This is a genomic window from Peribacillus sp. Bi96 (assembly GCF_918698115.1).
GTDB lineage: Bacteria > Bacillota > Bacilli > Bacillales > DSM-1321 > Peribacillus.
In genome coordinates, this window is record NZ_CAKKLV010000019.1 from 1 (window position 1) to 111,161 (window position 111,161).

At 40.4% G+C, this 111,161-nt stretch carries 92 protein-coding genes and 4 pseudogenes; 20 read left to right on the top strand and 76 right to left on the bottom strand.

Features of this window, described 5'->3' with window-relative positions; all coding sequences use genetic code 11:
- The coding region (locus LQ203_RS19925) for an IS3 family transposase (RefSeq protein ID WP_230156708.1) at positions 1 to 92 on the top strand (92 nt) is incomplete at its 5' end.
- A 71-nt stretch (positions 93 to 163) separates the two neighbouring features.
- On the opposite strand, the gene LQ203_RS19930 is transcribed toward LQ203_RS19925, so the two are convergent.
- From LQ203_RS19930 to LQ203_RS20015, 18 genes are all read right to left on the bottom strand, one after another.
- Entirely contained in the window at positions 164 to 1,474 is a 1,311-nt protein-coding gene (locus LQ203_RS19930; protein ID WP_230160626.1) for an amidohydrolase family protein, read from the bottom strand.
- Positions 1,475 to 1,679: 205 nt separating this feature from the next.
- The gene (locus LQ203_RS19935; protein WP_230160628.1) at positions 1,680 to 2,669 is read right to left on the bottom strand and encodes a zinc-dependent alcohol dehydrogenase family protein; all 990 of its coding nucleotides are present in this window, start codon (positions 2,667 to 2,669) and stop codon (positions 1,680 to 1,682) included.
- 292 nt (positions 2,670 to 2,961) lie between these two features.
- The gene (locus LQ203_RS19940; protein WP_230160630.1) at positions 2,962 to 4,152 is read right to left on the bottom strand and encodes an oxalate decarboxylase family bicupin; all 1,191 of its coding nucleotides are present in this window, start codon (positions 4,150 to 4,152) and stop codon (positions 2,962 to 2,964) included.
- A 158-nt stretch (positions 4,153 to 4,310) separates the two neighbouring features.
- A complete protein-coding gene (locus LQ203_RS19945; RefSeq protein WP_230160632.1) occupies positions 4,311 to 5,102 on the bottom strand; it encodes an ABC transporter ATP-binding protein in 792 nt (263 codons plus the stop codon).
- A 15-nt stretch (positions 5,103 to 5,117) separates the two neighbouring features.
- Positions 5,118 to 6,131, bottom strand: a complete 1,014-nt coding sequence (locus LQ203_RS19950) for an iron ABC transporter permease (protein WP_230160634.1) — start codon at positions 6,129 to 6,131, stop codon at positions 5,118 to 5,120.
- Positions 6,128 to 7,132 carry an iron ABC transporter permease gene (locus LQ203_RS19955; protein WP_230160636.1) on the bottom strand — a complete coding sequence of 335 codons (1,005 nt, stop codon included), beginning with the start codon at positions 7,130 to 7,132 and terminating at the stop codon, positions 6,128 to 6,130. Before LQ203_RS19955 ends, LQ203_RS19950 begins: the two co-directional genes overlap by 4 nt.
- Positions 7,133 to 7,213: 81 nt before the next feature.
- Positions 7,214 to 8,116, bottom strand: coding sequence for a Fe(3+) dicitrate ABC transporter substrate-binding protein (locus LQ203_RS19960; RefSeq protein WP_230160785.1), 903 nt, complete (start codon positions 8,114 to 8,116; stop codon positions 7,214 to 7,216).
- A 449-nt stretch (positions 8,117 to 8,565) separates the two neighbouring features.
- Positions 8,566 to 10,089, bottom strand: a complete 1,524-nt coding sequence (locus LQ203_RS19965; RefSeq protein ID WP_230160638.1) for a sodium:solute symporter — start codon at positions 10,087 to 10,089, stop codon at positions 8,566 to 8,568.
- A complete protein-coding gene (locus LQ203_RS19970; RefSeq protein ID WP_230160640.1) occupies positions 10,086 to 10,286 on the bottom strand; it encodes a DUF3311 domain-containing protein in 201 nt (66 codons plus the stop codon). Before LQ203_RS19970 ends, LQ203_RS19965 begins: the two co-directional genes overlap by 4 nt.
- Before the next feature lie 12 nt (positions 10,287 to 10,298).
- Positions 10,299 to 11,471, bottom strand: a complete 1,173-nt coding sequence (locus tag LQ203_RS19975; RefSeq protein ID WP_230160787.1) for a M20 family metallopeptidase — start codon at positions 11,469 to 11,471, stop codon at positions 10,299 to 10,301.
- A gap of 231 nt (positions 11,472 to 11,702) precedes the next feature.
- Positions 11,703 to 13,001 carry a hypothetical protein gene (locus LQ203_RS19980; RefSeq protein WP_230160642.1) on the bottom strand — a complete coding sequence of 433 codons (1,299 nt, stop codon included), beginning with the start codon at positions 12,999 to 13,001 and terminating at the stop codon, positions 11,703 to 11,705.
- A 464-nt stretch (positions 13,002 to 13,465) separates the two neighbouring features.
- Entirely contained in the window at positions 13,466 to 14,311 is an 846-nt protein-coding gene (locus LQ203_RS19985) for an HAD family hydrolase (protein WP_230160644.1), read from the bottom strand.
- 117 nt (positions 14,312 to 14,428) lie between these two features.
- On the bottom strand, positions 14,429 to 15,697 hold the full coding sequence (locus LQ203_RS19990; RefSeq protein ID WP_230160646.1) for a PTS ascorbate transporter subunit IIC: 1,269 nt from the start codon (positions 15,695 to 15,697) through the stop codon (positions 14,429 to 14,431).
- Positions 15,698 to 15,731: 34 nt separating this feature from the next.
- The gene (locus LQ203_RS19995) at positions 15,732 to 15,998 is read right to left on the bottom strand and encodes a PTS sugar transporter subunit IIB (protein WP_230160648.1); all 267 of its coding nucleotides are present in this window, start codon (positions 15,996 to 15,998) and stop codon (positions 15,732 to 15,734) included.
- A gap of 17 nt (positions 15,999 to 16,015) precedes the next feature.
- A complete protein-coding gene (locus LQ203_RS20000; protein ID WP_230160650.1) occupies positions 16,016 to 16,282 on the bottom strand; it encodes a PTS sugar transporter subunit IIB in 267 nt (88 codons plus the stop codon).
- Entirely contained in the window at positions 16,279 to 18,345 is a 2,067-nt protein-coding gene (locus tag LQ203_RS20005; RefSeq protein WP_230160652.1) for a BglG family transcription antiterminator, read from the bottom strand. The genes LQ203_RS20000 and LQ203_RS20005 overlap by 4 nt, the downstream gene beginning before the upstream one ends.
- A 419-nt stretch (positions 18,346 to 18,764) precedes the next feature.
- Positions 18,765 to 19,406 carry an isochorismate family cysteine hydrolase YcaC gene (gene ycaC / locus LQ203_RS20010; protein ID WP_230160653.1) on the bottom strand — a complete coding sequence of 214 codons (642 nt, stop codon included), beginning with the start codon at positions 19,404 to 19,406 and terminating at the stop codon, positions 18,765 to 18,767.
- Positions 19,407 to 19,599: 193 nt separating this feature from the next.
- Positions 19,600 to 20,160, bottom strand: a complete 561-nt coding sequence (locus LQ203_RS20015; protein WP_230160655.1) for an NADPH-dependent FMN reductase — start codon at positions 20,158 to 20,160, stop codon at positions 19,600 to 19,602.
- A 249-nt stretch (positions 20,161 to 20,409) separates the two neighbouring features.
- On the opposite strand from LQ203_RS20015, the gene LQ203_RS20020 reads away from it, so the two are divergent.
- Both LQ203_RS20020 and LQ203_RS20025 read left to right on the top strand, forming a co-directional pair.
- On the top strand, positions 20,410 to 21,501 hold the full coding sequence (locus LQ203_RS20020; protein ID WP_230160656.1) for a low temperature requirement protein A: 1,092 nt from the start codon (positions 20,410 to 20,412) through the stop codon (positions 21,499 to 21,501).
- A 206-nt stretch (positions 21,502 to 21,707) separates the two neighbouring features.
- A pseudogene (locus LQ203_RS20025) lies at positions 21,708 to 22,088 on the top strand (MarR family transcriptional regulator).
- A 177-nt stretch (positions 22,089 to 22,265) separates the two neighbouring features.
- Here the strand turns inward: LQ203_RS20025 and LQ203_RS20030 are convergent.
- Genes LQ203_RS20030 through LQ203_RS20040 form a run of 3 tightly spaced genes read right to left on the bottom strand, consistent with a single transcriptional unit; the run spans position 22,266 to position 25,875 of the window.
- Positions 22,266 to 23,441: a M20 family metallopeptidase gene (locus tag LQ203_RS20030; RefSeq protein ID WP_230160658.1), complete on the bottom strand. Its 1,176-nt coding sequence runs from the start codon at positions 23,439 to 23,441 to the stop codon at positions 22,266 to 22,268.
- A gap of 2 nt (positions 23,442 to 23,443) precedes the next feature.
- Positions 23,444 to 24,670 (bottom strand): Zn-dependent hydrolase, encoded by a 1,227-nt coding sequence (locus LQ203_RS20035; protein ID WP_230160660.1) that lies wholly within the window; start codon positions 24,668 to 24,670, stop codon positions 23,444 to 23,446.
- 17 nt (positions 24,671 to 24,687) lie between these two features.
- On the bottom strand, positions 24,688 to 25,875 hold the full coding sequence (locus tag LQ203_RS20040) for a hypothetical protein (RefSeq protein WP_230160662.1): 1,188 nt from the start codon (positions 25,873 to 25,875) through the stop codon (positions 24,688 to 24,690).
- 458 nt (positions 25,876 to 26,333) lie between these two features.
- On the opposite strand from LQ203_RS20040, the gene LQ203_RS20045 reads away from it, so the two are divergent.
- Positions 26,334 to 26,585, top strand: coding sequence for a hypothetical protein (locus LQ203_RS20045; protein ID WP_230160789.1), 252 nt, complete (start codon positions 26,334 to 26,336; stop codon positions 26,583 to 26,585).
- Positions 26,572 to 27,210 (top strand): O-methyltransferase, encoded by a 639-nt coding sequence (locus LQ203_RS20050; RefSeq protein ID WP_230160664.1) that lies wholly within the window; start codon positions 26,572 to 26,574, stop codon positions 27,208 to 27,210. The genes LQ203_RS20045 and LQ203_RS20050 overlap by 14 nt, the downstream gene beginning before the upstream one ends.
- Before the next feature lie 299 nt (positions 27,211 to 27,509).
- Here the strand turns inward: LQ203_RS20050 and LQ203_RS20055 are convergent, their stop codons facing one another.
- The 10 genes from LQ203_RS20055 to LQ203_RS20100 form a co-directional block, all read right to left on the bottom strand.
- Complete coding sequence (locus tag LQ203_RS20055) at positions 27,510 to 27,665, bottom strand: DUF1540 domain-containing protein (RefSeq protein ID WP_065310844.1); 156 nt, start codon at positions 27,663 to 27,665, stop codon at positions 27,510 to 27,512.
- Positions 27,666 to 27,859: 194 nt separating this feature from the next.
- Positions 27,860 to 29,653 (bottom strand): carbon starvation protein A, encoded by a 1,794-nt coding sequence (gene cstA / locus LQ203_RS20060; RefSeq protein ID WP_230160666.1) that lies wholly within the window; start codon positions 29,651 to 29,653, stop codon positions 27,860 to 27,862.
- A 141-nt stretch (positions 29,654 to 29,794) separates the two neighbouring features.
- Complete coding sequence (locus LQ203_RS20065; protein WP_230160668.1) at positions 29,795 to 30,538, bottom strand: LytTR family transcriptional regulator DNA-binding domain-containing protein; 744 nt, start codon at positions 30,536 to 30,538, stop codon at positions 29,795 to 29,797.
- The gene (locus LQ203_RS20070) at positions 30,510 to 32,294 is read right to left on the bottom strand and encodes a sensor histidine kinase (RefSeq protein ID WP_230160670.1); all 1,785 of its coding nucleotides are present in this window, start codon (positions 32,292 to 32,294) and stop codon (positions 30,510 to 30,512) included. Before LQ203_RS20070 ends, LQ203_RS20065 begins: the two co-directional genes overlap by 29 nt.
- A gap of 435 nt (positions 32,295 to 32,729) precedes the next feature.
- The gene (locus LQ203_RS20075; protein ID WP_230160672.1) at positions 32,730 to 33,191 is read right to left on the bottom strand and encodes a carboxymuconolactone decarboxylase family protein; all 462 of its coding nucleotides are present in this window, start codon (positions 33,189 to 33,191) and stop codon (positions 32,730 to 32,732) included.
- 110 nt (positions 33,192 to 33,301) lie between these two features.
- Positions 33,302 to 34,168, bottom strand: a complete 867-nt coding sequence (locus LQ203_RS20080; RefSeq protein ID WP_230160674.1) for an RNA polymerase sigma-70 factor — start codon at positions 34,166 to 34,168, stop codon at positions 33,302 to 33,304.
- 360 nt (positions 34,169 to 34,528) lie between these two features.
- Positions 34,529 to 35,959 (bottom strand): C4-dicarboxylate ABC transporter permease, encoded by a 1,431-nt coding sequence (locus tag LQ203_RS20085; RefSeq protein WP_230160675.1) that lies wholly within the window; start codon positions 35,957 to 35,959, stop codon positions 34,529 to 34,531.
- A gap of 65 nt (positions 35,960 to 36,024) precedes the next feature.
- Positions 36,025 to 37,221: a M20 family metallopeptidase gene (locus LQ203_RS20090; RefSeq protein WP_230160677.1), complete on the bottom strand. Its 1,197-nt coding sequence runs from the start codon at positions 37,219 to 37,221 to the stop codon at positions 36,025 to 36,027.
- A gap of 215 nt (positions 37,222 to 37,436) precedes the next feature.
- Complete coding sequence (locus LQ203_RS20095) at positions 37,437 to 38,330, bottom strand: LysR family transcriptional regulator (protein WP_230160679.1); 894 nt, start codon at positions 38,328 to 38,330, stop codon at positions 37,437 to 37,439.
- A 96-nt stretch (positions 38,331 to 38,426) separates the two neighbouring features.
- On the bottom strand, positions 38,427 to 39,323 hold the full coding sequence (locus tag LQ203_RS20100; RefSeq protein WP_230160681.1) for a LysR family transcriptional regulator: 897 nt from the start codon (positions 39,321 to 39,323) through the stop codon (positions 38,427 to 38,429).
- 134 nt (positions 39,324 to 39,457) lie between these two features.
- Here LQ203_RS20100 and LQ203_RS20105 point away from each other — a divergent pair, with 134 nt between their 5' ends.
- Positions 39,458 to 40,441, top strand: a complete 984-nt coding sequence (locus LQ203_RS20105) for a DMT family transporter (protein WP_230160683.1) — start codon at positions 39,458 to 39,460, stop codon at positions 40,439 to 40,441.
- 10 nt (positions 40,442 to 40,451) lie between these two features.
- On the top strand, positions 40,452 to 40,595 hold the full coding sequence (locus LQ203_RS20110; protein WP_230160685.1) for a YrzO family protein: 144 nt from the start codon (positions 40,452 to 40,454) through the stop codon (positions 40,593 to 40,595).
- 111 nt (positions 40,596 to 40,706) lie between these two features.
- Here LQ203_RS20110 and LQ203_RS20115 read toward each other — a convergent pair whose 3' ends face one another.
- The 11 genes and pseudogenes from LQ203_RS20115 to LQ203_RS20165 all read right to left on the bottom strand — a co-directional run bounded on the left by LQ203_RS20115 (position 40,707) and on the right by LQ203_RS20165 (position 53,760).
- Positions 40,707 to 42,281, bottom strand: coding sequence for a BCCT family transporter (locus tag LQ203_RS20115; protein WP_230160687.1), 1,575 nt, complete (start codon positions 42,279 to 42,281; stop codon positions 40,707 to 40,709).
- Positions 42,282 to 42,403: 122 nt separating this feature from the next.
- The gene (locus LQ203_RS20120; protein WP_230160689.1) at positions 42,404 to 43,591 is read right to left on the bottom strand and encodes an iron-containing alcohol dehydrogenase; all 1,188 of its coding nucleotides are present in this window, start codon (positions 43,589 to 43,591) and stop codon (positions 42,404 to 42,406) included.
- Between the two features lie 164 nt (positions 43,592 to 43,755).
- Positions 43,756 to 45,189, bottom strand: coding sequence for an aldehyde dehydrogenase (gene aldA, locus LQ203_RS20125; protein WP_230160691.1), 1,434 nt, complete (start codon positions 45,187 to 45,189; stop codon positions 43,756 to 43,758).
- Between the two features lie 52 nt (positions 45,190 to 45,241).
- Positions 45,242 to 46,387 carry a mandelate racemase/muconate lactonizing enzyme family protein gene (locus LQ203_RS20130; protein WP_230160693.1) on the bottom strand — a complete coding sequence of 382 codons (1,146 nt, stop codon included), beginning with the start codon at positions 46,385 to 46,387 and terminating at the stop codon, positions 45,242 to 45,244.
- Positions 46,388 to 46,610: 223 nt separating this feature from the next.
- Positions 46,611 to 47,573, bottom strand: coding sequence for a glycine betaine ABC transporter substrate-binding protein (locus tag LQ203_RS20135; RefSeq protein ID WP_230160695.1), 963 nt, complete (start codon positions 47,571 to 47,573; stop codon positions 46,611 to 46,613).
- Positions 47,574 to 47,598: 25 nt separating this feature from the next.
- Positions 47,599 to 48,957 carry a sigma-54 dependent transcriptional regulator gene (locus tag LQ203_RS20140; RefSeq protein WP_230160696.1) on the bottom strand — a complete coding sequence of 453 codons (1,359 nt, stop codon included), beginning with the start codon at positions 48,955 to 48,957 and terminating at the stop codon, positions 47,599 to 47,601.
- Positions 48,958 to 48,984: 27 nt separating this feature from the next.
- Complete coding sequence (locus tag LQ203_RS20145; protein WP_230160698.1) at positions 48,985 to 51,144, bottom strand: PAS domain-containing sensor histidine kinase; 2,160 nt, start codon at positions 51,142 to 51,144, stop codon at positions 48,985 to 48,987.
- A gap of 290 nt (positions 51,145 to 51,434) precedes the next feature.
- Positions 51,435 to 52,064, bottom strand: a complete 630-nt coding sequence (locus LQ203_RS20150) for a class I SAM-dependent methyltransferase (RefSeq protein ID WP_230160700.1) — start codon at positions 52,062 to 52,064, stop codon at positions 51,435 to 51,437.
- Positions 52,061 to 52,294, bottom strand: a pseudogene (locus LQ203_RS20155) (IS1595 family transposase); the annotation flags it as partial. The gene LQ203_RS20150 and the pseudogene LQ203_RS20155, both read right to left, overlap by 4 nt.
- Before the next feature lie 74 nt (positions 52,295 to 52,368).
- Positions 52,369 to 53,265: an NAD(P)/FAD-dependent oxidoreductase gene (locus tag LQ203_RS20160; RefSeq protein WP_230160702.1), complete on the bottom strand. Its 897-nt coding sequence runs from the start codon at positions 53,263 to 53,265 to the stop codon at positions 52,369 to 52,371.
- A 66-nt stretch (positions 53,266 to 53,331) separates the two neighbouring features.
- Positions 53,332 to 53,760: an Rrf2 family transcriptional regulator gene (locus LQ203_RS20165; protein WP_230160704.1), complete on the bottom strand. Its 429-nt coding sequence runs from the start codon at positions 53,758 to 53,760 to the stop codon at positions 53,332 to 53,334.
- A gap of 267 nt (positions 53,761 to 54,027) precedes the next feature.
- Here LQ203_RS20165 and LQ203_RS20170 point away from each other — a divergent pair, with 267 nt between their 5' ends.
- On the top strand, positions 54,028 to 54,171 hold the full coding sequence (locus LQ203_RS20170; RefSeq protein WP_230160706.1) for a hypothetical protein: 144 nt from the start codon (positions 54,028 to 54,030) through the stop codon (positions 54,169 to 54,171).
- 732 nt (positions 54,172 to 54,903) lie between these two features.
- Here the strand turns inward: LQ203_RS20170 and LQ203_RS20175 are convergent.
- The 9 genes from LQ203_RS20175 to LQ203_RS20215 all read right to left on the bottom strand — a co-directional run bounded on the left by LQ203_RS20175 (position 54,904) and on the right by LQ203_RS20215 (position 65,289).
- A complete protein-coding gene (locus LQ203_RS20175) occupies positions 54,904 to 56,808 on the bottom strand; it encodes an endonuclease MutS2 (protein ID WP_230160708.1) in 1,905 nt (634 codons plus the stop codon).
- 726 nt (positions 56,809 to 57,534) lie between these two features.
- On the bottom strand, positions 57,535 to 57,687 hold the full coding sequence (locus LQ203_RS20180; RefSeq protein WP_155726505.1) for a hypothetical protein: 153 nt from the start codon (positions 57,685 to 57,687) through the stop codon (positions 57,535 to 57,537).
- A gap of 614 nt (positions 57,688 to 58,301) precedes the next feature.
- On the bottom strand, positions 58,302 to 60,020 hold the full coding sequence (locus tag LQ203_RS20185; protein ID WP_230160710.1) for an adenine deaminase C-terminal domain-containing protein: 1,719 nt from the start codon (positions 60,018 to 60,020) through the stop codon (positions 58,302 to 58,304).
- A gap of 16 nt (positions 60,021 to 60,036) precedes the next feature.
- Entirely contained in the window at positions 60,037 to 61,101 is a 1,065-nt protein-coding gene (locus LQ203_RS20190) for an ABC transporter ATP-binding protein (RefSeq protein ID WP_230160712.1), read from the bottom strand.
- Positions 61,102 to 61,116: 15 nt separating this feature from the next.
- Positions 61,117 to 61,905, bottom strand: coding sequence for an ABC transporter permease (locus LQ203_RS20195; RefSeq protein WP_230160713.1), 789 nt, complete (start codon positions 61,903 to 61,905; stop codon positions 61,117 to 61,119).
- 6 nt (positions 61,906 to 61,911) lie between these two features.
- On the bottom strand, positions 61,912 to 62,733 hold the full coding sequence (locus LQ203_RS20200) for an ABC transporter permease (protein WP_230160714.1): 822 nt from the start codon (positions 62,731 to 62,733) through the stop codon (positions 61,912 to 61,914).
- A 24-nt stretch (positions 62,734 to 62,757) separates the two neighbouring features.
- Positions 62,758 to 63,687 carry a nucleoside hydrolase gene (locus tag LQ203_RS20205; RefSeq protein ID WP_230160716.1) on the bottom strand — a complete coding sequence of 310 codons (930 nt, stop codon included), beginning with the start codon at positions 63,685 to 63,687 and terminating at the stop codon, positions 62,758 to 62,760.
- A gap of 21 nt (positions 63,688 to 63,708) precedes the next feature.
- Entirely contained in the window at positions 63,709 to 64,746 is a 1,038-nt protein-coding gene (locus LQ203_RS20210) for an ABC transporter substrate-binding protein (protein WP_230160718.1), read from the bottom strand.
- Between the two features lie 192 nt (positions 64,747 to 64,938).
- Positions 64,939 to 65,289, bottom strand: coding sequence for a DUF2294 domain-containing protein (locus LQ203_RS20215; RefSeq protein ID WP_094246708.1), 351 nt, complete (start codon positions 65,287 to 65,289; stop codon positions 64,939 to 64,941).
- A 435-nt stretch (positions 65,290 to 65,724) separates the two neighbouring features.
- Here LQ203_RS20215 and LQ203_RS20220 point away from each other — a divergent pair, with 435 nt between their 5' ends.
- Positions 65,725 to 67,260, top strand: a complete 1,536-nt coding sequence (locus LQ203_RS20220) for a maltose/glucose-specific PTS transporter subunit IIC (RefSeq protein ID WP_230160720.1) — start codon at positions 65,725 to 65,727, stop codon at positions 67,258 to 67,260.
- A gap of 31 nt (positions 67,261 to 67,291) precedes the next feature.
- Positions 67,292 to 67,984, top strand: coding sequence for an N-acetylmannosamine-6-phosphate 2-epimerase (locus tag LQ203_RS20225; RefSeq protein ID WP_230160722.1), 693 nt, complete (start codon positions 67,292 to 67,294; stop codon positions 67,982 to 67,984).
- 108 nt (positions 67,985 to 68,092) lie between these two features.
- On the opposite strand, the gene LQ203_RS20230 is transcribed toward LQ203_RS20225, so the two are convergent.
- The 4 genes and pseudogenes from LQ203_RS20230 to aspA all read right to left on the bottom strand — a co-directional run bounded on the left by LQ203_RS20230 (position 68,093) and on the right by aspA (position 71,538).
- Entirely contained in the window at positions 68,093 to 69,013 is a 921-nt protein-coding gene (locus tag LQ203_RS20230) for an aminopeptidase (RefSeq protein ID WP_230160724.1), read from the bottom strand.
- 2 nt (positions 69,014 to 69,015) lie between these two features.
- Positions 69,016 to 69,183, bottom strand: a pseudogene (locus LQ203_RS27715) (EamA family transporter); the annotation flags it as partial.
- Positions 69,184 to 69,649: 466 nt separating this feature from the next.
- Entirely contained in the window at positions 69,650 to 69,853 is a 204-nt protein-coding gene (locus tag LQ203_RS27720) for an EamA family transporter (RefSeq protein ID WP_356714906.1), read from the bottom strand.
- 254 nt (positions 69,854 to 70,107) lie between these two features.
- A complete protein-coding gene (aspA, locus tag LQ203_RS20235; protein WP_230160726.1) occupies positions 70,108 to 71,538 on the bottom strand; it encodes an aspartate ammonia-lyase in 1,431 nt (476 codons plus the stop codon).
- 766 nt (positions 71,539 to 72,304) lie between these two features.
- Between aspA and LQ203_RS20240 the strand changes: the two genes are divergently transcribed.
- Entirely contained in the window at positions 72,305 to 73,147 is an 843-nt protein-coding gene (locus LQ203_RS20240; protein WP_230160728.1) for a MurR/RpiR family transcriptional regulator, read from the top strand.
- A 386-nt stretch (positions 73,148 to 73,533) separates the two neighbouring features.
- Here LQ203_RS20240 and LQ203_RS20245 read toward each other — a convergent pair whose 3' ends face one another.
- From LQ203_RS20245 to LQ203_RS20315, 15 genes are all read right to left on the bottom strand, one after another.
- On the bottom strand, positions 73,534 to 73,983 hold the full coding sequence (locus LQ203_RS20245; protein ID WP_230160730.1) for a YfmQ family protein: 450 nt from the start codon (positions 73,981 to 73,983) through the stop codon (positions 73,534 to 73,536).
- 405 nt (positions 73,984 to 74,388) lie between these two features.
- Entirely contained in the window at positions 74,389 to 74,583 is a 195-nt protein-coding gene (locus LQ203_RS20250) for a hypothetical protein (RefSeq protein WP_061464872.1), read from the bottom strand.
- A gap of 714 nt (positions 74,584 to 75,297) precedes the next feature.
- Positions 75,298 to 76,728, bottom strand: coding sequence for a PLP-dependent aminotransferase family protein (locus LQ203_RS20255; RefSeq protein WP_230160732.1), 1,431 nt, complete (start codon positions 76,726 to 76,728; stop codon positions 75,298 to 75,300).
- A 205-nt stretch (positions 76,729 to 76,933) separates the two neighbouring features.
- Positions 76,934 to 78,502 carry a SagB family peptide dehydrogenase gene (locus LQ203_RS20260; protein WP_230160733.1) on the bottom strand — a complete coding sequence of 523 codons (1,569 nt, stop codon included), beginning with the start codon at positions 78,500 to 78,502 and terminating at the stop codon, positions 76,934 to 76,936.
- A 23-nt stretch (positions 78,503 to 78,525) separates the two neighbouring features.
- On the bottom strand, positions 78,526 to 80,469 hold the full coding sequence (locus LQ203_RS20265; RefSeq protein ID WP_230160735.1) for a TOMM precursor leader peptide-binding protein: 1,944 nt from the start codon (positions 80,467 to 80,469) through the stop codon (positions 78,526 to 78,528).
- Positions 80,466 to 82,403 (bottom strand): putative thiazole-containing bacteriocin maturation protein, encoded by a 1,938-nt coding sequence (locus tag LQ203_RS20270; protein WP_230160737.1) that lies wholly within the window; start codon positions 82,401 to 82,403, stop codon positions 80,466 to 80,468. Before LQ203_RS20270 ends, LQ203_RS20265 begins: the two co-directional genes overlap by 4 nt.
- A gap of 144 nt (positions 82,404 to 82,547) precedes the next feature.
- Entirely contained in the window at positions 82,548 to 82,799 is a 252-nt protein-coding gene (locus LQ203_RS20275) for a heterocycloanthracin/sonorensin family bacteriocin (RefSeq protein WP_230160739.1), read from the bottom strand.
- Between the two features lie 326 nt (positions 82,800 to 83,125).
- Positions 83,126 to 84,421: a uracil/xanthine transporter gene (locus tag LQ203_RS20280; RefSeq protein ID WP_230160741.1), complete on the bottom strand. Its 1,296-nt coding sequence runs from the start codon at positions 84,419 to 84,421 to the stop codon at positions 83,126 to 83,128.
- A gap of 449 nt (positions 84,422 to 84,870) precedes the next feature.
- Positions 84,871 to 86,118, bottom strand: a complete 1,248-nt coding sequence (locus tag LQ203_RS20285; protein ID WP_230160743.1) for an amidohydrolase — start codon at positions 86,116 to 86,118, stop codon at positions 84,871 to 84,873.
- A 35-nt stretch (positions 86,119 to 86,153) separates the two neighbouring features.
- Positions 86,154 to 87,395, bottom strand: coding sequence for an amidohydrolase (locus LQ203_RS20290; protein WP_230160745.1), 1,242 nt, complete (start codon positions 87,393 to 87,395; stop codon positions 86,154 to 86,156).
- 24 nt (positions 87,396 to 87,419) lie between these two features.
- Entirely contained in the window at positions 87,420 to 88,667 is a 1,248-nt protein-coding gene (locus LQ203_RS20295; RefSeq protein WP_230160747.1) for an amidohydrolase family protein, read from the bottom strand.
- Between the two features lie 164 nt (positions 88,668 to 88,831).
- Positions 88,832 to 90,397 carry a glutathione ABC transporter substrate-binding protein gene (locus LQ203_RS20300; RefSeq protein ID WP_230160749.1) on the bottom strand — a complete coding sequence of 522 codons (1,566 nt, stop codon included), beginning with the start codon at positions 90,395 to 90,397 and terminating at the stop codon, positions 88,832 to 88,834.
- A 123-nt stretch (positions 90,398 to 90,520) separates the two neighbouring features.
- Positions 90,521 to 92,005: an amidohydrolase family protein gene (locus tag LQ203_RS20305; RefSeq protein WP_230160751.1), complete on the bottom strand. Its 1,485-nt coding sequence runs from the start codon at positions 92,003 to 92,005 to the stop codon at positions 90,521 to 90,523.
- Position 92,006: 1 nt separating this feature from the next.
- On the bottom strand, positions 92,007 to 93,515 hold the full coding sequence (locus tag LQ203_RS20310; RefSeq protein WP_230160753.1) for an amidohydrolase family protein: 1,509 nt from the start codon (positions 93,513 to 93,515) through the stop codon (positions 92,007 to 92,009).
- Positions 93,516 to 93,582: 67 nt separating this feature from the next.
- A complete protein-coding gene (locus LQ203_RS20315; protein ID WP_230160755.1) occupies positions 93,583 to 95,139 on the bottom strand; it encodes a glutathione ABC transporter substrate-binding protein in 1,557 nt (518 codons plus the stop codon).
- Positions 95,140 to 95,347: 208 nt separating this feature from the next.
- On the opposite strand from LQ203_RS20315, the gene nikC reads away from it, so the two are divergent.
- From nikC to LQ203_RS20350, 7 genes are all read left to right on the top strand, one after another.
- A complete protein-coding gene (nikC, locus tag LQ203_RS20320; protein WP_230160757.1) occupies positions 95,348 to 96,250 on the top strand; it encodes a nickel transporter permease in 903 nt (300 codons plus the stop codon).
- A gap of 12 nt (positions 96,251 to 96,262) precedes the next feature.
- A complete protein-coding gene (nikB, locus tag LQ203_RS20325; RefSeq protein WP_230160759.1) occupies positions 96,263 to 97,183 on the top strand; it encodes a nickel ABC transporter permease in 921 nt (306 codons plus the stop codon).
- 12 nt (positions 97,184 to 97,195) lie between these two features.
- The gene (locus tag LQ203_RS20330) at positions 97,196 to 98,218 is read left to right on the top strand and encodes an ABC transporter ATP-binding protein (protein WP_230160760.1); all 1,023 of its coding nucleotides are present in this window, start codon (positions 97,196 to 97,198) and stop codon (positions 98,216 to 98,218) included.
- 2 nt (positions 98,219 to 98,220) lie between these two features.
- Complete coding sequence (locus LQ203_RS20335) at positions 98,221 to 99,207, top strand: dipeptide ABC transporter ATP-binding protein (protein ID WP_230160762.1); 987 nt, start codon at positions 98,221 to 98,223, stop codon at positions 99,205 to 99,207.
- An 88-nt stretch (positions 99,208 to 99,295) separates the two neighbouring features.
- Positions 99,296 to 100,063 (top strand): histidine kinase, encoded by a 768-nt coding sequence (locus LQ203_RS20340; RefSeq protein ID WP_230160764.1) that lies wholly within the window; start codon positions 99,296 to 99,298, stop codon positions 100,061 to 100,063.
- Positions 100,060 to 100,758 carry an AraC family transcriptional regulator gene (locus LQ203_RS20345; RefSeq protein WP_230160766.1) on the top strand — a complete coding sequence of 233 codons (699 nt, stop codon included), beginning with the start codon at positions 100,060 to 100,062 and terminating at the stop codon, positions 100,756 to 100,758. The genes LQ203_RS20340 and LQ203_RS20345 overlap by 4 nt, the downstream gene beginning before the upstream one ends.
- Positions 100,755 to 102,080, top strand: a complete 1,326-nt coding sequence (locus LQ203_RS20350) for a transporter (RefSeq protein ID WP_230160769.1) — start codon at positions 100,755 to 100,757, stop codon at positions 102,078 to 102,080. Before LQ203_RS20345 ends, LQ203_RS20350 begins: the two co-directional genes overlap by 4 nt.
- 133 nt (positions 102,081 to 102,213) lie before the next feature.
- Here LQ203_RS20350 and LQ203_RS20355 read toward each other — a convergent pair whose 3' ends face one another.
- A complete protein-coding gene (locus tag LQ203_RS20355; protein ID WP_230160771.1) occupies positions 102,214 to 104,304 on the bottom strand; it encodes an Ig-like domain-containing protein in 2,091 nt (696 codons plus the stop codon).
- Between the two features lie 554 nt (positions 104,305 to 104,858).
- Complete coding sequence (locus tag LQ203_RS20360) at positions 104,859 to 105,446, bottom strand: NAD(P)H-dependent oxidoreductase (protein WP_230160773.1); 588 nt, start codon at positions 105,444 to 105,446, stop codon at positions 104,859 to 104,861.
- Positions 105,447 to 105,567: 121 nt separating this feature from the next.
- On the opposite strand from LQ203_RS20360, the gene LQ203_RS20365 reads away from it, so the two are divergent.
- Positions 105,568 to 105,996: a MarR family winged helix-turn-helix transcriptional regulator gene (locus LQ203_RS20365; protein WP_230160775.1), complete on the top strand. Its 429-nt coding sequence runs from the start codon at positions 105,568 to 105,570 to the stop codon at positions 105,994 to 105,996.
- 205 nt (positions 105,997 to 106,201) lie between these two features.
- Here LQ203_RS20365 and LQ203_RS20370 read toward each other — a convergent pair whose 3' ends face one another.
- The 3 genes from LQ203_RS20370 to LQ203_RS20380 form a co-directional block, all read right to left on the bottom strand.
- Positions 106,202 to 107,665 carry a protein adenylyltransferase SelO gene (locus tag LQ203_RS20370; RefSeq protein ID WP_230160778.1) on the bottom strand — a complete coding sequence of 488 codons (1,464 nt, stop codon included), beginning with the start codon at positions 107,663 to 107,665 and terminating at the stop codon, positions 106,202 to 106,204.
- A gap of 583 nt (positions 107,666 to 108,248) precedes the next feature.
- The gene (locus LQ203_RS20375) at positions 108,249 to 108,467 is read right to left on the bottom strand and encodes a helix-turn-helix transcriptional regulator (protein WP_230160780.1); all 219 of its coding nucleotides are present in this window, start codon (positions 108,465 to 108,467) and stop codon (positions 108,249 to 108,251) included.
- Positions 108,468 to 108,477: 10 nt separating this feature from the next.
- Positions 108,478 to 108,963 (bottom strand): DUF2975 domain-containing protein, encoded by a 486-nt coding sequence (locus tag LQ203_RS20380; protein WP_230160781.1) that lies wholly within the window; start codon positions 108,961 to 108,963, stop codon positions 108,478 to 108,480.
- Positions 108,964 to 109,080: 117 nt separating this feature from the next.
- Here LQ203_RS20380 and LQ203_RS20385 point away from each other — a divergent pair.
- Positions 109,081 to 109,958: pseudogene (locus LQ203_RS20385) on the top strand (IS1595 family transposase); the annotation flags it as partial.
- Between the two features lie 207 nt (positions 109,959 to 110,165).
- Here LQ203_RS20385 and LQ203_RS20390 read toward each other — a convergent pair.
- Positions 110,166 to 110,549, bottom strand: a complete 384-nt coding sequence (locus tag LQ203_RS20390; RefSeq protein ID WP_230160783.1) for a VOC family protein — start codon at positions 110,547 to 110,549, stop codon at positions 110,166 to 110,168.
- Positions 110,550 to 111,161 lie beyond the last annotated feature (612 nt).

Genomic DNA, 111,161 nt, shown 5'->3' on the forward strand with positions numbered 1-111,161 from the left:
ATATCCATTACTACAATCATCAACGAATCAAGGTAAAATTAAAAGGCATGAGCCCGGTAGATTACCGGATTCATGCCCTCAAGGCTGCCTAATTAAATAAAGTGTCTAACTTTTTGGGTTCACTTCATTTGCAGCTCCTTCTTCTGTGCATCCGTTTGTTTTCCTATCGTGATAGGGTACCTTGCAGACGATTCGTTTCGGTGATTACTTTTTCTTCATCAATTGTTAAGCAGCCGCCATCTTTTACGACCATTTTGCCATCAATGTATACATCACATACATCATTTCCGCGTGCTGCATAAAGCAGGTGCGAATAGGCTTCACTCAATGGCTGCAGGTGTTCTTTGTTATATGGGTAAATGGTGATGAAATCTGCTTTTTTACCAGCTTCCAGTGATCCTGTATGACCCATGCCTATCGCTTCGGCACCCATTCTCGTGGCCATGGCGAGTGCTGTTTGGGCAGGGAATTTAGTGGCATCCTTATAGATTCCTTTTTGCAGTAATGCAGCTGTCCTCATTTCTTCGAACATATCGAAGTTGTTATTGGAGGCGACGCCATCCGTTGCAACTCCCACTTTAATGCCTGCATCAAGAAGGCTGACGACATCTGCTATTCCAGATCCCAGCTTCAGATTGCTGATTGGATTATGGGCCACGCGAACATCATGCTGTTTTAGTATCGCACGCTCTTCATCATTGAGAACCACTCCATGTGCCATCACGGTTGGCTGATCGAACAGCCCTAGACGGCGAAGGTGCTCGACAGGACGGGATCCGTAACGTTTTTCGATGTCGAGGATTTCAAAGTCAGTTTCCGATACGTGAATGTGAACCATCAAATCATTCTCTTTTGCAATCCGTGCACTTTCCAGAATCGCTTCAGGTGTGCAGGCATAAGGGCTGTGTGGTGCGACCATGGTAGTGAGGCGGCCATCGGCAAACGTTTTATAGTTTTTTGAAAACTGCTCAGCCCCCATGAGATTCGCTTTTTGATCTTTTTCCGTACCCAAGCTGAAGATCGTATAGGAAAAGGCTCCGCGCATTCCTGTTTCGCCTATCGTTTCCATGACAGCACCTGCATCTATTCCATTAGGGTTAAACATATCCGAAAATGTCGTGGTTCCAGATTTCATCATTTCCATGATGCCAAGCTGAGAGCTTACAGAGGCGATTTCCGTTGTAAACTGGCTTTCAATCGGCCATATTTTCGTTTCAAGCCATGGCTTCAGAAGCATATCGTCCCCGATACCGCGTAAAAGGGTCATAACAATATGCGAATGGGCATTCACAAGGCCTGGCATGATCCATTTCCCGCCAAGGTTGACCACTTGATCTGCATCTGCCAATTGTTGTTCATCATGCTGGCCCATGTAGGATATGGTTTGGTCTTTTACAATCATCATACCGTTTTCAAAGATTTGATTTTCCTTGTCCATCGTAAAAAAGGTAGCATTCACATATATTGTTTTCATTAGTATTTCCTCCAAAGTCGTCTCATTGATCAACATGTTCTATTCCGCATTCTAAACTAGCACCATATAGTTAATCAAGTAATTCCATATTATCAGGGGCCATTTCCATTTACCTTAGGAACCTATTGGAAGAGCTCCAAGATGATTGTTTCCTTCAATATATCCGTTCAATCAGCAAACCACCATTACATTTCAGGATGCAAAATCAGTTGTTTAAAAAAAGCTTCCCTCTATTGCTCTCAGGGGTTTCGGTGACAATAATGGCATCTTGCACATCTTGAAGGCTGTAGAAGGAATCCGGCATCATGAATTTCAACTTTTTATCATTAATGAACCCCATCAAAAGGTTAAACGTTTCATGCCAAGTTTGAACGGAAGCCTTCTGATTCCAATGCCGAAGATGAAACATTTCCACATTCACTTTTGTACTTTGGGAAATTTTCGCCCAATTTACAGACTGTCCTGATAAAAGGCCAATCGTTAATAAGATGCCATTAGGCCGAACGCAAAAAGCTAGGTCTGAACCATCGATGCCGCCCACTGAATCAATGGCCGCTTTCGCTCCGCGCCCATTCGTCCATTCCATCACTGTATCATGCAATGATGATTGGGACGTATCGATCACATGTGACGCACCAAGTTTAAGCAGTTCTTCCGTATACTTATTGTTTCTCGTTACAGCAATCAGCTTAAATCCAAGAATCTTGGATAACTGGGTAAAGATACGGCCAATGGAAGATCCGCAAGCATTTACGAGTAATACATCATCCGGTTTCAATGCTAATACTTCTGTACAGATTAACCATGCGGTAATCGGATTTATATATAATTGTGCTGCTATATAATCCTCGATCGAATCGGGAATGAAGATGGCCAGCTCCGCAGATGTTTTAACATAATCCTGCCAGGTCCCTTCACCTCGCAAAGGCAGAACGCGCTTGCCTATCAGCTGTTTCGAAACCGATGGACCCACATCTTCTACAATTCCGACCCCCTCATAACCAGGTATGGAAGGCAAGGGAATTCGGTGGGAATATACACCGCGAATGGGCAGTAAGTCAGACGGGTTAATGGGACGTGTGGTCATCCGAACGAGGACTTCCCCCTCGAAAGGTTTTTGAATAAATTTATTTTCAACTTTTAAAACCTTTTGCGGATTCCCAAACTCATAGAATTTAACACATTTGGCTTCCAAGATAATAAGTCTCCTTTAATGTATAAGTCTATCTATTTTATCATTTAAACTGAACCTGGCCAGTATTCTAAAAAACTTAAAGAGCTGTTAACTCTGGATTTAATGTATTGTTGTTTTCCACATTTTAATCACTTCTAAGTAAGCATTCCGTTTTATTATTATAATCCCTTTTCACCTTCAATTGACCTGCCCTAAAAAAAGGTTGCCGCAGCAACCCAGGTTTTGAAGTAAAACATTCTTTTGTTAAATAAGAACCTAATCATAACTTTCCTAATATAAAACCCCTATCAGTTTAATCCGGCATTTTAGTAGTAAACCCGGGATATTTCACAACAGGCCATTTCTCCTTGCGTAGTGAATCGAGCAATTCTGACCCAACATTCAAGTTGCTTTGAACTATCTCTTTAGGAGTCAGTGCCATCCACTGGTTTAGAGATACGTCTACAAAGCGATTGCTTTTGAACATTTCTAAAAACCATAACGTTTCGGTACCAGTGTTCTGAATATAGTGCCCAGTAGCAAAGGGTACATATCCGACATCACCTGCTCTATAATCAAATGTACGTGCTGTACCGTTTCCAGTAAATACTGTCATGCGCCCTTGTCCAGTAAGGTAATACTGCCATTCGTCGTTATTGGGATGCCAATGAAGTTCTCTCATTCCACCCGGCTCAATCTCAACGAGTGCTGCTGCGATTGTTTTTGAAATTGGGAAGTTAGAAGAGTCAACAATTCGCACGCTTCCACCAGGGGTTTTGATTGGTGTTTGTTTCAACAGCTCGTGCTTAAAGGTTAAAGGTACTTCTCCGTAAGGCGACTGGACTTCCTGACTTTCCAGTGAACCGGGTACCTTTCCCTGATAGATATAGACCTGATCTGAAGGAATGGAGTTAAAGGCACTCTCTGGAACGCCGAAATTGGCCGACAGAACATCTTTTGGAGTGTGTGCAAACCAATCTGAGATGGATAAGGTGTTAAGATCGGAAAAGTTTCCGTCATCAAAGACGAGCAAAAATTCGCAATGCTCCAACCCTTGAATCGAATGTGGGATTCCTGGGGGAAAGTACCAAAGATCGCCCGGGCCGACGTCGGCAATGAAATTTCGTCCTTCTTGGTCAACCGAGGTTATGCGTGCCCGCCCTAACAGCATATAAGACCACTCTGCTTCTTGATGCCAATGGAGTTCACGTACTCCTCCTGCCGTTAAGCTCATATTTACTCCCGCAAGTGTGGTCGCAATCGGAAGTTCCCTTGCGGTGATCTCCCGTGACCATCCCCCGTGATTTAATGTCATTGAAGTGTCTGAGAATGAGAATCTCAAATTAGGAAGCAAGCCTGCATCTGTGATAGGGGGGACGAGCAAATTTGGATTTTGAAGATCCCGCATAATATTCCGCGGGCCAGAGTCAATCGCTCCAGCTCCATCACTTCGAATAGGCTGTGGCACATTCCCGTCCATTTGATTAATCGTTCGTTTTTCCATCAAAAAGCACCTCTTTTTGGCATTATAAAGGGATAAGCCTTTATAGTAGTCTTATGATTTGGGCTTCGAATGTATGCCACTGTGCCTATTGTGAAAAAACAAAAGGCATCCTCTTTTGAAGGAATGCCCCCTTTAATGTTGGTTGGAAGAAACTACTTTTAATGATTTTGAGATAAACCAATTGGAATGCAAAGTGGCGTTTGATCAACAGGATTTTCAATAATACAGCATTCCAGTCTGAAAACGTCCTTGATCATATCTTTTGTAAAGACCGTTTCAGGCGGTCCTTCTTTATAGATTTTTCCCTTAACGATGCTAATCAGATGATCGGCATACTGTGCCGCTTGATTCAAATCATGTAGAACCATGACAATCGTGCGCCCATAAGTTACGTTTAAATCGCGCAGTAATTCCAATATTTCAATTTGGTGTGCTAAGTCTAGATAGGTTGTCGGTTCATCTAACAGTAAAAGGTCGGTTTCTTGTACTAAAGCCATCGAAATCCATGCTCTTTGTCTTTGTCCTCCAGATAATGCATCCAATGTCCGATCAGCGAATTCCGTCATTTTTGTCGCTGATAACGCACGTTCGACAATAGCATGATCTTCCGGGGTTTGTCTGGAAAATAAGCCTTTGTGCGGATGTCTGCCATAATAGCATAGCTCTTTTACGGTTATATCTTCAGGAGCTTCCGGAGCTTGGGGTAGGATAGCCAATTTCTTTGCCACTTCCTTGGAAGATTGCTGATGAATAGCTTTTCCATCTAAATAGATCGTGCCTTCTTGAGGTATTAATAATCTAGCTAAAGACCGTAGAATGGTAGATTTGCCACAACCATTGGAACCAATGATTATGCTGATCTTACCTTCAGGAATTTCTAAATCGATATTATCAATGATTTGAGTTGTTCCATAAGAGAGAGAAAGATGCTCTGCTGATAATGTTGTCATGATCCCCAGCCTTCCTTATGTTATTTTTCGTTCACGACGTAATAGATATAAAAAATATGGTACTCCAATCACCGCAGTGATAATTCCGGCGGGTATTTCTACTGGAGGGAATAATCCTCTACCAAGGCTATCGGCAACGAGTAGAAAGATAGAACCGAAGAGAGCTGAAGCAGGAAGTAAAACCTTAAATTTAGACCCTACCACTCTCCGGGCAATATGGGGGGCAATTAAACCAATAAACCCGATGGAACCAACTGCAGCTACACATACTCCGATTAAAATGACAGCAACACTTAACAATATATAACGCAGTAATTTTGATCTTTCACCGAGACCTGTAGCTATTTCATCTCCAAGACTCAGTACATCCATTTTAGACGTTAATGCAATTAATAGCGGGACAAGAACAAGACATGGAAGCAAAAAGAATACTTGGTCCCATCCTCTTCCCCATAGACTGCCTGTCAACCAAAGCAGTGTCGTATTTACATCATCCGGGAACTTGACCATGAAATACTCTATGCCCGCTTGACATATTGCCCCTAAAGCAATTCCCACCAAAGCTATTGTATTTGGTTGAGCTCCTTTTTTATAAACGAATATCATCAAAATTGCAGCCATGACCGCCGCTCCGATGAAAGCTGAAAGGGGCAGAATGATAATGGGCGATTGTGGAAACAAAACGATCACAATTACAGCTGCCAATCCCGCCCCTTTTGTTACCCCAATCACATCGGGAGAAGCCAATGGATTTCGAAGGACTCCTTGCAAAATAGCTCCAGCCGTTGCCAATCCGGCTCCCACTATCACAGCAATTACAATCCGTGGTATACGATAGTTGTGCAGAATAAATGTCTGACCTTGTATGCCATTACCAAGGAAATTTTCGATGATTTCTAAAGGTGAGATATAAATGGCGCCTAACCCCAGGCTCACCATTGATAAAATTAGCATAGTTATTGTCAGCATCAGGAGTATAGCATAAGGGTGTAAAGTTGATTTCGACCCAAATGTCCGTTTTAGTTTCATTGCTTAATATTCCTCCCTCTCTTCGCTAAATAAAGGAAGAATGGCGCACCGATAATAGCTGTTACGATTCCTACTGGCGACTCAAAAGGATAAGCGATAAACCGGGAGAGAATATCGGCGTAAACTAAGAGTAAAGCGCCGAATAATGCAGAAAAAGGGATGATTCTTCGATAATCCCCGCCCACCAGTCTCCTGACGATATGAGGAACGATCAATCCAACAAAGCCCACTGGGCCAGCGACGGCAACCGAAGATCCTGCCAAAATGATCACCAATATTCCTGCTAAAATACGGATTCGATACACCCGTTGCCCAAGTCCTTGCGCCATGTTTTCTCCTAATACAAGGATGGAAACAGATCGAGAGAACAAGGCAGCAACAATTAGCCCAAAAAGAGACCAGGGAAGAATCATGTTAACATGCGTCCAGGTTTTCCCATTAATAGACCCGACTAACCAATAGAGCACATCTTTCGCTTGTTCATTAAAGATGATCATGCCTTGCGTTAAAGAAGTTAAAAAAAAGTGAACAGCCATTCCAGCCAATGCCAGCTTTACTTGTGTCATTCCTCCGCCAGAAGCAAAAGAATAGACTGCCATCCCTCCGACTGCTGCACCAACAAATGCAAGGCAAACAAGAGAGACGGAAGATAGGTTAGGAAAGAAAACAAAAGCGGACACAATAAAAAATGAGGCACCGGCATTAACACCAAATACTTGTGGAGAAGCTAATGAATTCCGGGTAATAGCCTGCATGAGAGCGCCTGCCACCGCTAAATTAGCACCGACTAATGCTCCAACTAAAGCTCTAGGTAATCGAAGAGTCCTTATAATAGTTTGTTCTTTGGACGAGTCCACCTCAAAAAAGGACTTCATAACCATTGATGCATCTATATCGGCCGCTCCCACAGAAATACTTGTTATGACTCCTAAAATCAACAAAACCAACCCAGCTATAGCTGTACAATGCACTCTCATTTTACTTCTAACTACAGTTTCCATTGACTCTACAACACACTTCCTAACAAAATTTATAATGGAAAGAGAAGTAAGAATTAGATCTCTTACTTCTCTTTTGTTTCTTTATTCTTCACCAAGCATTTTTAACGTATCTTTAGCAATGGCCTCTGCGGATACAACACCACGGTATCTCGTCCATAAGTCACGATCAACACTATAAACTTGTCCGTTTTTTACAGCCTTTAGGTCTTTCCAAAGAGGATTGTCTTTCCACTCATCAGTAAGTAACTTACCCTCATTGTTCGCCAAAAGCAGCACATCTGGATCAATCTCGACAAGCTGCTCCAGATTCATTTCAGCATGTGGCTGTTCCTGCTGAATCGCATTTTTCAATCCCATACGTTCAAGCAATTCTCCATCATATGAAGAAGAAGTATGGGCTTGGAACGAAGTATCCCGTACGACTGCAGGCAAAACCGTCATATTTGAATCGACAGTAAGTTGTGCTTTAAGTTCCTTAATCGTTTTTTCATGCTCGCTTAATCTTTTTTCAGCAGCCTCTTCCTGATTGACTGCCTTTGCAATCGTTTTAAAAGAATCCAAATTTTCTTGATAGGTAGATTCACGACTTTTCAAGATAACGGTAGGAGCAATCTGCTGTAAATCCTTATAAATACCTTTATGACGCTCAGCATCTGCAATGATTAAATCAGGCTGTAAAGAACTGATGACCTCTAAATTAGGCTGTTCACGCGTCCCTACAGAAGTATAATCCATTTCGTGACCTACAAGTTTTGTAATCATCTCTTTTTTGTTGTCATCTGAAATTCCAATAGGTTTCATTCCTAGAGCATTTAAAGAATCAACGAAAGATAACTCAAGGGTAACTATTTTTTTTGGAGTATTTTTAATTTCCGTTTCTCCCATTTCATGCTTAATCGTTCTTATTTCTTGATTCTTTGTTTCGGCAGATGTCTTCTCTGCTTCTTTAGTTTGAGAGGTATTACATCCTGATAACACCATCATAATCGTGAATAACAGGATTAATATTCCTCCCCCAAATGTTCTTACTTTTTTAGATTTCTGCATTTTTTGCACCCTTTCTCATCTATACTTATGTAATATTTCTTATTCAACGAGTGAATCATAATTGAAAATGATTATCATTATCCTGCTGTTATGATAAAGTCATAGATTGATACCGTCAATATTAATAAGATTTTGTGAATAAAAATCATTATGTCCATTAAGACATCCTATATATTTTTAATTATTCACATCATCGGCTTTCTCGATTTGACATCTATCTGATCGATGTTAACTTTAAAACAGTAAAAAAAGAGATAGTCATTTATGACTATCTCTCAGACTATAGACTACTCGAAATTGAGTTTGCCCTCCAGTTTTTTGGATGTTTAAAATTTGAACGACCACTCCAGGCACTCGCTTTCGGAGTAGCTAATATTCAGGTTGTGTTAGCTATTTGATTCTTTTTGCAATAGAACCTTGTGCTCAACTGTTGTGGTGTCCAAAACATCATTATCTTTATGAGTATTAGTAATGTTTTTTGTCATCACACTGACAACCACTAAAACTACGATATTAACAAAGAGGGCGATAATTCCTTCATTCAAGTCTTTAATTGCTTGAGGAAGATAAGGAAACAGTTGACCAATTTTTATGTTCCCTAGTTCCATAAAAGAGACTAGCCCTCCCCCAGTTATTATCCCAGCAAATGCTCCATGTTTGGTTACAAAGTTTCTTCTCATCAAACTGGCGAAAAAGGCAGGTGCTAGTTGTGTGATAAAATTATAGGCGATTAGAGCAAGACCAAAGAGAGTATTTCCACCTTTAAAGGTCAAGTAAATCCCTACGAGAGAAATAAGGGGAACCAAGTATTTGACCAGTTTGGCAATCTGACTTTCCGTTGCCGATGGAGTGAATACGCTATATACATTTTTTGCAAGCAATGTTGATATGGACATCAGCAGCATGGAACTTGGTACTAAAGCGGCTAACACGCCAGTGCCACCAATTAAGCCTACAAACCATGGATCAAAATCCTGTTTAGAAAGCTGCAGCAAGATAAGATCGGCTTCGCTGCCTTTTAATCCAGGCGTCTGTAAGATAGCTGCAAATCCGACAAAAAAGGCAAACAACAAAATCAATTGGTACATCGGCATTAGGATCGCATTTTTTCTTAGAGCTTTTTCGCTAGAAGCAGCATAAATAGGAGAAAACCCATGCGGCCACATATAAAATCCAATAGAGCTTAATATAACGGTCGATATATACCATGAAACACTCATTCCTTGATTCGGAAGTATGGTATAGTTCGGCTTTGCATTTTCAATGGCCTCATACATAGGCTGAAGACCGCCATAATAATGAAGAGGGAAATAAACTCCTAAAAATACGACAATGCCGAGAATCAGAATATCCTTCAAAATAGCTGTCCTGGCAGAACCGTGAATACCGGAAACCATTACAAAAATGGTTACACCAATTGCTCCTACCCAAATGGCAGCTGTAGAAGAAATGGCCCCATAGGATGTTGCAGAAACGATATACCCTAGCCCCTTCAATTGCAGGACTAAGTAGCAAGTACAGGCTATAACACCTATTACAGCGACAAGCACACCAAGATAAGGACTTTGATATTTTTTTACAAAAAAATCTGATTGGGAAACTAATTGGTGTTTCTTTGCATACCTCCAGATAGCAGGAAATGTCCAGTAGGAGATGACTGTAGCCAGACAGCCGTATGATACGATACTAAAGATTGATCCTCCTTCCCCATAAGCCGATCCACTTGCACCTAAAAAGGTAAAGGTCGTATACATTTCACCTGCGGACAAGAGGAAAATCAAAAGGGCTCCCATTCCGCGTCCCCCAACTGACCATTGTTCTAAGGTCATTTCTTTCCCTTTTTTAGCCTGGATACCAATCAAAACAGAAATGATGAAAAAAAACAGGATGAATAACACGGCAATATTCATCTAGGATCTCCCTTCTGATTAGCAGGATCGAGTAGATAGATAGTCCCCATAATACCTGTTGTCAGTACAGACCAGAGTACAATCCAAAAGTGAAAAAATGGCATTCCTAGAACATAGGGAGTCACTTTATTTGTAAACAAAGCGCCTACAATAAAGCCAAGAAAAGGGATAATTCCGAGCCAATATATTTTTTTCATACTCATAACCCCCTAGTATGTTAGATTTAACATTTTAATAGTCCCGTGAACAAATAACTTTACCCCATATTGTAATGCCTGTTCATCAACAGTAAATTGGGGATGATGGTGAGGATATATAATCCCTTTTTCTTCATTACGAGCTCCGATTACAATATAAGATCCCGGAACTACTTTTTGAAAAGCAGAGAAATCTTCACTTCCCATAATCGGCTTTAAAATCTCCCGACTCTCTTCACCAAATACTTCACAGACGGTTTCGTCCATCAACCGGGTAACTTCTTCATCATTAATGGTCGGAGCATAACCGAACTGATAATCGAATTCATAAGTCGCTCCATGCGCTTCCGTAATTCCTTTTAATATGCGTTCGATAAAGGTTGGAATCTTTTCCCTCAGTTCCGGATTAAAGCTGCGAACGGAGCCACCAATGCTTACCTTACTCGGAATAACATTAATCGCACTTCCCGCATGGAACTGAGTCACTGAAATCACAAGTGCTTCTTGAGCATCTCGATACCTCGATACAATGTGTTGGAGATTTGATACAACCTGAGTTCCAATTGCAATGGGATCAACGGTAAGTTCAGGCTGTGAGGCGTGCCCCCCCTTACCCACCACGGTAATTGCAAAAGTATCAGCTCCTGCCATCGTTGGACCGTAACTCAAACCAATTTTCCCTAAAGGAAGTGTCGACAAGAGATGGGTGCCAATGATCCTATCCACTCCATCAAGCACACCGGCTTTCACCATCTCTTGGGCTCCACCAGGCGGCAGTTCCTCGGCATGTTGAAATAAAAAGCGCACCTCCCCTTTAATATGATCCTTTAACTGTGTTAGAATCTTTGCCGTACCAAGCAGCATCGCCGTATGCCCGTCATGTCCGCACGCATGCATCACGCCTGAATTCTTTGACACAAAGTCATAATCATTCTCTTCTTCAATTGGAAGCGCATCCATATCTGCCCGCAGTGCAATAATCTTCCCAGGATGCCGGCCAATCAAACGAGCCATAATACTTGTTTTTGTCGGACGTGAAATTTCCAAATCACCAAAAGTTTGTAGTGTTTCATAAACAAATTGCGCTGTTTTTACTTCTTCAAAAGAAAGCTCCGGATACATATGTAAATACCTTCGCCATCCAATCACTTCATCTTTCACAGCCTCGATTAAATCATCAATCATTATCGTTTGAGACACCCAATACATCCCCTTTTCATCCAATTTACATGGCAATTTTTATTTTCGGTTAGTTTAAGGAATAAATTCCTTAAATAGAGTATAATATCCCGCGATCTGTATTTCAATGTTTTTTGAAAATTCTAAACTATTTTATCTGATTACTAGATTTAATGGTGGAAGTTCTCCTTTTAACGCTTTAACATGCAAAATAAAAAAGCACCCAATTTTGGGTGCTTATAATAATCTATAAATTTTACTCGGCCTTCCACGTGTGGCTTGAGCCTCTTCACCAACGCATTGTGCCAAATCAACTTCGCACATATCCGCAACAATGCGCCGTACATTACGCTCTGTCATCTCAAGATGTATCGCTAAGTCCTTTGTTGTAAAATTACCCCAGCCCATTCTTTGTACAACGGCTGATATCTTCTTATACGTTTTTACACTGATATTCCCCTTTTTTAACTTTTCGATAAGGAGTTCATTGTGGGACCGGGTCGCATATTGTAATTCTATCTTTTTGCCTGGTGATTCAATAATTTTTCCATCATCTTGAATAATCACAATTTTACGCTTCTTCATCTCTTTTGAATGTTGAATAGCCCTAAAAGCATTGATTTCCGCCGAATAGGCAGTTTCGCCGAAGCCAATTCCAACGGCAACGGTTGTATCTGCTTCAAATGCCAATTTTTGAATGGTATCTTCGAGCGTAATAATTTCCCGTTCAATTGCGCCGCGAGAACTAAAAATCATGTATCTTCCATTCCCTTTCTCTGAAAAGGAACCATTTATTTTCTCACCAAGTTGAATTAGCATTTCTTTTAGCCGAAGCTCCAAGTACTGTAAATGATAAGGAGTTTTCATTTCCTCTGCCACTCTGTTAAAATATTCAACTTCAATGATTTCAACACCAATTTGTGTGTCTTTAAAGTAGGAAGTCTTTACTTTTTCAGAAAGAATCCGAAGCGTTTGCCGGATTTCCATCTTACTCATCGACATCCGGTAGGCTGGAATTCCACGCTCCCTTAAAGCTTCACACACGGACGGAAAACAAGATAAAGCCCCTTCTGTCCTTCCCTTATTCCATAAATCCAAGTGAAAATGAAACAATTCATCAGTATCGACATCTGACTCAAACACTGTCGTATAGATCTTTGGGATTTTTATATTCAACTGTGACAAAGCTTCTTCACTAATATTATTTGAGGACATGGTATCAATACTTAGCTGCTCAATAATTTTCCCTTGTTCGTAGACCATCTCTAAAAAAGATTTATAAAAACCTGATTCCGTAGCAGGAACATATACCATTATTTTTTCTGTACCTAGTGTTTTTTTTGCATTTTCATAGGGAAGTGGACCGGAAAAAAGCCATGCATGTACGTAAGATTTATGTTCTTTTACAATATTCTCTACCTCTTCGATCTTTTCGTAGGGCAAAGAGATGAATTCCAATTCATGTTTATATTCTTCTGCCAAGTCTAAAATCTGTTCTACAGAAGTTTTTAGACCGACTAGTCCGATTTTATACATCCTGTATTCGACTTCCTTTATCCTCAGTAATATAATCATTGTTCTAGTAAATATCCTGGTTTAATGTAAGTCATGTTATCGAAAACTCTAATTTTTTCTGCTGTTATTCAATAAGTACATCATTATATCTTTAGAATTAATGGGTTCTGTTTACCTTCTGTACTATTTTATCATGTGACATGAAGGAAAAATACGTTGTATACGTTATTCATGTTAGGTTTACATGCCAGCTTTGTTATACATCTTAGATAATCATCCTTTACTTTTGTGTTTTGACCTTAATACAAGCTCATAAACTAACCAGTAATTAAGTGGGATAATTACAATAGAAATAAATCCATACTTAATTGGAACAGATTTTTAAATTAAAAATAAAGCAATAAAAAACCACCTCTTTAGGTGGTTTTCATTAGATACCTTTCCAAACCTTTGTTTCTTGTTTCGTCTCTGATTTTTTTTATTGATCAATGAAACTTTTTCTTCAAAAAACGATACAGACCATCTTCTCTATAGGAATACTCCGTCACTTCATCGGCTTGTTCTTTAACCAGGTCTGTGGCGTTTTTCATGGCAATGCAGCGCCCAGCTAGTTTAAATAGCGGAAGGTCATTTTCCCCATCGCCTATAGCTAGAATATTTTCAGGTTCCAACTGGAAATGCTTCAGTAATATTTGAACGCCTGTTGCTTTTGAAACGCCCTCCACGGTTACCTCCACATTGTGATGGGTGGAGGATGCTGTAGTAAAGGCGATGGTCTGCTTGATTTCCTCCAGATCCTCTTTCCATTTCCCTATCGTGTTCATTTCATTGCTAAAGAAGTAAATTTTGGAGACGCTGTTGATATTCAATCGTTCAGCCCATTTTATTTTATCTTCCATGGCATCCTGTCTTGATAGCCATTCATTTTCTTCAACTGTCTCAGGCTTGGGCACCATGCCTTGTTTAACCATATAGTCTTTATCTTTAAGTAAGGCGATCCGTAAACCATCGTTCGGATGAACTTCGTAATACATCTCTTCCGCTTCTGCTTTGGCGACCAAGCGTTCCACAAGTTCAGGCGGCAGGGCGTGTTCGACAATCTGCTTCCTTCCGATGAATGCAGACATTCCATTCGCAGTCACCATTCCATCAACTTCCAAGCCAGATGGCAAAACGTCCCTCACTTCTTCTAACGTTCTCCCTGTTGCAATGAAAACCAGTTTTCCGCTTTCCCTAAGCTCGCCTATGTATTGTTCTAGCGTCTCATTCACCGTATTCATTTCGTTCAATGTCGTGCCATCCAGATCCAACACAATTGCCTTATTAGTCATGCAAGCCACCTCAAAGTTTCGAATGATGCAAATGCCAACAGCCCATTATCTAAAAAGATCTTAGGCTGCTGGTTTCATTCATTTATTTTCCTTCATGTATAATATCACTATAACAGTTTAGGATAATCCTAAAAGTTTCATTACACTTAAAATGAAGAGACCGACAACACCGAAGTCCGAATCACCAAACGTGGTGCCTTCAAATCCTACATCTCCCAGGAAAACGAGGAGTATCGCAGGCAGGAAACTAATGATGATTCCATTGGCAAATGACCCAAGCATCGCTCCTCGTCTGCCTCCTGTGGCATTTCCAAATACACCGGCTGCCGCTCCAGTGAAGAAATGCGGTACAAGCCCCGGAACGATGACTTTCAATCCAATTGCCGGTAGAAGGAACATGGATAATAGTCCAGCCAAGAAACTGAATAGGAACCCGATGATCACGGCGTTTGGAGCGAATGGAAAGATGGTCGGACAGTCCAATGCAGGTTTTGTATTCGGCGCCACTTTATCGGCAATTCCTTTGAATGCAGGGACGATTTCAGCAATTAACATCCGTACCCCCGCAAGGATGATGTAGACCCCTGCCGCAAATGTTATCGCCTGGATGAAAGAAAATACGATGAAGTTCGAGCCGCCGGATAATTCCGTTTCAATATAGTTCTGTCCGGCAAACAAGGCGACGATCACGAAGAACATGGTCATCGTAAGCGATACAGCGACAGATGTGTCCCTCAAGAATCCCAAGGATTTAGGAACTTTAATCTGCTCCGTTGTCTTTTCCTTATTTCCGAACCATTTTCCAACAGTCGCGGAAACAAAATATCCAATTGAACCGAAGTGGCCGATGGCAAAATCATCGCTTCCAGTAATCTTCCGTACGTATGGTTGAAGGAGGGCCGGGAACAACACCATGCATAACCCCAATAGTATGGAACCAACCAAGATAAGCGGAGCCCCGTTAAGCCCGCCGACCGATAGGGTGACTGCAAGTAGGCAAGCCATGAATAAGGTATGGTGCCCCGTTAGGAATATATATTTAAATGGCGTGAAACGAGCCAGCAAAACATTGACAACCATACCAAAAACCATAATAAGTGCAGTCGAAGTTCCAAAATCACTTTGTGCAGCCGCGACAATGGCTTCGTTATTCGGAATGACTCCTTGAACATTGAATGCATGATCGAACATTTGACTGAATATATCAAGGGCGCCAATAAGCACTGCCGCTCCCGCTCCAATGATAATGAAGCCCATAACGGTTTTTAGCGTTCCAGATACAACATCGGCTGCTGTTTTCCGCTGTAACAGCAACCCAATGAGAGCAAACAGCCCTACTAGTATGGAAGGTGTACCCAAGATGTCATTCATGATAAGTTCCAGCATTGCCTCTCCCCCTCTTCTTTATGTTTTTTTATTTTTATAAATGTGATGATAATTTCGATGTGATTTCAGGAATGCTCATCATGTTTTCCAGCGTGACGATCGTTCTGGTTCCATCATCAAGCTGTCCGACAATATCTGCTGCACCTAGGAAAATATCCGCTTGAACCGTTTTTGCGGATGTAAGATCCGTATGATCCACCTCTGCCGTTTTTCCCATTTCCGTCAATGCTTTCTTCACATTCATCTCCATGATGAAGCTGCTGCCCAATCCGTTCCCGCATACTACCATGATTTTCTTCATATTTTTCTCTCCTTTTTTTATCCTACATGTTTTTCTAATTTAGATTTGATTTCAGGGATGCTCATCATGTTTTCCAACGTTACGATCGTTCTGGTTCCATCGTCAAGCTGACCGACAATATCCGCTGCACCTAGGAAAATATCCGCCTGAACCGTTTTTGCGGATGTAAGATCCGTATGATCCACCTCAGCCGTTTTTTCCATTTCCGTCAATGCTTTCTTCACATTCATCTCCATGATGAAACTGCTGCCCAATCCGTTCCCGCATACTACCATGATTTTCATTCCGCTTCCTCCTTCGAATATTTATGGACGTACTCCATAAGGATTGATTTATCCGACGTGCATAACATTTCTTCGATATTTGCTGGTTCATTCAATAATTGCGTTAGCTGGATCAATGCCCGCAGATGCGAATCGTTATCTACGGCGGCCAAAATGATGATCAGGCGTACCGGTTTATTTGGAGCAAAGTCCACGGCTTCATCCAACTTCAGTAAACTCATGGATAAAGACCTGACCCCCTGCTCCGGACGTGCATGGGGAATCGCCACTCCAGGCGTGATGACCACATATGGACCATTCGTTTCTATGGCCTCGATCATCGCATCCACATATCGTTCTTCGACCGTTCCTAAATCCACGAGAGGCTTGGCCGCAACTTGAATGCCTTCTTTCCAATCAGAAACACGCGGCTGTAATTGTATCGTTTGCATATTGAGCAGTTCTTCTAACACAGGCTTCTCTGCCTCCTTTAAAGAAAATTGGGTTACTTTTGGCGTATGATTATACATATTCGACTGCAATGCTTTTTCGAGCTGATCCAGTTCATGGATGGTTGCATACTTGGAAATGATTTTCACTAATGCGGCAACATCTGCACTTTCCGTCGTATATCCATACAATTCCTGCATGACTTGCTGGCGCAATGTATGTTTATCCTGCATTTCCAAAATGGGCGGTACAACGAATAAAGCTGCATTTGTTCTCATATGCACCGTTGAAAAAACGAGATCGTACGAAAGTGTGTATTCTGCCGCATTTCGAACGGACAGGACATCGAGGAACAAAATATCCGGAAATAACTCCCTCAATGTATAGATAAGGATATTACTGATGCCAATCCCATTCGGACATACGACAATCGCCCTTTTTCTATCATCCAATGTGGTACCTTGCCTGCGCAGCCATCCCCCAAAATAGATCGTGAAGTATGCCACTTCCTCTTCCGATACCGGACAGCCAATCTCTTTCTCTAACACCCACAGCGATTTTTTAGTCAAATGATGAAGTTCGGGATAGACCTTCTGCACCCGTCCCGTCATCGGATTCATTTGCGGGAGTCCATACCGCAGGCGATGATATGCCGGTTTAAAATGAACGTATAATTGTTGGCATAGCTGTTCTTTGTCCTGCAAGTGAACAAATGCCAGCCTCTCGAACTCTTCCACGATTTCCTGCAAAAGATGTTGAATCATTTCATCATCCTTAAGAGGGGAAATGTCCTTCGTTCGATTCATGCTCAGTAAATGTAAGGTTGCGTATAAGTTTTCCGTTTCGCTCCAAACTGATTGAAAGGCATCCGTTTTGGTCATTTCCTCAACCATCTTGTATTCTTCCGTTGCAACAAACGGAGCCCAGCTCTGGTCGGCTTGTAACTCTTCACCTTTTCCTATGAGCTGATCTGTACTTAAAAATAAATAACTCAGTTCATGAAGCCGTTCATCCGTAAAGGTGATGCCCAATTCACGCTCGATCCTTTCAAGCTGTAATCGGATCGAGCTGATTTCATTTTCATGATTTCCCCATATGCACTCCATGATCAATTCACTATTGGGACTGTTCAGTACATCATGTACGAGACGTTCGATGAGATATCTCTTAACTCGACTTTCCCCCATTACCACATAGCCATCTTGTTTGGAATACTGGATCTTTAGCGCTATGTCCTTGTTTTTCTCTTTAAGCCTTTTTAAGTCCTTCAACACGGTATTTCGTGAAAGCCCGGTGATCGTTTGGAAATGATAGACGGACAATTCTTCTCGGCTTAACAGAATCATGAGGTAAAAAACTTTTTCCCTATCTGTCTCTGAAAATATATAATTGCGTTTTGTCAGTTTTACATTCAATTCTTCATCCCTGATTGTTTCAGAAAAGGAGTAGCCCATTTCACGATTATATTGAATCGGTTGATATCCATGAAATTCGAGCCAGTCATTCGCTTTGCTCAGACCATATTGTATTTGCCTTCTCGTCAGACCTGTTTGGGCCTCAAGTTCTTTCATTTTCGAAATGGGCGAATGCTGTAATAGTTTTAGTAAATTGGCGCTTCTTTCATCTAAAAACATTCTCAATCCCTCTCCCTGCTTCTACGATATCTCACTTCTTATTATAAATGTAGCATTTCTAAGTCCGAATGTTGTCATAGGTACTGCACAATAATATACTCTTCAAACATTTGTGCACAATACGGCATCCTTGCTTAAGGCATTTTACGTTCATGTGATTACCATTGAAGAAAAATGACCGAAATAAAAACAGGCAGACTTCAACAGACTAATTAGAAGAGGATATTGGAATGCATAATCAGGTGGAAATATAGTCTACTATGTATATAACAATTTTTAGTTGGAAGGCGGAGTGAGTTCATGAGGCCGAGCGAAAAAAGGGGTTCGGGGTGAAGCTAGAGGGTGAAAACAATGGAGATGTTCATAAAAAAATAAGAGGGGACAAATGTCCCCTCCCTTATTCAATCAGTGCGTTATCTTTATATCTGCTTGCTGAGATCGCGCTGAGCTCCCCTATAACTTCCGATTATATTTTGATAACCAGGAAGCTGGCTAGAAAGTAAAGCACCAAAACCTTCGACATCATTGCGCCAATCACGTTGTAATTCACACGCCACGCTAAACCAGTTCATAAGCTGCACACCACCATGGGCCATACGCGATAATGCCGCATCAGCCACCTGTTTGCTTACTGTTCCAGAAGCATCAGTGACAGCAAATACTTCATAACCTGCGTTCAAAGCGGAAAGTGCAGGGAAAGCAACGCAGACATCTGTAACTACGCCCGCAATGATAAGCTGTTTTTTTCCAGTTTCTTCGATTGCTTTAACAAAATCTTCATTATCCCACGCGTTAATTTGTCCAGGCCGAGCTATTTTTGGCGCGTTAGGGAATAGTTCTACCAGTTCTTGCATGAGCGGCCCGTTTGGCCCGTTTTCAAAGCTTGTCGTCAAAATGACTGGTAGATCAAAAAACTTAGCGGTGTTAGCAAGAGCCAAAACATTGTTCTTGAACTCATCAACACCATAATCACGCACTAGGCCGGAAATAAGACCGGTTTGATGATCCACTAGAAGAACGGCAGCATCATCTTTGGAAAGACGAGAATAGAGATCAGACATTTTAAAGTCCTCCTTTTATTAAAGTAATCGAAGAAAGTTCATATGTAGGAAAATTCATCCCCACTCCTTCGTTTGTTACAGGCAATTTACAGCTTAACTGACTACTGACATTCGTTTATCTATAGACTTATAGCATGTCAATCATATATATAATAAGAATCATTGATTATTGTTAATACTCTGACTTCTTATATTAATCTAGAACTGGAGTGTGATCGATCCAATGAATGAATTGTTGTAAATAACGCTCAAGATAACGTTTTGTTTTATCGTCAGTAAGCACTTTCCGATCGGAATCAATCTTTTTATGTACTTGCGAAATCAGCATTTTTTGAAATGGAAGAACATGAACTTCCATGGCTTCTAGTACTTGCCTGATTTGCATTTGAGCAAATGCAGTACCTAATCCCCCAGGAGTGGCTCCAATTAAGCCAACTGGTTTTTTGGTAAGAACAGAGGACTCACGAGGTCTTGATGCCCAGTCCAATGCATTTTTTAATACGCCTGGTATTCCAGAATTGTACTCTGGGCTTACGATAATGATACCGTCAACGTCCTGAATAGCGGATTTAAATGATATCACTGCTTCTGGTGCGTCACTTATTTCTAAGTCTTCGTTAAACAAAGGAAGTTCATTAATTTCGATCCAGCGAAATTGATAAGAATCAACGATATCCGTCAATGATTGAGCAATGATTCGATTATAAGAGTTTTCCCGTAAACTGCCACAAATAAGGCCGATGGTTCTGGTCATCTACTTCCCTCCTTGTTTGAATTCGTCTCCTATAATACCATAATATACCAATACTAAAAAAGTGACGTTATTCCTAATTACACGCTTTTGATTACAAAATATGGATTAACATAATAGCTGGGTAAAACATGAATTCTAAATTGCATGTTCAAAGTAAGGTAAAAGGTTTTGATTATATTGAATCCTCTTCCATTTTCCGAATATTTAAAACATACTATAAACTAAAAGGTGATGGGGAGGAGTGCAGAAATGGATGAAAAGAAAGTTACATGGTTAGAGCTCTTTTATGATTTGTTATTTGTGGCTGCAGTTGCGGGTGCAACTCATGTATTACTTCATGTAGAAGAAGGATATATCCATCCAGAGTATTTATTAAAATTCGTGTTAATTTTCATTCCTATCTGGTGGGCTTGGGTAGGGCAAACCATATTCATTAACCGGTTTGGAAAGGATGTATTTCATCAACGGCTATTTTTGATCCTGCAAATGTTTTTTGTCCTAATTATGACCTCAAGCTTATCCGTTGATTTTGATCCTTATTATCTTTCTTTTTTAATTGGTTATATTGGCTTAAGGGCCATGACTGCTATCCAGTATCTTGTTGTACAGCGTATCGAAGAGGGCTTTCGAAAAAAAGCAGCACTCTATTTGGGAAGGTATTTTTGGATTGGAATCGCCATTTCTTTATCCTCTGTCCTATTTGATTCTTGGATTCGATATTCTGTGTTGTATTTGGGCATCTTCATCGATATTATCGTCCCAATCCTCGGAAGAAAATGTTTAGAAAAGGTTCCTACAAATACAGCCCACTTGTTAGAGCGATTTGGTCTATTTACCATCATTCTCTTTGGGGAAGCTCTTATTAGCACTCTTGCGGTAATACAACCTAAACAAGGAAATTGGGATTCGATAGCCTTTTCTATCATTTCATTTGCCCTGATAATATCTATGTGGTGGCAATATTTCGATAATATGGAGAAGAAAGTCGACAAGTCTGTACAAACATCCGGCCAAATCATCATTTACGGTCATCTGTTCATTCTTATGTCTTTGAGCATGATTGCAGCAGCCATCAGATTATTGTTTTTGCATGAGGTCCATTATTCATTTATCCTATATTTTGTTTTCGGCTCTGTATTGCTCTATTTCATGTCAACCACTTTCGTTTTCCATCAATATAGGCATAAGCACCAGCGATTGCAAACTTATCATTTAGGCTTATTTTTAGGGATTTTGTTAGTCTTTTTTATCATTAATTTGATTGTAGTAGTACCAAATATTGTGATAATAGGCGAATTAACACTGTTTTTTATCATCTTTGCTAAACTAACAACTACATAAATAAAGAAATCCAAGAAACCAGTATCAAACGTTAATACTGGTTTCTTTAGATAGAAGTTGGAAGTTTTTGCATTTAACATCAAATTAGTTTATTCATAAACTGATTTTGACAAAAGAAGAATGAAGTGACATTCATGAAAGAAAACATAACGAATCCCTCCACATCTAAAAATGAGGATCGACTAGATTTAATGTTATAGTTCCGCATAACACGAATATAGAACCAGAGTATCCGAGAATCCAATCAACATTTAAAAAAATGGAATCTATCAGCAGCCCCATTCGATATCTTGGTTCAAGTGGGTTCCCATGAACGATTGTCTCAACAAGAACTTGCAAACAAGCTTTTTGTTACGAAAGGCAATATCACTCAACTATTAAGTAAAATGGAAGAATTGGGATTGATTAAGCGGGAACAGGAATGGAAAACCAAATACCTTTCATTGACTGAAGAAGGAAAAAAGTTTTTTCATGAAGTTGTTCCACAACAAGAACATTTTCAGGCCTCACAATTTTCCAACCTGAATGACACGGAAAAACAACAGCTTTTAGATCTACTTAGTAAAATTCACCTACTTGAATGGTGAGTAAATGCGCTTGAGGATCGCTATTAAAATTTAGTCAACAAAAAAGAACTGTCCCCATAAATGACTCCCCCTTTCTGAACAGATCATGATAATAGAAAGAAGGCCGCCAATTGGCGGCCCTCTAGCATTAAAACACCTTTTAGTAATTACCAGGTTCCCTCTTTTTTTTTCAGTCCATTATTCGTTCAAATATGCCCATGCATATTGAGCATAAAGTTCTGCACCGGTAGCAAGCGCATCCTCATCGATGTTGAATTTCCCGTGATGATGGGCCCATTCCGTATCTTTTTCAGGGTTTCCAGATCCAACTAAAGCGAAGCTTCCAGGTACTTCATCTAAATAGAAGCTAAAGTCTTCTCCACCCATTGTTGGCTTTTCATTATATACTGCGTCTTCGCCAAACGCATTTGAAGCCACTTTTTGTACTAATTTGGCACTGTATTCATCATTAATGACTGCTTGTGTTCCACGGTAATACTCAACCTTGGCGGTCGCACCGTAAATATTAGCAACATTTTCTGCATAAATCTGGAGCTGCTTTTCAATATGGTCACGTGTTTTATGATCAAAACAGCGGACAGTCCCTTCAATAACGGCATTTTCTGCAATGACATTAAATCGTGTCCCAACGACCATTTTTCCAACTGTCAAAACAGCGGGATGTTGTGGGTCAACTGTTCTTGATACGACAGACTGTACATTCATGACGAATGAAGAGGCAACAATAGTTGCATCGATACAATCCTGTGGCATTGCACCATGTCCCCCTCTTCCTTTAAACGTTACTGTAAAGATATCTGCTGAAGCGAATGAAGGTCCTTGAGTACAAGCAACCTTGTTTGTTGGCATTTGCGACCAAATATGTATGCCAAAAACATTATCAACACCTTCAACAGCCCCTTGTTTAACCATTTCCCTTGCCCCTGTTGCTACTTCTTCGGCTGGTTGAAATATTAATCGTACATTCCCAGGTAATTCTTCTTTTATTTCGTTGAGTGCCTTCGCTGCAATTAATAGCATGGATGTGTGTGCATCATGTCCACACGCATGCATTTTTCCTTCTTCTTTTGAAGCATACGGCAAGTCCTTATTCAATTCTTCAACAGAAAGGGCATCCATATCTGCTCTTAATGCTACCGTCTTTCCTGTCTTACCGCCTTTAATTTCTGCAATAACACCTGTTGGTTCTGCTTTTCGATAAGTAATCCCTAATTTATCAAGGTAGTCACAAACAAAGGCAGTTGTATTTTCTTCTTCCCATGATAACTCCGGTTCGCTATGAAGTTTTCTTCGTATTTCTTTTAATTCATCACTATGGTTTTGAATCGCTTCTTTTATCGTTTGATTAATCATTCTTATTCAACCTCCGTCAAGCATTTAGCTACTTCGTAAAATATTTGCACTCCATTTGCTAAATGACGTGCATCCGACCATTCCTCTGGACAATGACTTAGTCCTGCTTTACTTGGAACAAAAAGCATGCCAACATCTGTCACATCGGAAAAAACCATCGCATCATGACCTGCTCCACTATTAATGGAACAGTATGGTATATCTAAATCGGCACTTTTATCTTTTAATAATGCTTTAATCTCATTGCTCAATATCTTTGGCGGCATATATAACAGCTGTTCAGCAGATGTATGGATCCCCTGTTCATGAAAGGATTCAATTAATTCTAGGATCCGCTTTATGACATTGTTAATATGTTCTTCCTTGCTAGACCGAATATCTACCGAAAATACCACTTTATTTGGAATGACGTTGGCCCCATTTGGTAAAACATGTAGTCGTCCCGTCGTGATAACCGTTCCTTCTCCTTCCTCCATTGCAAAGCTCGGTAATTGAGAAATAATCTGGGCGGCTGCAACCAATGCATCCCTACGGCGATCCATCGGGGTTGTGCCAGCATGGCCAGCCTTTCCTTCAATGGTTACTTCTAATTGCGTTAACCCAACAATCGCTTCTACAACACCAATGGGGATATTCTTCTCTTCAAGGATCGGTCCTTGTTCTATATGCAATTCGAGGAATGATTTAATGCTATTGGGATTTCTCCTTTTCGGAAGAGAAGAATCCAGTCCAATTTCTGACATCGCTTCTACTGTTGTGATACCGTCTTTATCCTTTAAGTTTTTAAAATTTTCCTCACTAAGTGATCCAACTATTCCTCTCGACCCCATTAGTCCACCGCCAAATCGTGAACCCTCTTCTTCAATTAAGGCTACGATTTCCAATGGATATTTAGGTGTTAATTGATTCTCGGAAAAAAGGGCAGCCACTTCAAGAGCGACAATTACGCCAGCTGGTCCGTCATACGCACCACCATTTGGTACGGAATCAAAATGTGAACCGACCAGAACGCTTGGCGCATCTTTTAAAGTACCCTCAAGCTTTCCAAAAATATTTCCCAATCCATCTTCCTGTACGGTCAGACCGTATTCTATCATTTTATTTTTAATATAATTACGTGTTAGTAAGTCTTCCTTGCTGTACGTAAGACGGGTAGTCCCGTTACCGGGTGTTGATGTAAATTCGCTCAAATCATTTATTTGCTTTTCTATACGTTCACTAAGACTCACTTAGAATCCCTCCTATTTTACAAGAATTGCACGAAGATTCCCGCTAAAACAACCGACACGATGGTAACCGATATAAATCCACCGACAAGCATTGGCGGCAGCATATGGCTCAGCAATGCTTCTTTTTCATTTTCATCTTTTGTTAATGAATTGACGACTTCATTGGTAATAATGAAATCGGCTGGAAATCCGTATAATGCTGTTAAAGATACAGCAAACGCCATTCCTTTGCTTACTTTTAACAATTTCCCTGCAATGAATGAGAATATATACATACCGATCACAGCTAAGAAAATGCAAACAACAAGTGGGTAAAGAATCTCCATCATCATACTTGGTGTTGCACTTTTTAAACCGTCAAAGACGAAGAGCATAAGGGCCATGATAGCAAAACCAAATCCATTTGCTTTTTGTAGAGTCTGCCTCTCCAAGAAACCAATACTTTTCGCGATAACTCCGAAAAGTAAACAAAGTACAAATGCATTTATAGATATAATCGGTGCTAATGCAGTAGAAACTAGGTAGGCGAGAAAAGCAACGACCGCAAGCCTGAAAAATTTAAAGTATTCTGTATTATATTTTTCAGGAAGCTTTTTAAACAGTTTAAGTTCCGCCATACCTTCCTTAGCGGATGCTGAATCGTCCTTTTTTACCGTTAATTGCCCATTGCGATATTGCTCCAGCAGCTGCTTCCCCTCTTTTTTCAAGAAAATGGATGTTAAAGGATATCCTGCAAAGCCTTGCATCACATAAATAACGATGGCAAAAACGGACAAACTTGTAAGTCCTGCGTCTGCCGCTCCTTCTGACATAATTAATGAAGAAACCATTCCGCCCACTAAAGGTGGAATCGCCACAAGAACTGTTTGTAGATCAAAAATAAGTGTGCCTATCCCAAATAATATACCAACAATTCCCAGAATACCAGATAGAGAGATGACAATTGTTTTCCATTGATTTACCAATTCTCGTATTGAAAGCAATGTTCCCATGTTTGTGATCAATAGGTACATCATCATGGTTGCAACTACCGGCGGAACACCTGCTATTGAAACGATGTCTTGCGGGAAGAATGTCCAATACCCACATAGAAATAAGATCGCTGAAATAAAAACGGAAGGTACCCAGGCTTTTGTTCGAACCGCCACTATGTCTCCTACAAATAAAATAAAAATAACAATAACTAAAGCCAACATCTGTGACATATGAGTGTCCTCACCTTCCAATTTAATAGTTTGAATATTCTTATAAAATAATAACACTGAACCATTTTAATTAAAAGACAATTCTTTATTTTCAGGTAATTATACACAGATAACAGGAAATGTAAGTGTTTTATTTTTGAATCACGATACTAAATATTCTAAAATAGTTAAATAATTGGATATACTGAAATAATTTTAATCATACATTTACCTTTATATCCTTTGTCCCGTTACTTACAACAATTTGGTGTAAAAATATAACTTCATAGTGCTTGTTTTTTTGTTGATAGAAGTCACTGCCTCCTATTAACTAATCTGTACATTTTAATTCAAAAAAAAAGCCGTCTAAGGACAGCTCTCATTAATTAAAAACCTTTTTACTGCATTTTCTATATAAGTAAACTAGAGACTTAGTTAAGCTATATGAAAGGAAGCAAAATCAATTACATGGTTAAAGACTGCCAAGGGCAATTGCTTTTTTAGAAATGATGAATCTTAAACGTTCAACCATTAAGGAACAGTTAGATAAACCTGAATTTCAATCCATTAATCAAATCTTAGTCGGTGAATTAAAAGCCATTGATATATTAATCAACGAATTCATACAATTATTTGAAATACAAGAATGTGAAGCTGCCGATAAGAAAAGTGAAGAAAAGAAAACTTCCAATAATGATGGGAAAGGAATGGAAATGAATGAAACAAATTAACAGCTATATCGATTCGGTGTTTAATAACCAAGATGATCTTTTGGAAGAAGTCATTTCATCCATAAAAGAAAACGGCATGCCCTCCATATCGGTATCTCCCTCTTCTGGAAAACTTCTTACGATGCTTATATCGATTTCAGGAGCAAAAAATGTTCTGGAAATAGGAGCTCTTGGGGGCTATAGTGGGATTTGCCTGGCCAGAGGATTCGGTAAAGAAGGAAAATTAACTTCCCTTGAATTAGAGGAGAGATACGCAAAGTTAGCACAAAGTAATTTATCTAAAACTGGCTTTGGCGACCAAGTTTCTTATATTACCGGAGCAGCATTGCAAAGCCTTGAAAAACTTGTAAATGATAACAAGAGATTTGATTTTTTCTTTATAGATGCTGATAAGGACAATTATGAAAATTACCTGCACTATTGCATTAAACTGGCGGAATCAGGTTCTTTAATCATTTCTGATAACGTGCTTGCAGGCGGCAGTGTAGCAGACCAGAGTGCCAAACCTAAACAGTATACTGAATTAATGAAAAAATTCAATGAAACAGTGGCCAATCATCCTCAATTAGAATCCCTGCTCATTCCAATCGGGGATGGGCTGACCATTTCAAAAGTAAAGAAATGAAGGATTGAACTGGAGTTTGAAGGTATGTAGTGCACGTGTAAAGATCGAATTTATTACGAGTAAAGTGCGAATTCACAAGTAAATTGCTCAACCTTACGAAATATCGCCCTAACTCACGTTTATATCGAACAATCTTTCGTATTTATCGATCAAACTCACAAATATATCGATCAATCTCACGAAGTCATGAAGAAAAAATAAAAAAATTTCTATAATCTTGAATGAAAATGATTATTATTATCAATAATAAAATGGAAGAAGGGTAACCAGTTAGATGGTTACCCCCGATGATTTAAATTTTAAATTTCTGGATCAAATGTTTTGCAATCCGTTTCTTTGCTATTGGATGCTTGGTTCCCTTTATGGCTGACAACATAAATAGCATCTGCACTACATTTGTTTCCAGAATCCCAATATTTACAATTATTTACTTCACATAGAACATCTTTTGCCATCGTATCACACCTCCTCATTTGCTATCATTAACAAAATTGAGGTTATTGATACTTTCCTTTTTTAGGTTCATCCATTTTTTGCCCCCTAACTCGTATAATGGAGGGTATAAACTCACGAGTAAAGCGATGATTAATGTAAGAATTTCATTTGCTGGCGCAAAAAAAACCGGGCAGCTTCCGCCCGGATTTTGTTATCATGCTGATCTTTTCAATAGTTCTGCTTGCGGGATTTGCCAAAGCTCGCGCCATTTTTTCAAGGCCGAAATGAGAATGACCAAGCCTAGGCATAACATGGTGATTGATAATATTCCATTCAGGATGCTGAATCCTGTTGAATCTGGGTTTAAGTATACGTTTTTCACCATCCAGTAGCCAGCTACATTAACGGTTACATATAAGTAGGCAAGTGGGATGAGGCATGTCCAGACATACCAACGTTTGTCTGCAATTTTCAAGACGACGGTCGCACCGATGATGAGTCCGATTGAAGCCATAAGCTGGTTGGATACACCAAAGAGTGCCCAGATCGAACCAATATCACCAGAGTAGAGTAGATAGCCCCATATAAAGCAGGCTAATGCACTGGCGAAGATGTTACCCGGTAACCAGTCGACTCTTTTTAATGGTTTATAGAATTCTCCGAAGAAGTCCTGGATCAAGTAACGTGCAACACGAGTCCCCGAATCGATTGCGGTTAATATGAAAACCGCCTCGAACATGATGACAAATTGGAAGAAAAATGAAGCTAATTTGTCAAAGAAGGGAATTTCGGTGAAAATATAAGTCATACCGACAGCAAGGGTAACTGCACCGCCTGTCCGGCCTTCAAGATTAATGCCGATTTCTTCACTTAGTTCTTTAAGGTGTACGGTTTCCATCCCTAATGTTTGAAAAACTTCAGGTGAGGAGTTAATGGCAAAATAATCCCCTGGTTGCAGGGAAACTGCTGCAATCAATGCCATGATGGCAACTACACATTCTACAAGCATCGCTCCGAAACCAACCGATTTGATATCACTCCAACGATTCAACATTTTTGGAGTTGTTCCGGACCCAACAAATGCATGGAATCCTGAGATCGCCCCACAGGCAATGGTTATGGAAATGAATGGCCAAACAGGACCAGCGACAATCGGACCTCCGCCATTAATGAATTCTGTAAAAGCAGGAAATTGAATCTCTGGATTCACTACGAAAACGCCTATGATCAATGCGGCAAATACTCCGATTTTCATAAATGTACTTAAGTAATCACGTGGTGCGAGCAACAGCCAAACAGGCAATGCGGCTGCGAAGAACGCATAAATTGGCAAAATGATCGCAAGTGTACTGGCTTCCAGTGTTAATAATTCACCAAGTGCCGTTCCCTGAATGTTCGGCCCAAGTAAAATCGCTGCCATGATAAGCGCAAACCCGACAATGGTCGCACCTTTTAGATTGCCCGTTTTTTTATGGTAAAGCCCAACACCCATGGCGATGGGAATCGTGATCCCAACAGCAAACGTCCCCCATGGATTATTTTCCAAAGCATGCAGAACGACCATTGAAAGTCCTGCCATCGTAATGGTAATGATAAAAAGCATCGCGAGTCCTGTACAAAAGCCTGCTACAGGTCCAAGTTCTTCTTTTGCAACTTCCGATAGGGATTTACCGTCTTTACGCATCGACGCGAAAAGCACCACGGCGTCATGGACGGCTCCCCCGATTACCGCTCCGATTAAAAGCCATAATAAACTTGGCAAATAGCCGAATTGTGCAGCAAGGATCGGACCCACCAGTGGACCAGCCGCTGCAATGGCTGCGAAATGGTGGCCGAATGCCACCCATTTATTTGTTGGAACATAATCTTTTCCATCTTCTAATTTATGGGCCGGAGTCGGCTTGGAATCATCGAGTTTTAATACTTTAAGCGCTATGAATGTACCGTATAAACGGTAGGCAATCATTAATATACAAATGGAGCCAATGACGATTGTAACCGCATTCATATTTGAACCCCCTCTATTTCTCACATCGTAAAATGATGATATCACAATGAAAACGGATTCAATGTGTTTTCAAGTTATAATGCAGATATTGAGGGATGGGCTGCATTATGAAGGAGGTAAAATGCAGAATTGTGAAAATTTTTAAAAACCAATCAGCTGCTTGAGTTCTTTCACATACGTACGGCTTACGGGAATGTTAGATCCGTCACTCATAATGAGGTTGTATGTTGAATTGAACCAAGGCTGTATTTCTGATATATGTGTAACATTCACGATAAATCCGCGATGCACCCTTAAAAAGGAGCGATTGTCGAGCTTCTTTTCTAGCACAATGAGAGGGTCACCCATTTTATATTCATTTTCTTCGGTTTTAATGATCGTCTTTCCTTCTATAAGTCCTATGAATAAAATGGTGTCCCGGTCGATCAAAACGATCCGGTCATCTATGAGTACAGCCAATTTACCTGTCTGTTCTGCCGAGGTTCTTAGAGGAGACTTTGTCCTGGATTCGTCTTCCCCGATTTTACGCAGCTTCACAAGCTTATCCAATGTTTGGCGAATCCTTTTCTCATCAAATGGCTTTAATAGATAATCAAATGCATATAATTCGAAAGCCTGCAGGGCAAACTCGTCATAGGCCGTCGCAAAAATGAGCGCAGGTGCAGGGTCAAGTTCTGCCAATTGCTTAGCCAATTGTAAACCATTGCCCTCTGCCAGCTCAATGTCCAAAAAGACAAGATCAGGCTTCAATCGGGGGATATCGCTCATGGCATCTTCTATCCCTTCAGCCTCTCCCACCACTTCTACTTGTCTGCTTCTCTTCAGAAGATATTTCAATTCATCTCTTGCCAGTGGTTCATCTTCTACGATAAATGCTTTCATCATCGCTGACATATACTCCTTTTTCCTTGAGTGGTATTGATATTTTCACTTGTGTTCCTTGTCCGGTTTCACTTTGTATAGTGAGGCTTGCCTGTCCATTATAGATCCCTTCCAGCCGTTCCCTGATATTATGAAGGGCAGTTCCTGTACCTTTATTCGATTTTACAGCATGCTTGCCCAATTCATCTAATCTTCCGCTTGAAATCCCTTTCCCGTTATCTTCCACAACAATGCACATCGTTTCGTCTTTAAAATAAACGTGAATGATGATTTCACCTTTGTTTTTCACATTTGGAAACGCATGGTGTATTGCATTTTCAACAAGTGGCTGTAACGTGAACGGAGGTAATAGAACTTCCTTAAGGCTTGGTTCAATGCGATAGACGATATGATATTTATCTGGGAATCGTGCCTGCTCCAATGATAAATAAGCGTTCACATGCTCCAATTCCTTTTCAAGCGGCACCAGTATTTGCCTGGCCCCTTGTAAATTGCTGCGAAAGAAGGCACTCAACTCCAATAATAAATTTCTTGCCTTCTCCACATCCGTCCGGCATAAAACGGATATCGTATTGATCGCATTAAACAAAAAATGAGGATGGACTTGTGCCTGCAAAGCCTTGATTTCAGCATCTTTCAATAATTTCGTTTGCATTTCCGCTTTGGCGAGTTCCAATTGTGTGGAGAATAGTTTCGCCAACCCCTCAGCCAACTCTTGTTCCACTAGGCTTAATTTATCTGGATGCTTGAAATACATTTTCAAAGTCCCGACCGTTTTCTGTTGGACTTGCAATGGCAGGACTACGGCTGCTTCCAATGGACAAGAATCATGGAAACAATAAATATCCTTTCTAGTTTTGGCCACGATGATTTTGCCTTGTTCAAGGGCCTTTTTCGTTAAGCCGGTTGCTATTCCCTCCTTTGGGACATGGTGATCGGACGCAGCACCCACATGAGCAAGTACGCTATGCTCATTGGTTATGGCCACGGCATCGGCTTCAGTGAACCCCAAGATGATTTCAGCTATTTTCTTACAGGAAGTTTGATTCAACCCTTGTCGGAAATAGGGCAATGTCTGATCCGCAATCAGGAAAGCAAGATTCGTCTGTACGGCCCGTGTCCGCGCTTCGTCCCTCGTAATCGATTGAATGATGAGCATGAATAGTAAAGTCCCAAACCCGTTGATGAAAATCATCGGGAGTCCGATTACTTGTACGAGCTCCCACGCCCTTTCAAATGGTTTGGCCGTAACTAGTATGATCCCCATTTGGATCGCTTCCAACGCCATACAAATGGGGATGGCAAACCATGGCGTGATCGTCCCATGCTTTTGACGCTTTTTCCCCAAAAAACCCGATAAGACACCAGCCAAAATGGCTGCAATGGCACAAGCCCCTGCTGTAAACCCCCCGAGAGAATAACGGTGAAGCCCTGCAATCAAACCGACTCCCAAACCAACAAATGGGCCCCCCAGCAAACCACCAATTGCCACGCCCATGACCCGCGTATTCGCAATGGCGTTTTCGGGTGCTATCTCAGTATGCCAATCACCCTCTGGTATGGCATGATTTCCGATTTCGATCCCTGTATAGTTACTTATGATGCCGAAAGTTCCAAATAGGGCGATGAGCATGATTTTCTTTGATATTTGTTGTTCATGGCCGATCATTTGCCGAAAGGGCTTCATATAAGAAAGCAGGAATGCAGCGATCACGATGATCCCTACTTTTTCAATCAACGACGGTAATAATAGAACCATATCATTCACCCCTTTTCTGGCTTTTTCATTCATCTTACAACAGCAAAGAAATCATTGTCGAATTTTGCTTTAGGTTTAGCTGCTGAATAGGAATGGATACAGTTCCAGTGCTCTGGGGAGTTCAGTATTCACTATCCCAAAATTCATCATTTCGCATATCTTCAACAATCTCTTCCAGAGACTAGTGATAATCTCATTACTTTGGTGCTGCACTGTTCCCAACAGGCTATGTAAAATCTTTCAATTTCTTTGTTTATATTAGGTTAAGTACTTATCATTATCGCTCAAATTCAAAAAGAGAAAATTTGGATGGACGAAAATAATAAAAACTACTGGTATATACAGAGGTTCATAAAAAAATGAGGGTAGACCGATCAGAATAAAACCACGTAAAAAAACCCTTGTATTCATTAAGAATACAAGGGATTCACAAAATTATTTTACTGTTACAGGCTTATAGTGTCCGGGTATGCTTTTGGCTGAAATCGCCAATCGGTTCCAGCCGTTGATCGTGATGATTATGGTAACGAGGTCGATATATTGTTTTTCATCAAAATGAAGGCGTACCCTTTCATATAGATCATCTGGTACACCGTTTGCCGAAATGGTCGTGACCGCTTCTGTCAATTCTAGCGCTGCCCTTTCCGACTCTAGATAGAATGGTGATTCACGCCAAGCACTCAAACAGTAAATTCTTTGTTCAGTTTCACCCATTGCCCGGGCATCCTTTGTGTGCATATCCAAGCAGTACGCACAGCCATTGATTTGAGAAGCACGAATTTTAATCAATTCAATTAATTTGCCATCAATTCCCGTCGTTTTCTTGTATTCCTCCAATTCAATCATTAATTTGACTACTTCCCGATTTGTCTTCATGTAATTAATGCGTTGTTCCATGTATATCTCCTCCATTAAATCGTTTTAGGTTCCACTTATAAGACAAAATAGAGGATTGATTTGTGACATAAAAAAAGAGAGCCCACATTTGAGCTCACAGTCTATCCTAATTATGGAACGGGAATATGATCTAATTTATCCGGATTTGAAACAATAAAGATTTTCTGGATATTTTGTTGTTTTGAATCTAGTTCAAAGCAGATGACTTTGATTGGATGCCCGTCTTTTATTTGTAATATCCCTTTCTGACCATTGACCATTACTGGAAGCAGTTCTCCTATGAAACTTCCTTTAGCGGAAATTCCTTTAAGAAAGGAGGATACACGCTGTTTATTTACAATTGGATTTAATGCAGAAATCACTTTTCCTCCGCCGTCAGTAACAAGTACAACATCTTCCGTAAGAATATCCAAAAACTCCTCAAAGTTTCCTGTCGTAGATGCTTTAATGAATTTTTTTGCCAAAAGATCGACTTGTTTAGTATCCTCCGGTTGCACTGGCATATCATTCTGTAATTTCCGCTTAGCCCGGCTGTAGATCTTTCTGCAGTTCACTTCATTCTTTTCGAGCATCTCGGCAATATCCTCATAGTTGTAAGCAAATGCTTCTCTAAGTACGAAAACAGCTCTTTCAACAGGCGAAAGTTGTTCCAGTAAAACGAGGAAGGCATAAGCAACCGTTTCATCCGTTACAACCTTATCTAAAGGCTGCTCTGTGTCGTTTACCCGAGGTTCAGGCAACCAAGGTCCTGTGTAAACCTCTCTTCTCTTACGGGCTGAATTTAAAAAGTTCAGACAGCGATTTGTCGTCATTTTCGCAAGATATGCTTTCATGTCCTTAATTTGTTCTGTATCAAGCTTAAGCTGCAGGAATAAATCATGAACGATATCTTCTGCGTCGGTAACAGATCCAAGCATCCGGTATGCAATGGAAAAAAGATAAGGTTGATATGTCTTATATAATGTATCCAACTTCACTTGCTTCACCTATTTTCTATCAAATTTGTAGAATGACGTTACCTTTGGATATTATGTAATTCAAGTTATGGTTTTCATTATCTTCCAAATGTCGCTGATATGTGTCTGATTTTTAATGCCCGTTGTTTTCTAGGATTGCATAGATTGGCAACTAAGATACACTCCATGCTTGAAGATATGAAGAACGATTAAGATTCGAACGTATGACACCTTTTCATAACTATTCTCTAAGCCAATCATTTATCCTTCTTCACCTGATCAATTCAAAAAAAGAGCAGCCAAAGAGCTGCCCCCCATCATTCATATTCTGTTTATCCAATATACATCCTTCACCACTTATCATTTCATAAATGATAAGTTTTAGTACCTAATGAAATCAGCTATTAATATAAATACCGCACCTATAACGATCCATATCGCTAACAAGGGCCAGAAAAACTTTACCCATTCTTGATATTTGATTTTAGAGACTGCTAAGCTTCCCATAAGCATGGCAGAGGTAGGTAGAATGCAGTTTGATAGACCATCTCCTAACTGATAAGTGAGGATGGTCGTTTGTCTTGTAACACCGATCAAATCGGAAAGTGGTGTTAAAATCGGCATGGTCGTTGCTGCCATGCCCGTTCCTGAAGTAATGAACACATTCATGATGGTTTGAAATATATACATGCCAAGAACTTGGATCGAACTTGGCAAATGGCCTACTGTTGCGGCAAGTCCGTTTACCACCGAATCGATGACATGTCCTTGCTCTAGCACCACGACTACTCCTTTTGCAAGCCCAACAATAAAGGCTCCGAATGTAATATCCCTTGCCCCCTGTACAAACTCGCTGGCAATTTTGCTCGGACCATATTTAGATAAAAACCCAACAACAACACCTAAAGATAAGAAAAATGCAGCTAATTCTTCCATCCACCAGCCTTTTTTGGAGACACCCCAAATCAGGAAGCTAAATCCTATCAACACGACAATAATCGTTAAGTAATGTCTAGGTTTCATGGAGGATAAAGAGGATATATCCAAATTCTCATGCTTTTCTTCTTTTTCTAAGTCATACACAATACCGGCATGTGGATTAATCTTCACTTTTTTTGCATATCTAATGATATAAATGCTCGTGACAATTAATAATACAACCAAGATGATCCCACGTAACCACATCCCGGAGAACATCGGAACTTCAGCAATGGCTTGGGCAATTCCTACATTGAAAGGATTAAGAAGACCAGCTGTAAAGCCTACAGCTGCACCGAGCATCACCATGGCAGTTCCAGTCATGGCATCATAGCCTAATGACCTTGCAATCGCAATGCCAATTGGTACAAACGCCATGACTTCAGCCGACATGCCAATGGTGAATCCCCCTATTGAAAATAAAGTTAAAAAAATAGGAATAATGACAATTCCTTGGTTCATGAAAGTCTTTCCAACCCTTGCAGCCACGGCCTCAATCGTACCTGTGGAATTAATGATTTGAAATACTCCGCCGACAATGAAAATAAAGAATACAGTATCACTTGCATCAATAAGGCCATGTACAATGGCTAGAGGAATATCAAATATACCAATGGGGTTGTCCTCTACCGAATGGTACGAATTCTCGACTACTACCGTATTCCCTGTTTTTTTATCTTCCACTCTGTCAAACTCACCTGCGGGCACTAAATAACTTAAAGCAGCTGCAAATAAGATCATACAAATAATAATGACAAATGTGTGTGGCATTTTTATTTTACTTTTTTTGAATGGGGGTTCACTCTTTATTTTTTCAGCACTAGCTTTACTCATTTTTCGTACCACCTTTTACATTATTTTCACCTGGATCCCCCGCAAAACGGAATCTTCCCTTATCTTCATTTACATGATTTATTAGCTTTCCACACTTCGAACTCTTCTCGAATTTCATGAATGTATTGAGGGTTCATACATACTTCGTATGCCGTCATTGCTAAAGCCTTTGCTGCTTTATTTAAACCGATCATTCCCTTCTCGGAAGCTGCTGCTTGTACAAACTCCGGAGTATGGGTGATTGCGTCATCCGTTATTTTGATGTACGGATGAATCGTTGCAGTTACTTGTCCAACATTACCAATATCCGATGAACCGATTCCTCCTTTTGCAGGCGGGTCGCATACTACCTCCCCTAACATCTCTAGATTGTCTTTAAATAAGGCGGCTAGTGCTTTATTATTATTTCGTTCCGCATATATGAGACCTTCGGTTATCTCGATTCTTGCACCTACAGCTTCTGTGGCATGACGAGCTGCAGCATATACTTTCTCACGAACGACATTTAATTCTTCCACAGTACTTGCTCTCAATAAAAACTCAGCCTCGCAATAAGCAGGAACTACATTTGTTGCATCCCCGCCTTTTGTTATGATTCCATGGATTCTTACATCATCTTTAAAAAACTGACGCAACGAATTGACGGCAACAAAAGTATTAATGACTGCGTCCAGAGCACTAATTCCTTTTTCGGGAGAAGAAGACGCGTGTGATGCTTTTCCATGGAACGTAAAGGATGCATCCACACATGCTAATCCACCACGTAATACCATGGTCTGTTTTTGCGGATGACACATCATGGCTACATCCACATGATCGAAAACCCCATCCTCTACCATTAAAATTTTCCCTCCGCCTTCCTCTTCTGCAGGCGTCCCTAATACGATGATTTTTCCGGGAAGGTCAGGGTGAGCATCTTTCAGTGCCAATGCTGCGCCAATAGCTGATGTCCCAATAATATTATGGCCGCATCCATGACCAAGTCCTGCAAGTGCATCATATTCAGCTAAAATGGCAATCGTCGGACCACCAGGATGCCCCTCCCATGTTGCCCTGAATGAAGTTTCTAAATTTGCAATACCTTTTTCAACCGAGAAGCCTGCTGTTTCTAATGGCTCCACCAACCATTTCATTGCCTCGAATTCATGGAAACTAAGTTCTGGATGAGCATGAATCTTTAATGCAAGCTCACGCAATTCAGCATCACGGGCTTCAACCGCGGATTGAATCGATTTCTTTCCTTCCACAACATGCATTGACATAAATATACAACCTCCAAAAAATTCAGAAAATTAAATGTTTCTTTTTCATAATATTACGTTCACTTTATTGATAAGTAAAATTAAGGTTTTTTTATGAAACTAAAAAATTTTTTTATAGTTTAAATAGTAATCATCATGAATATTTATAAATTCATTGGTCGCAAACACAAAAAGGAGAACAACCAAAAATAGGTGTTCTCCTTTGTCTATATGTGTTAGTAAAATAGCTTTTTGATCTCACTCACAAACTTGGAAACACTGGCTAATTGTAAGGATGATTGTCGGTATAGCATCCAAGTTCTTCTTTTTAGTTCTTCACCATTTTTTAAAACCAAATCATGGGAGTACAAGTCATCATTTTTTTGTAGAAACACACGGGGAATAATGGAGTACCCAAGCCCTCTTTTTACCATTTCCCTGCATGTCTCATAGCTATCTACTTGCATCATCATGAAAGGAGGTGACGTAAACCTTTCATTCCACCAGTAGTCTATACCTTTTTCGGAGGGAATTTGCGAAATATTTCTATATTTCAGCAAAACATTCGGCTCCTTACGATTAATCATCGGAAATTCTGGAAGGCTATCGACAGGTATCTCATCTTTTGAAATGATGCATATTTTTTCTTCCTCGAGAAGATACTTTTCATCGAACCATTCATAATCGCCTTTTACAATCGCAACATCAATCTCCCCTTGGATGAGCAATTCCATCATTTCCGTACTGAATCCCGTATCAACATTTAAATGGACCATAGGACAATTCCCCATGTACTCTCCTAAAATGGAAGGCAGGTTATAAAGTCCGAAATGGCTGCTTATCCCTAATTTCAAACTCCCCTTCGTTTCACTTCCCATATTCAATAAATACTCTTTTGTTTCACGTAAATCTATGAGCATTTTTTTTGCATAGCTGACCAAATATTCTCCAGCAGGTGTCATTTTAATATTTTTACCATTTTTAGCCAGAATTTCAGTCTGAAATTCCTTTTCAATTTGTCTTACTCTGTACGTTAAAGCAGGTTGGGTCATGTAAAGTCGTTCTGCAGCTTTTGTAAGATTCTGGTCTTTATATAAATATTGCAAAATTAAACAATCTTTTTCATCCATACGTTTTCACCACCCCTAATAGTTTCGCAGCCTAATAATCAACGGTTTCAGCGATCCTCTATCATTCTATGTAAAGAATACGCCACGCTCCTTCCTTCATATTAGCTCATGAGTGGTTCCAAGATTTTGTTTAAATCGGTTTTCATGATGAGCTTCAATGGTTTGCAAGAAGCTTTGCATGGAGTTTGTCATATAAGCATCTTTACGGTGAATGAAGATAGTCGAGATATTGCCGTATTCTTCCGGAATTGCATGCACGTGCACTTTTTCAGTGGTTGCAAGGTGAGTTACCGCTGATTGTGGTACGAGGGTAATGCCAAGGCCGAGTGTTACGCTGGTTAAGATCGTTTCCAATACATTGAACTCCATGATCCTTTTGGGCATCACTTCTTCTTCTTTCAGCCATTGTTCCAGTTTAGAGCGATATCCACAACCCTGACTGAATACTAAAAATGGTTCTGTTATTATTTCTTCAAGGTCAAATGTTTCATTTCTTGTAACTAATACAAGTTTTTCTGTACATACATCGTATGGCTGAATGAGCGGATGCTTAATCGGTCCTGTAACAAAAGCGCCATCCATCCTATGTTCAATGACATCTTTAATTAGGTCTTCGGTTAATCCCGCCTTTATGGATAAATCGACATTTGGATACTGTTTATGATAAGAGGCTAGAATCATAGGAAGGTCGCTGACCGTTTCAACTGTACCGATGTTCAATATCCCTGTAGGTGTTTCACTATCCAGGAATACTTGCTTGAGTTCTTCCACATCAAGCAAAATTTTGTTTACATACTCCAGCATTTTTCGGGCCTCTGCAGTTAAAGACATACCACGTTTATGTCGATTGAATAAAGGTGTCCGTAACTCCTGCTCTAAATGCTTAATCCTCGCCGTTACATTGGATTGGACGTAATTCAACTCAACAGCCGCCTTACTTACGCTTCCATATTTAGCGACGCACTGGAATATTTGTAAATCCCGCATTTCCAAAAAAGTGACCCCTTTCTCAACTATCATTAATAATGATGATTATATTCATTTTAAGTCATTTTACATGATAATGACTTTATCATAAGGTGTGTATAGGAATTTAATCAATCATTATTTTTGAGGGGTAAGCTTTTATGAAAAAAAATCAAGTTTTAATCGGTGCACTTTTATGTTTGACAGCCAGCATTTCTTGGGGAGCCATGTTTCCAGTTGCAGAAAGGGCCCTAATGTATATTGATCCTTTTTATTTCTCTTTTCTGCGATATTTAGCTGTTAGCGTAATTTTAGCGATATTGCTTTTAATTAAAGAGGGGAAGAAGTCATTTTGCCTGGAAGGGAAGGGTAAGAAATTATTGTTTTTTGGAACGATGGCGTTTACTGTATACAACTTTCTCATTTTCGCCGGTCAAGACTTACTGGGACATAACGGGGTAATTGTTGCTTCCATCATGGAATCATTAATGCCCATGATTTCCATTTTAATAATGTGGGTTTTCAAAAATGCCAGACCCATGAAATATACCATCGCCAGCATGTTCCTTGCCTTGATTGGGGCCATTCTTGTTATTACCAATGGCAACATATCATTCCTATTTTTATTGAAAGGTAGCATCATCCCTATCCTTTTCATTCTTATCGGGGTTATAGGATGGGTTATATATTCGATGGGCGGCGACCAATTCAATGGATGGTCAACACTCCGCTATTCGACTTTAACGTGCATTTTAGGAACAACTGTATCAGCAATCATTACATTCTTCGCAACTGCAATGGGCCTGTCAGTCCCTACAGCAGAAGTTATGCAATCCATTTATGGCGAGATGATCTTCATGATTATTTTCCCCGGTGCCATAGCCCTTCTAAGCTGGAATTTAGGCATTAAACTTCTAACGCCAATTAATGGGATCCTATTTATCAATTTAGTTCCAATAACCACGTTGGTCATCGTTTTTATCCAAGGAGGATCACTATCATACTTCGAATTACTGGGAACTTTTTTAGTGATATATGCATTGATTCAAAACAATTATTATCAAAGAAAAAACTTGCCTTCCCAAGTTGAGAAATTGAATCCAAGTGAAAAGAATCATTTAATTAAAGGTACACAACATCAATAGGAGGGCAACAATGGATTTATTAACGCTTATGCTAATCTTTGGATTAGCTGTTCTATGGGAATTGGCCACGATTAATAAGAATGTGAAAAAGATGAATAAGCAAAATGCAGAATTAATTAATCTATATCATGATAGAAGTAAAAGAATTCAGTAAAGATTGTAGGTATTCCAGTACTTTTCGTTTTAAGCTAACTATTTTAGGCGATACAAACAAAGAAAACCGGGGCAGCATTCTTGCCCCGGTTTTCTGCACTTTTATCGTTGGTTAGATGACTTCACTTTTTTTCTCTAAATCCATTAAGTCTTGGTCTTCTTCGATTTTCTTTTGATCCGTAACATCATATTTTTCAGGAGATTTTGCGATTTTGTAGAGTGCAATCAATACTCCGAGCTCCAATATAAGAGCTGGTACACCACCAAGATTAGAGAGCATTTTAATCCCGTCAATTTTCGCAAAGCTGATCATCATCCATGAAACAAAACTTACGGTTATTCCCCAAGTAGCTTTAATTAAAATTCCTGGTTCGGGACTTTTTGGAGAGATGCCAGACGAACTGATGCCACCCATTGCTGCGGTATTTGCATCCGCTCCCGAAACAAAGGAAAGGAAAACGATGAATAAATAAAAAGGAATCACAATATGAGCGAAAGGCAGCGCCTCAAATACGGCATATAAAACCGATTCAGGACCACTGTTATTCAATACTCCTGCGAGTGCTCCCCCATCCACTTGCATCTTAATCGATGTTCCACTAAAAATCGTCATCCAGATGCCGCCGAATAATGCCGGCAAAATAAAGTTGACAAAAATTACTGTTTTTACCGTATATCCATAAGCGATCCTCCCTAGAAATAAAGCCGTAATCGCTGCCCATGAAAACCAGTTAGCCCAATAAAACGTTGTCCACCATTGTGGCCATTGATCTCCAGCTGCAGCTCCTGTAAATAAACTCTTCTCAAAGAAGTGTGTTAAGTAGTAACCGAATGATTCCGTTCCTAAATTCAGCATATAAGAAGTCGGTCCTGCAATTAGAAGGAATAAGGCAACAGCATAGAAAGCTTTAACGTTAATATTCGATAAAATTCGGATTCCCTTTGTCAATCCACTTGATGCTGAAACAATAAAAATAGCTGTTCCGACAAGTGTAATAATTCCCCAAACAACGGGTGTACTTTGTATTCCAGTCAGGCTTTTGATTCCACCGGCTAGACTCATCGTACTTGTACCCATGGAAGCTGCCATCCCCAAAGCCAAAGTATATAGGCAGACGGCATCAATCACTTGTCCGCTTTTCCCTTCCAATTTCTTACCTAGAACAGGTGATAATGTAGACGATAAGCTATATGGTTTACGCATATTATAATAAGTAAACGCAAAAACAATAATAGGTACACAATAGATGGCATAAGGTGTAATTGTCCAATGAAGGTACATCGTTGACATGGCAAAGATAGCCGCTGCAGGACTATTTGGTTCAATTCCCAAGGATTCTGGTGGTGCTGATACATGGTACACAGGCTCAACGATTCCCCAGAATGTTAAACCAGAAGCAATGGTTGTGGTTAATGTGATGGCAAACCAGTTTTTGAAACTCAAGATGGGTTTCGCATTTGCACCGCCAATTTTAACTTTTCCTAGTGGAGAAAAGTAAGTGGCAATACACGCTATTACCATGAGTAATCCGCTTATACTAAATACTCCTCCTAGGTTTGCAATGACCCAATTGTTTGCATCGGTCGTTATTTTTATAAACGCTTCTTTATTGGTAAAGCTAAGTATAACGGCACCTAACAGTAATAAAAACGGCGGCCAAAACACTAAGTGTCGGATATTTTTCATAATTCCCCTCCTAATCCATCAATATAGAAAGCGCTTACACCTCTCATTTCGAAATGGATGATTTACATTCATCCATTTCGAAATGATAAAAATAAGAAACTTCCAAAATACCAAATTCCTTTTTAAGCATTAACCGGTGAAGGTGTTAAGATCTTGCTGGCAAACTCTTTCAATTCTTCTTTAGTTGCCACACGGCAATTATTTAAACGCATTGGCGTATTTTCCTCTGATAAGGCGATTTCAACAAGTCGATCAATGTCAGCTACGCTTAAACCATCATCTTGAAGTGAAATCTTTAAGCCGCTGTTTTCCACTAACCGGTTAAACACATTCGCCCCTGCTAGAGCTAGTTCCTTCTCTGTCAATCCTTCTTCTTTAACACCGAGAGCACGGGCGATTTCAGCATGGATTTGGGTGGATTCTTCTGCGTTCCAAGGATATGCAGCAGTTAAAGCAATGGAGACAGCACGTCCATGATGAATCCGTCCTAGAGTTCCGAGCGCATGACCGATGCAATGAGCAATTCCGGTGCCACCTTGCTCGATGGCCATGCCTGCGAGGGTTGCTGCAAGTGCGAGATTTCCTCGTGCTTCTAGGTCGGCAGGGTTTTGCAGCGCTGTTTCAAAATGTTTGGCAATCAATCGAATCGATTGTAAGCTTAATGCTTCAATAAATGGATTCGATCTTTTTCCAGCGCAGGCTTCAATCGAATGAACAAGGGCATCGAGGGTTGTAGCTGCTGTTAAAAAGTCCGGCAAGGCTACAGTGAATTTCGGTTCTAAAATGGCCAGTTCCGGTGCCATATCCGCATCCCATCCCCATACCTTTCTTTTTTCGTCCGTAGAAAAGACAACCGTACTTGTTACTTCTGCTCCTGTTCCAGAAGTTGTGGGAATCATAATCGATTTAATGCTCTTTGGTGCAAATGGATGTGCCATAAGCGCATAATGTATTGTCGGATGTTCTGCTCCTGCTACAAGCGAGGCCATTTTTGCTACATCCATTGCAGAGCCCCCACCCAGTCCAATTACACATTTAGCACCGGACCGACGAATAAGTTCTGCCGCTTCATCAATAGATGCTGCTGTTGGATCACTTTGCACATTACTAAAGACAATGGTTTCTACCCCATCATTCTCGAGGGCCTTCAAAATGATATCAGAAAGACCAACTTTCATTACACCGGGGTCTGTAATAAGAACAACTTTATTCTGGCCGCTAATTCGCTTTACATCTGTTCCAATTTGTAAAGAGCGGTCAATTCCGAATGCAATCTGCGTTTTAGGTATGAAATCAAAAGAAATACTCACGATATATCCTCCTACTTTTTCATCTATGATGACTCCTCCATTCATCTGGTGAACGAATGGTTTGGTTATGATTCCTACTATTCTTTTGTGACAATAAAGCCTTACCTGTTCGATCCTTTTACTTACAAAATGCACACCTTGTCCATTTTTAAAAGCTTCATCAATTAAAACTTAAGATAAACCGTTTTGATTTGTAAAAATTCTTCAAATCCATGTTTTCCATCGTCGCCGCCAATACCTGATTGCTTCCAACCTGCATGGTACCCTTGATATGCTTCGCCCTGTTGACGGTTTACATATACTTCGCCGCATTCTAACTTCGTTGTTAGTTCCATCACATATTGATAATTGTTTGAGTACACGTTTGCCGTTAAGCCATATTGTGAGTCGTTAGCCAATTCTATGACTTCTTCTAACGTATCAAATGTAATAATAGGCAGCACAGGGCCAAAAATTTCATCGTGAACGATATTCATTTGTTGAGTACATTGATCTAAAAGAGTTGGAGGATAAAAACTATCAGTCATTCCCTCTACTAAGCTGCCACCGCATAAAATTGAGGCTCCTTCATCAACGGCCCTTAGTACCATGCTGTGAACGCGCGAAACGTCATGAGCACTTATTAAGCAACTCATTTCAACATCAGGATCGATAAGCCCATCACCCATTCGGACAGATTGAAAAGCTTCGACTAGTTTTTTTGTGAATGTTTCTTTTATGTCTCGATGGACATATACACGTTCGGTGTTATTACAGACTTGACCAGAGTTTGCAAGCCGTCCGCCCTTTATGGCCTGGACAGCCAAGTCGATATCCGCATCTTCCATCACAATGGCAGGTGCTTTACCGCCAAGCTCGAGCGAAGTACGGACCATCTGACGAGATGCTTTTTCCATAATGCTTTTACCCACTCTCGTGCTTCCGGTAAAAGTCACCATATTGATTTGATCCGAAGAACTTAATGTTTCACCTACAACTTCGTCAGCCCCTGTCACGATATTAATAACCCCTTCCGGGAAGCCGGCTTGATGAATGCATTGTGCAAGTTCTAATGCAGATAAGGGTGATTTCACGCTCGGTTTGATGACAACCGTATTACCGCAAATAAGTGCTGGAATGATTTTTCTCATTAATACGTAAATGGGAAAATTCCATGGAACTATGACTAAAACAACACCAAGAGGTTCTTTATAGGAAATGATTTTTTCATTTGTATTATCACTATCAACTACGTCCCCTTCAATGCGCCGTGCCCACTGCGCTTGGTATTCACCTAAATCTGCCGCATAGAATACTTCCGACTTTGCAGCAGACAGTGGTTTTCCCATTTCCTGAGTAATAGCTGTGGCAATTTCAGTCAATGGTCCTTCTTTTCGCATTTCGTTTAAAAGATTCATGACGAATTCTGCTCTTCTGTATGAAGGTAACCCTTTCCATGAAGGAAAAGCTTGTTTTGCACCATGAATGGCTTGTTCGGCTTCTTCCTTTGTACAAGATGACACTTGAGCAACTACTTGACCAGTTGCTGGGTATGTGACATCCATATAGTCTTCACTTTGGATAAATTGTCCTTGAATATATGCTTGGTATTTTTTCACGTTTCTGTTCACCCTTCTATAGTAGTTTCATATTTAGAAAGCGAATACCCTATTAAATAGAGACTTTTTGACTTTCTCCTACATAAAAATGATTCACTTCATACTTGCTTAATGCTTCTTCGTCTAACACAATCCCTAAGCCTGGTTTTTCAGGCGCGACTAGATAGCCTTCGGCGTCAATCATTAAGCGGTCCTTTTGAATATAATCGCGGCGGTCATTCGACCATGCTGGCGGATCATAAGGAAATTCCAAATATGGACAATGACTAATTGCTGCAGCTAGATGTAAGTTAGCTAGAAGACCAACGCCATTAGTCCAAGTATGGGGACTGAACCACGCACCGCTACCTTGCACAAGCTCCGCAATTTTTTTCGTTTGTGTAATTCCTCCTGATAAAGCAACATCCGGTTGATATACATCCAGTGAATCACTCTTATTCATTTCTCTAAAATCATGCCAATTTCGATTCATTTCGCCGCCTGCGATACGAATCCCGACCATATCACGCAACTTTGCCATTAATTCAAAATGATGTGATGGAAGTGGTTCCTCTAACCAAAAAACATTTAACTGTTCAAGCTCTTTTGCGACTTGATAGGCCATTTTCAAATCCCAGGTGCGTTCAACATCCCATGGCATTTTCCAACCTTGATTCGCATCAACCATGATTTCCAATTTATCTCCAACTGCTTTTCGTACAGCTTCCACCACTTTAATATCATCTTTTACATCTTTATGGTGAAAGCGAATTTTCATTGCTTTGAAACCTTGTTCCACAAAAGATACGGCACGTTCTGCACGCTCTTCCGGGGTGACTATTTCACCTGTCGAAGCATAAGCGAGCAATTTATTTGAACGACCACCAAGTAATTTATAAACTGGTTGTCCTGTCGCTTTTCCAATTAAGTCCCAAAGTGCTAAATCCAGAGGCCAACAACGTCCATAATGAAAGTCTATATTTTGAATGACCTGTGAATGGCGTTCTATGGCAAATGGATCTTGACCGATAAATAAATGCTCATGACCTTCAAACCCCATCATTAGATCTCCAGATCCAACACCGGTAATGCCTTCATCCGTATGAACATACACAACAGTTGATGCAAACTTTCTTCTCGGTTCCGGATCCCACGCTGCCTTAAATGGTGTATCTAGTGGCAATAAATAATGCTTGATCTCAATACCTGTAATTTTCATGTTTACTCCTCCTATGAACGTCTATTTGCCAAACTAATATTGCAAGTACCATGCCAACTGTTTATGTGGCGCCATAACAGCCTCGTTTAGTGAGAATACTTTGAATTGTAGAAATTTTCTACACAATGACTGTAGAAAATTCCTACAGTGTAGATGTTCTCTACAAAAAAATTGATTTCTGCAAATCCGCACTAAAAAAAAAATAAGCCTTGCATTTGCAGGCTCATTTTTGAATCAATTCATTTGTAACTAAGAAATCATAGGCTACTTTCGATACATCTTGATGAAGAATATCTACCTTATAGACTAATTGATGGATCTTTTCATTTGTTAATTCAGCCGAAAGGCGGTTTAATTTTTCACGAACGACAGGATATTCTTTCATTGTTTTCGTTAACATGACAGGCGCAGCATGATAAGGTGGAAACACCACTTTATCCTCCTTTAATACAACTAAACCATATTCCTCAATATGGCTGTCTGATCCCATCCCAACAGCCACATCCACTCTTCCCTCTTTTACTGCCAATGGAAGAATTTTCGAATCAAGGGCAATCACATTCTCTTTCCCCATGTCTATATGATAAGCCTCGTTTAAACGCTTAAAACCGTCTTCTCTAATCAAAAACTCTTCGTTTGTTGCAATCTTTATTTTCTTTTCTTCTCTTTGTATATATTTCATCAGATCGCTAATGGTATGAATATGATGTTTTTCCACGAAGCTACGGGTAACGAAAAGTCTCCAGCTACTATTAAAGTCACTGCGATTTAACCAGGTGATCCCGCTCATCGCATCTTCTTCTTTTACGAGATTATACAATCGATCCCCATTATAAACAGGAGACTTTTTATGATAGTACATTCTAGCTGTATTTGTGTATTCCCAGTACATATCAATATATCCTTGTTCAAGCGCTTGTCTAATGGAAGGACTGTCTAGAAAGCGAATTTCTTTTACGCTAAAACCTTCATATTTTAATAGCAATGCAGTCATTTTCATTAGCAAATATTGTTCTGTTAACGCTTTGGACCCGATCTGTATAACTGGCTTTTCGGATGTTTCTTCTGGTTTTAGCTGGTTTTCTTTTTTGGTTAAATCTAAAGAATGGGAGTCGTTACAAGACAATAAAAATAGGCAGCATATAAAAATCACGAAAACTCTGCACACTTTAAAAAAACTGCTCAAGATATCCTCTTCCTCGATGTTAGAGTCATGGTTTAATCCCCATTTTTTTCATTTTATAAATAAGAGTATGACGTGCAATTCCCAGCTTTTCTGCCGCCTTTGTTTGATTATCGTTTGTTTCATTAAGTGCTTTTTTAATCATTTGTTCCTCTACCTCTTCCAATACTTGTGAAAGATTATTGCTTATCGCCTTTTGCTCATTGTACATGGATGGTGTGTGATCAACATGGATTAATGGCTTGTTAGTATAGCTGTCCTCTAAATCGGCTAAATCGATCGTTCCTATACGCTTTAGGATGTGCATCCGCTCTATCGTATTTAAAAGCTCCCGAATGTTCCCTGGCCAAAGGTGTGATGACAATTGTTGCACCACCTTTGGATGAATGGCAAGTTGTTTTGTGTATTTTTTATTTAGTTTTTCAATTTGGTGATATACAAGCGGGATGATATCTTCTTTGCGATCTCTTAATGGAGGAATTTCAACTTCCATCAAATTAAGACGGTAATATAAATCTTCCCTGAACTTCTGTTCTTGGACTAATTTTTTCAAGCTTTTATTTGTAGCGGCAATAATTCTTACGTCCAATGAATGGTACTCATTGCTCCCAAGTTGCATTATTTTCTTTTCTTCAATAACATGGAGGAGTTTAACTTGCATACTTAATGATATTTCCCCGATTTCATCCAAGAAAATCGTTCCCCCATCTGCTGCCAAAAACTTCCCTTTTTGTGAGGATGTCGCTCCAGTAAAGGATCCTTTTCGGAAACCGAACAACTCGCTTTCTAGTAGCGTTTCTGGAATGGCTGCACAGTTAATCGCTATAAATGGCTTGTCCTTGCGAACACTGTTTTCGTGAATCCATTTTGCCAAGGCCGTTTTTCCAACACCGCTCTCTCCAAGAATAAGAATGCTTGCCTCTGTATCCTTTACACGTTGTACCAGCTCCATCACTTTATTCATCTTCTCACTTTGGGACACAAACCTTTGAGTACTCAGCCTAACATCGTCCTCCCCCCGAGGTTGCTGACATACCTTAACGACAATATTTTTTAGTTCCTCAAGTTCAATCGGCTTATTTAAATAATCAGTTGCACCTAGCTTCATCGCCAAGACAGCGCTTTCAACATTTCCATAAGCAGTCAACATGATAACGGGTATATCTTTTTCCTTTTTAATGACTTTTAAGACATCTATCCCTGTCATATCTGGAAGCATATAATCTAAAATAACGGCATCGATCTTTGTTTTACTTATGATATTTAAAGCTTCTTGTCCATTTTGTGCAACAAAAGTACGAAGATGTGCCTTTTGTAATTTACGGGCGATCAACTTACATAATTGCCCTTCATCATCCACGATTAATACATTCCAAGTAACTGTCATGGTGCCCCTCCTCGCTTGTGCAAAGATTTATACGTTCCCACTTGTGGTTTCCGTTATTTCTTCTTTTAAAAATCGGCAAGTCGTGATGGTTCCTTTTCCTATGGCACTTACCATTTTAAGTTCGCCATCATGCTCGGCCAAAATGTCTCGGGCAATCGTAAGTCCAAGACCTGATCCGCTTTCCTTTGTTGAAAAGAAAGGATTGAATAACCATTCTAAATCTTGTTCATTAATTCCAATGCCAGTATCCTCAATGATGACACATACATTACCTTGGCCGTCTATATTTTCTTCCCTTATTGTGATGATAATCGATCCACCATCAGGCATTGCTTCGATTGCATTTAAAATTAAATTCAAGAATACTTGTATTAATTGATCATAAGCTCCCTTTATATAAGAATCGTTCTCATAATTTCTGATGATTTGGATCTTCGTTTCATTTAGCTTTACTCTCAGCAGATGGATAATTTCTTCTAGTATACTTTGCAGAGATATATTTTCTCTTTGCTTCTTATTTACTTTGGCAAAGTTAAGAAAATTGTCTATAATGTCTTTCATTCTATTTATAACAACATAAATATCAGCCGATAATTCCTTGATTTCTTCTGAGCATTCGCTTTCCTCTGCTTCTTCCAATAACATCTCGGCCGATCCGTATAAAATGGCCAGTGGATTTTTTATTTCATGAGCAAGTCCTGCTGTAATTTGACCGATCAATGCCAGTTTGTCACTTTGTTTTAATCTGGCCTCCAGTAGTTTCATTTGTGAAATATCCTGCATGACAGCAATAATACCAATCGTTTGCAGGTCTTCATTGTAAAACCTAGAGGTCGTAATTTTAATAATTCTCTTGTTGCCCTTTGCATCAACAATATTGCTTTCCATTTCTTCACCCTGTTTTCCAGAGTTTACTGTCTGCAATAAGACAAAGTCCCCAGTTTCAGATTTGATAGGCAAGTCACTAAGATGAATTCCAATCATGTCATCTCGTTTATGGTGGACCATTTTTTCAAATTGCACATTTACATAAGTGATGATACTCTCTTGATTAATGGTGATGATACCATAAGGAATTCCCTCAAGGACGTCGTAAAGATAACGCTCTTTCTCCTCCAGCATCTTTTGCTTTTCGTAATTGCTGTTCCCCATATTTATAATCGTATTAGTCAACAGTCCAAGTTCGTCTGGCCGTTCCTTTTTGTTCTCGTTTAAAGGGAGATACGTACGAAGTGGATGATATGTTCGGGCATATTCAGTCAAACGAATGATTGGATACAAAATACTTTTCATCCCCAACCAAGTAAAAAATAAACATAAAACCATAATGGTAATAAAGCTAATCCTTAATGCAAATGAAAGCTTGTGGATAGGTTCAAAGGCTATTCGTTCCGGCACCCCATAGACGAGGTCCCATCCATCTTGCATTGCTTGATAAGCGGCAACACTTCGTTCTTTTTGCCAATTAATCTCCATAGACTCTGAAAAGCCGCTTAACACTTGTAAAGAAAAAGTTTGACCAATTTGATTCTCCGCCGTCGAAGCAATGACAGTTCCTGAGCTGTCGGTAATATAGCTAAAATGTCCCTTGCTCAAACTTACACTTTTCAATACTTCTGACAAGTAATCTTTACTGACTTCTGCTATCAGCACTCCCTGAAATTCTTTATTTTTCGAAAAAACTGGAACGGAAATTGTTACAACATTAACTCCCCAGTAGTTCTGAATATTATCTGAAACAGCATAATTATGGCTCCAGCGCACTTGCTCAAAATTCGGATAATCATAGTAAAGAAGAGACGGCTTTTGATCAAAGGGAGCTTCAAATCTTAACTTTCTGCTTTGGTCTAAAAAGTAGATAGAATGGATAATAGAACTTTGTGTTATCGCTTGCTTAGATTGAGTATACATTCGATCCAAATCAAGTTGTGTATCCGTATCTTTTCCAGCTATCAACTGGAGCTGTAATACAACATCCGTCATCTCTGTATTTAGTCTCTTGACAATCATATCCGTACTTGAACGGTTTTGTGCAACGATATCTTTCTTTATTGTTTGCTCCGCATATCCGATTATAAGATTGTAGATCAAAATAATTGGAATAATTAAAACCAATGTAAAGATATATAAGTATTTTCTCGTAATGCTTTGGTTAATAAATTGAAACAAATTCTTTATGATTTTCATTGTAGACACCCTATAAAGTGCAATTTGATAGATAAGAGAATTATAGCAGATAAAAAACGAATAATTAGAATTTCCATTCTTTTCAGTTTTTCACCGGATTTAGGGCATGATGATCGATAGGTTAGGGTGATGTTTATACAGGAGAAAAAGTCACCGTTGATTCTGATCTGGCTAATGTAAAGCAAAAGTATGTAGTACGGTCATTGAAAGTAAAACCACTATAAGGATTAAAGCAAAATTAAAGGGTATAAGCTCTGTTAATACAGAACTCATACCCTGCTGATGTCTAACTATAATTCTTTTTGACATTTTACCATGATAAATTTAAATGGAGGTTTATTTTCCATATTCTTATGTGGCTCAACAATTTCCGAAAATTCTATCAATCCATATTTTCCAAACTCTTGTTTTATCGAATCAGAATCATAAAAAAACATTTTTACCCCTTCCATTATCTCGAAATAGTCTTTACCCAGTTGTTTGCCCTTTGCAAACATTGGGGCTTCTTTTGAAATAGTAGTAAAGATCATATATCCGTTTGGCTTTAACTGATTATAGCAATCTTCAATAAACTTATCTCTCTCACGATTATTCAATAAGTGAATAAGTGCATAACAAAATATACCATCATAAAGTTTGTTATCAAAAGGCATATCGGTTACTGAACCATGAAAAGTACTAATATTAAGCCCATTTTGCCTTGCCAAATCAATCGCTGTTTTTGAAATCTCAATACCTGTTATATTTATTCCGTTGTCAATAAAAACCTTTGCGTTTCTACCATATCCAATACCAGGAATCAATATATCCTTAACTCTCTTCTCAAGGAAAAAGTCCTTTGTCAAGATTGCGGAGTCTGAAGGTTCAAATCCCCACATCATTTGATTTTCTATAAAACTTGATTCCCAGAATTCTGTCATACCTCAATCTCCTTTACAAATATTAGCTCTCTTTCTTTAAGATCTGTTGTTTTTGTATAAGCATGGGCTACGTTACATTGAACCATCAAGTTCTTTACCTTTATTGCTTCTTTATCATTTCCAAATAGGTCCAGCCATTTGAACCAGTACATATAGTTACTGATATATTTAGTTGCAACACCCTTAAACCTATTCATCCACTTCTATAATTTGCTGTGAATAACATTTATGGAATTTTAGAAGGTTTTGTACCTTAAAAACTTTCAGCAAAAAAACTCTTATGCATTCGAGGATTTTATGCCTCCTAAAGAAATGCAGCTTCAACAAAATCCATGATGACTCCAGCCGCCGCTTTATTGCCCTCCGCCGCCGCAATCACCAGCTGAGAAGGCGTGCTGAGTGATGTATCTCCGCATGCATATACCCCTTCAACCGTTGTTCGTCCAAATGAATCCACTTTAATCCCGCCGTTTGGAGTGACCTCGCAGCCGAGCTGTTCCGCAAAAGGAGCAGACTGCACCAAGTCTGTCACCACAATTCCTGCCTCCCTTTGGATTTCCTGTCCGTTTTTCAGTCGGATCGATGTCAGCTGCCCTCCCTTCGATTCAAGACCTTCAATCTTTTCTTCCACGACTGCCACGTGCTGCCGAGCCAAGATATCCTTCTCCTCATCAAGCACCTGATAGCCATTTGTAAACACAATTACATCACGGCTCCAGTTTGACAGCAGTTTTCCCATATGAAAAGCCCGTTCATTTTCCGCAATCACCGCCAATGCTTGGCCCCGCATTTCCCAGCCGTCACAAAATGGACACCCAAAAACACTCGTTCCGTATACATTCTGAATGCCTGGAATCTCCGGCAAAACATCCCGAAGACCTGTTGCAAGAAGCACTGTTTTCGCCGTGTAATCCGTTCCGCCTTTCGTTTGAATCCGGAACACACCACTGGCTTTTTCAATAATCTCCACCCGCTCCTCCTTAATGGAGACAGACGGATATTTCTGGACATCCGTTCTTGCCCGCTTCTTGAACTCTGAAGGCTTTACCCCATCCTGTGTGATAAATCCGTGCGACTCCTGCGTCACCCGGTTTCGAGGTTTATCCTCATCAAACAAAATTGTTTTCCGTCCAGCACGTCCCATGACCAACGCGGCATTCAGTCCAGCAGGTCCTCCACCAATAATTACACAATCCAACACATGAAACACTCCTTCTTTATAAAATCTATTAAAGACCCTTAATATCTTTAATTTGTGCAAAAAAATTTATTTTTCTTTTTTTGTCTCATGACAATGTCTTTTTTCTATCTGCTCCGCAATGCTTTGAATCGTTCGTTCAGCCAGTTCTTTCTTCATGTTGCCTTCCGCCTCGATCATCACACGCTCAATTAAACATTCGCTTTCGTCATGGTCAAACCCACAGTTGAACAGCACCGACTGACCCTCCACCGCTTCAATAACATTCAGAAAAGAAATGTCCTGCGCGCGGCGTGAAATACTGTAGCCGCCTTTTGCTCCTGGCACTGATTCAATTAATCCTGCCTTCACAAGCTTCGTCAAAATCTTTGACAAGTATGTCGGAGACAAATCCTGCATGTAGGCCAATTGCTCCACGCTTACCGTCTGACCTTTTGGTTCCATCGTTAAATGCACCATTGTATGGAGTGCATAATTGGTTGCCTTTGAATACTTCATTGATGCACCTCATAATTAAAACTATTACAGACTTATAATATCTGTAATTGATTGTAACTCATGCTGCAAAAAACCGCAAACTTTTTCCTCACCTAACGCCTTTTTTGATCCCCTTTCAAGGTCCCAGCCCAATTTCCTTTCTTTATAACTGACAAAGAACAAGTTGAAGAAATTAGCACAACAACATTTGAAAATGATGAAATAGAAGTTTCTGCAAAAAAGATTTTTGACAAAACATTTGCCATTGAAAAGGCACCTGCTGTACAGGTGAAAGTTGGTGTAAAGTTTACTGGCGCTGTATTTAACGGAGCAATTGGCTTTGCTATAGGCGGCGGTGTAGGGGATATTCAAACATTTATTATCAAAAAAGGTAAAAAAGAAGCAGAAAAGGTATTACAAAAACTTCGTTAGTCGTTTAAAAACATGGGGAGATCCAAAATTAGCTTTAGCTACAGTGCTTGTGTAACTATTGCACTAAATTATTTAGATGTTGGCAATCAGATTGCCAAACAACTTGATAAAAGAGATAAGAGGCCAAATAATGGTTGGATAGATTTTCATTAAATTTAAAGGATGATTAATTAATGATGAAAAAATCAAGCAAATATATTGTCCTATTTCTCTGGGTAGTATTTTTTTGATAGTATATGCCCAAAGGTATTTATTATTTTATTGTAGGAATTTCAGTACTTTTTCTAAGTGCACTTTTTATTTTAAAGATGTTTAATCATTCAAAAGATGTAGAAAGCTAATATTTAGGTGATAGTAACAGCCTTTTTTCGAGATGTTGTTTGTATCCCTTTCTTATTTTATCGTTCAACTCTAATTGATTTTGTTGTTTCTTCGCTTTTTGATTATTTTTAAATTTAATAGCTATTAAACTTGATTACTATTAAAACTCACCCTATACATTGTTTGTCTTATCCTCTTTCTTAGGATTGAATCAACCTTTTAATTTTTTCCCTTAACATTCTTTTGATGTTTTCAATTTTTCGGGAGTGCTCTCTGCGCTACAAGCGTGACTGGTAACGATCCACACGAGAAATCAAGGGAAAATTAAAGGGTATGGGCAAGGGGCCCATACCCTAATGATGTCTACTTTTTTGGGTTGAACAAGTTTCTCCCCTTCATATCATTATTGTACTATTCTCTGAGCTTTTTCCGTATATCCGCCGCAACATTCTTTAACGCCTTTTTTGATCCCCGCTCTAAGTCCCGGTCCAATTTCCTTTCTTTATAACTGACAAATAAGGTATTCAGATCATAGCCTTCCGGATATAAGTCGACGGCTTTTATTTCTAGCTCCAGCCTATTGGCATGAACCTCCTTGAAAGTATCTTCAAAAAGCACGACGACATTATTGAACGAATCCTTCTTCTTATAAACGATCGCATATCCATCAAGTTCGCTTACCTTTACCTTGTCACCTACTTCAAATTCATACAAAGCTGTTTTTGAAACGGCTGCCGCTTTCACTTTTTTGATTTTACCTTCCTGAACGAGACCCAAGTCATAGTCTTTATTATCGATATAGAGCTTTGCCTTTTGCAAAACCTTTTCACGAACATTCATCTTTTTCGCGATCCACAGGGCATTGCTTTCCCCGGATTGCCCGATCAACAGCTTATACTTTGGCTCAAGTGTTTCACTATTGAACTGCATAGCCGCATTCATGAAATCACTGTGTATTTCCGAATAACGCTTGATTTCACCATAATGGGTCGTCGCAACGGTTATGCAGCCCCTCTGATAAAATTCCTCAAGGATGGCAATCGCTAAAGCAGCACCTTCATTCGGTTCCGTTCCGCTCCCGATTTCATCGAACAGCAGCAATGAGTTATTGGTTATTGCCCCCATGATTTCCGATATGTTTTTCATATGCGATGAAAACGTGCTCAGCGCATTTTCAATACTTTGATTGTCACCGATATCGACGAATACCTGATCGAAGACGGCAAGCTCAGTCCCCTCTTTTCCGGCAACATGAAGCCCTGACATGACGGCCAACGTAAGGATGCCGATCGTTTTCAGGACGACTGTTTTACCTCCGGCATTTGGACCAGTAATGATCAAGCTACGATAATCCTTACCGATCTCAAAATCCAAAGGTACACTGTCTTGTGGCAAAAGAGGATGTTTACAGCCTTTTAACTGAATATAACCATGATCATTGATTTTCGGTTCGATGGCATCCATGCTTTTACTGAACTTGGCTTTTGCGAAGATCATGTCATATTGACTGATTAGCTCGATATTGATCTTGATCGGTTTCAGCTGCTCGAAAACCGTGCCAGATAATGTGGCTAAAAGTTGATACTCTTCCATCGATTCTTCCGCTTTTAAACTAGCCAATTCTACATTCAACTTTGTCACCGTGGCAGGTTCCATGAACACGGTAGCCCCTTTTGCCGAAACTTCCACGATCGTTCCGGCCACCTGATTTTTATAAGAGGCTTTGATCGGGATTGTATAGCGATCATCTTTTTTACTGATGAAAAACTCCTGAATGAACTCTTTATTGGCCCCGCTCTTCAAGAACTTATTTAGCCGTTCCTCTATTTTACTTTCCGTCTTGATGATTTGGTTCCGAATCCGTTTCAGATCCTTGCTGGCTTCGGAAACGACGATATTTCCCTTTATGGTAAATTGGATCTCTTCCTCGATGCTCCTGAATTCTGTCATGGAGCGGGCGTAGGAATGCAGGGTAGGAGCAAAGAACTCTTTATCGGTCATGAATTTCTTGATATTCCTGCAGCCTCTTAAGAAGTCTGCTATCGCCACCAACTCAGCGGGCTCCAAAATCATTCCCTTTTCCAGTTTGTCGATATGGTAGCCCACATGGGAAATGCCCTTTAAGGGAATATGGCTTTCCGCATTCAGCAAATTCCTTGCCTCTGTCGTCTCGTTTAACCGATTTTTAACAACGTTCAAAATGCTGCTTGGCTTTAACTGATCCAATAATGCTTTTCCTAAACCACTTACACAATGGTTTTTCACCATTTCTTTCAGTTGTATATATTGTAGTTTTTCATATGTCATCAAATTCATATCATGATCCTCCTTGAATGAGTGTGCGATTTGCCTTAAATCCAAAAAATGCCCGCAAAAGTCCCCCTACCTTTACAAATGAACAAGCCATTTGAGTAGAAAGCTCCTGCGGGCACGGCCTTATAAGGACCTAAAATCGATAACAAATTCGGCAGATCTAAATAGACCTGCTTTCAACAAAAAAGCATGGTAGGACAAATCCCACCATGCTTTTCGTCGTAACACCTACATGTTACACGATTTATGGAAAAGGAAGCAGTCTTAAGGTAGGTATTCACAATGCAGAATTGCACTGTGAAAAAAGGCATACTTAATGCACTGACCAAACAGTGATTAAATACCTTATTCAACTAAATTAGTTGATACCTACTCCCGACATAAAACACCACACCTTTTCTTAGATTGGAATTAACATACCATATAAGTAATAAACAGTCAATGTTTTTTCATCTTTTATAAAAGCATGTAAATCGGATATCATTTATTAAGAATTTAAAAAAGAGGAGATGCAATGGATATTTTCCAAGAACAAATACCGCCACGGAGCATTTCCAGAGCTAACTAAACGTTATTGCAATAATGCTTCAGTCACACCCCTTTTCAGTGTCTGAATATTTACTTTAAAATTGGGGTATGTTATCCTTATATTAACATAAACTGAAAACAGCCCCATGCGCTAACATGAGGCTGACAACTAGCAAGAGTGGTTGGTCACAACTAACTTAATTAATCGTCAGAAGAAGAACCATTGCCATCTTGGGAGGATGAGTGGTTCTTTTTCCGTTTCTTGGCGAACACAGACAGGATAAGACTGGTTGCTACAGCAACAAATATCTCTTTCCCCATATCTGTAATTAAGTTCAATAAGAAATGAATCATGCGGTCACCTCCTTCCCCATCTATAATTAGATGGAAAAGCAAAACTGTGACCACCACTCTATCCTCAGTTGTCCCTCTATTTTATCATATCTTTCCCTTAATGGTAATTTTATGAAAAAAATACTGATAAAAAACGTGTATTCTTCCCCTTCTACTCTGGTGTAGATTAATTCCCTTTGTTTACAAGTGCCGCTAACAGCTGAACAACATCACCAAAGTAGGAAACCCTTTGATAAGCAATGACGAAAAGGCTTGCTGCAATAACGACTAATGAGACCGTTTTAATTAGCTCAAATTTCTATTGATTTTGTTCAGTCATAAGGAACATCTTGTGGTTATCCACTGGTCAATGTATAGACGTTTTAAAAGTACCTACATATCACTCTACTTTTTTCAATATCAAAGGTCGGGAAACTTATTCAAAAGTGGATTTATCGATTCCAATCATCTTTTTCCTGGTGATAGACATTGTATGGGGATTAGGACGAGAAGGGGCAGTATAATCTTATTCAGCGTTATTTCAAACGGCATATATTTTTCATCCTGCTATCATTTTTCATTTTTTTATTAGCATTGGCAAAGGGGATTATCCATTGGATAATCCCCTTTGCGGTTTAAGCTTCATCATTCATTATGAGAGGGACTATTTTCCCTTCATTCACGTTGATCAATCCATGGTCGGTTATTTTCAGAGCCGGGCTGACAGGAAGCGATAAGGTGCTTAATGACATGATGACATTATAATGTTCGTAGCCTAACGATTTAAGTGCTTCTGTCAGATGCTGAACCTGTTCCGAAACGATGTCCATCGGCTCTTCGGAAAGAATGCCTCCAACAGGAAGTGGAATCATGGATAGGACCTCGCCATCTTCAACGCAACAGACTCCGCCTTGTTTCCTTATTACTTCGTTAGCGGCGATCAGCATATCCTGCTTATTATGGCCGATCACCAAAAGATTATGGTTATCATGCGAATACGTGGTGGCGACCGCTCCCCGCTTCAAAACATCCCCGGCGATCAACCCGTGCGCCCTGTTACCGTTTTTCCCGTACCGTTCGAATGTGGCGATTAAACCGTATGGGGTTTCCTCCCAGCATAATTCACCATTCTTCCCATTTAAGCTATCATGGGTTTCAGTCGTGAAAGTGGAACCATTCTGCACGTTGATGATTCGGCACTTGATGTGTTCATGATTATTTGAGATTGGGATGTTAAAATCGTTTTCAGTAAGTTCCGCAAGCTTCACACTTTGATAGAAATGCTCAGGAAATTGTCTTTCCTTCACTTCTTGCACATATGGACGTGAAGATTCATAAACGAGCTCACCTTTTTTGTATACTTGTTCAATATCAAATGTTTCCAAGTTGGATACAAGCAGGAAATCTGCTGCTTTTCCAGGTGCAATGGCGCCACGGTCATACATCCTCATCCGCTGTGCAGGTGTATAGGTGCATGCATAAATGGCTTTTTCCGGGGACATGCCCATTAGAATCGCTTTCTTCAAAAGGACATTCAGATGTCCTCTTGTTTGGAAAGAGTCGGTCATGACGTCATCGGTGACAAAGCAGAAATGCTCATCCACCTGCTTTTCCTTCAAGTAATTCATCACTTCTTCAGTCATTGATTTTTCTTGAATCTCAATGAACATTCCGGCAGCGATCCTCGCGTCCATCCCTTCCACGGTCTGGTGTGTATGATCTGAATTCACTCCGGCATAAACAATCTTCTGCAAGTCCAAGTCGAGCAGCTTTGGAACGTGCCCCTCTATGATCAGATCTGGATAACGGGAACGGATATGTGACAAGATCTTATTCGTTTTACAATCAGGGTCGGTTATGACCTCATAGTAATTCATGATCTCGCCGAGACATTTAATGTCCTCCGTTTGCATCAATTCATCTATATCATCTATTTCTATAGCACCGCCTGTTGTTTCCATCGATGTCGCAGGAACGGAACTCGGGATGGCATAAAACATATCCGCTACGCAATCTTTACTCGCTTTGATCATTTCCTTCACACCAGAAATCCCGAAAACATTGGCCATTTCATGCGGTTCCGGCACGATTGTGGTCACGCCATTCTTGATTAACCCGTAGGAAAACGTCGCAGGCGTCACCATCGTACTTTCAATGTGCAGATGGATATCGATCAGACCCGGGACCATATACTTACCTTGTCCATCGATGATTCTATCCGGCTCGAAGGCATCTAATTCCCGTTCTCCAATATAATAGAACTTTCCATCCTTGATGGCTGCATTTCCTTTAATAAATCTTTTAAAATAGCTGTTAAAAACATTGATATCTCTTACTAGCATATCCATTCGCATAACTTACCCTCCTAAGCTAGTCAACAAGCACCATCTGATTTCTCGGAATTTCAAGGATGATTTCCTGACCCGTCCGATAAGATTCCGTCATTTCCTTGTTCACAGTGAAATCACCTATTGGGGTTTCAACGACATATTGATAGCTTCTACCAAGGTACGTACTTACCTTAACCCTGCCAGATAAACTATTTTCCAGGACCGCTCCCATGTCCTCTTTTTCCCTGATTAGCAGATCGTCCGGCCTGATAGCACCTATTTTTCCACTCGCATTGGTCATCTGTGCATCCTTGTGCAGCACAAAAGAGTATCCTGATTTGTTCAGTTCAATTTTGTCTTCATGATCCGTCCGCTTATCAAATTCAATGAAGTTCTTAAAACCGATGAAGTCTGCGACAAATTTGGTTTGAGGATACTTGTAAATGGTGGCAGGATCACTAAGCTGCTCGATGATGCCTTTATTCATGATCGCTACCTGGTCTGATATGGAAAAACACTCTTCCTGATCATGGGAAACATATACCGTTGTAATCCCCAGTTCTTGTTGGATACGGCGAATTTCGACTCTCATATTCACTCTTAAATTCGCATCTAGATTACTCAAAGGCTCGTCAAATAATAAGATATCGGGTTCAATCACCAGCGCCCTGGCAATCGCAACCCGCTGCTTTTGCCCTCCGGAAAGCTCTTGGGGATATCTCTTTTCAAATCCTTTTAAATTAACGATTTCAAGTACATTCATTACCTTTTTTTCAATTTCACTTTTAGAATTCTTTCTAAGACGAAGACCGAATGCAATATTATCGAATATCGACAAATGCGGGAATAATGCATAGTTTTGGAACACAAAGCCAAAATTCCGCTTGTTAACGGGCACTTTCGTATAGTCCTTTTCCTTGAATAGAAACTTCCCTTCGTTCGCCTGTAAAAATCCGGCTATTAAACGCAGGGTCGTTGTTTTCCCACAGCCGCTGGGGCCAAGAAGGGATACCAGTTTCCCTTTTTCAATCTCAAGATTGAAATCTTTTAATATATTCTGTTTGTTATATGCTACAGAGATATCTTGTAAAGTGAATAAAGCCATCCATCATTACCTCCTTTATCGTTTTGTGAAATAAGTCAATCCCATGAGCCGTTCGACTATAAACATGAAGAATGCCGTTATGAACATGAGTAATACGGAAATGGCTGAAATCGTAGGATCGAAGTAGTTCTCTACATACGTCAGCATCTGTATCGGAAACGTACTCACCCCAGGACCTGTCATATAAACGGAAATGTCTACATTATTGAAGGATTCCAAAAAGGCGATCATGACTGCCGCTAGAATTCCTGATTTTATATTCGGGAGGACGACTGTAAAGAATGTGCCCAATTTACTTGCTCCAAGACTCTCCGCCGCCTCTTCAATGGAAAAGTCGAAGTTTGTTAAGCTTGAAGAAATCACACGGATGATGAACGGAAGCATGATAACAGTATGTCCCACAAACAGAGCCGCATAAATCGGAAGCTGGTAAGTCCCCACAATATAACGTAAAAACGCAAAACCTAGTACGATACCCGGAATTAATATTGGAGAAACGAAAAATGCATTAATCACACTTTTCCCTTTGAAATCAAATCGGCTTAATGCATAGGCAGCCGGCACTCCCAGTAACAGTGCCAAAAGGTTGCCTCCCAATGAAACAAGGATGGACGTTTTAAAAGCGACCAAAAACATTTCCACATTAAAAATATTCTCGTACCATCTTAAAGAAAGCTCTTCTGGCGGGAACTTCAAAATATTTCCGCCTTCAAATGACGTAACGGATATGATAAGCAAAGGCCCTAGTAAAAAGAGAAACACCAGGAGAGTAAACAGGGCCAATCCTCGATTTTTTTCCTGCATACACCTCTACCCCTTTGGATTTAATTTTTTTGCCAAACCATTCATGATCGATATGATAAGAACTGTTACCGCAATCATGATGGTTGCGACAATCGATGCCACTTGCCATTCGTTCAATGTAATCGCATTTTGATATAGAAAGGTCGAAATGACCCGCTGTTTCCCACCTAGTAAAGCTGGCGTTGTATAAGCCGTGAAGCTCCCTACAAAAACAAGAATGCTGCCTATGACCAAACCTGGAACCGAAAGCGGAATGATCACTTTTGAAAACACTGCCAATCTTGATGCTCCAAGGCTCTCCGCCGCTTTTAATAAATCGGTCTCGATGTTTTCCATTACTCCCACCAACGTCACAATGATCAATGGCAAGAATAAATGGACCAATCCGATGATGATCGCAGTTGGCGTGTACAGAATATCAAGCGGTTGTTCAATAAGGCCCATGCCCATAAGCATTTTATTCACCACACCGTTTTTACCGATAATGACCATCCAGCTGAATGAGCGAACCACAGGGCTTGTTAATAGCGGGAAGATCGTCAGCAAAAGCATGATGGCTTTTTTTCTTTGTTTCAGTTTCGAAATATAATAAGCTGCTGGAAATCCTAATAGAATACAAATGATTGTCGTGAACAGACTCACCCTAAGAGTCGTTAGCAGAATTTCAATAAAGTATCGATCCTTGAAAAAATCGAGATATCCTTGTATGGAAAATCCGTTTTCAGTAAAAAATGTTGTTCCGATCGTTAATAGGATGGGAATGATCATGAAAATCGTCAAAAAAAGTAGCCCTGGCAACAGCAACAGGTAAAGATAGCGTTTTTTCACCTCGGAACCCCCTGTTCGTATTATTTATGAATTGATTATGCGAATAAACAGGTCGAAAAACGCTTCCGCATTGACGTCTAGACAAACATGAACATTTGCTGGCTTCATCAGCCGATTTTGAAAGTCACAAACCATCTGTCCATCACAAAGCTCACTTTTTGTTTCAACATCCACATAATATTCTTCTCTAGTGACAAGATCTTCTTGCAGAGCGATAGCTACAGCTAATGGATCATGCATGGCACAAGCCCATATACCGTTACGTTCAAAATACCTTTTCCGATAATCGGATGTACTTTCTCTTATATAGTCAGAAAGTACATCGTTTTGAACCGATTCGATATGCTTTTCTCCCAATAGAACCTTTCTCGTGACATCAAGACCCACTTGCGTGATCGATTCGAACCCCGCCTGTAATACGATTTTGGCTGCTTCAGGATCAACATATGTGTTATATTCCGAGGTTGGCGTGACATTGCCAACCCCTTTTATAACTCCGCCCATAAAAATGACTTCTTTTACAAGTTTGGTGATTTGCGGACATTTTTTCACTGCTAGTGCCAGATTCGTAAGAGGTCCCGTCATGACAAGCGTTACTTCATCAGGAAAATTCAAAATGGAATTGATAATGAAATCAGCAGCAAAACCATCATCCGGCTTCTTTATGGATGGCACATCCTTCAAGGCTCCGCCAATCCCGTCTTCCCCATGGATCCGGTGTTCAAAAAAGGGGCTCCTTATTATTGGGCTATCTGCCCCCTTTATGACGGAAATGTCCTGTTCACCCAACAAATCCAATATTTTGCATGTATTCAGTGTGGCTGTATCGAGTGATACATTCCCGTTTACTGTTGTAATCGCCAATATGTCGAATTGACGGCTTTTAACAGCAAGAATGATCCCAATCGCATCATCTATTCCAGTATCCACATCAAGAATCATTTTTTTCTTCATCAATCACACCTCTTTACTTTCTTAGTGTGTAAGTTCACGATTCCAACGATCGATCCATTGTTTAGATTCTTCATTTACAAACTTCATGTCCAATACACGAAGGCTGTTAATGACGTTATCTCCATAGGTTAAGCCTTTCGCTTCCGTTTTTGAGAGCTTGACTTCCGTATTGACAGGAGAATCCACTTTCGCTTTCGCTGATTTTTCCTGAACTTCCTTGCTTAAGATGTAATTCATGAACTCCCCAGCCAATTCTTTTTGATCACTGGCTTTAACAATATTCACCGTATTCATGACTGCGTAGCCGCCTTCTTTTGGGGAAATGAACTTAGCATTAGGAACTGCTTCCTGTAAATCGCCAAAATACATTTCCATGATCGGGCCTGCTGCAATCTCCCCTTGTGAGAACATGTTTACGAACTCTGACGTTTGTCCATATTCTTTTACCGTATTCGGCATGATCTGTTTCATTTGAGCAAATGCTTTATCTTCATTGAACTCTTCACTTCCACTTACTTTCGAAGCGGCATCCAAAAACATCGGTCCAGTTGTTGAAGTGATGGATGGGATCGTGATTTTACCCTTCAAATCCTTGCTCCAAAGATCTTTCCAAGAGGTAATCGGTTTACTCACTTCATCGGGATTATAGGCAATGCCAAATTGTGCAATGGTATAAGCTGGTCCAAAGTCAGCGCCGTTTGGTGCTTTTGCTTTGTCGTATATTTTATCAATATTCGGAATTTTACTATGGTCAACTTTCTCAAATAACCCTTCATCGATGCCCTGCTGTGCATAGTAGTCGGATAAATAGATAACATCCACATCGTTATTCGCTTGGCGTACCTTGTTCAAACGATCAGCATTATTTCCTGAATCAACGACAATCTCGACATTATGCTCCTTTTCAAATGGTTCGTAGACTTCCGGCCGGAAGAAATCATCGGCAAATCCCCACGTGGAAACGACTAATTTTGTTGGTTTTTCCTTTCCTTCCTCCTTTGAAGAGCATGCAGCTAAAACTAATGTGAAAAGCGATAACATCATTAATATTTTTTTCATCATCCAGACCTCCAATTTTATATTGTTTAAACTTTCCTTTTTACTGATATAAATGTAAAAAAAGACAATCTTAAATAGAATTTAAATTCTACCCAAGATTGTCTTTTCTTTGTAAACAAAGATAAAACTTATCATTTGGCTCACTTGTGGCGTTCCCTCCAGATAAATCCGAAGTGAAATCCATTTATATGATTATATAATTTTTTCCTTCAATACAATATTGGTGAATGCCAGCTGCGTCGCTGAGTCATAATCCCTCAGGACGGCTTCGATATCCCAATTCGTTTGCGTTTCCAGCTTTTGTTTCAGTTTCTTTTTATAAAGCAGGGACATATGAAAGTCAACCTCCTGCTTCAGGCTGGGAACTTCCCCTTCTAAAGCTTCAGAGCGCGGGGCACGCCGATGTTTGGCCTGAAATGTAATCACATTCTGTTCAACGGTAACCTTCAGCAGCGTCGTACCAAAGCCGAACAATTCCTTCGATACCTCATTATACATATGAGAAAGCAATTTCTTCGTTTCGTTAGAGTTTATCGGTAAGATGACTATCACCTGCCAAACTATCATTTGAGGTAATTATATATACTTTTTCTTAATTGCACAAGATAATATTCGGATTTCGCACAAAAAAAATGTTTTTTTTTATTAAAAAGTACATTTACTCACCAATTCACGAATTATAAAGATAAGTATATGAGGGTTTTATTATACTTATATAACTTTATATCCAAATCAGCACCCCCTATTATTCAATAGGAATTTTACTCTGAAGAAATCAATAAATAACTTATCAGCTTTAAGGATTTTTAGGGAATTCCTGTTTTGAAAACTTTTTCAGAGAAATAAGCGCAAGATTGAAAACAATTGATATAATCCTGTTTCGTATTGAAAACGCTATCATAGGGATTTAATATAGCTAGTATAGATCGACTAAAAATAGAGAGTATCAAAGGCTCGTTAAATAAGGGAGGAATTTTTATGAAGAAAGCTTTTGAGAAAGCGCAGCAGTTCGGAAAATCTTTTATGCTCCCGATTGCCGTTTTACCAGCGGCCGGTTTATTGCTGGGAATTGGTGGTGCGCTTTCTAATCCAAATACAGTTGAGGCCTATCCTTTTTTAGACTTTGCTTGGCTGCAGGCCATTTTCACAATCATGAGTTCTGCAGGAAGTATTGTATTCGGCAACTTGCCGGTTATTTTTGCCGTAGGTGTTGCAGTAGGATTGGCACGTTCGGATAAAGGAACCGCTGCACTGGCAGCCATGATTGGCTATTTCGTCATGAACAGTTCCATAAATGCACTGCTTCAAATAAACGGGGAACTTGCCAAAGAGAATTTGGCAGGTGCCGGACAGGGAATGGCGGTCGGGATCCAAACACTGGAGACTGGTGTGTTTGGCGGTATCGTAGTAGGTATCGTTGCCGCACTTTTGCACAATAAATATAATAAAATTCAGCTTCCGCAGGTGTTAGGATTTTTCGGTGGTTCCCGGTTCATTCCGATCATCGTTTCCTTCGCGTCCATCTTGGTTGGAGCCGTGCTTTTTATCGTATGGCCTTACTTCCAACTTTTCATAAACCAATTAGGTGCGCTGGTAACGAGCACAGGTACGATTGGGACTTTCTTTTACGGATTCATATTACGGATGCTCGGGCCGTTAGGGTTGCACCACATTTTCTACCTTCCCTTCTGGCAAACAGCTTTAGGCGGAACGATGGAGATTAAAGGGCAGATTGTTAGCGGGACCCAGAATATCTTCTTTGCGCAATTGGCCGATCCAACTACCGTCAAGTACTATGAGGGTGTTTCCCGGTTCATGTCCGGACGGTTCATCACGATGATGTTTGGTTTACCCGGCGCTGCACTGGCCATTTATCACTGCGCTAAACCTAAAAATAAGAAAATCGTGGCCGGTTTACTTCTTTCAGCTGCCTTAACATCTTTCTTAACAGGCATCACCGAACCGCTTGAATTCAGTTTCTTATTTGTCGCTCCAATCCTTTATGTTTTTCATGCCTTATTTGATGGACTTGCCTTCATGATGGCAGACATATTCAATATAACGATCGGTCAAACCTTTTCTGGAGGATTTATTGATTTTACTTTATTCGGGATACTCCAGGGTATCAGTAAAACCAATTGGGTGTATGTACTTCTCGTCGGCATTCCATGGTTTTTCCTATATTACTTCACTTTTAAATTCTTGATCAGGAAGAAGAATTTAAAAGTGGTCGGACGCGAAGATGATGAACAGACCGCTGTTACACAAGTAACGGCATCAGAGAGAACCCAGACCATCGTCAATGGATTAGGCGGACAGGAAAATATCGATATAGTCGATTGTTGCGCAACTCGTCTGCGTGTCACGGTAAAGGATGAATCATTGGTAAAAGAGGACGTCATTAAACAAACCGGTTCAAAAGGCGTCGTAAAAAAAGGGAATGGCATTCAAATAGTTTACGGTCCCCAAGTAACGATCATCAAAAACGAAGTGGAAGAATTCTTGGGTCATTGAGAACATAGATAACGATAAGGACGTGTTAAACATGCAACAGGTGATTGATAAAATTAACAAAGGCTTAATTGTATCATGTCAAGCATTGGAGAATGAGCCGCTGCACAGCTCTTTTATTATGGGTCGCATGGCCATTGCTGCCAAAGAAGGCGGTGCAAAGTGCATTCGCGCAAACTCTGTAGCTGACATAATAGAAATCAAGAAAAATGTGGACCTTCCAGTCATAGGGATCATTAAACAGGTGTATGGACAAAACGATGTCTATATCACGCCCACCATGACCGAAATAGATGCATTGATGGAAACTAAAGCGGAAATCATAGCGACGGATGCTACAGCCCGGGTAAGACCGGATGGTAAAACGTTACATCAGTTCTATTGTGAAATAAGAGCAAAATATCCGGATGTATTACTAATGGCGGATGTATCTACCATTGAGGAAGCCGTATACGCTGACGATTTAGGATTCGATATTGTGGCCCCCACTTTATACGGCTATACGAACGAAACGATCGGCCAGAAAATATACCAGGATGACTATGCTCTGCTCAAAGAGATAGTACAAGCAGTGAAAAAAGCGAAAGTGATCGCTGAAGGGAACGTCATCACACCAGAAATCGCTCGCTCTGTTTTGGATATGAATGTCCATGCAGTAGTAGTGGGAGGTGCCATTACCAGACCTCAGCAAATCACTAAAAGATTCGTAGATGCTATCCAAAAATAGAAAATTGATAGGAATGAAAAGACCCAGACTGGCCACAGTTTGGGTCTTTTTTATCTGGAGTCAAAGCTTCGATAATCCCAAACACTTCCGGAAGTGTTTGGGTCGTATTCAAGTTTCAGAAAATACCCATTCCATTTCCGGTTTTACAGTTACACAGTCAATATGAACATTTGATTTGATCGTGCCTCCAAAGGTATGGTTTGAACCGAAAGCAACATGAATCGTATTGTAGGCTTTTTCATCTTCCAAAATATTACCGGTTACTCTTGCGGCATGGTTTGTCCCGATTCCCAGCTCACAAAGTAATCTTCCATCTCCATTTCCAAGGAGTGAGAGTAATTTCTTCCCCGCTTCACCTGTTGCTTCGACAAGTCTGCCTTTTTGGAGCGTTAAAACAATCGGCTTTTCCAAAAGCCCAATTCCTGCAATTGAACCATTAATTTCAATTTGTCCTTCTGCTTCGCCTTCTACAGGGGCGATATAGGCTTCACCTGAAGGCAAGTTACCCGAAGCAGATTTTTCTTTGAAAACGCCAGTACTTGGAACACCTTTTCTCCCATGCAGCGGTATCACTAACAGGTTTTTTCCGGTTTTTATAATTAGTTTTTCAGCTTGTGATAATCTTTCCGTCATTGCTAATGTTTCTTTTTCCACTCGTTTATAATCTGCATTTATTGCCCCATGTAAAAACATATCTTCCGTAATTCCCGGCATTGTAATCACACCTATGCCGTGAAGGTTCGCGTTTTTCCGTGCTACTGTATGTGTTAATGAATGTTTTGTTAAACAAAAGACAATATCATGTTTCAGCATCTCATCAGAAGCTTCCTTCGGTGGCTCTTCGCCTGATTTCTTTCGATCTTCCATTTCATAAAAAGAAGCACTCCAACCGTTTGTTGATAAAGCATTCCTGAATTTCTTTGCTAATAAAGAGGTACTATAATCCGTTAATACTAAAATGGAATCAGATTTAGTGACATTTAAATTATTTGCCATGATATTTGCAACAATTGTGTGTAACTCGCTCATGCTTATTCACTCCCCATTTCTTTAAACATTTTTTTATTCATCATATAAACACTTGTAAACACAAACAACAATCCAAAGAGTATACCGCCGTTTACCTTTTCTTCAAGAAACAGAACACCTAATATAATGGTCATAATTGGCATTAAATAAGTAACCAACAATGCAAAAAGAGCCCCGCCTGGTTTAAGTTAACCATACCCAAAACAATGAACAGTAAAAATGGTTTCAAATCATTGAAATGCTGAAAACTTTTCGGCTCAACAAACATCATGAATATGCCAGAGTAAATACTGCCTACAAGCATTGTCATAAATGAAAGAGTGATAAGCGAACAATGCTTCAAATACTTCGCAGCACGGCAGACATGGAATAGAAACAAACTGCCACTAAAAGCAGTCCTGCTGGCCCAAAATGGAATGGAGCACTTCCATTCATCCCAGCTATCAATGTCGTGCAAATTCCACCGAAGCCAACCAGCACGCTCCATAATTCAAGTCAAGTAACAGGGACTTTAAAAATTAACACACTCAAAACAATCCCGAATATTGGACCTGATGCATTCAGAACCCCTCCGATAGTCGTATCGAGACCTCTTAAGCTTATGCTCATGAAGACCCACGGAATTCCTGCACTTATTCATGTTATTAATAAGAGAGTAGGAACTCTATGAAAGTCTTTTTTTGATTTTCCCCATAACAAAAAGGGTAATAAAGCCATCATTCCAAATAAACATCGATAAAACACAATCGAAACGGGAAGAAAATCAGGGAGAAGCAATTTTGTAAAATAAAACGTCGACCCCCATAGAAGACTTAAAAGGAATAGAGCAGTGATAAGCATTTTTTCATCCTTCTCCTTAAGTTTAAGAAAAAGAGATCCGGAAAACCGGATCACCTCTACTATACATATTCTGCGACAATGCGTGCAGTTGATCGAAGGTTATCATTTCACTTTGATCTCACTAAATAGCTTATGCTTTAAAAAAATCAAGTAAAAATAAAAAACAAGAACTATGCCTTTAACACTTATGTTAATAGACATAGTTCTTCCGATAAATATTCAATATATGTTAAAGTTATCTACTCATTTATTTGTTATTCTCGATCGAAAAGAGAAGCACCCGCTATACCAGGCTTGGTCATCTCGTAAGGGTTTAGAATTAAATCTAATTCCTCTTCTGTTAACACATCATACTGTAAGCAAAGTTCGCGAACTGATTTGCCTTTTAAAATCGCTTCACGCGCAATACGTGAAACCACTTCATATCCAAGGTGAGGATTGACTGCTGTAATCACTCCAACACTTTGTTCGACATAATTTTTTAAATGTTCCTCATTCGCTTCAATACCTTCTAAACAATAATCCGTAAAGACATTGAACGCATTATTCATGATGCTAATTGATTGCAATAAATTGAATACAAGTACTGGCTCCATAACGTTTAATTCCAATTGACCTGCTTCTGACGCTAAGCAAATCGTATTATCATTCCCAATTACTTGGAAAGCAACTTGATTGATCAATTCCGGCATTACTGGATTTACTTTTCCAGGCATGATTGATGATCCTGGTTGACGTGCAGGAAGCATGATTTCCGCTAATCCAGCTCTTGGCCCTGAAGCCATCAAACGTAAATCATTAGCAATTTTAGACATATTCATCATACATACTTTCAATGCAGCGGACACTTCAGTATAAGCATCCGTATTTTGTGTTGCATCCACTAAATGTTCCGCACCCACAAGTGGCAATTCACTAATTTCAGCTAAATAAATAACCACATTTTCGATGTAACGTGGATCTGCATTTAATCCAGTTCCAACCGCTGTTGCTCCCATATTCACTTCATATAAATGTTGACGTGATTGACTTATTCTCTTAATATCTCGCTCTACCACGCGACTATATGCCTCAAATTCTTGGCCGAGACGAATTGGCACTGCATCCTGAAGATGCGTACGGCCCATTTTGATAACATGATCAAATTGTTTTGCTTTTGCCTTGAAAACCGAACTCATCTTTGTCATTGACTGAATTAACTGCTCTAGCAGTCGAAGTGTTGATATATGAATAGCGGTTGGAAATACGTCATTAGTCGACTGCGACATGTTAACGTGGCTGTTTGGACTAAGTTTTGCATAGTTACCTTTTTCGTGTCCCATTAATTCTAAAGCTCGGTTGGCAACGATTTCATTAATGTTCATATTCATCGAAGTACCAGCGCCACCTTGAATTGGATCAACGATGAAATATTCATGCCATTTTCCATCGATCACTTCATCTGAAGCTTTAACGATGCCTTTTCCAATTCCTTCATACAAACGTTTTGTGTCCATATTTGCTAAGGCTGCCGCTTTTTTTATCATGGCTAATGCACGAATCATTTCCTCATTGACTTTGTAACCTGTAATCGGAAAGTTTTCTACAGCGCGTAAAGTTTGTATTCCATAATAAACATCTGATGGAATTTCCTTTTCACCAAGAAAGTCTTTCTCAATTCTGCATGTTCTCTCGTCTATCATCATTTCCCCAGTTCCCCCATGTTTTAATATTTCTGTAATAGGTGTTTCCTCATTCCTTCATCTTATGTGAATCCCATTTTTTGCAGAATATCACCTTCCGTTTAGGATCGATTGGCACCGTATTTCTATTTTTGGAACGAATATTGACATGCTCATCGCCCCAAGTCCTCTAATATCATATAGTAATGACAACAAATATTCCATACCCGGCCAACTTATTCTATTTCCCAAAATGTATCACTGTGAAATGATATACCATCACTACCTTAACTTTCAATTATTTGGCTTTAGTTCCGGGGTACATTATCCAAAGCAACATCAGTGAAGCATCTAAACTCTACTTCCTTATTCTTTGGTAAATGAACAATCTAATTATACTCCATTTTCTATTAATATATAGGAGCAATATAAAGGTAAATTAATATATAGAAGCAATAAAAAGGTAAATTTATTCTTAACACGAGTCTTGGCTTTTCGTTCTCAATTTCATGCTACACCTTGTATCGTTAGTTCATCTGATATTGAAAACAAGCCCCTTTTTTTCCAAAATGAAACCCCTGCCATAAAAGTCAACATCCATGTTTGATCATGATCCTTTTTACACTGTCTACATTGGGATAATATCATAGCAGCTGTTTAAAAGATCTTTTTTTCAATTTTTTTCTGTTGCACCCTTCCATTCATGTTAAACAAATCGGTTATTGACGTCCCTAATGGATACATTAAACTAAGGAAGGGATACTTTAAGAAATTTGAAATGGGTGATCAGATGGAATATCTAGCAGAAAACCTCATATATGGCATTGAGTGCAGTATGGGTAAATTCACCAAAACAGAAGAAGAACTAGCCAAATATATTCTAGAACGCCCTGAAGAAGTTAGTTCGTTAACCATTAGTCAAATAGCTAAAAAGCTTCATATTTCGCCAGCAACGATTACACGTTTTTGCCAAAAATTAGCTTTTTCTGGATTTAATGAATTTAGGCATGAGTTAAAGAGGTTCGTGGATCTCCGAAATACACCGATACATATGAAGAACATCATGCAGGTGGATTATTTCGCTAAACTTTATCAAGATCACTTAGGGATCATTGATCATACCTTTCATATAACAATATATGACGATATCCAAAAAGCGGTATCCTTCCTTACACAGGCATCGAAGATACATGTTTATGGAATAGGGAGTTCAGGTATAGCCGCCCATGAATTTAAATCCAAATTTTTCAGAATCGGCTTACCTGTCGAAGCTATTACGGATCCCCACCAGTCCATGATGGATGCGGCTTTATGTAACAAGGATAGCGTTGTTGTCGGCATTTCCATTTCCGGAGCAACAAAAGAAGTAATTCGCGCAGTTAAAATCGCTAAGAAACAAGGCTCGCTCATCTTGGTATTTACAGGCGATAAAAACTCAGAGCTCTCACTTCTGGGTGACATATCACTATTGGTCACGAGCAAAAATAGCATGCATATGGGACAGAACATCTCTCCTCTTCTTCCGCTCTTATTACTTTTTGATTTACTATATACAGAGTTAGTCGCAAAAGATTATAAAAACAGGATAAGCATTAGAGAAAAGACTTTAAAGGTATTAACCGAGAACGACTGACTTTTGGCCGATCCGTTAAAAAAAGTACATGTTCTCACCAATACACGAATTATACAAAATCCATTGGTTATTTTTTGAGATTTTATTTACAACTGCACACAGGCAAAATCACCCAAAATATGGATTCACCCTTCTTATATTCTTATAAAAGCGACTCCCCCACAGCGCCCGTACAACTACAGATTTAAGATTGGCGGAAAATGGGGCAAATCCATTGTTGGTGATATGATGGTAGGGCTGGAAGTTATCAGTTTGTTTTTTTAGCTGAACCTGACCGAAAGTCATTTTCATTATTCATCATAAAAAAACTGCATCTCCAATTGGTTAGATGTTACTAACAATTGGGGTGCAGTTCACTTTAAGAGACGTCTTTTTTTATGTTCCTTTTAAACTAAATTCCTTATTACTGGCATGGAACTTTCTTGGAGGCTCTCGGAAAGAAGACAATACGCAACTACTTTATTCTTGTACTGTTTGACTACATCCACGTGGTCGTTGTAAATATACACAAATAATCTAACATCGTTTTTTCCTTTTTTAGTATCAATTGTTATTGGAATCCCACTGTTCTCTGGATGTAAAAACAATTTCTCGTTCCCTGGGAATATATGATTTTTTTTCAGAAACTTTGCTTCGTTAAAATAATTAATTACTTGAATTTTGTCTTCACCTTCCAAACGTTTTCCATCAAAGGTTACGATTGCATTCGCGTCACTAATTTCTGAATGTATTTTAAATTTACTCATCATCCAATTCACTGCATCGGTTGGAAGACAGGTAACTAATAATTTAAGCAAACTTAAGATAATTGTTAAAATCAAAACAGGCAATGTCATATTTGATCATCTCCGCTACGTTATTATTTAATTATTAAATGAAAGAGGCGGTCAGTTTTACTTTGAAGTGACCGTTCTATTAACGTTTCATTTTTGGTGAAAAGTTGTACTTGAAGGAGGGCACAAAACATAATCAAACTCAATCAATATATTTTTTCGTTTAACTTTTTTATCCTTAAATGACAAAATTCTCATTTGATTGTTCACACAGCTTACAAAGGTGATTTTTTTCACGTATCTATCAGATTCTTTTCGTTCACATTTTTGCCATATTCGTGAATAAATTCACAATTTTTCACAAATAGAGTATGGTATTGTAAATCACTCGAACAAGACATGACCTTTATACAATTACGCCTATTGTTCTGTACATTTTGATATTATAATAATCATTCAAGTGGTATCTTAGGCTAATTTTATGACGAAGTAAATGATGCCCACAGTTAATACTAGGGCAAGACCAATATAAATATAACTAAGGTTCAACAAATTCCCTCTCGTTGCAGCAGAATAATCACTATCACTCTTTCCCGTTAACGAAAGGGTACCAACCAGAGCAACTAAACTAATGGCTACTACTAATATTACACTTATCGTCATGATTTAACGCCTCCCAGTATTATCTATTTCCTTGAACCATTTCAAATTATTCCGATTCTCATCGTAGTGTAACTACATAAAAAATCGTTCCCCATTTGCATGTCAATATTAAATTGTCCAGGTAGATCGCTCTTCGTTTTTTACTGAGTAAATATATTAGAATAAGCCTACTTCTCTATAATAAAAGAACAACCAATTTTAGGACCATCCAATCAAGTGAAATTTCCCCCATCCACTTGTTGAATTCTTTCGTTAATATACATAGAAAAGTGCAAAGCGCCACTGAAGAAATGGCTAAGATACCACGTATAGTAAGAACTCAGACCTAACTTACTTCATCGAAAAGGACAAAAGGAGTTTGGAAAACGTAACTTTTATCAAATGATGATCCTAAAAACAACACCTTCAACTCCTCGGGTATGGCACCTATCTAAAGTTTATAAATAGTTGATTGGAGAGGAAGGTGCGAGACTCCTGCGGGAAAAGCGCTTCTACGGGAGACCCCGCAGGCGTAAGCCGAGGGCGGACCGCCCGCGGAAAGCGAGTGCCTGGAGTGGAAATCAACGTCTAAATTGTACAAGCCATAAAAAAACACCCCGTAAATGTTAGTTTGGTGTCTAACATTTACGGGGCAGTTCAACTTGATTTTCATCCACTGCAGTTTGGAATCATGACTTTGTCATGATTCTCTCTTGTGAATATTAAAGCATATGATTATAAACTTTGTAGAGCCTCTGCAAACCTTTTGATGCCTTCGTGAATGGAATCCTCATTTTCCCTTGCAAAAGTAAAGCGTACGTATTCCTTATTCGTACCTAGTGTTGAACCAGGAACGTATATGACTCCTCTTTTGATAGATTCCTCCAGTAACTTTATTTCGTTCAATGGCACTTTCAGCTTACACCACAAATGAATTCCACCATTTGGCGAATAATAATCAACTTTTTTTTGCAGGAATTGTTGAAGACTCGAAACCATTGCATCCCTTCTTTTTTCCAGTTGCCCCCTTAAGTAGGCAATATGGGCAGGAAAATACTCTGAATCCAAAAAATCGTTTGCTATCCATTGAGTGAATGAGCCGTGACCGAAGTCAACCTGCTGCTTAGCATCAGATAGTCTCCCTATAACTGGTTTTGGTCCTATAATCCACCCAATTCTTAAACCGGATGCAACAATTTTTGACAAAGAGCTTATATATAAAACATTTCCGTTGTTGTCCATCGATTTTAGAGTGGAAATTTCTTCCCCAGCAAAGGAAGTTAAACTATAAGGATCGTCTTCTATGACCGGTATTCCATATTCGGATGAAAGTTCAAGAATCCTTTTACGACGGTTGATATGAAGGACAGTTCCTGTAGGATTTTGAAATACAGGGTTCAAAAAAATCATCCTGATCCGATGTTTTTTATGGAGTTCCAGTAAATCCTCTGGGTTGATGCCATCCTTATCAACTGGTAAAGGAAAAATTCTTAGCCGCGCGGATTGAAAGATGGGAAGGTTGTAACTATATGATGGATCTTCCAATACAACGGCATCTCCTGGCTTTAACAAGCATTGGACCACCAGATGTATGGCTTGCTGTGCACCAGAAGTAATGAGTATAGAAGATGGATGCGTGTCAATTCTCCTATACTGTTTAACATGATTGGTTATCGTTTCCCTTAAAACCGCATTGCCTTGAGGGTGATCATAACCTAGGCTACCAATGAAGGACCTATTAGAAATGATTTCACGCAAGGATTGGACTGGAAATAAGTCTTCTGAAAGCTCCCCACTAGCTAAGTTAATAAGGTTATGCCCTTCCGTCTCTTTACGTATTCTTTGGGTTACTGGCATATTGGGCAAAAAAGAACCCGCTTCGATATATCTATTCCAACTAGGTATACGTTTACGAGTAATTCCCCAAATATCCTTGCTGATCATCGTTCCGCTTCCTTTTTTTCGTTCAACTAGCCCATTTGCTTCCAATTCATCATAAGCCGCAACAACTGTGCTTCTATTAACTCCCAGTTCACTTGCCAAGAAGCGTTCAGACGGTAGCGGCTTATCCAATAAAAATGTTCCATCAGCAATGCCACTCTCGATGTAAGCTGCTATTTGTTTATATAAAGGCTTCTTGGATTTTCTGTCAGTTTCCCATTCCATAAGCTACATCCTTTAAAATGTTTAGTTAAAAGCGTACTAAATTATTAACGTTATATACTTATCCATTCCCAAAAGTAGTAAAAGCTTTTATTCCAGTATAATCTTCAGCCGAGATTATTGCACTCTTAGGATAGAAGCTGTACTACAAAATAAAAACGAAAGCCTCCATTTCTTAAATGAAATGGAGGCTTTCGTTTCATCTTTTTCAACCATGCAGACTCCCCTTCAGCCAAGGGCGATCCCGATAGTATCCGATCGGGATTTGGATTAAACTCGTTTTCCCTTGAATACCTCCCAGTTTGTAAAGTTCATCACTACTATTCACATCAAACCCGAGCAGGGGATGCCCGTTCATTCCAAGAGCTGACGCCGCTATCAGTAAGCGCTGGACAAGCATCCCGGCCTCCATTTGTTGGATACGGTATCCTCTATATCCAAGTTGCGTTTTGAAATAATCCTGATCACCAACTACATGTAAGCAAATCGGTACTTGCTGAAAATTCATGATATCCAGGGACAATCCGTATTGCAGGTGGAGCCGATGATCACCTGGTTGTATCAGTCGTAATGAATGTGTCGTGCTGTCATAATGGTAGGCACCATCTTGAATGTCTTCCACATTATACAAACAAGCATATAAGGAGACGCGATCTACATGGTTTTCATTTGTTTCATCCAAATCATTTCGATACGAGAACGAAGCTGTTGCCTCTTGCAGGAGAGCCGCCAGTTTTACTTGACTTACCTTTCCTAAAATGAAGTCCATTTCAGGTGAAAACCGCTTTTTGCAAACAGAAGCAAAATCATAGGACAATCGCTTCACGATAGGAAGAGCGATCGTATGTCCTTCGCACTCCTCCCCTTTCTTAGTATGGATCGGCCGAAATGATCGGGTGGATTCGATCATGGAAGCTTCATTCATTTTAATTAACATCGGATACTCCCTGATCCTCTGCGACCGTACATAATGTTTTGGATGGATATCCGTCAATTCCTGGCACAATTGTGTCGAAGTGACAGGTCCGTCTATCATCTTTTCTTCCGTACACCAATTTGCAAGTTCTTCCGATAAGGGAATCACCGCATACGTGCTCTCTTCCTCTTCCGATAACCCAAGCAGATGATTGATGGCCCGATCAAGGAATTGGAAGTACACCTCAGATGCGATTCCAAACCGTTTAGCCCCTTCGAGTAACTGCCCTATGAGTACGCCCGCGTCCAGCCCTTGCAGACGATATGAAAAATTATTATATTTGTAGAAGTTTTTCCAAAACATCGTCGATACAAAAACCATGCCAAAACAAGCGGACACATCACAGCGATCACCAAGGGCCATGGTTAAATATGAATCAAAATCCCCTTCTCGCAACAACACCAACTGATGGTGTGCCGCATCATAATGGTAAACGCCAGCAGGCACTTCCTCCATCTTCAAATACACGTACAATTCACTGGGATACAACCCTCCCCCTGAAGGCGGAAAACGCCGGAATGATTGCATAAGGTCCTCTTGATCGGTGGACCTCAAAGACTGACTGATTTGGGTAAGGCCATATGCATACCATAGAAAATGGCCGATTCCTTTGAGGTCGTGTTTTGTGGGGATGCTGGCCCCTTCAATCGTCAGCGGCACCTCCAGTGACAATGGAAATGCGGGCAAGTCACGGTAAAGCTTATACGTAAGCGGTGCATCATCCCAATCCACTTTCCAATCCTGCGGACTGGCCTTTTCGATGTCAAAATGCAAATTGTGCAGAAATGCCTCTAGCCTCATCCTCCTACCTCCTAAGTCACCGCTTATGGAAACGGATGCGGATGCGGATTGAGCTGGTCGAATTCAAGCGGCTTTTTTGCATATCCGAGTTCCATTGGAACCCTCAGAATCCTCTCAAGCCCTGTTACGCGGGTAAGATGATGGCCGAATGTCATCGGCAGCATTCCCGGAATCAGCACTTTCACGCAATGTAATCCATTTCGTTCAATTTCCGGTGTCGTTTGGTCCACCACAATTACCTCTAGTTTCAATCGACGAAACTCTTGAAGAATGTCTTGCAGATCATCGGTCAAGTCCGAATGCATCACCCTTTTCTCGAATTCTTCATCAAACGTTCGCATTGGACGGTCATCATCCAGCAGAAACTGCAGTCGCTCTTCCGATTGCGGTAGACCGTATAGCATGCCATGATCATCCATCTTCGTTACCAGTGAGGAATCATGCAGCATTTTTACAAACTCCTCCTGGTTTTCTTCCAATTTATCGTCAAGGGTCAGCATCATGCCTGCCAACTCGAAAACCGCGCTTTTCACCGCCCGGATCGGGTCCAGATGCGCCCCGGCTGCACATATGATATTCAACCCTTTTTGTTTCCTGTTTTTTGCCAATGCCCAAACACTCGGTATACCATGTTCCATTGTGGAATTAAACAAATGGATATCATATCCCGCCACAGCCCTTGCCCTGTCAATCATCAACTCCAGCTCTTTATCATTTGCCGAATAAGGGTCAAGCCGTGTGAGGGGCAGCTGCGCGTACCATGTCAATAGAAACGAATCACGTTCCACCACTTCCATGATGCCGTAGAAAATGGACTCCTCCAAACTTCCCCCTAAAGCGCAACCATTGGAGGTTTCATAGACAAACCCATCTCCGCAGCCCAAGCTGTAATAGGAAAGCAATTCTGGAACGAGGATCGGACGCTCTTGCAAAAATGAGTGGCCCCAGACCCAATCTATCGAGCGGTCAGGGTTAAACGGTCGAAACGGGAAATTCGGCTGTGCATAATGTTCCTTCGAGTGTACTCCTATTTTGATGGGATTCAGTGCTTGATCCTTCAGGTTGTTGTAGCTGTCATGCACGACTGTACGTTTCCCACGGGGCTCCATTCCGCAATATCTTTCCAGGCCCTCCAATATGGCTGTCATTTCACTTGCGGCATATGAAAGAGTCCGGCCTGCCGTCCCCTCATCTCCTATGAGCAAAGGTAAATTAACACTTACATCGGCAAATGGCGGTACAAGGTCTATCATTTTATTATTCAAGAATCCCGTGCGATGATCCAAATAATCCTGGGCCAGAACTTTATTTAAATCTTCCATTGAACGGGTTCGATAACTTTCAGGACTGATTTTCGGACTTGGCTTTAACGAAATCCTTGCGCGTTCCTTCGAGTCATCCGGTAATTGACTGCACACTGGACACAATGGATCAGGTAAAAACGAATGCCACGAACCATTCAGCGTTTTCAGGTTGATTAATGATATACGCCCTTCCGAACGGGCCCGATCTCCTTTCATCACCTTCCTTACCTCTGCCCCAATCAGGTGAGCCATCTGTAAAAGGCCAGTGCGCGAAGCCGCCACATCACGCTGAATCCCTCCATTTTCTTCCAGCTGTTTGCGGATTCCCAACATTTCTTGACGATCACGTCCTGCCATGAGATGCCTAAGGTCTGCACACTGCGAGCACCCCAGAGTATCCGCACGTACCAGCGGACCGACCACTCCTTCTCCAAATGATACGAACCCTCGCAGCCAAGGAATGCCTGTTGGCCTTAACAACTCCTCCGCCTTTTGATGGACAGCAGGATTCCAAGCATCTTGCAGCACGAGGACCAAAGCAGTCGTTTGTGGGATTCCTGCCTCGAAATCGGATTGGCGATTGACTTGATATTGGCCGGACAAGTCTCCTGAAACATGGTCAGCCAACACTCCTTCCCCGACAACCAATACGTCAGCTTTCACCCTGTTTCCTCCTCTCGCAAAAACACCCCAAATACCCCTGCCAGTTCTTCTTTCAAGTAAGGTTCCAGTTCTAATTCAAAAACGAACATTTGCTTCTTGTTCTTCTCCAAGACATGCATGGCGGACTGCAATATCTCAGAATTCGCTGTAACCTCGCATGAAGGAATCACAAGGTTTTGCAGGACCTTTACTTCAGGCGAAACCAATAAATCTGGAGCTGTGAGGCAAACGGTCTGATTTTGGACTTTCATAACGGCCTTTTGTAAGGCGTTCCGTAATGCGATGGTTACATTCAACCCAACAGCCCCAGACCAGCCGTCACTTGTACCGACCCATACCACGGGGAACCCGGACACATTCTTACCCAGCCCGATGATCGGTTCACCTTGCAGCCGGGTCAACGCTTGTATATAGTACTGGCAGCGTTCATCTTCCACTGTCCCCAACTGCACCGATACAAGATCCTCTTGACCGAATTGTCGTTTTCCAAACTCTGCATCCAAACTGCCCTGCAACCCACGGCAAACACATTCAACAAATGTTTCCCCTGCTCCAACACCAATCGATTCCTTTATTTCCCCTGCATCGGGAAGCGAAGGAAGAGTCGACATGAGCTGGCTGAGTGTTCGGGTTACATACGCTTCGACCCCTGCAAGACCGGCTTCCCTCCTTGCTTCCTCATGAGTCAGTTCCGAACGGATAATATCAGGCAGAAGTTCCGCTGGACCGTTAGACAACGGATCAACAACCTGAATGCGGCATTGAGCCAACGGCAGCTGTTTTAAATCTCCCTCTTCCCAAGTATGAAAGATTCCAGATTGCCTTGATGTCAACCGGCTGAAATGCAAAAACACCTTACCAGGCTCACCCCTGCCTGATTTTTGTTCGAGCCGCTGATCAACATCATGAATCCATTTAGCAGTCCCTTGACCCGTGACCCTCGGGTGAGGAAGGAACGGGTACCAGCTCCCCTCCAATGTTTCCATATTCAACAGATAGAATTGATTGTCTTGTTCTGCTGTAGTAACACCTGTAGCCTCTTTAAACCACTCGAATACCATTACATTGGCTAACATGGCTCCTCCTGTGGAGGAAAAAGAGGAAGACTTCTGATTTTCTTCCAGCACAGTTTGATGTAAACGAAGCCATGCCGACTCCCAACAACCCTTGGATTCCGGATGGACAAGCGGACCTGCCAAGCCAACTTGATTGATGATCACTGCAGGGAACAGTACCTTTTTCCCTTTCCTGCAAACCGAATGAAGCTCTCTTACTTCCTCTATATCACCCTCCTGTGACACATATAATATCGAATCAAACGGCCTTGCAATTCCCTCCCAATTCCTTCCACCACCCTTTAACTTGACCTCCACTATCGCTGCCTCATCGTCCGCTTTACGCGCATTAGCAACAATTTCCTTTAATCTTTGTCTATCGGTCGGTACCGTGTCCGTAATGAGGATATGAAATTTAGACAATCCGGATTCCATCAGTGAAGACACCATTGAAAGGAACAATGGTCCAGAGCCTATTGCCAACGCCTTTACCTTTCGATAAGCTTGAAAACGGCGAGCCCCGGAATCGCCAAAACTGTCCAGGAACTCAATTTGGGACGCATAGTGTTCAAGAACCTGATCCCCCAATTGATGAGGACTGTCCTGACTTACATCCCGAACAAAACCATTTTTGTACAAAACTTCGGCAATTTCCATCACGCGGTTCCGATATGGACCTGGCAATCCATCTGTTAATTCACTTAACGTATGGTCCCCGTTGAACATCGGCAATAACTTTTCAATCCACTGGACGATCGTGCTGCCCTCCATATGGAACGAACTTATGTTATTCCGGAAATACACACCTCTGTTTGGTTCAGGGAGAAAAAAAGTGTCCCTTTTCACTTTCAGACGCATAGAAGGGGTCAAATTTCCCATTCTGCTCCTCCTAACCCGAAGCTGTTCTAAGTCCTGCTTTATCACTTCACTTTTATCCTATGTACGACAATTTGTCTCTTATGTCTATTGCAATAAGAAAAGTCCCTGCACATGCAGGGACTTTTGTTTAGAAGACCTGAATCCTTAATGGCCGCAACGTCCACAACGACCGCCGCACCCTCCGCAGCGTCCGCATCCACCACAACGACCGCAGCCACCGCAACCAAAGCAGCCAAAGCATAAGAAACAGCCAAAACAACCAAAGCCACCACCCACACCAATGAATTGTCGAGACGAATCATCCAAATTGTACTGGTTTTGCTCCCAAGGAACTGGCTGACTCACCTGAAAATTGTCTACATTCAACATTTGAAGTTGATTTTGGAACTCATTCATTTATATTACCTCCGTATATTCATTAATAATGTGACGCCTAATAGCAAAAAGAGAAACAGAAGAAAAGTAGTCCGGGAATCCACACCATGTCATGCACTCCCTTCAACAAAATATGTAAGGCTAGTGGGGATTGCCACTGATTCAAAAGCCTATTTTCCATAGAATTAAAAGATAAATGAAAAAACAAAAAACCAGAAGGTTATATCCTTCCGGTTTTCATGTTCTACTCTTATTGATAGTACAAGTTCATTAGCTTCTTCTTTTTCCTTATTTCAATGGTGGATCATTATATGTACACACATCGATCAGGTAAATGGAACATACCCTTAATTCTGTTGCGGTTCATACTGCTTCCAGTTCACCAATTTTTCCAGCACTATGGATATCAATACTCCCATAATGAGCCCATTCGTTAAAAAGGGCCGTAAAAGCATGGGAACGCCCGCAAATGCGGTGGGCAAGATGTTCATCAAACTCACTCCGATCAATACGGGTACGGCAAGCCTAAATATCGTGTCCGAAGTAAAATGCTCATCCTTGACGCTATTGAAAGCCGTTCCAAACAGTTGAAGATAAGCAACAAACAATACAGCATTCCCGACGGTTATTGGCATGGTAGCAAGGAAAGAGATTAAAGGAGGAAGCAATCCAATTATGGTCAACAGCGTGCCTCCCAATAAAAACGGCCTTCGCTCATAGATTTGCGTACTTTGCAAAAATCCGATGGATGAGGTAAAAGGCGTGTATGGAACAAGGCCAAGTACCGGAGCGAAAATGGTAAAACCACCAGTCATAAATAAAGAATTTCGATACTGCTTGTGTTCAGCTTCATCACCGATTAATTCCGATGCGGCCTGAATGGAAGCGAACGTATTGCACAAATTCAGTAATCCTGCAAAAAAGGAAATCGCTATTATCCCGAATTCCAAGTTTGGAGCACCTAATGGGAAAAATGAAAAAGCGGCACCCGTAGTGCCCATTTCTCCCCCCGCATCCGGAAATAGCAGCGCGTAAAAAATCCATCCCACGATAATCCCGATCAATATGGAGAAATTGCTTATGGTCCTTGGGCCTTTTAGTTTTAATATACTTACTAATAAGACAATCCCCAATGATAGAAAACTGACCGGGATGTTAATTTCCCCATTCTCCGTAATTCCCAGCATCCCCTTAAAAAAAACGAAAATGAGCTGAAACGTCAGAAGGAATAAGTAAACGGTCATGACCATCGGGGTGAAAATCTTCTGGACGTAAGAAATCAGGTTGAAGGCAGAAATAATCAGGGTCACGATACCTGCTGCAATGAGGCCGGTAGCTATCCCCCCTCCTATTTCAGCATAACCGAGCCCTATCGATGGTGCAGATAATCCTAAGTTCAACATCACTCCCCACAATAAACCAGAGTGACCTTCCATAATTGGATACTTATGCCCTTTCCAACCTTGGATGACACAAGCGATCCCAGTGAATATAAGCGAGCTTCTCATGGTCATTTCCGTGACATTGGAAGGAAGATCAAATGCTGCTCCAATCGATATCGGCACTACTACCGTATTTGCAAAAATAAAAAACAACCATTGAAAAGAAGAAAATAGAGTCACAGATGATCCCCAGCTTTTCATAGTTTCCATCTCCTTTGAACATGATGCTTTTCAAGCTTATGGTGAATACAGGATTCCTTCCATCGCCTTCCCCTTAAGCGAAGGCGCAGGACAATACCCATGTTAATAAGACGCTTCCCCCTGATCATCATGCTAGCAATATTTTAATAGTAACCGCTATCATGCATGGAATCTATGGGAAGCAAGGAATTAAAGAATGATTGTTACCAGCCCTTTTTTGAATCGAATTCATTTTATCTCTTTAAAGTGTATAGGGCAATAACGATAATGACATGGGAGGGAAATCCTTAACCAATATAGCAAAAAAAAATGACTTCCCCAGCATATAACACAAATTAGTAAAAGTACAAGAGAACGGAAAATGATGAACAGCCAGCTTTCCAAGCCTTACATTGACCAAAACGAAAAAGGAAATCCGGAAGTATCCAGAGATCCTTTTGGGGTTAACCTTACAAGTCAATTGACTGCTTTTGTTTACTCAGTGAACCGGAAACGATGTTTCCCTTGTAAATGACCGCTTTACGCCCAGAACGCCTGGCAACTGCTTCAGCAGAACAGCTGGCGTCAATTAACACTAGGCTTGCAGCATCCCCCACCTTTGGCCATACCTGGTTACCATTTTCATCTAATGGGGTTTTTCCGCCAGTTATATGCCTTAGTGTTTGGGATAGGGAGACTTCATCAACCCATTTGAAACGTTCTGCCAGCCTGCCAGCTCTCTCTAAAATATCACCATTCCCGAGTGGTGACCATAAATCAAAGATATTATCATTACCTACAGATACCTCAACCCCTCTTTCATGTAATAAATCAACAGGGGGCATTTGTCTGTTAATCGGGACGCTGGTGACAATGGAAATCCCTGCATCCCTAAGAATGTCAGCCAGCTCATAGGCTTCTTCTTTGGATACATCTCCGATACCAAATGCATGGCTTACAGCTACCTTACCTTCCCAGCCTGCTTGCTTAGTTAGAGCTGCCAAACGTTTCATCGTGAACGTACCCAGGTGGCCAGGGTCATGTAAATGCAGGTCAACATCGGCATTCGCTTCCACTGCTAAATCCATCAATTGTACCAGGGATGCTTCAATATCGTTATCGATTGTGGCTGGATCAACTGCCCCTACGATTCCTGCTCCGTTTCGCAATGCCTCTCTGACAAGCTTTGTAGAATCAGACCGTAACAATCCGTGCTGTGCAAATGCGACTATCTCTGAACTTAGTCTATTAGAATAACCAGCAAGCGCCTGTTGTACTTGTTCTAAGTTTTGCAATCTCACTTCCGGGTAGATATCAACGTGAGTCCGTACATGAGTGGAGCCCGAAGCTAAAAGTATTTCCAGTAAAGATTCAGCACGTTTACGTGTGCTGCTTCCAATAGTAGGAAGCACCTTCTTCTCATTTTCAAAACGTTCAGTGACACTTGATGAAGGAGTGCACGCTCTCCATACATCTCCCATCAAGGTCTTGTCAAGATGTACATGCTTTTCAATGAATGAAGGAAGCACCAGCAATCCTTTTGCGTCTTCCCATGGTACATCGGTAGAAATGGGATCCCCATCTTTGACAATCTTCGTGATTCTTCCATTCTCTATTAATAGATGAAATAGCCCAGTTATTGTGCCTGTAACTCTTTCATTCTCTTTTTGGTAACCACATTCCAAACGTGCATTCTTTAACCAATAGATTGTATTCATGCCCTTCATCCCTTCTTGTAATAGACATTAAATTCTCAGTTCAAAGCAGTTTCACCGGCCAGTCCACCGTAAACCAAATTTCCATTGGCAATCACCGCTGCACGCCTAGATCTCCTGGCAACTGCCTCGGCAGAACATGAAGCATCCACTAATACAACACTTGCATCATCTCCGACATTCGGCCATAAACGGTTACCTTTACGGTCGAGTGTCTTAAGCCCGCCCGTAATGAATTGGAGAGATTGAGACAATGCATATTCATCCTTCCAGTTGTATCTCTCAGCTAACCGACCTGACTTTTCCAGCATATCTCCTGTCCCGAATGGAGACCAGGAGTCATAAAAACCATCACATCCAAGCGCTACATGTACACCCTTTTCATGCAGTAAATCAATCGGGGGAATGATTCGGTTTATCGGAACAGTAGACATGATGGCCATCCCTAAATTTGATAAAAGGCTTGCCAGTTCATGGGACTCTTCAATAGAAACATCACCAAGTGCAAAAGCATGGCTGACAGCCACTCTGTTTTTCCACCCTGCTTCATCGATGAAAGAAGCCAGTTTCTTGATTGTATAAAATCCCAGATGACCCGGATCGTGTATATGAATATCAATATCTGCATCAAATTCAACAGCTAGATTCACCATTTCATATAGGGAAGCTTCTATATTATTATCCACTCCACCCGGATCCAAGCCACCCACTAAGGACGCCCCTTCTCTCATCGCTTGTCTCATTAACGCAGTTGAGTTCGTTCGGAGCAATCCGTGCTGCGGGAACGCCACGATCTCATGTGTCATTTTACCGTTGAAGCGATCTAGCGCTTTCTGAATTTCTTCCAAATTCTTCAAACCAATGTACGGGTCAATATTAACATGCGTCCTGACATGCGTTGCCCCGCCTTTTAACAAGAGTTGAAGCATCTGCTCAGCTCGGTGCTGTCCTGTTCGTGCAAGTTCAGCAAGCTCCGCCGCTTCTAATTTTAACCGCTCCATTAAATTTGCAACCGGTGTGCATGATTTCCAAGGCATTCCTAAATAGGTCTTGTCAAGATGGTTATGCATCTCTTTAAATGCAGGAAGTGCCAGTAGCTTGCCTGCGTCTTGAACGGGAAGATGAGTTTGCAAAGGAACATTAGCCAATTGAATTTCCTTTATGACTCCATCATTTATATACATATTATATAAGTCGGTCTTCGTTCTATCGATTCTCTCATTCTCAAAAACATATCCACTATCAAGTGTAACGTTAGTAAGCCAGTATGATTTATACATTACATCACTCTCTTTAATAGAAGATTAGACACCTGTCGTCTCAAATGATGAAATAGATCCGCTTACAACGTTGCCCCTGAAGATGACCGCGGCACGTTTTGACCTTCTAGCCACCGCTTCAGCTGAACAGCTTGCTTCAAGCAGAACGATATTCGCCTCATCCCCAACATTTGGCCATGTCTTGACTCCCTCTTGGTTTAATGGGGTCTTCCCTCCTGTTATGAATTGCAGGCTTTTAGCTAAAGAACGTTCGTCAATCATACGGAACCTCTCTGCAAGGCGACCGGCCTTTTCAAGATTATCTCCGATGCCAAACGGTGTCCAATGGTCAGTGATGCTGTCATTACCCAGTTCGACTTTTACCCCTTTTTCATGGAGCAAGGGTATCGGGATCGTTCTGAAGATAGGCACAGTGGATGTTATGGATATTCCTAATTCCGAAAACCTTTCAGCTATACTCGTTGCCTCCGGAACTGAAAGATCGGCCAAACCGCTGGCGTGGCTAACCGTTACCCTTCCTTGCCACCCTGCGTCTTCCGTCATGGATGCAAGACGCTGCATCGTAAAGAGGCCAAGCTGATCTGGATCATGTAGATGGACATCGATATCCGAATTCGATTCTACGGCAATGTCCATGATCGTTTCAAGAGATCGCTCTATATTTTCATCAATGGAGGCAGGGTCCACTCCACCTACAAGATTCGCCCCATACTTCATGGCCTCCCTGATTAGTCCTACGGAATTTGAACGCAATAGTCCATGCTGCGGGAATGCAACGATTTCATATGTCAATTTATCTTTATAACCTTCCAGCGCTTGTATAGTAGCCTCTAAATTTTTCAAGCCTATAACTGGATCTACATTACAATGGGTCCGTATATGAGTGGATCCGTAATCCAATAATAAATCCAGCATTTTTTCTGCTCTTTCTTTGGCAGTTGGCAATAATTCAGGAAGTAACGTCTGCTCTTCCTCTATCCGGGTCTTGACACCATTAATTGCAGGCATACAAGCCTTCCACGGACCACCATAGTACGTTTTATCAATATGAATATGCATTTCTTTAAACGAAGGGACCATCAGCAGGCCGCGCACATCATACTGTGGGTTTTGATCTGTTATAGATTCGTTTGCAGATATAATAGAAGAAATTTTTCCGTTTTCAATCCTAACGTGGTAATTTCCGGTTGCAGTACCAGTAATCGTTTCATTTTCATTATAAGTAAATCCATTTTCCAAGCGTACATTCGTTAACCAATACGATTGTGACATTAAACTCACCCTTCCACTCCAGATTGAACATGCCTCCATTTCATTATAATTGTAAAGGTTAACAATTAATTTCAGAATTTTTACTCGTTTTTAAGTTATTTTTACTTATTGTGCCAAAAAAAGGTTCACCCTAAATGGATGAACCCCTTCTTCTTATCTGATCATCACTTAATCGTTACTCCATTTATATCTAAATAGCCTGAAGGACTGATTGAAAACCCTTTCACTTCTTTCCCGACTGCGGCAACATTTTCAATGACCCTTACAGGAATATATGGAGTATCACCCATCTCGATTTCCTGGGCCTCTGCGTATAGCTCTTTTCGTTTTTCTTCCCCTTTTTCTTTTCTGGCGGCATCTATTAAATCGTCAACCTTTTGATTGCTGTAAAAGAATGTATTCCCGGCCGCCCCCTGTGAATTCGTATGGAAAAGATTATATTGATTATAGTCAGCATCTCCGGTCGCGTTTCTCCAGCTGATGATGAACATTTCCGATTGCCCTTTATTCACTTGTTCCACGAACGATCCGTACTCCATGACCTGTACCTTCAAATTGATTCCGATCCCTTTTAGTTGGGATTGAAGGACTTCTGCCAAGTTGACTCTTTCTTTACTGTCCATCGTTAGGATGGTCGCGTCCAAACCTTTTGAATAACCTGCTTCAGCCATCAATTTCTTCGCTTCTTTAAGATTGTAATCATAGGCTTTCAGATTAGCGTTGTACCCGAATACTTTAGAGCCCATTAAGGAGTTCGCCTTTACACCCACATTATTAAAGACACCTTTAATGATCGAATCCATTTCAATGGCATGGGCAATGGCTTTACGAACCCGTACATCATTGAACGGTTCATTATTGACATTGAACCCTAAATATTCGGTACCATAGCCTTCACTGCGGTAAACATCCATTGCCGCTGAGGATTCCACCTGGTCCATGACAGCGATGGGAAGAGGTTCCGCGATTTGCGCTTCACCCGTTTCTATCATCGATATCCTCGTTGAATCTTCTGGGACGACCTTGAAGATGACCTTATCCACTTTTGGTTCATTTCCCCAATAATTTTTGTTTTTTAACAATGTGATTTCTTGGCCCGGGGACCATGAGTCAAAAACGAAAGGTCCGGTTCCATTCGGTTCTTGGATAATCTTTTTGCCATACTTTTCAATGGTTTTCGGACTGATGATTCCGCCTTCATGATTCGCCAAGATGGATAGCAGTGGAGAAAAAGGTTCCTTCAGAATGAATTGCACGGTATATTCATCTATCGGTTTCACTTCTTTTACCATTTCGAATACCACCGCTCGGGGAGAGGCAACCTTCGGATCTAAAAGTCTATCAAACGTTTTTTTGACCGCATCTGCATTAAATGGTGTGCCATCATGAAACTTTACATCTTCCCGAAGCTTGAATTCCCAGGTCGTGTCATTTACTTGCTTCCATTTTTCTGCTAGCATAGGCTGTATTTCACTATTCTTATCTCGTTGTACAAGACCCTCATAAATTTTATGATGAGTGACACTAGCGGCATTAATCGTGGACATGAACTGCTGATCCAAATTCTCAGCATCTGATAAACGGGCAATGACCAAAGTCCCCCCTTCCTTAGATGCTTTGTTTTGGTCACTTGCTGTTGTGCTTACGTCCTTGTTAGAAGAACAGCCAGTAATTATGAAAACCATGAACATGACTAGAAAAAGCTTTCTTATCCCCTGTTTTAACCCCATGGATTTGGACCTCCCGATTTCATTTTTTGTCATTTATCTAATTATAAGAAATATTCTGACTATTAATTTTGAAAATCTTTACTATCTTTTTCAATTTCTTTACTTGTTTTTGGAAATGCATATTTACGCTTTTGCATGACTGATCGATTCTACGACCCTAAATGACGACTGGAACAATTCTTTCTCAGGAAGCTTTTGATAATCTCTTTCCATATATCCTCTTCTCATCCTATCAAAATACTTTTGTCCTTTATATTTGATCTCATTCAAATCAAGATTGGGGATCACTTGATCTTTCATGACTATTTTTCCGTTTATGATGGATAATTTAACGTCACTCCCAGATCCACTTACGAACATGGTCCGAATGGGATCATCGGTTACACCCATATGATAACTGTCCAAGTCCACCACAATGATATCTGCTTTTGCCCCTGCGGCAATGCGGCCAAGATCGTTCCTGCCAAGAAAAGCGGCGGCATCAAGAGTGACTGACCGAAAGAAATCGGCAAATGTAGAGCCTTCCACTTCCTTTTCCACGATTCGTGAGAGCATGCTGCCTGTCCTGATGTTCTGGAACATATCTGGAGGGAATGTATCCGTTCCAAGTGCTATATTGATCCCTGCCCTTTTATATTTAGCAAATGACTCTAATGCGGACCCATGCCGACCGATGATCAGCGGACAATGAATCACCGTAGTATTCGTTTCTTTTAGCAGCGCTAAGTCATCACCGTGTCCATATTTGGCTTCACTATATCCGGAAACAAAATGGGCATGAGGTATCCCTGTCCTTGGGCCAAGAAAATCCAGGTCATACAAATATTTAATGGGTGTGACACCAAAGGATTCCCATATGGTGTTGAATTCAAAGCTTCCCTGGGCAGCATGAAGCTTTATCGGCACATCCAATTTTTCACTGTAATATTTTGTCTGTTTTAAGATATCTGCCGTTTGGGACTCGATACGCTCTGGCGCAAGCATCCCTCTGACCATGCCTTCGTAGGCTCCATCGAATTTTTCTACAAACTCTACCGCTTTTTGTAATCCAGCTTCCCCAGCCTTTTCATCCCAATGCAGTTTTATCTTTCCGTCAGGCTGGACAACCCTCATTCCGGATTGGAAACTCGGGCCCAGGTAAATTCTTAACCCCAATCCAGCAGCTTGTTCTGCCGCAGATGCCAATTCATCATAGGTTTCAGCCCAGCTTTTATAAAATACGGAAGTAATGGGCATGGCAGTCGTTACGCCATGTAGAATGAGCTGTGAATAAGCATATAAAGATTTAAAGGATTCTTCTTCCGCTGTCATCCATTCCTGATGACCGCTTTTTATATAATTCTCTGACCAGAGAAGATTTTTCTGTCTGTTGGTACCAGCTTCAAAATGTAAAATATCATGGTCAATGTCGCCTAAAGCATTTAAATCAATGAACCCCGGACTAATAATAGCATTTCCGGCGTCCATCACCTCGTCCACTTCTTCGGCATAATTCTTTCCGACATACACAATCGTGTCCTTTTCATAAACGATCTCTGCATTTTCCAAAATGACATGATCGCACCCATCATACCCAATTACATATCTACCTTTAAGCTTGGTTTTCATCTCATTCCCCTTTCCACATTGTGACAGCGTGTTCTTTTTCGTCATATCTTTTTTCATCTACATAGGCCCTGGCGTGTCCCCAAAAGTATTTCGTCGGCTGCATATACTTTTCGAGCCCTGCCCGCTTTATCGTAGAAAAGGCCTCTTCATTGGCTTCGTTCAGCACTGTACTTTCATGAACCGTTCGTACATTCCTACCTTCCATGATCAATTTCCCGTCCACGATGACGTGCTCTACATCATTCGCCACTGCTTGAAATACAAGCCGATGAACGTGCATGAATTCAGGTGTCAGATGAGGCTGGTGCAAATTGACCGTGATGACATCCGCTTTCTTCCCGATTTCGAGGGAGCCGATTTCATCATCCCAGCCAATGCATTTCGCAGCATCTATCGTAATCATTTCCAAAAGCTTTCCTGGAGGTAAATAATAATAGTCCCTAAGTGCTGCTTGATGAACGAACTGTGTTTTCCTCATTGCCTGAAACATATCAAAACTTGTAGAAGGGGAAGTCCCATCCGTCGAGATTGCTACAGTTGCACCCATTTCCAATAATTCGGTTATCGGTGTTCGGGCATGAACCTGCCCAAAACCAGGTGATGCACTGACATTAGTACCTGTTTCCGCTAATATCCTTGCCTCATCGAAGGAAATACCACGACAATGCTGTAAATGGACATCTGGACCCAACAGGGCATTTTCCTTATCCTGTATCGCTAAATGAATCATCCCGCCAAAAGCGTCGGAATGGATCCTTGTGTCATATTTCCTGGCAATTTCCCTTATTTTTTTCGCTTGATAAAGATCGTGATGACTTAACCCATAAAGCCTGTCAGGAGATGTGGGATTGGAAGGATCCACGGACGTAACGATGACAAATGGTGTAATGAAGGCTCTCGTGCGGTCTTCATTTGCATGATTCAGTGCTTCGATTACAGCTTCTGCCCCCTTCAATACTTCTTCATAGGAAACCTCCTTCACCACCCTTTTCCCGTCAACCCATCGGCTGAATGAATGGGGCCATGGGGGATTGCAAGGACCCGTGCAGACAACCTCCCGAACACCCACTTCGGCGTATGCTTTTGCGTGATTGATTGCAAAGATTGGATCATCGGATCGCGGCATGGAACCTAAAACACTTACTCCCGTTGTCACACCCGCCTTTAATCTCTCAAGAGAAGAGAGCTTTCCTTCGTAGTACCAAAAGTCATCTGTGACAAAATGTTTATACGTATTGGTCATGATGGGCATCCAAAAATCAATATTCTCCATCGCAATCGTTTTAAACATGGAATGTCCACCATGACCATGAACATCTATTAATCCTGGCAATATACATTGATGACTGCAATCAATCACTTTTTTTGCCTCATACTTCGATTTCAGTTTTTCTGTTGCATCTACATCTAAAATTCTTCCGTCGTTTATGGCGATGGCGCCATCTAAAAGTATCCGTCTGTTTTGATCCATGGTAATCACAGTCCCATGAATGAGCAGCAAATCAATCATATTTCCCCTCCTAATCGAGAAGACAGCATAACGGCCTTATGCTGTCTTCCCTCTTTTGATAAATTCTCTACTTCACCGTTATGTCGTCGAGCATTAAATAATTTGCCGGATTCAGCCAAAGTCCTTTAACCGTTTCTCCATAAACAGCCAGGTGTTCATAGTTGCGGATTGGAACATATGGCACTTCTTCTCTTTCAATCTCTTGTGCTTTCGAATATAGTTCCTTACGTTTATCGCCATCTGATTCCTTACGTGCGGTTTCAATCAATTTATCTACTTCAGGATTACTATAAAACGAGCTATTCCCGGCAGCACCTTGGGATTTGCTATCAAAAAGATTGTATTGATTATAATCTCCATCCCCCGTAGCATTGCCCCAACCGCCTATTGAAACCTGGTGCTCACCCTTGGCGGTCGCGTCAATATAAGCCCCATACTCAAGAACTTGGATTTTGACCTTAATTCCAATTCCTTTTAATTGTGACTGTATGACCTCTGCCATGTTTATCCTTTCCTTACGATCACTCGTCGTTAAGGTAATTTCCAAGCCATCCTTAATTCCTGCTTCCTTCAATAGCTTTTTTGATTCATTAATATCATAGTCGTATCCTTTAATATCTGGATCATAGCCAAAAACCTTCGGGCTCATTGTAGAATTCGCTCTCGTACCAACATCGTTATAAACGCCTTTAATGATGGAGTCCACCTCGATCGCATGCGCTACCGCTTTACGGACACGTACATCATCGAATGGCTTATTCTTAACATTAAAGCTTAAGTATTCAACGGCAAGTCCCTCTGTGCGATATAACCCCATCGTATCTGATGATTCAATTCTATCAATCTCAGTCACTGGTACTTGATCGGTCACATGTGCTTCACCCGTTTCAATCATCGCAATTCTCGTAGCATCTTCAGGGACAACCTTGAATACTACCCCATCAATCTTAGGTTTATCTCCCCAGTAGTCCTTATTTTTCGAAAGTTCAATCTCGTCTCCTGATTTCCACGATTTAAAAACAAATGGTCCTGTTCCCACAGGGTTTTGACCTAGTTTGTCACTATGTTCTGTAATGGCTTTTGGACTTAAAATACTGCCTTCATTACTTACTAATATGGACAAAAGAGGAGCATAAGGATATTTCAGCTTGAATTGTACGGTCGTATCATCAATTATCTTGATTTCTTTGATCATTTCCAATTTACCCGCCTGTGGCGAAGATGTTTTTGGATCTAGTATTCTGTCAAAATTAGTTTTTACCGCTTCAGCATTGAATGGTGCTCCATCATGGAATTTCACTCCCTCACGCAGTTTAAACTCCCATGTTACATCATCGAGCTGTTTCCACTCTTTTGCGAGCAGGGGTTGTGGTTTCATATTTTTGTCAGGAACAACCAATGTTTCATAGACCTTTTCATATACAACATTCGCTGAAGGAATGTCGGTAATGAAGTGTGGGTCCAGCGTAGTCGCATCAGACAGTCGGGCTACGACCAATGTCCCCCCTTCTTTCGCTTCCCTCTCTTGTTCCTTGCTGCCGGTTTGATCTGATGTACATCCAGATAAAACCGATGAGATACCTATTAATGATGCAAATAGTAATCCAACCATACCTTTTCTCATTATTTTTCCTCCCTTTCACACTTCCCTATGTTTTCCAATTACCATTTAACGATAAGTACATCGGGCTTAATCAAATTATAAGAAAAAACAATAGTTTATATTTTCAGAATCTTTACTCATTTTTTTATTATCTTTACTGCTTTTGGCCATCATATTTACTTCGATACTTTTTTTGAATAAATTTAATGAAAGAAAAGGAGGAAGTGCCATGAAGCCAGAGGTCGTTATCAATAATACCAATTTGAATGTAAACAAAAAAAAATCTTCAAGACTGCAACGATGGACAGCCTTTTATAAAAAGTTCAAGCGAAATAAATTGGCATTGATAGGAGGATACATTGTACTCTTTTATATTTTACTAGCCATTTTTGCCCCTCTCATTTCACCACAGGATCCCTATGAAATTGATTTAGTCAATAAACTCCAGCCTCCCACATCCGACCATTGGATGGGAACGGATGATAAGGGACGGGATATATTAAGCAGATTATTATATGGAACCCGTCTTTCATTAACGGTGGGATTTGTCTCGGTATTCTTCGGGGCGCTCATCGGCATAATCTTAGGATTAACAGCAGGCTACTATGGAAAATGGATTGATACCGTCATCATGAGGATCGTGGATGTCCTGCTTGCTTTCCCAGGAATATTGCTTGCCCTTGCCATCATCAGTGCTCTAGGGCCAAGTTTAATAAACGTAATGGTAGCAGTTGGTGTCTTTTCCATTCCTATGTTTGCACGAATTGTACGGGGTTCCACACTTTCAGTCAGGAGGCTTGAATATATCGATGCCATTCGCGCATTAGGAGCAACTGACTTCACGATCATTTCCAAACACATTTTTCCTAATATTCTTTCACCTGTAATCGTTCAAGCTACATTGCGCCTGGCTACTGCCATTCTATCTGCAGCCGGCTTGTCTTTCCTGGGGCTCGGAGCCCAGCCTCCTTCTCCAGAATGGGGAGCGATGTTAAGCAGCGGACGGGATTATTTATTCAGCGCCCCCCACATCGCTTTATTTCCGGGAATCGCCATTTCAACACTTGTACTCGGATTCAATGTCTTCGGGGATGGACTTAGAGATGCCCTTGACCCAAGAATGAAAAAATAAGGAGGAGAGAATATGTTTGTATTCATTGTCCGGAGAATTTTGCAAACCATACCGGTATTACTTGGAGTAAGTCTTGTCGTTTTTCTCATCATGCAGATGGTTCCCGGAGACCCGGCAACCCTGCTTGCAGGTGAAGGGGCGACTAAAGAAACGATTGAAATGATTCGGCATCAGCTTGGCTTGGACCGCCCAATCCTCTATCAGTACTTTGACTATGTGATCCATGCTGTACAAGGGGATTTTGGTGAATCTCTTCGCAGCAGCCGCCCTGTATTGGACGAGATTTTGGTCCGCTTGCCCATCACACTTGAACTCGCACTGGCAAGTATTTTCATAACCGTCGTCCTTGGAATGGTGGCCGGAATCATCTCGGCGACCAAGCAATACTCAGCATCGGACATTTCCATAATGATCGTTGCGTTATTAGGAATCTCATTACCTAGTTTTTGGTTAGGTCTGATGCTTATCTACTTTTTTTCCGTTAATCTTCAATGGTTTCCTGTTTCAGGCTGGGGAACGTTTAAACACATGATTCTTCCCGCCATAACCCTAGGGGCGGGTGGTGCTGCAATTGTTGCCAGAATGACCAGGTCAAGCATGCTCGAAGTCGTTCGCCAGGATTATATTCGAACAGCAAAAGCCAAGGGATTAAAAGAACATGTCATCATTTATAAGCACGGTCTAAAAAATGCGCTCATCCCTGTCATTACAGTCGTTGGTCTTCAGTTCGGTGCCCTCCTCGGCGGCACCGTGTTAACAGAGTCCGTATTTGCCATCAATGGACTTGGCAGATTAATCGTTGATGCCATTAGAACGAGAGATTTACCGATGGTTCAGGGGGGCGTCCTTATTGCATCCGTAATCTTTGTATTTATGAATTTAGCTGTAGATGTCCTCTATCGATACTTTAACAAGCGGATAGACTTAAATTAAGGAGGTACTAAGATGAAACAGTTTGATGAAAAAATACTGGAAGTTAAAAATTTGCAGACTTACTTTTTTACGGATGAAGGGACGAGTAAAGCAGTTAATGGAATCAGCTTCACCCTTAACAAAGGGGAAACGCTTGGGATTGTAGGGGAATCGGGAAGTGGTAAAAGTATAACGTCCCTATCACTATTACGGCTAATTCAATCCCCTCCCGGAAAAATTACAGGTGGCAGCATCCTTTTTAAAGGGGAGGACCTGCTTACAAAGACTGAAAAACAGATGCGGTCCATACGCGGCAATGAGATTTCGATGATTTTTCAGGAGCCCATGACATCATTGAATCCCGTTTATTCAGCGGGTGAGCAAATTGCAGAAGCCATCCGGCTCCATCAAAAGCTGGGAAAAAAAGAAGCTTGGAACAAAGCGGTCGACATGCTTCGGCTTGTCGGAATCCCCTCACCTGAAAAAAGGGCCAAACAGGAGCCACATGAGCTAAGCGGCGGGATGAGGCAAAGGGTCATGATTGCTATGGCGCTAGCCTGCCACCCTGAGGTATTAATAGCGGATGAACCTACAACTGCGCTAGATGTGACGATTCAAGCCCAAATTTTAGAGTTAATAAAAACGCTGCAAAAGGATTTCGGTACGGCTGTCATCTTGATCACTCATGATTTAGGGGTCGTATATGAAACATGTGATCGAGTAGCGGTCATGTATGCCGGAAAAATCGTTGAATACACACTGGCAAAAGAGATCTTCACAAATCCTAAACATCCTTACACCATTGGTTTATTAAACTCCCTTCCACGTCTCGACATGGATCAGGAAGAGCTGACCACCATACCTGGGACAGTTCCGAGCCCGTACAATATGCCCAAAGGCTGCAGCTTTGCACCCCGTTGTGCACATGCGAAGAGAATTTGTGAACAGGCTGTGCCGGATCTCCAATCCACCGGCCCAAGTACCCAGGTCAGCTGTTGGATGTTTACCCCCCAATGGGAGCAAGATCATGACGTTCAAGAGAAAGTAGGGGTTTAATGATGGGAGTATCAGTTGAAGAAAAAAAGGTTCTGCTTAAAGTAGATCAATTAAAACAATATTTCCCAATCAAGGGTGGGTTTTTCGGAAGAACCATTAATCATGTAAAAGCTGTTGACGACATTACCTTCCATATTTATCAAGGGGAAACCTTGAGTATAGTCGGGGAATCCGGCTGTGGTAAATCGACAACCGGACGTGCCATTCTTCGATTGGACGAACCTACGGGTGGGAGTATACACTTTCAGGAAAAGGATCTACTTAGTTTGGGTAAAAAGGAAATGAGAAAGACACGGAAGGATTTGCAAGTTATTTTCCAGGACCCATTTGCCTCCCTTAATCCTAGACAGACAATAGGACAAATTCTCGGAGAAGCCTTAGCCATACAAAATGTAGTGCCTAAAGAAAACCGAAAATCCAGGATTGAAGAATTATTGGGCCATGTCGGCTTGAGACCAGAATCCATGGAAAGATACCCGCATGAGTTCAGCGGCGGCCAAAGGCAACGGATCGGTATTGCGCGGGCACTCGCTGTAGATCCAAAATTGATCATATGTGATGAAGCCGTATCAGCGCTTGATGTCTCCATTCAAGCGCAGGTGCTGAATTTATTAAAATCTTTACAGCGAAAATTCGATCTAACCTTCCTTTTCATTTCACATGATTTAGGCGTGGTCAGACATATTTCCGATCGTGTAATGGTCATGTATCTTGGAAAAATAGTCGAGATTGCTGACAAAAAGTCCATTTTCGAACAGCCGCAGCATCCATATACACGGGCATTGCTATCTGCTATCCCAGTACCGAATCCCGTGCAGGAAAGAGAACGAATTCTATTGACGGGTGATGTCCCCTCACCTATCGATCCTCCAAACGGCTGTCGCTTTCATACACGGTGCCCTTTTGTGATGGATATCTGTAAAACACAGGTACCCGAATTGAAACGATCCGCACAAAATCATCAAGTGGCTTGTCACATTGTGTCATAAGTTGTAGATTTCCCGAGGAGTCTTTAGTAAGATACTAATAAACAGAATAATTCAAGTTATATAAAAACAAAATAATCAGAGGTTATCCATGCTTAGTTACGAGGGATTCACGTTAATTATCATGCTCTTCATTTTAGCTCCTATCATGGGAGCTATTGCTCTTTTATTTCTATTCATCTTTGAAAAGAGGATCGATCTTCTTGAAAATAAAAACAAAGAGATACGCCTGGAACAAGCACTGCAGGAAGCGCAATATAATAAATTGAACCAGCAAATCCAGCCTCACTTTTTATTTAATACACTAAACGTCATATTAGGCTTGGCCCGCCTCAACAGGACGGCAGAATTGATTCGTGCCTTGGAGGCATTTTCCCAATTCTTGAAATTCAAGTATAAAGCATCTGAACCATTGATTCCCCTTTCCCAGGAAATTCAGTATACTCAGCATTATCTCGACATCCAAAGTCTTCGCTTTGGTGATCGGCTTAAGATTGATATGGTGTGCCCCGACCAATTATCAATCGCACTGGTACCCCCTTTCATTCTCCAGACTTTAGTGGAGAATTCATTTAAGCACGGGTTAGAAAAAAAAGTGGGGGAAGCCCTTTTGCATATCCGCTTCCATCAGAATTCGCAGACGGTATATTTGGTAGTGAAGGATAATGGGTTAATGGGAAATACCACTACCTTTACAGACGAAGGCGGCCATGGACTTGACAATATCAAAAAACGTTTATATTTGTATTTCAGTGACCGTGCACAATTAAATATATCTTCCAATGAATCGGGAACAATGGTTAAGGTATCATGGCCACTGGTTTATGATAAGAAAGTTGAGGAGGCAAACCAAGAATGAATGTATTATTAGTTGATGACGAACCATTAGTCCTTGAACAAATGGAATATATGATTCAGTCCATCTTCCCTTTTTGGAAGTTTCACAAAGCAGCAGATGCTGTTCAGGCTCTTACACTCAACCAAAACTATAAAATTAACCTCGCTTTCTTGGATATTAATCTACCTGGACGATCCGGTCTTGAATTTGGTGAAGATCTGAGGGCATTGAACAAAGATGTGGAAATCATTATGGTAACCGCGCATCAAAGCTTCGATTACGCCCAGCAATCGATAAGGATCGGTGTCGTTGATTATTTAACGAAGCCTGTCATTGAAAGTGATTTGCGTAAAGTGCTTTCTAGGTATAATGAAAGGGAGTCTTCTCATCATTATTCAAGCTTGATTCATCATTCGCTTTCATTTATTCATGAAAATTATGCTGAAAAAATCTCCCTTTCGGACATCGCTCGGGAAGTGCATACGAACCCAACTTATTTAAGCAGGAAATTCCATGAAGAGGTCGGCACTTCCTTTTCGGAATATTTAATGCAATATAGAATTAAAGCCGCAAAAAGGGCCTTGACCAATAACACTAGTTGGAGCATCTCTGACGTCGCTGAAAATTCGGGTTTCAATAGTCAGCATTATTTCAGCACTTTATTCCGTAAAATAGAGGGAATCACACCCAAGGAGTTCCGCGAGAAAGGAAAATGACATTGCTTCCACGTACATTTCAAGAATACGTACAAGGCCCCATTCAAATTGGTATGGGCTTAGGGATCATCTCCCTCCTGGCACGTTGGGTGACAGGGACAACGATATTATCCTCACCAGAATCGATGGTGAAGTATGGAGTTTTCGGAGGAATTGGCTATGCGCTAATGGGAGCGATCGCCCTGTTCATGTTCAGTTTCATCGGGAAGAGGGTTCGGCAGGATTTTCCCGTGGGATTGACTATGGGGGACTATTTAAAAACCAGGCTTCATCCTTTGGGATATTGGATCTTGATGATGATACTGGTCATGACCAGCTTACACATTTTATTCATTCAAGGAATGGCCGCATCCACCCTATGTCAGTTTCTTTTCGATACGCCGCTATATGTCGGGCTTTTCTTTTTCTTCGGTTTTTGTGTTCTCTATGCTGGCTTCGGCGGGTTAAAACTCATTCATGGTCTTGCAGCTTTTCAAGTCGTCTTCATGTTTGCCGCCGTTATCTTAATTCCTTTATACTTTTTCATCAAGGAAGGGATAGAACCTGTTTATGAAGGGATTCGTTTATACCATCCCTATATGCTCGTAATCAATAAGTATGATCTGTGGAGTTTTCTTTTTGCAGGGCTTCTTGTAGGGTTCGGCCAGTTTTTCTTTGACCTGACATCATGGCAGCGTTTATTCATGATAGAACTGAAAAAGGTTCCCTTAACCTTTTCATTAACTGGCGTTATATGGCTCATATTCCCGCTCTCCTTTTCATCCCTGTTCATCATGGTTATCTTTACTGGCGGCTTCACTGATATACACTCGATTTTAGCTGGTTTGGCAAACAAGATAACGACACCATTCTTTTTCATTCTTTTTGTACTCTGTGCTTTCAGTGCAATCACCTCAACTTTCGGTGCCTGCCTGCATTCATTAGTAAGCTTACTTGTAGCCAATCTTATAGAACCCTTCCAAACCAAAAAAAGCGACCAGCAAAAGATTAGGATGGCCTATCTTCTTTCCATCTGTATCGGAGGATTGGTTTTCATTGCTACCCTTTTCTATTCCCCAAACCTATTAGAGCTTTTATTTTATTCTGGCAATATATACTCAGCATTACTGGCTCCCATTCTGGTGATAGTATTCAGCAAAGGGAAAGTCGCTGATTTCATACCGATAAGTGCCGTCTTGGCCATTGTGGCGTCATACATCCTCCAGCCTTATGTAAGTGAATTTCAAAGCATATGGTTTAGTGGATTGACTTCACTTACCATCATTGTGATTTGTACGATTATTGCCTTCATCAAGAACAAATGGGCTATTCGTAATAGTTAAATCCTTTTCCCGATTTTACCTTTGTAATCTATTGAATGATTATAACGAAACAAAAAAGTTGCCGACGTCAAGTCGGCAACTTTTTGTTTTAAAAGGCGAATCACCCAATTAGGGAGCACCTCATCCTGTAAAACTATTTTTTAGTAAAATTCACCTTATTCAAACCAGAAATATTAATACGATCTCCTGATTTTAGTGTGGTTGTTACGCTTGTTACTGAATAATCATCACGTTCATTTGAAAGGATTTCATTTACAAGTAAACGTTGTCCCCTGTATATAAATAAATTCCCGGATGAACTCGAAGTCGTAATTCTATATTTTCCGGCCGCTATATCTTTACCGACTGTCCAGTATCCAGCATGCAGTGTATTCGATTTAACATTGGAGACTTTAGTAAACTGTACACTGTCCAGTCCAGAAATTTCAATACTATCCCCCGTTTTTATATCCGTTGTAACGACTGTCACACCAAAACCATCATCTTCACTCGATAGAATCTCATTTACATACCGATCGTAGTCATTCATACTGATGAATAAATTACCACTGCCGGATTTCGTAGTGATTTTATAACGGCCTGCCGGTAAATCTTTGCCTGCCTTCCATTTTCCCGCACTTAAACTTTTACTATAAGGTACATGAATCGTGGTGGTACTTGATTTACCATTTATAGTCGTAGCTGTAATCTTGGCCGTCCCTACACCTACTGCTGACACCTTCCCTTTACTATCCACTTTCGCTATTTTCGTATTGGAAGATTTCCACTTCACTGCTTTATTCGTTGTATTACTTGGGCTTACTGTTGCAGATAAAGTTAAGCTTTTACCTTTATTTATAGTAGCGGAAGTCTTGTTCAGCTTAACTGATTTTGCCATGATTGGAGCTGTAACGGTTACTTTTACCTTAACATCCTTTGCACCTTTAACGGTTGCCGTAACAGTGGTCGTTCCTTTTGCTTTGCCAGTTACTTTCCCTTTGCTATCCACTGTTGCTATTTTTGTAGAAGCAGATTTCCACTTCACTGTCTTATCTGTACTATCAGAAGGTGAAACGGATGCACTCAATGTTCCTGTTTTGCCTGCTGTAATCGATAAACTGGTTTTATTTACTTTCACTGTTTTAGCGGAAACTTTTACTGCTACTGTTTTCATCACTTTCGTATTATCTTTTGCAGTCGCCGTAATGGTAGCCGATCCGTTGGCAATTCCTTTAATGTTGCCTTTTGAATCTACTTTTGCCACTTTTTCATTTGAGCTTTTCCATAAAATCGTTTTATTCGATGCATCTGAGGGAGCTACCGTGGCAGTAACTTTTATAGTTTGATTATTAGTGATATTTAATGTTGATTTACTTAACTTCAAACTAGTTGGTACAATATTCGTCACTGTAACTTGAATGCTTTTTTTTATGGATGCATCACCTTTTGCTGTTGCAGTGATGGTCGTACTTCCAGCTTTAAGTGCTTTTACATAGCCTTTCCCATCCACTGTCGCAATTTCCGGATGACTGGTTGTCCAGCTAACGCTTTTATTAACAGCAGTAGAAGGGTTTATCGTAGCCTTTAACTGTGTGGTTCTGTTTACAATTAAGGACAAACTGGAATTACTTAACGTGATACTTTTGGGAACGAGGATTTTTTCTTTAAAACTCATCGTGCCGATTAACGATGAGATGTACACTTTATCCCCTTCTGAAACCGTGTATTCAATAGGCTCATCATAATATAGGCTGAAGGAATCCTTTTCATTATATTGGTTATCCAACATGGTTATATATGCCGTATCATAGTCGTCCTTCGGGTGATCAATGGCTAACGAATATGTTCCTGCGGGAATATCCGTGCCTACCTCATAATAACCAGCGGATATATTTTTCAAATCCATTTTCGAGATCTGCTGTACCTCTATATCAGACCCACTATCATAGGGATTGACATCAATTTGGTCTCCCTCTTTTAAACTTACCGTAAATTGTTTAGACGAGTATCCATCATCACTAAGCGTTTCATAAATGATATCGTTATCTCCTCGACTGATGGAAATGTTTGCTGTACCTTCAGGGATACTGAATTTAGTTAATCCTGCGGATATCTCCTTCCCTGCTGTATATGTCCCATCACTTAACTTAAGACTACTTGTAGCTTGAACCGTCTTACTGCCTAACCCAATCGATAGTGAAAGTATCATCATGATCATCACTTTTAAAAATACGTTCCTCTTCATAGGTAAACCATCTTCCTTTTTCAATTTTTTTAAGCATATTCTTGCTAATAAGTATATCGACAGCAAATATCATATTTTTATTATGCAATAGATTAATGGAATTGTATGGATATTTTTATTTTTTTTGATTTTTTGATATTCGGAAGTGATCGCTGAAAAGATTAATAGAGGTACTTGAATTGTATATTTTGCGGTAAGCCTTGCTTTAAAGGGTTAAGAGTCTTGATCTATAATGATCAGGACTCAAGAATGAAGACTTTAGACGAAATCGATATAACTGATTTTTCCTAGAGTTTGTTTTTAGGGTTTGTATATTTTCGAACGTTGATTTCCGCTCCAGGTACTCGCTTTCCGCGGGCGGTCCGCCCTCGTCGCTCTTTGCGCCTGTGGGGTCTCCCTTGGACGCGTATTCCCGCAGGAGTTTCGCACACCCGTTCCAATCAACTTTGTTTTAAATGGAACCGTGCCTACAAACTGTCTTGATCTATAAAGATTAATCTATTAATTTGCATATAAACTCCCATCCAGACCTGCGGAGCCAAATATACCAAAACTTAGCTTTCCACCTTTTTGAAATACCGATAAACCTTTTCTAATTTTTGGGTTTGTTTCCCCTTCGGACTTTCCATATTACCGAATTCAAAAAACTTCACTTTTTTGATTCCGACAAAATTGAATAACGCTCTTTTCATCAATATTTTATGCGCATCATTCAACCAGAGAAGCGGATACTTTGCAGGTCCCTTCATCGTTGACACACATACGACCGACTTTCCTTTTAAAAGACCTTCCGGTAACAGTCCCGACTTATCCTTGTAGGCAAAATTCGAAGCAAATAATTGATCAATGTACCCCATCAGCATTGCGGGAGGCCGCCCCCACCAGATTGGATAGACAAAGACAATCTTGTCAGCCCAAGTAATTTGATTTCTATATTTTTCAAGATGAGGATCACGATGCATATCACGCCTTCGCTTATGCTCATTGAAAACCAAAAGTGGATTAAAGCCCTCATCATATAAATCCAAAACCTGCAGCCCCTTTATTTTAGGGTTCTCTTTACTTCCTTTGATGACTTTTTCTAGAAAGGCATAACTCAAACTCTTGTGATTGGGATATGTGTAAATGATCAGCATGTTCATGACGTTCCCCCTATTTAATTATCATTTGATAACCATAATATATTCTTTTCGCATTTTGTTGTCAAATGATAATTGTGTTTTGATAATATTTTTGATATCTTCTCAGTAAGAGGTGAAAGTTATGGACAAAAAAGCTCTTTTTGATAAATGGGTGGCATTTACAACTTCCGTTCATCAAGTGACTCACGAATTAACACAAAACGCGAAATCTGATTCCATTACGCCAGTTCAATATAACATTCTTGAATACATTACAGTCAGTCAGCCTGTCACACCAAGTGAAATCAGTGATTGTCAGCATATATCCATGCCTAACACGAGCCGTGAACTAAAAAAATTAAGCGAAAAGAATTTAATTGAAAAAGTAAGTGATTCGGAAGATAGACGAAAGCAATACATCCATCTCTCTAAAGAGGGGGAAATGATGATGAACGAGGCCTTTGCAATCGTGGAATCCCGTTTCCAAAGCCGACTGCAGCATGCTTCGAAGGAAGATTTAGCGGATATTGAGCGCGCAATGGATATTCTTCAAACAAAACTATTTTACTGATGGACCTGAATACGAAAATGGCTCCCCCGACCGAAGTTGACAACAAATCACCTTCAATCGAGGGAGCTCCTTTATTATCTCCAAACACTAGCGGGTTTTTAATTCAAACTCCATTTCATCCTCATTCGCGCTTAATGAGAAGAATGTTCTAGAATCCTTCTTTTGTAATTCAGCCTCACACTAGTTGACTTCTCTAATCCTATACTCAGGTACCGCAAAAGGTCCGGTAAGGTTTTGTTGACGCGGGAAGTGTGGAGTACTCAGCTTGTTCTTCGGAGTGTGCATAAGGGTTCGAAAGGGCATCCAAAAGCTTTTCCATCACGCTGTAGTCCCCTTTTTTCTCGGCTGCCTCGAGTGCTTCTTCCACCCGGTGGTTCCGTGGGATCACCGCAGGATTGCTGTTTTTCATCAACTGAGTCGAGGATGCTTTCGATTCCTGCTCCCTGCCTAGTCTCGCCTGCCAGAGCTCATACCATTGAACGAATTCCGGTGCCCCAAAAAGGACCGAATCCTCCATCGTATCAAAGGTTAAAGCTCGGAAAGTATTAGTATAATCAGCACCATGCTTCTTCATCATAGTGAGAAGTCCATTAATTAAGGCTTCATCCTGTGTTTCTTCGTTAAATAGCCCCAATTTCGCTCTCATTCCCGCTAGCCAATTAGAGTGGTATATCTCATTAAACTCAGAAATCTTATCCTGTGCCAGTTTGACGGCCTGCTCCTGATCATCGTGCAGCAGTGGCAATAGGGATTCGGCGAATCGCGCAAGATTCCACCCTCCAATAAGCGGCTGATTGCCATAGGCATAACGGCCTTGTTGATCAATGGAGCTGAATACCGTTTCCAGATCATAGGCATCCATGAAGGCACAAGGGCCATAATCGATGGTTTCCCCACTAATTGTCATGTTGTCGGTGTTCATCACCCCATGAATGAAGCCGACCAGCTGCCATTGGGCAATAAGCTTGGCCTGACGAGTGATCACTTCCTGAAATAGTGAAAGATAGCGATTTTCATCTGCTTCAACGTCTGGATAATGGCGCTTTATTGTATAGTCGGCAAGGGTCCTGAGTTCTTCGACCGTGCCCCATTTTGCAGCGAATTGAAAGGTTCCGACGCGCAGATGACTGGCAGCCACACGGGTCATGATGGCCCCGGGCAGCCTGGTTTCGCGGATTATCGTTTCACCTGTTGTCACCACTGCCAGACTTCGGGTGGTAGGAATGCCTAGTCCATGCATCGCTTCGCTGATGATGTATTCTCGCAGCATCGGTCCAAGTGCAGCCCGTCCATCACCACCGCGGGAGTATGGCGTTCTTCCTGGACCCTTCAGCTGAATATCAACCCTCTCACCTTCAGGCAAGATTTGCTCGCCAAGCAGCACTGCCCGTCCGTCACCCAACATGTTAAAATGCCCGAATTGATGCCCCGCATAAGCTTGAGCAAGTGGCAAAGCACCTTCGGGAATCTCGTTTCCGGCAAACACCGCTACGCCATCCTCGCTTTCCAACGTCGAAACGTCCAAACCAAGGGATTCTGCCAACCGTTCATTGAGAATGACCAACTCCGGTGAGCTTACAGGAGTCGGGTTCGTGCTGGTGAAAAACTTTTCCGGAAGACGGGCATAACTATTGTCTAAATTCCATCCTGTTTCATTACTCTTAGTCATAGCTTCTCCTTTTCTTCTTTTGTCTTTTTGTATAATGTTCGTTCTCTCATCATTCAGTTAATACACACGATAAAACTCAGTTGCAGTCCATTTTAATGTCTACTTCTGCCAATTAATTATACCGTTTCTACATAAAAATGGCTCTTTTTAAGTCATGTATCACAGTTGATAAAATTTCTATTTTTTATACCATCATTTTGTAATACGGTTAACCATAATATTTAAAGGTGCAAATTAAGTAGAGAGAACTATGATACTCCATTAAAAACACTGAAGTATTTTCTACTTGATTTAATGTAGATTTCTCCATGAATGCCGCCTTTAGCTCCTAAAATTAAAGGCTTTGTTCAAGATTAGTGTTGATTTTTTGAACAAATAAAAAGAGACCACCTAATAAGTAACGGGTTCCCTTTTGAGGTGCAAACATTGCAAATCACATTATATTTTTTGTCACTAATATCCATGCAATTCTCAATGGAATTCTCTGAGTAAATAACATCAATAAACGCAAAGAAGGGATAGCTTAATGGCTATCCCTTAATTACTCTAACGACTCCCGTTAAATAAAATTTGTTGTCTGTTTTTATTGAGTGTCTTCGTCGCTTTTGTACTCCAAAATATCACCTGGCTGACAATCCAAATTCTCACATATCGCTTCTAATGTTGAAAAACGAACCGCTTTTGCTTTCCCATTTTTCAGAATGGAAATATTCGCCATAGTAATTCCAACCCTCTCAGAAAGCTCCGTTACGCTCATTTTTCGTTTTGCTAACATCACATCAATATTAATAATAATTGCCATATCCTCCACCTCAGACCGTCAAATCATTTTCTGATTTTATGTTAATCGCTTCTTGTAGAAGCCGTTGGAGGATAGCAGCAAAAACGGCGATAACCAACGAAGCAAAAATGATGATGAGTCCTATTAATCCAATAGGAGGGTCAACTTTCTTCGCAATAAAACGAAAGAGTGGCAAACCTAATACATACAAACCACTGATTGTAATTGCACAACACTTTATGTTCTTTAACGCCTTTACAGATAATTCCGAGAACGCTGTGTTCTCGTCAATATACCGTAAAAGATTGAAAGCCTGATAGAGAGCAAAGTAAAAAGGCACAGCCGCTCCATACATCACGATGAAAACGAGATATTTCATTGGGGCAATATTCGGATACATTTTTGCTGCGAAATTCGCCATATGGGGCACTAAAAATATACATAAAGCAAGCACTGCAATTCCAGCCAGAAAAATAATTACCTTTAAGAAAGTGGTTGAGCCTCGTTTAACATTCATTTAAAACACCTCACTTATTTAATGACAACATGATTTTAGCATATCATTTATCGTTTAACAATAAATTCGTATTGTTTTTTATTATATTATTATTGTTATAAAAATATCCTTTTAATGAAGTTTTCTCACGGATTTCATTGTCGTCATTGCGGAAGTATGTTGGTTGTTCGTTACGGCAAAAGAGAAGGTCGCCAACGTTATAAGTGTAAAGATTATCTTAAATTAAGTAATGATTTACCTAATTCTCCTATCTATCGTTCCAAAAAGGCAGACAAATGGGTTTCATTTATTGAATGTATGTTGAAGGGGCTATCTCTTCGTAAAACAGGGGAAATAGTTGGTATCACTCACGTAACTGCGTTTTATTGGAGACATAAAGTGTTGTCTGCTCTTGCGAAAGAAAGTATAGGTACATTTGAAGGAATAGTAGAAGTGGATGAAACCTATTTCTTAGAGAGTCATAAAGGCCGAAATACTATCCCAACTCGCAAATCAAGAAAACGTGGTGGTTCAGCGTCAAAAAGAGGTATCTCCAATGAACAAGTCTGTGTATTGGTAGCAAGAAACAAAACAACCCTTTCAAAGCGTGTCGGTTCAGGCAGAATTCTAACAGAACAAATCGATACAACCCTTACATCCCATTTCCAAAGTGATACGGTGCTTATTTCTGATGCTCATAATTCATATAAATCTTATTCGGCTAAAAACGATTTGGAACACATTATCATAAATGGCAGTAAGCAAGAATATGTCAAGAAAGGTATCTATCATCTTAACAATACTAATAATTACCATTCCTAATTAAAGAAATGGATTAGTCACTTTAATGCGTTTCTACGAAGTATTTACAGCTCTATTTAGTGTGGTTTCAGTTCCTTGACATTAGGAAAATGGAAAGTGACTGAAGCAAGAAAAAGCTGATGCTTATTTTATCAAGTGTTCTCGGAACTTGGGAAACCGCAGATACATTAAGACTTAGAAACATCGCTTTTTAAAATTACTCAATATTTCTAATAGAGAATTACAAATATTCATCAATGGTTTTACATAAAAATAGAGCTTGGAACTGTATCCCTAAGCTCATTTATTTTACTGTCCATTTTTTGCTAAAGCACCCGTTAGTTTAAGTGATATACTTTACAAACTTCCTCTAATCCGTTAAAAAGACGATGCCTTGTTAAGGCATCGAACAGTTATAAAATTTATTCAATACTCTCATAGATTTCAATTAGTGAACCCTCAGGATCTCTAAAATGAGCTACTTTAATTCCCCAGCCTTCTTGTGCAGAAGGCTTTGTTATGAATTCAACCTTTTCTTTTAATTCCTTATATTTCTCTTCAACATTATCGACCTTGAAAATTAAAGCAATTTTATCAGTATTATGAGTATAAGAGACACTCTCAGCACCTATTGCTTCAAGCATTTGTTTCCTCTCAAACAATCCTAAAATACAACCACTAAATTTAAATTCAGCATATAAAGAATCTTCATTTCCCCAAGTAACCTCAAAACCTAAAACATTTCTATAAAACAAAAAACATTCTTTATAATTATTTACTAATAATCGTGTGTGTGTCAGCTCCAAACTAATTCACTCCAATTCTTTTCTTTACTATGTAGATATATACCTAATTTCTATATAAAACAAGATTTTCCTTCTAGAACTAACCTGCCCCGATAGTTGCATAAGAAAAGAAGCTGCTGATCAGCTCCTGATAGTGAAGTAAGTCTTTTATTTTTTTTTGATAAATATTCTTTTTAAAATATCAATGACAAAAATTGAAAATATAAAAATTAAAGTAGAGATTATGGCAGATGGATTATCAAATCGAGATTCATAATTAGCTATCAATATAAGATAAACTAATAATCCTGCGAAATATATAAGAATTGTTTTCATCATTAGCTTAGATATCCTTTCGAATTCTTCATCCTTTAATTTAAACAAAAATTCCTCTTCAATCTCTAGAATAATCTAAGTTCTTCCTTAACTAACCTGCCCCGTTAGTGCCATAAATCGAGTAGGAGGAGGCGCCTAGCCTCCGACCTCTCACACCACCGTACGTACCGTTCGGTATACGGCGGTTCAGTTTAAGTCTGACGCAGTTTTGTATATCGTTCATATAGATTTTCTAACCCTTGATGTTGCCAATAAGCATTATTAAGGGTTTTGTCTAGAATAGGGCTATGCGCAATG

What these genes read in the sequence shown, in the direction of transcription:
- LQ203_RS19930 (WP_230160626.1), bottom strand. Translation starts at nt 1,474, where the DNA reads ATGAAAACAATATATGTGAATGCTACCTTTTTTACGATGGACAAGGAA.
- LQ203_RS19940 (WP_230160630.1), bottom strand. Translation starts at nt 4,152, where the DNA reads ATGGAAAAACGAACGATTAATCAAATGGACGGGAATGTGCCACAGCCT.
- LQ203_RS19945 (WP_230160632.1), bottom strand. Translation starts at nt 5,102, where the DNA reads ATGACAACATTATCAGCAGAGCATCTTTCTCTCTCTTATGGAACAACT.
- LQ203_RS19950 (WP_230160634.1), bottom strand. Translation starts at nt 6,131, where the DNA reads ATGAAACTAAAACGGACATTTGGGTCGAAATCAACTTTACACCCTTAT.
- LQ203_RS19955 (WP_230160636.1), bottom strand. Translation starts at nt 7,132, where the DNA reads ATGGAAACTGTAGTTAGAAGTAAAATGAGAGTGCATTGTACAGCTATA.
- LQ203_RS19960 (WP_230160785.1), bottom strand. Translation starts at nt 8,116, where the DNA reads ATGATGGTGTTATCAGGATGTAATACCTCTCAAACTAAAGAAGCAGAG.
- LQ203_RS19965 (WP_230160638.1), bottom strand. Translation starts at nt 10,089, where the DNA reads ATGAATATTGCCGTGTTATTCATCCTGTTTTTTTTCATCATTTCTGTT.
- LQ203_RS19970 (WP_230160640.1), bottom strand. Translation starts at nt 10,286, where the DNA reads ATGAAAAAAATATATTGGCTCGGAATTATCCCTTTTCTTGGCTTTATT.
- LQ203_RS19975 (WP_230160787.1), bottom strand. Translation starts at nt 11,471, where the DNA reads ATGATTGATGATTTAATCGAGGCTGTGAAAGATGAAGTGATTGGATGG.
- LQ203_RS19980 (WP_230160642.1), bottom strand. Translation starts at nt 13,001, where the DNA reads ATGTATAAAATCGGACTAGTCGGTCTAAAAACTTCTGTAGAACAGATT.
- LQ203_RS19985 (WP_230160644.1), bottom strand. Translation starts at nt 14,311, where the DNA reads ATGACTAATAAGGCAATTGTGTTGGATCTGGATGGCACGACATTGAAC.
- LQ203_RS19990 (WP_230160646.1), bottom strand. Translation starts at nt 15,697, where the DNA reads ATGCTGGAACTTATCATGAATGACATCTTGGGTACACCTTCCATACTA.
- LQ203_RS19995 (WP_230160648.1), bottom strand. Translation starts at nt 15,998, where the DNA reads ATGAAGAAAATCATGGTAGTATGCGGGAACGGATTGGGCAGCAGCTTC.
- LQ203_RS20000 (WP_230160650.1), bottom strand. Translation starts at nt 16,282, where the DNA reads ATGAAAATCATGGTAGTATGCGGGAACGGATTGGGCAGCAGTTTCATC.
- LQ203_RS20005 (WP_230160652.1), bottom strand. Translation starts at nt 18,345, where the DNA reads ATGTTTTTAGATGAAAGAAGCGCCAATTTACTAAAACTATTACAGCAT.
- ycaC (WP_230160653.1), bottom strand. Translation starts at nt 19,406, where the DNA reads ATGTCTGATCTCTATTCTCGTCTTTCCAAAGATGATGCTGCCGTTCTT.
- LQ203_RS20015 (WP_230160655.1), bottom strand. Translation starts at nt 20,160, where the DNA reads ATGACCAGAACCATCGGCCTTATTTGTGGCAGTTTACGGGAAAACTCT.
- LQ203_RS20020 (WP_230160656.1), top strand. Translation starts at nt 20,410, where the DNA reads ATGGATGAAAAGAAAGTTACATGGTTAGAGCTCTTTTATGATTTGTTA.
- LQ203_RS20030 (WP_230160658.1), bottom strand. Translation starts at nt 23,441, where the DNA reads ATGATTAATCAAACGATAAAAGAAGCGATTCAAAACCATAGTGATGAA.
- LQ203_RS20040 (WP_230160662.1), bottom strand. Translation starts at nt 25,875, where the DNA reads ATGTCACAGATGTTGGCTTTAGTTATTGTTATTTTTATTTTATTTGTA.
- LQ203_RS20050 (WP_230160664.1), top strand. Translation starts at nt 26,572, where the DNA reads ATGAAACAAATTAACAGCTATATCGATTCGGTGTTTAATAACCAAGAT.
- LQ203_RS20055 (WP_065310844.1), bottom strand. Translation starts at nt 27,665, where the DNA reads ATGGCAAAAGATGTTCTATGTGAAGTAAATAATTGTAAATATTGGGAT.
- cstA (WP_230160666.1), bottom strand. Translation starts at nt 29,653, where the DNA reads ATGAATGCGGTTACAATCGTCATTGGCTCCATTTGTATATTAATGATT.
- LQ203_RS20065 (WP_230160668.1), bottom strand. Translation starts at nt 30,538, where the DNA reads ATGATGAAAGCATTTATCGTAGAAGATGAACCACTGGCAAGAGATGAA.
- LQ203_RS20070 (WP_230160670.1), bottom strand. Translation starts at nt 32,294, where the DNA reads ATGGTTCTATTATTACCGTCGTTGATTGAAAAAGTAGGGATCATCGTG.
- LQ203_RS20075 (WP_230160672.1), bottom strand. Translation starts at nt 33,191, where the DNA reads ATGGAACAACGCATTAATTACATGAAGACAAATCGGGAAGTAGTCAAA.
- LQ203_RS20085 (WP_230160675.1), bottom strand. Translation starts at nt 35,959, where the DNA reads ATGAGTAAAGCTAGTGCTGAAAAAATAAAGAGTGAACCCCCATTCAAA.
- LQ203_RS20090 (WP_230160677.1), bottom strand. Translation starts at nt 37,221, where the DNA reads ATGTCAATGCATGTTGTGGAAGGAAAGAAATCGATTCAATCCGCGGTT.
- LQ203_RS20095 (WP_230160679.1), bottom strand. Translation starts at nt 38,330, where the DNA reads ATGGATGAAAAAGATTGTTTAATTTTGCAATATTTATATAAAGACCAG.
- LQ203_RS20105 (WP_230160683.1), top strand. Translation starts at nt 39,458, where the DNA reads ATGAAAAAAAATCAAGTTTTAATCGGTGCACTTTTATGTTTGACAGCC.
- LQ203_RS20110 (WP_230160685.1), top strand. Translation starts at nt 40,452, where the DNA reads ATGGATTTATTAACGCTTATGCTAATCTTTGGATTAGCTGTTCTATGG.
- LQ203_RS20115 (WP_230160687.1), bottom strand. Translation starts at nt 42,281, where the DNA reads ATGAAAAATATCCGACACTTAGTGTTTTGGCCGCCGTTTTTATTACTG.
- LQ203_RS20130 (WP_230160693.1), bottom strand. Translation starts at nt 46,387, where the DNA reads ATGAAAATTACAGGTATTGAGATCAAGCATTATTTATTGCCACTAGAT.
- LQ203_RS20140 (WP_230160696.1), bottom strand. Translation starts at nt 48,957, where the DNA reads ATGACAGTTACTTGGAATGTATTAATCGTGGATGATGAAGGGCAATTA.
- LQ203_RS20145 (WP_230160698.1), bottom strand. Translation starts at nt 51,144, where the DNA reads ATGAAAATCATAAAGAATTTGTTTCAATTTATTAACCAAAGCATTACG.
- LQ203_RS20150 (WP_230160700.1), bottom strand. Translation starts at nt 52,064, where the DNA reads ATGACAGAATTCTGGGAATCAAGTTTTATAGAAAATCAAATGATGTGG.
- LQ203_RS20165 (WP_230160704.1), bottom strand. Translation starts at nt 53,760, where the DNA reads ATGAAGTATTCAAAGGCAACCAATTATGCACTCCATACAATGGTGCAT.
- LQ203_RS20175 (WP_230160708.1), bottom strand. Translation starts at nt 56,808, where the DNA reads ATGAATTTGATGACATATGAAAAACTACAATATATACAACTGAAAGAA.
- LQ203_RS20180 (WP_155726505.1), bottom strand. Translation starts at nt 57,687, where the DNA reads ATGATTCATTTCTTATTGAACTTAATTACAGATATGGGGAAAGAGATA.
- LQ203_RS20185 (WP_230160710.1), bottom strand. Translation starts at nt 60,020, where the DNA reads ATGCGAATGGATATGCTAGTAAGAGATATCAATGTTTTTAACAGCTAT.
- LQ203_RS20190 (WP_230160712.1), bottom strand. Translation starts at nt 61,101, where the DNA reads ATGGCTTTATTCACTTTACAAGATATCTCTGTAGCATATAACAAACAG.
- LQ203_RS20195 (WP_230160713.1), bottom strand. Translation starts at nt 61,905, where the DNA reads ATGCAGGAAAAAAATCGAGGATTGGCCCTGTTTACTCTCCTGGTGTTT.
- LQ203_RS20205 (WP_230160716.1), bottom strand. Translation starts at nt 63,687, where the DNA reads ATGAAGAAAAAAATGATTCTTGATGTGGATACTGGAATAGATGATGCG.
- LQ203_RS20210 (WP_230160718.1), bottom strand. Translation starts at nt 64,746, where the DNA reads ATGAAAAAAATATTAATGATGTTATCGCTTTTCACATTAGTTTTAGCT.
- LQ203_RS20220 (WP_230160720.1), top strand. Translation starts at nt 65,725, where the DNA reads ATGAAGAAAGCTTTTGAGAAAGCGCAGCAGTTCGGAAAATCTTTTATG.
- LQ203_RS20225 (WP_230160722.1), top strand. Translation starts at nt 67,292, where the DNA reads ATGCAACAGGTGATTGATAAAATTAACAAAGGCTTAATTGTATCATGT.
- LQ203_RS20230 (WP_230160724.1), bottom strand. Translation starts at nt 69,013, where the DNA reads ATGAGCGAGTTACACACAATTGTTGCAAATATCATGGCAAATAATTTA.
- LQ203_RS27720 (WP_356714906.1), bottom strand. Translation starts at nt 69,853, where the DNA reads ATGCTTATCACTGCTCTATTCCTTTTAAGTCTTCTATGGGGGTCGACG.
- aspA (WP_230160726.1), bottom strand. Translation starts at nt 71,538, where the DNA reads ATGATGATAGACGAGAGAACATGCAGAATTGAGAAAGACTTTCTTGGT.
- LQ203_RS20240 (WP_230160728.1), top strand. Translation starts at nt 72,305, where the DNA reads ATGGAATATCTAGCAGAAAACCTCATATATGGCATTGAGTGCAGTATG.
- LQ203_RS20245 (WP_230160730.1), bottom strand. Translation starts at nt 73,983, where the DNA reads ATGACATTGCCTGTTTTGATTTTAACAATTATCTTAAGTTTGCTTAAA.
- LQ203_RS20250 (WP_061464872.1), bottom strand. Translation starts at nt 74,583, where the DNA reads ATGACGATAAGTGTAATATTAGTAGTAGCCATTAGTTTAGTTGCTCTG.
- LQ203_RS20255 (WP_230160732.1), bottom strand. Translation starts at nt 76,728, where the DNA reads ATGGAATGGGAAACTGACAGAAAATCCAAGAAGCCTTTATATAAACAA.
- LQ203_RS20260 (WP_230160733.1), bottom strand. Translation starts at nt 78,502, where the DNA reads ATGAGGCTAGAGGCATTTCTGCACAATTTGCATTTTGACATCGAAAAG.
- LQ203_RS20270 (WP_230160737.1), bottom strand. Translation starts at nt 82,403, where the DNA reads ATGGGAAATTTGACCCCTTCTATGCGTCTGAAAGTGAAAAGGGACACT.
- LQ203_RS20275 (WP_230160739.1), bottom strand. Translation starts at nt 82,799, where the DNA reads ATGAATGAGTTCCAAAATCAACTTCAAATGTTGAATGTAGACAATTTT.
- LQ203_RS20280 (WP_230160741.1), bottom strand. Translation starts at nt 84,421, where the DNA reads ATGAAAAGCTGGGGATCATCTGTGACTCTATTTTCTTCTTTTCAATGG.
- LQ203_RS20285 (WP_230160743.1), bottom strand. Translation starts at nt 86,118, where the DNA reads ATGAATACAATCTATTGGTTAAAGAATGCACGTTTGGAATGTGGTTAC.
- LQ203_RS20290 (WP_230160745.1), bottom strand. Translation starts at nt 87,395, where the DNA reads ATGTATAAATCATACTGGCTTACTAACGTTACACTTGATAGTGGATAT.
- LQ203_RS20295 (WP_230160747.1), bottom strand. Translation starts at nt 88,667, where the DNA reads ATGTCACAATCGTATTGGTTAACGAATGTACGCTTGGAAAATGGATTT.
- LQ203_RS20300 (WP_230160749.1), bottom strand. Translation starts at nt 90,397, where the DNA reads ATGGGGTTAAAACAGGGGATAAGAAAGCTTTTTCTAGTCATGTTCATG.
- LQ203_RS20305 (WP_230160751.1), bottom strand. Translation starts at nt 92,005, where the DNA reads ATGAAAACCAAGCTTAAAGGTAGATATGTAATTGGGTATGATGGGTGC.
- LQ203_RS20310 (WP_230160753.1), bottom strand. Translation starts at nt 93,515, where the DNA reads ATGATTGATTTGCTGCTCATTCATGGGACTGTGATTACCATGGATCAA.
- LQ203_RS20315 (WP_230160755.1), bottom strand. Translation starts at nt 95,139, where the DNA reads ATGAGAAAAGGTATGGTTGGATTACTATTTGCATCATTAATAGGTATC.
- nikC (WP_230160757.1), top strand. Translation starts at nt 95,348, where the DNA reads ATGAAGCCAGAGGTCGTTATCAATAATACCAATTTGAATGTAAACAAA.
- nikB (WP_230160759.1), top strand. Translation starts at nt 96,263, where the DNA reads ATGTTTGTATTCATTGTCCGGAGAATTTTGCAAACCATACCGGTATTA.
- LQ203_RS20330 (WP_230160760.1), top strand. Translation starts at nt 97,196, where the DNA reads ATGAAACAGTTTGATGAAAAAATACTGGAAGTTAAAAATTTGCAGACT.
- LQ203_RS20335 (WP_230160762.1), top strand. Translation starts at nt 98,221, where the DNA reads ATGGGAGTATCAGTTGAAGAAAAAAAGGTTCTGCTTAAAGTAGATCAA.
- LQ203_RS20340 (WP_230160764.1), top strand. Translation starts at nt 99,296, where the DNA reads ATGCTTAGTTACGAGGGATTCACGTTAATTATCATGCTCTTCATTTTA.
- LQ203_RS20345 (WP_230160766.1), top strand. Translation starts at nt 100,060, where the DNA reads ATGAATGTATTATTAGTTGATGACGAACCATTAGTCCTTGAACAAATG.
- LQ203_RS20350 (WP_230160769.1), top strand. Translation starts at nt 100,755, where the DNA reads ATGACATTGCTTCCACGTACATTTCAAGAATACGTACAAGGCCCCATT.
- LQ203_RS20355 (WP_230160771.1), bottom strand. Translation starts at nt 104,304, where the DNA reads ATGAAGAGGAACGTATTTTTAAAAGTGATGATCATGATGATACTTTCA.
- LQ203_RS20360 (WP_230160773.1), bottom strand. Translation starts at nt 105,446, where the DNA reads ATGAACATGCTGATCATTTACACATATCCCAATCACAAGAGTTTGAGT.
- LQ203_RS20365 (WP_230160775.1), top strand. Translation starts at nt 105,568, where the DNA reads ATGGACAAAAAAGCTCTTTTTGATAAATGGGTGGCATTTACAACTTCC.
- LQ203_RS20370 (WP_230160778.1), bottom strand. Translation starts at nt 107,665, where the DNA reads ATGACTAAGAGTAATGAAACAGGATGGAATTTAGACAATAGTTATGCC.
- LQ203_RS20375 (WP_230160780.1), bottom strand. Translation starts at nt 108,467, where the DNA reads ATGGCAATTATTATTAATATTGATGTGATGTTAGCAAAACGAAAAATG.
- LQ203_RS20380 (WP_230160781.1), bottom strand. Translation starts at nt 108,963, where the DNA reads ATGAATGTTAAACGAGGCTCAACCACTTTCTTAAAGGTAATTATTTTT.